Genomic DNA, 109,836 nt, shown 5'->3' with positions numbered 1-109,836 from the left:
AGCTCGCCGCGGAACTCGCCACGGGCGGGCACACGGTCTCGCACGTCTCGGCGGACCTCGGCTCGCTGGACAGCGTCCGCTCGGCCGCCACCGAGATCCGGGACCGGCTCGAAGGCGGTGACCTCCCGCCGCTGCGCGGCTTCGTGGGCAACGCGGGCATGCAGTACACGAACGCGCTCACCGAGACACCCGACGGGTTCGAGGCCACCTTCACGGTCAACGTGCTCGCCCACCACCTGTTCGTCCGCCTGCTCCAGGACCGCTTCGCCGCTCCCGCCCGGATCGTGATCACCGTAAGCGACACCCACTTCGGCGACTTCAGGCACAACATGGGCATGGTGCCCGGCCCGGCCTGGAAGTCCCCGGACGTGCTCGCCCGCACGGGCGCCTTCGCCAAGCCGGACACCACGGCCGCCGGGCGCACGGCGTACTCCACGAGCAAGCTGGCCGCCATCTACCTCGTGCACGAGTACGCGCGCCGCCTGCCGGCCGGGATCGACGCCGTCGCCCACAACCCGGGCTTCGTCCCCGGTACCGGCCTCGCCCGCAACGCCGGCCCCGTCTCCCGGTTCGCGATGCGCCGCATCCTGCCGGTCATGACCCTCACCCCGTTCGCCACCAGCCGCAACGCCGCGGGCCGCCACCTCGCGGACGTCGTCCTCGGCACGTTCCGGGCGCCGACCGGCTCCTATATCGACCGCGACCGTGTGGGCCGCTCGTCCGAGGACTCCTACCACCCGCGGCGCGAAGGCGAACTCTGGGATGCCGCCGAACGGTTCACCGCAGGATGAACACACGAACCGTCAGGTGCCGAACTCGTGGTCACGGGTCTCCGGGAGGGCCAGCAGGCACAGCAGGCTCAGCAGGCAGAGGCCGCCGGTGTAGAAGCCGAGGACGAGCGGTGAGTCCCAGTGGCTGTTCAGCCAGGTGGCGACCAGCGGGGCGAAGCCGCCGCCGAGGGTGTTGGCGAGGATGAAGGCCGCGGAGGCTCCGCTGTAGCGCAGCCGGGCGGGGAACAGTTCGGGGAGGAACGCGGTCACCGGGGAGAACATGAGCGCGAGCAGCATGAGGCCGACCGTGTAGGCGCCGGTGATCAGCCAGGCGTCGCGTGAACTCAGGGAGGCGTACATGGGCACCGCCCACAGCACGCAGCCGACGGCTCCGGTCAGCATCACCGGGCGGCGGCCGATCCGGTCGGACAGCCTGGCGACCGGGAGGGTGATGGCGATGCCGGCCGCGGCGCCGATGCTCGCGGCGGTGAGCATCGTGTTCTGGGGGATGCCCAGTTCCTTCGGGCCGTACGAGAGGCTGTAGACGATCGTCAGGTAGTAGACGGCCGAACCGCCGATCGCCGCGCCGGTGCCGAGCAGCAGCCGGCCGGGATACCGCTGGAGGAGCGTGGCCAGCGGAAAACGGGACTCCGGTGCCGGGGCCGGAGCCTGGGCGGTGCGATGAGCCGTGTCGCGGAACACCGGTGACTCGGAGACCGTCGTGCGCACCCACAGGCCGATCACGACGAGCACGGTGCTGAGCAGGAACGGGATGCGCCAGGCCCAGTCGGCGAAGCCGTCCCGGCCGGCGAGGTGGAGCGTGGGCAGGATGACGGCGCTGGACAGCAGGAAGCCTAGCGAGGGGCCGGCCTGCGGGACGGACGCGTACAGCGCACGGCGGCCGGGCGGTGCGTGCTCGGCGGCGAGCAGCACCGCCCCGCCCCACTCACCGCCCATGCTGAGGCCCTGGAGCAGACGGAGTGTCACCAGCAGGACGGGAGCGAGGAGTCCGGCGGTCTCGTACGTGGGCAGCAGCCCGACGCCGACGGTGGCCACGCCCATCAGCAGGAGGGAGGCGACCAGGGCCTGTCTTCGGCCCAGCCGGTCACCGATCGTCCCGAACAGGACGACGCCGAGGGGCCGGGACAGGAACGCCGCGGCGAAGGTGAGGAACGCGGCGAGGGAGGAGACGGTGGGGTCGCCGGAGGGGAAGAAGGCGGGGCCGAGGACGAGCGCGGAGGCCGTGCCGTACACGGCGAAGTCGTAGTACTCGATCGTGGTGCCGACCAGGCTCGCGGCGGCGACCCGCGGGGCCTCGGTCCGCGCGGTGGCTTTCTCTGTCGTCTTGGACAGCGATTCGGGCATGGGAAGTCACCCTAGGCCCGGAAATTCGAATTCGACAAGGAAGCGTCAGGAAAATCCGGCCGTCCGAATTATCGAACGCGACCGCAGGGGTTGCGGGAAGAGTTTCCGGCCGTTTACACGTGGCATCCGCAACAAAGCGCCCGAGACTCCACGAACAGCACCCCATGCGGTCGTCAATCCCGCTGCGCCTGTCACATTGCTGTCAATATTCATGCCGAGTTCTGCATAAATATTTACCAGTGATCGCACCTTGCCAACCGGTCGCCGCACGGTAAATGCTCACAACGGCGCAACTTGAAAGTTCTACGACCATCGTTTTTCGGACTTTATGCGGCCACCGGCTGGGGAGGCGTATTACCCATGCTGAAAACCGGCAAGTTATTACGCTTGAGAAGGCTTTCGCTGGCGGGTGACGGCCGGCATCTGCTCGTTCCTCTCGATCACAGCGTTTCGGACGGCCCGATCGTCCCCGCCGGTCAATGGGACGACCTGCTCCGGGCGCTGGTGGACGGCGGGGCCGACGGGATCATCGTCCACAAGGGGCGTGCTCGCGCCTTCGCGCCGGACATCCTCAAGAGCTGCGCGCTGGTGGTGCACCTGAGCGCCAGTACCGCCTGCTCCGCCGACGTCCACGCCAAGGTGCTGGTCGCCGATGTCGAGGAGGCCCTGCGGCTCGGCGCGGACGCGGTCAGCGTCCATGTGAACATCGGCTCGGACACCGAGGCGCGGCAGCTCTCCGACCTGGGGGCGGTGGCCCGTTCCTGCGACGCCTGGGGCATGCCGCTGATCGCGATGGTCTACCCTCGCGGCCCCCGGATCGAGGACCCGCGCGACCCCGCCCTCCTGGCGCACCTGGCCAACGTCGCCGCGGACCTGGGCGCGGACATGGTGAAGACCTCCGTCGCCCTGCCGGTCGAGCGGATGGCGGAGGTGGTGGCGGGCAGCCCCATCCCCGTCCTCGCGGCGGGCGGTCCGCCGGACGGCACCGACCTCGTCGAGTACGGCACCGCCGTGATGGCCACCGGCTGCCGGGGACTGGCCGTCGGCCGCAGGATCTTCTCGGTCCCCTCGCCCGCCTCCCTGGTGGCCCGCCTCGCCGCGGTCGTGCACGGCGACGGCGGCGCTTCGAATGACATGAGCATGACCCATCCCTCGACGTTCGTGGCAGGAGTCGCATGAGGTTCGCATGGATCGATCTGCGTCAAGTCCCCGGCGCGCAGCTCCAGGCGGTGGTGGACGCGGCCGTCCACGCCCGGATGGCCGGGGTGGTGGCCGCCGATGCCGAGCTGCTCGCGACGCTGCCCCCGACCGTCACCCGGGTGCTGGCACCCGAGGGCCGGGCCCCGGCCGCCGCGAAGAAGCCCGGTGACAAGGAGGGGAAGGGCACCGCCGCGAAGGAGGCGAAGGACGCAGCCGAAACCGGACCCCCGTCCCGGTCCGGAAGCTCCCCGGCCGCCACCGGAATCGACGTCCTGCTGCGGAGGTTCGGCACCGAGGACGAGCTGGACGTCCTCGCCGCCGGCAACCGCGCCGCCGGTGCCACACCCGCCGCCGGCATTGTCGACGTACGGGACGACCGCACGCTCCAGCTGTCGTGCGCCGGCGCCATGAAGCTGCCGTACACCGTCATCCACTTCGCCGACCCGACCAAGATCCCGCTGGAGATCGTGCTCGCCGCGGCCGAGTCCGCCGACGGCAAGCTGGTGACGGTCGTCGACGGCCTGGAGGAGGCGGCGATCGTCTTCGACGTGCTGGAGCGCGGCTCGGACGGCATCCTGTACGCGCCCCGCGGCGCCGACGAGGTGTTCGCGCTGGCACGGCTGCTGCAGGCCACCACACCCCAGTTGGAGCTGTCCACGCTGACCGTGGAGAGCATCCGGCACGTCGGACTCGGCGACCGGGTCTGCGTCGACACCTGCTCCCACTTCGAGGAGGACGAGGGCATCCTCGTCGGCTCGTACTCCTCCGGCTTCGTCCTGTGCTGCAGCGAGACCCACCCGCTGCCGTACATGCCGACCCGGCCGTTCCGGGTCAACGCCGGGGCCCTGCACTCGTACACGCTCGGACCGGACAACCGCACCAACTACCTGAGCGAGGTGGGCTCCGGTAGCGTCCTGCTGGCGGTCGGCGCCGACGGCCGCACCCGGCGGGTCGTGGTCGGCCGCGCCAAGCTGGAGTCCCGGCCGCTGCTGGAGATCCGCACCCACGCCGAGGACGGACGGCTGGTCAGCCTGACCGTGCAGGACGACTGGCACGTACGGGTGCTCGGCCCGGGCGGGAAGGTCCTCAACGTCACCGAACTGCGGACCGGTGACGAACTGCTCGGCTATCTGGCCACGGACAAGCGCCATGTCGGCCTGCCCATCGGCGAGTTCTGCAAGGAGGTCTGAGGCCTCATGGGCGAAAGCGCGACAGACCCGGCCGACTCGATGGGCTCCCTCGTCCAGCGGCTGCTCGACGCCCGGGACGACGGCCTGCCGTTCCTGATTCACCGACAGGAGACGCTCTGCCGCGGAGAGTTACGTGAGCGGGTGGCCAAACAGGCCGCCGTGTTCGCCGGATACGGCATCGGCCCGGGCAGCACCGTGGGGCTGCGGACACCGCCCAGCTTCACCCAGGTGGAGGTGCTGCTCGCGCTGTGGCGGCTCGGCGCCCAGGTGCTGCTCCTCGACTTCCGGCTCAAACCGGCCGAGGTGGAATCCCTCTGCGCGGTCTGCCGGCCGCAGTTCCTGGTCGGCGCCGGGTCCAACGTCCGGGCGGCGTTCGGTTTCCGGCCCGAGTACGAGGTCACCACCGAGTGCCGCAGGACCGGCCGGCCCGCCGCCACCGGGCACCGGCTGGTGCAGTTCAGCTCGGGCTCCACGGGGCGGCCGAAGGTGATCGGCAGGACCGTGCGGTCGGTCGCCGCCGAAGTGGACGCGTTCGCCACGGTTCCCGGCATGCCGGGGGAGGGCGACCGGCTGCTGCTGCTCAGTTCGACAGCCCACAGCTTCGGTCTGATCGGCGGGCTGCTGCACTCGCTGGCGGCCGGTGTCTCCGTGGTGTTCGCGCCCCGCGTCTCGGCCCGCGACATCCTGCGGACCGCGGTGGACCACCGGGTCACCGCCCTGTTCGGCGTGCCGACGCACTTCGAACTGCTCGCGGCCGCCCTCGACCCGCCCGCCCTGCCCGAGCTGCGGATCGCGGTGTCGGGCGGCGAGCTGATGCCCCCGCGGGTGGCGGCGCGGTTCGCCGAACGGTACGGCGTCCCGGTCGGCGAGGCCTACGGCACCACCGAGACCGGCATCGTCGCCATCGACGTCGGCGGCGCGCTGCGGCCCTCGGTCGGCCGGGCCGCACCGGGCGTGGTGGTACGGCAGTACCGCGGCGAACTGGACGTGGCGCTGGCCGATTCCCCGTATCTCTTCGACTCGGGCGGTACGCAGTACGCGGACGGCTGGCTGCACACCCGGGACCGGGCCACCGTGGACGACACCGGGGCGGTCAGCGTGCACGGCCGGGCCGACTCGCTCGTCGTGATCGGCGCTCTGAAGGTGGATCTCACCGAGGTCGAGCAGGTGCTCCGCGAGCACCCGGCGGTCGAGCAGGCGGTCCTGGTCCACGACGGCGTGACCGAGGCGTATGTCGCGGTGGCCGCCGGTGCCGAGGAGCCGTCCGCGGAGGAACTGCTGCGGTGGTGCCGGGAGCGGCTGGCCGACTACAAGCTGCCGCGGGTGATCCGGCTGCTGGAGACCCTGCCGCGTACGTCCAACGGGAAGCTGCTGCGCCAGGCGGCGGCGTTGCAGGCGGCGGCGGGCGGCGCGTCGTAGGCCGGACCGGGCCGCCCGAACACCTTCCGCGCGATTCCCCCGATTCCCCCACCGGTACCTCTCACTGGAGTTCTGTCGACCATGAGCACATCGACCCTGGAAGAAGAGATCCGCGAGTTCGTGCTGACCGCGGTCATCGACGAGATGAACATCCTGACCAGCCGTGAGGGCATCACCGACGACAGCCCGGTGACCGTCGGCGGGCTGGACGTCGACTCACTCAGCCTGATCGAGCTCACGATGCGGCTGGAGTCCCGGTTCGGCGTGGAGATCCCGGACACCGACATCGAGCCGCTGGCCTCCCTGACCCTCGGCGGACTCGTCGCCGAGGTCGTCCGGCGCGGTGCGCGGGCATGAGCACGGAGGCCTCGCTGTCCCCCATCACCACCGACACCGTCCGGCAGTTGCTGTCGGACCGCAAGGTCTTCCCCGGGCTGCCCGACGACCTCGGCGAGGACGCCGAACTGGTGCTGGACTCCCTCGGGCTGGTGTGGCTGCTCCACGTGGTCGAGGAGCGCTACGGCCTGGTCGTCGAGCCCACCGACGAGGACATCGCCGGGCTGACCTCGCTGCGGCGGCTCACCGGATACCTGCGCGCGGCACAGACGGACCGAACGGAAGGGAGCGGCCGGGATGAGCGGTGACGTGACGATCACCGGCTTCGGCGTACGCACCGCGTTCGGCACGGGCGCCGACGCCCTCCGGCGTGGCGTCTTCGCGGGGATCCCCGCGTTCCGCCCCACCACGCGGTTCGACACCGGCCCGTACCGGACGCCGATGGCTGCCGCCGCCCCCGACGGACCCGACGCGGTCGAGGACTGGGCGCTGCGCCACGCGCTCGCCCGCTGCGGGACGGAAGCCCTCGACATGGCCGGCCTCGGCCCGGGCACGGAGGCGGCGATCCTGCTCGGCGTCGCCGGCGACCACACCAGCGTCACGCGGTACTGGCGGGGCCGGCCGACGGAGGTCGCGTCGGTGTCGGCGCGTGGGCCGGGAAGGGACGCGGGCCGGACCGGGGGCGTTGTCCTGAACGGCGTTGCCGGTGAGGGCGCGGGCCGGACCGGGGGCGTTGTCCTGAACGGTGCGGCCGGTGAGGGCGCGGGCCGGACCGGGGGCGTTGTCCCGAACGGCGTTGCCGGTGAGGGCGTAGCCCCGAACGCGGGCGCCGTGACCACGGGCGAACCCGGTGCCGAGCCGGAGGGAGTCGCGGCGCGGCTCGCCGACGCCGTGCCCGCGCGGCTCGCCGAGTTGCTGGCCGGCCACCTCGGACTGACCGGGCCCCGGCTCGCCTTCACCAACGCCTGTGTCGCCTCCGCCGCCGCGATCATCCACGCCTGCCGGCTGATCTCCTCCGGCCGGATCGACGTGGCGGTCTGCGCGGGCGGATACCTCGTGGAGGAGGAGACGTTCGGCAAGTTCGACTCCGGCCGGGCCCTCTCCCGCGACGGCAGGGTGCGCCCGTTCAGCGCCGACCGCAGCGGGCTGCTGCTCGGCGACGGAGTCGCGGCCGTCGTACTGGAGTCCGCCGAGCACGCCCGGCGGCGCGGTGCCCGGCCGCTGGCGTCCGTGCCGGGCTGGGGCGCGGCGACGGACGCCCACCACATCGCCCAGCCGCATCCGGAGGGGGCCGGCCTGGCCCGGGCCGCACGGCAGGCGCTGCGGCTGGCCGGCGACCCGGAGGGGGCGTCCCTCGGCTATGTCAACGCCCACGGGACCGGCACCAAGTACAACGACGGCGCCGAGACCCGGGGACTGCGAGCCGCCCTCGGGGAGCGGGCAGAGTCGATCCCGGTGAGCTCGACCAAGAGCACCACCGGGCACCTCCTGGAGGCGGCGGGCATCGTGGAGTTCGTCATCACGATGCTGGCCCTGACGGACGGTGTGCTGCCGCCGACCGCCGGGTTCACCCGGCCCGACCCGGAATGCGACCTCGACTACGTGCCGAACCGGCCGCGCCGGGCCGACCCGCGCCGGGCCCTCACCATCAACGCCGCCTTCGGGGGCGCCAACACCGCACTCGTGCTGGAGCGGCCGTGACGACGGACAGACCCGTACCACGCTCGGCCCTCGGCATCCTGGCGAGCGCCATCGCGACCCACCGCACCGGGCGCCCGGACGACATCGAGCTGCCGAGGCTGCCCGGCTTCGTGGAGTCGGCGTTCAGCCCGCTGGCGTTCGAGGTCGCCAGACAGTGCCTGGCCGAACGGCCCGATGGGGGCACCTCCCGCTCATGGGGGTCCCCCCGCGCGAGCGAAGCCGAGCGTGGGGGAGAAGCCGAGAGTGGGGGAGACTCCCGGACCGCCGTGGCGCTGGCCGGCCTGCTGGGCGACACGACCACCGCGGATCTGGCCAGCAGCCGGATGGTCGCCGGGCGGGTCCACAACCCGCTGCTGTTCATGCAGGCCACTCCCAACTCCGTACTGGGCCACATGAGCCGGGAGTTCCGGATCACCGGACAGATGTTCAGCCTCTCCTCCCTCGACGACTCGCTGACCGAACTGCTGGCCATGGCGGATCTCCTGCTGGAGGACCCGGAGCTGGACCGGGTGCTGGTGCTGGGTGTCGAACTGGGCGGCGGTGAGCGGGCGGCCGCCGTGTACCGGGAACTGGCCGTCGACGGACACCCGTTGGCGGGCCTTCCCGCGAACGCCGGTATCGCGGCGGCGCTGCTGCTCGCCCGTCCCGGCGCCGGGATCCCCGTCACGATCCGGGCGGACGAGACGCACGACTCGGCTACCGGGACCACCGCCTGCCCCGGAAGCATCCAGGGCCTCTTCGATCTGGCGGCCACCCACCGGCGGCTGTCGCGGGACGGCGGCAGCCACCGCCTGGTGACGGAGCCGCAGGCGCCCGCTTTCATCCTCACGGCCGACTCCGAGGCAAGGAAGGAGACGGAGACCCATGCTCATCAGTAGGCAGGAGCGCGCCCTGATCTGCTCCGACACCGAACTGGGCGCCGGCAACGTCCTGGAGCGACTGACGGCGTACGGCCGCCCGCTCGACGAGCCGGTGCTGCGGACGGACGGCAGCTGGCAGGCGCCCGACGGCAGCCGTCCGCGGGTGCTGACGCTCGGTCGGCTGATCGAGGCCGTCGAGACCTACGCGGGCTGGTACGCCGCCCGAGGGGTACGGCCCCGCGACCCGGTCGCCGTGCACTCCCACTCCAGCGCCGAGTTCGCGGTGAACTTCCTGGCGCTGACCTCCCTCGGCGCGATCCCCTCGTTCGTCAACGGCAACCTGGCCCCGGATACCGCCCGGGAGTACGTACGCGGACAAGGGGCGGTGGGCGCCTTCGCGGACCGGGAGCACCACGCCGTGCTGTCGGGGTCGGGGCTCGGCTTCTGCGTCACCGCCCCTGACATCCGGCCCGGGGACCGCGCCGCCCTGCCGCCGTCGTACCCGTACCGGCACGACCCCACCGACCCGGTGCTCATCTCGCACTCGTCCGGAACCACCGGCATGCCCAAGGGCGTTCCGCACACCCACCGGACGCTGATGTACGCGCAGCTGCACCGGCTGCGCTACTCCACCGGGACCGACATGGAACGCACCCTGGTCGGGCTGCCGGGCGCGCACAACGCCATGGTGGCGACACTGCTGTACTGCCTGTTGCTCCGCACGGACATCAAGCTGCTCTCCAGCCGGCGCGGCACCGATGTGCTGGACGCCATCGAGGAGTTCCGGCCCACCACGGTGCTGGCCTTCGCCGGGACCTTCGGCGAGATGGCCGCGCAGGACCTGACGAGACGCCGTCTGGACAGTGTCCAGGTGTGGTTCAACACCGGGGACGCGGCGCACGAGGCGCACATCCGGGCACTGGTGCGGTACGGGAGCCACGAGAGGATCGGGCGCGATCTGCGGCGTACGCGGGTCGAGGGCTCCGTCTTCGTGGACGGGCTCGGCTCGTCCGAAGCGGGCTACTCCGTCTTCCACAACCGGCACACCAAGGACACCTCGGCCTACTCGCGCTGCGTCGGCAAGCCGATCAGCTTCGCCGAGGCCGCCGTGCTCGCCGAGGACGGCACCCCGCTGCCACCGGGGCGGATCGGCCGCCTCGGCCTGAAGTCGCCGACCCTCACGCCCGGTTACTGGAACGACTCGCTGACCTGGAACCGGCTGCGGCTGGGCGGCTACTGGCTCACCGGGGATCTCGCCCACCAGGACGAGGACGGCAACTTCTACCACCTCGACCGGGCGCCGGACGCGATCCGGACCCGCGACGGGATCCTGTTCAGCACCCGGACCGAGGAACTGCTCCTGCGGGAGCTGCCCGAACTGGCCGACTGCACGGTCGTCGGGGTGGCCCCCGAGGGCGTACGGGCGGACTGGGACGGCGGGGGAGAGGCCGAGGCGTACGCGCTGCTCCAACTCGCCGACGAGGACGCCCCCGCCGGCGACGGCGAGGCGTGGACCGGGCGGGTCAACGCGGTCCTGGCGGCCGCCGGGTTCCCGCTGGTGGCCCGGGCCCTGCGGACGGAACCCGACGATGTGCCCAAGGGCGCCACGGGCAAGGTCCTCAAGCGCGTGATGCGCGACCGGTTCGCCACCAGGGGGCAGGAGTGAGTGACGACGGGACCAACCACCGCGCGCAGACGGTGGACGCGTACCGACTGTGGTGGCAGCACGACGCCCACTGGTACCAGGGGGTGGCCGGGCGCTTCGGGCAGGAGGCCGCGAACGAGATCAACGCGGAGGCGATGCGCAAGGTGGCCGTGCACGTCGGGCAGCGCGTCGCCCGCCGGTCGGGCCCGCTGCCCGACAGCGGTGACACCGGCAAGGACCTGGAGGAACTGCGCCGCCGCTACGACGAGTGCGGCGACCGCATGTTCCCGCCGGAACTGCGCAACGCCTCCACCGAGGTGGAGGGCGACGACAGAATCGTCCTCACGCTGGGGCGGAACTTCGCCATCACCATGGTGCGGATGGCCGGTTCGCTGGAGGGCTACCGGTGCCCCTGCACCGACATCCACGCGGGCTGGTCCGAGGGGCTCGGTGTGACCCTGACCGAGAACCGGGCCGAGAGCTGTCTGCGCGACGGCGACAGTGCGTGCCGCCTGCTGATGCGGGTCGCCCCGGACACGGAGGGCTGAGCGGTGCGGGTACTTGTCGCCGGTGCCTCCGGAGTGGTCGGGCATCCGCTGGTCGGCGCGCTGCGGGCGCGGGGGCACCATGTGAGCGCCCTGGTACGGGATGGTTCCCGGGCCCCGGACGCGGACGAGGCCGTGGTCGCCGACGCCCTCGACCGCGCGTCCCTGCTGCCGGCGGTCGCGGCCGCCCGGCCCGACGTGGTCGTGCACCAGATGACGGCGCTGCGGCTGCTGCGCGACGATCCCGCGGCCGCCTTCGCGCGGACCGCGCGGCTGCGCACCGAGGGCACCGCCCACCTGGTCGAGGCGGCCCGGGCGGCCGGAGCGCGGCGGCTGGTCGCGCAGTCCATCGCCTTCGCAGCGGCCCCGGCCGGGGAGCCGGTCCTCGACGAGGGCGCACCGTTGTACGTGGACGCCCCGGACCCCGGCTGGGCCGCCACCGTACGGGCCGTGGCCAAGCTGGAACGGCTGGTGCCGAGCGGCGCGGGCCTGAGCGGCCTGGTCCTCAGGTACGGCACCCTGTACGGCCCCGGCACCGCGTACGCCCGTACCGGTGGGACGGGGCAGCGGGTGCTGGCCGGGAAACTCCCGCTGCCCGAGGGCGGGTCGGGGATCACCTCGTTCCTGCATGTGGAGGACGCCGTGGCAGCGGCCGTGGCGGCCGTCGAGTCGGAGGCCACCGGGGTCCTCCACATCACGGACGACGAACCGGCCCCGGCCGCCGAGTGGCTGCCGCACTACGCCCGCGCGCTGGGCGCCCCTGCCCCGCGCACGGTTCCGGCGGCGATGGCGCCCCGGCTGCTCGGCTGGTTCACGGCCCATCAGCTCACCGCGGCACGGGGCGCGTCCAACGACCGGGCGCGTACGACGCTGGGCTGGAAGCCGCTGCGGCCGAGCTGGCGCGACGGGCTGGGGACGCGATGACCGGGCCCGGCGAACCGGCCGCCGTCCCGTCGCGGCCGGCGGCCGTCCTCCTGGTCGTCGTCTGCGCCCAGATGCTGATCTGGCTGGACACCTCGATCCTCAACGTCGCCGTCACCACCCTGGCCGATCCGGCCGAGGGCCTGGGCGCGACGCCCGCCGAGCTGGAGTGGGTGGCGAGCGCCTACACCCTGGTCTTCGCCGGCGGTCTCTTCGCGGGCGGCGCGCTGGCCGACCGGTTCGGCCCCCGGGCCACCCTCCTCGCCGGACTGGCGCTGTTCGGCGCGGCCTCCGCCGCCGGTGCGTTCGCGGGGAGCCCGGCGTGGCTGGTCGTGGCGCGCGCGTTCATGGGCGCGGGCAGCGCACTGCTGATGCCGGCGACCCTGTCGGTGATCGTGCAGAGCACCCCGGAGGCGAAACGCACCCGGGCGATCGCGATCTGGAGCTCTTCCAGCGGTCTGGGCGTGGCCGTCGGCCCGGTGGTGGGCGGGGCGCTGCTCAGCGACTTCTGGTGGGGATCGGTGTTCCTGGTCAACGTGCCGATCGTCGCCCTGTGCCTGGCCGGAGTCGCCGCCGTCGTACCCGAGTTGAAGGGCCCCCGGCGCAGACCGCTCGACCTCCCGGGCCTCGCCCTGTCGGTGCTCGGCCTCGGCGGCGTGGTCTACGGGATCATCGAAGCCGGCGACGGACAGGCCTGGTACGGGCCGCACGTCCTCCTCCCGCTGGCTCTGGGCGGCGCCCTGCTCTGCGCTTTCGTCGCCGGTCAGCGCGGGTCCCCGGCGCCCAGTCTGGATCTGCGGCTCTTCCGGCAGCCCGGGTTCACGGCCGGGAGCGTGGTGCTGCTGATCGCCTTCATGGCCTTGGCCGGGCACCTGTTCTACGCGGCCTTCTATCTCCAGGGGCCTCGCGGGCTCTCCCCCTCAGAGGCCGGCACCGTGATGATCGCCGCCGCGGTCGGCATCGTCCTGGGCAGTCAGGCGTCCCCGGCGCTGAGCAGGCTGCTGTCGGCCCGGTGGACGGTCGCTGCCGGTGTCCTGGCCACGGCGGCCACCTACGTCGCGTACGCCTGGCTCGACGGGCGGACCGCGGTCCTGGTCATCGTCGCGCTTCTGTGGATCCAGGGCTTCGGGATGGGCCTGGTCGGCACGCCGGTCACGGCCGCGATGATGAGCGGGGTGCCACCGCGTCTCGCGGGCGCAGGCTCGGCCGTCAACAGCGTCACCCGGCAGGTCGGCGGAACACTCGGGGTGGCGATGGCCGGTTCGATCCTCTCCGGCGTGTACCGGGAGCGGATGGCGGACGCCGAACTGCCCGGCACCGCACAGGGTTTGTCCCCGGCCGCCGAGGAACAGGCCCGGGCCTCCGCCGAGGCGGCCCGCTCACTGGCCGGTTCCCTGCGCCTTCCCGAACTGGCGGCCACGGCGGACCGGGCCTTCCTCGACGCGATGTACGCCGCCACCCTCGCCGTCGCCGCACTGGCCCTCGTCGGATGCGCGGTGGCCGTCGTGGGTCTGCGCACCCGAGCACCGCGACCGCGGAACGTCCCGGAACGAGGGGCACGGGACGAACCGGTGGAATCCACGTGAGAGGCCACAGCACTGGAACAGGACAGGAGAGGGACGCCATGCCGGCGCAGGCAACGGCCCGTTCGGTCTTCGTCACCGGGGGAAACAGGGGGATCGGGCTGGCCATAGCCCGCCGCTTCGCGGCGGCGGGAGACCGGGTGGCGGTGACCTTCCGAGGCGAGGAGCCGCCCGCTTCCGAGGGCTTCCTCGCCGTACGGTGCGATGTGACGGACAGCGATCAGGTGGACCGCGCCTTCACGGAGACCGAGGCGGCCCACGGCCCGGTCACCGTCCTGGTCGCGGGCGCGGGCGCCGCCAACGACCGCCTGCTGGTGCGGATGAGCGACGCCGACTTCACCTCCGTCATCGACACCAACCTCACGGGGGCCTTCCGGGCCGCCCGGCGAGCGGTGCGCGGGATGCTCCGCGAAGGCCACGGCCGTATCGTGCTGGTCTCCTCCACGGCGGCGCTGCACGGCGCCCCCGGGCAGACCAACTACGCGGCGGCCAAGGCGGGGCTGGTCGGATTCGCACGGTCGCTGACCCACGAACTCGGCCCCAGGGACATCACCTGCAACGTGGTGGCGCCCGGCCTCACCGAGTCGGACATGAGCCGCGCCCTCACCGACCGGCAGCGCGAGGATCTGCTGCGCCGGACCCCGGCCGGACGCCTCGCCCGCCCCGAGGAGGTCGCCGACGCGGTGGCGTTCCTGGCCGGTGCCGGGTACGTGCGCGGCGCCGTCGTCCCGGTCGACGGCGGCGCCGGGCTGGGGCACTGAGGGCGGGGTCGGCGTCCTGTGCCCCCACCCTTCAGGCCAGGTTGCGTTCGAGGGCCGTGACGTAGTTGTTCATGAAGTGGTCGCGCACGCCGTCGCTCGCCGGGGCGAAGGCGTCGGCGGTCATGCCGCCGGCACGGTCGACGAGTCCGGTGACCAAGGGCAGCGTGGTGTGCACCTTGCCCCTGGAGTCGATGTACCGCAGGGCCTCGACGTGGGTGAAGGCCGGCTCCGGGGGCATCTGCGGGACGATGTCGTTGTTGTTGACGAACCGGTAGAGCCGGTCCTTGAAGCCCTTGTCGCAGGCCTTGGCGAGCAGCCGGTCGCAGGTACGGGGCTGGCCGAAGGTGTAGACGCCGTCGGCCCGCAGCCGCGGCTCCTCCAGGTACATCCGGCAGCCGGCCAGCATGGCGAGTGCCCCGCCCAGGCTGTGGCCGGTGAACCAGACCGACTGTTCCTGGTCGCGCAGGTCGGCGAGCCCGTCCCGGATCGTGGGGAAGATCGACTCCAGGGCCTCGCCGAAGCCGTGGTGGATGTATCCGGTGCCTGCCGGGCCCGGTACGGGCGGCGTGACGGCGTCCGTGAGCCAGTCACGGATCTGCACCGGCTCCGTGCCGCGGAAACCGGTGACGATCATCCTGTCACTGGCCATCGTGTACGCCTGGGTGTCCTCCAGCGGAAACGGCGGCGTGAACCGCGTCTCGTGATGGAGCACCCGGTCGAACCCCCACTTGCGCGCCTGCTGCTCGATGGTGGCCCGGTCCTTGTAGGCCAGGTCGGACGCCTTGGCCATCCAGTAGGCGTGCGGAAGGCTGTATCCGGTGACGGAGTGATCGATGCTCTGGGGCACGGACACCAGCGGGTCCTTTCCCGGGTGCCGCGGCGCACGGCGGCCGAACCGAACCGCGGAAACGGCACCCTGAGGTGGCGGAAGAGGCAGCCCCGTCCTATCGCGGGTGGACGGCCGCACTCGCGAAGCGCGCCTCGGGGTCACCCGGACGGACCGCCGGCGGAACCGGGACTCTCCCGCGGCACGTACAGCCGGGTCAGCCCGTGCCGTACAGCGTGGTGAGCAGTTCGAGCGCGGCCTGGGCGGCGGGATGTGGTTCGTCCCGCCACCAGGCGAGGCGCACCGCGATCGGCTCGGCGTCACGCACCGGCCGGTAGACGATGCCGGGGCGCGGATACTGGTGTGCGGTCGACTCGGCCGTCATCCCCACGCAGCGACCCAGCGAGATCGCTGTCAGCCAGTCGTCGACGTCGTGGGTGGCCCGGGTCGCCGGAGGGGAGTCCGGTGGCCAGAGCCGGGTCGTGGTGGTGCCCGTCCGCCGGTCGATCAGCAGCGTGCGTCCGCCGATGTCGGCGAGCCGCACGGAGCGGCGCCGGGCCAAGGGGTCGTCGGACGCCATCGCGCACAAGCGCCGCTCGAGGCCCACGATCGCGGAGTCGAAGCGGCGGTCGTCCAGTGGCCTGCGGACCACGGCCAGGTCGCAGGCGCCCTCCGCGAGGCCGGCGGTGGCGGAGTTGACGCGGACGAGCCGCAGCTCGGTCTCCGGGCGCGTCTCGGCCCAGCGGCGCTGAAAAGCCAGCGTGTGGCGGCCCACGGCCGACCAGGCGTAACCGACCCGCAGGGTGGCATGGCCCGAGGTGGCCTCCTGGACCAGATCGTCCACCTCGGCGAGCACACGCCGGGCATGCCCCAGCACCCGCAGGCCCGTTCCGGTCGGACTCACCTGGCGGGAGGTCCGCCGCAACAGCCGTACCCCGAGGGCGCGTTCGAGGGAGGCCAGCGTGCGGGACACGGCGGCCTGGGAGACCCCGAGCGCGATGGCGGCGTCGGTGAAGCTGCCCTCGTCGACGATCGCGACGAGGCAGCGCAACTGCCGCAGCTCCACATCCATGACTCCAGCGTATAGATGGATCTCCGGATGCATTTTGCGCAACCCCCGTGCCGTCTCAGGATCGGGCCATGGACGCAGCCTCAGCACCGACGCCGGCACCCGCGCAGGGGACCCTCGCGGCCCCCTCCGCCCCGGACCTCGGTGCCCCGCACCCCAACGGAGAACGCCTGGCCGGTGTGGTCACCATGTTCGGCAGCGGTCTGTCCAACCAGACCGGCGCCGCGATCGGTTCCCTGGCCTTCCCCGTCCTCGGGCCGATCGGTGTCGTCGCCGTACGCCAGTACGTGGCCGCGATCGTCCTGATGGCCGTCGGCCGCCCCCGTCCGCGTACCTTCACCAAGGAGCAGTGGTGGCCGGTCCTGCTGCTGGCCCTGGTGTTCGGGACGATGAACCTGTCCCTGTACAGCGCCATCGACCGCATCGGCCTCGGCCTCGCGGTGACCCTGGAGTTCCTCGGGCCCCTGAGCATCGCCCTCGCCGCCTCACGCCGCCGTGTGGACGCGTGCTGCGCGCTGATCGCCGCGGCAGGTGTCGTCACCCTGATGCGGCCGCAGCCCTCGACCGACTACCCGGGCATGGGCCTCGGGTTGCTCGCCGCCGTCTGCTGGGCGTCGTACATCCTGCTCAACCGCACCGTCGGCCGGCGCATACCCGGAGTGCAGGGATCGGCCGCCGCGGCCGGAGTCTCCGCCGTGATGTTCCTGCCGGTCGGGATCGTCCTCGCCGTCGACCATCCGCCGACCGCGGGGGCCGCCGCCTACGCGCTCGTGGCCGGCGTCCTGTCCTCGGCCGTCCCGTACCTGGCGGACCTTCTCACCCTGCGCCGCGTACCGGCCCGGGTCTTCGGGCTCTTCATGAGCGTCAACCCCGTGCTGGCCGCCGTGGTCGGCTGGATCGTCCTCGGCCAGAACCTGGGCTGGACCGAGGCGGCGGCCGTCGCGGCCATCGTGGCCGCCAACGCCCTCAGCATTCTCACGTCACGCGCCTGAGGGACACCCACGCGGGCGGTGGGTCAGGCCACGAGCCGGAGGACCTCGGCCAGGCCCCGGTCGCCGGTGCGGTGTTCGGCCGGGAGGATGTAGGCGCGCAGACCGCAGGCGGTGGCGGCGCCGTCGCGTACCGGGTTGTCGCCGACCATGAGGGTGGCGCGGGGGTCGGCGCCGAGGTCGGCACAGGCTTTGAGGAACAGCTGTGGATCGGGCTTCTCGCGGCCCTGCTCGTAGGAGATGACACAGCCGTCGATCAGCTCCTCCAGCCCGGCGTGGGCCAGGTGAACGCGCAGGTCCCAGGCGAAGTCGCTGACGATGCCGATGCGCAGTCCGCGGGCGCGCAGCGCACGGAGTGTGGGCTGGGTGTCGGAGTAGGGCAGCCAGGCGTCGGGGGCGGTGAGTTCCCGGTAGGCCGTTTCCTCGACGCCCCGCAGGAAGTCCACATGCCCCCACCAGCCGCGCATGGCGCGGCGGTGCCGGTGTGTGGAGAGGTCGCGGCCCTCCTGGAGGGCGGCGACGGCGGGCAGCCGGAAGGCTTCCCGCAACTGCCGTGCGATCTCGTGCACGGCGCCGTCCTCGTCCAGCATGGCCGTACGGCCGCCGGCCGCGCCGACCCGGCGCAGCCACGTCTCCAGGTCGATCATCTGGAAGATCGTGTTGCTGAAGTCGAAGAGGACGGCCTCGACCGGCGGGACGGGATGCGAGATATTTTTCGGATGCCGCCCACACGGCGAAGCCCGCCCCGCGATGCGTGGGGCGGGCTGGATGGGCTGGATGGGCTGGATGGGGCATGCGTCGGGAGGTGCACGTGCCGGCGTCCTCCCGTGTCACGCGCTCCTGGCTCGCTTCACTGCTGAACCTGCGTCTCGGCGCCCGCCGTTCCCCGCCCCGCTGCCTCTCCTGCCGTGGCGGCGGCCCCCCAGGGGCGGGGGCCGGTGCCGTCCGTCCATGACCGGAGGGCCTCCCGGTCCACGCATACGACCCCGCACTGGTCGGCGTACTCCAGCGCCGGCGTCGTGAAGTCGCTTGTGGTGACCAGGACGGCGATGTCGGCCTCGTGGACGGTGAAGCATGTGCCGCCGAAGCGCTGAAGATCCTGGGACCCGACCGAGTGGGTGTCGCCGTACTGCTTGCACTGGATGACGACCCGGTGCCCGTCGGGGGTCACGGCCACGACGTCGGCGCCCAGGTCGCCGGCGCCTCCCGCGACGTCGACGGCGGAGCAGCCGTCGCGTTCGCAGAGGGCGGCGATCGCCTCCTCGAACTCCTCGGGCGTCAGGGCGTCGTAGTCGGGGGTGGCCTCGGCGACCGGGCGCTGATGGGGAATCGCGGGAGTGTCCAGCTCGTCGGCCGCCTCCCGCGCCGCCTCGTCGAGCACCGCTGCGGCCCGGCGTGCCGCCCTTGCCACGTGCACCCGGCGCCGCAGGCCCACGAAACCCGCGACACCTGCAACGGCCAGGACGAACACCCAGGCGGGACGCCGCTCGACAGCGTCGGCCACCATGCGAGCCATGAGGCCCAGGACCGTGACGACCAAAGCGAGAAGAACGAAGAACAGGGCGGTCGAGCGAAGGTCGAACCCGCGCCGACGGTTCGCGGGCGGTGTACGACGCGCAGGTGCGGTCACGGCATACCCCCTGATGGGGCCGGTGGAAAGATCATTTCCACCGTGTGCCCAAGATCAGGGATCGCCACCCGTGGGAGCTTTCGTCCGAAGCGGAGATGGGTACGGGGCAGCCGCCCCCGGGTCTCCGCCCTGCCGACGGTCAAGGGGCCGCGTGAAGAACCGGGCCACCACGGTCCCCGCGAACGCGCGGCAGGGGTGTGGTGACCCGGCTGGAGGGGGGTCAGCGGGTGAAGGTGGTCCGGTGTTCCTTCAGGGAGCCGCAGTTGGAGCCGACCACCTGGACGTACACGTTGGCGATGCTGCCGCCCCAGTCGACGCAGTGGCCCTTGCCACGGACGTAGGTCGGTCCGGCGTACGACTTGAAGAGCCCCGCGTCCGAGTCACCTTCCTCGGTGTCGGGGACCCAGACATACGCGGACATGTCCACGGCGGTCCCCGGGTTGTTGCGGATGGTCGTGACGCAGTTGTGTCCGTTGGACGCGTTGTACGTGAGGTAGATCGTGCCGAGCGAGCCGACGGCCGCCGAGTTCACGGTCTTGTAGCCGCTTCCGCAGACCTTCTGCGGAGTGGTGTTGGGCGCGGCGGAGGCGGGTGACGCCAGGGCGGTCATGGTCCCCACCGACAGTGCCGCCACGGCGGACGCGGCCAGGACGGAACGGGTAAATCTCATATTTCCCCCATGCAACTCTTCGAGGTGGTTGCTCCTGCATGGTGTGACCCGCAGGGGATCCAAAGGGTTGTGCGCCAACTCGCGGGAAATTCAGGCGAGATGCTCAGAACGCGGGCGAGAATCCGGTCCGTGGGGCCGGCCGGGCCGCAAGTTCCGGCGGCGGGCGCCTGAGTGTGCCCAGGCCCCGCTGGCTTTACTCATGGGTCACTTGCAGCGCACGCGAGATCCAGAGAATCTGCGCAGGGGTGTCACACAGGCTGCACACGGCCCTTTCAAAGTCTCGTTAGCGTTACGGCTCGATCCCACGTGCGAACGTGACCAGGCCGCGGCCGGCGCGCCGCCGACACAGTCAGCCAGATCGGGAAGACCACACATGGACTACTGCTCCTCGTGCCGTCGGCACCTCAACGGCGCCTTGGTCTGCCCGGGGTGCGGCGCCTACGCCCCGGACATCGACCCCTCCGCCGCCGACGGCCGTACCGGCCCCGCCGCGCCCCCCGCGTGGCGTGAGGGGAATGTGTGGGACGACCGGACCGTATGGGACGAGGCCCGCTCCGGCACGCGTGAGCTTCCCCTCGCGTACACCGGGCCGTTCGGAGGCCGCGAGACCCCGGCCACCGACCCGGCCGGTGGCCACGAGATCCCTGGCACGGACCCGTCCGGCGGTCACGGGAGCGCAGGCACCGCCGCGGCCGACGACTACCAGGTCCCGCAGCAGGGACGGGCGGCCCGGCGTCGTCAGATGGCCCGCTGGAAGAAGAACCAGCGCCGGGCCGTGGTGGCGACCGCCGTCGCGCTCGTCGGAGGCGGTCTGACCGTCGCCGCCATGAAGGGGGACTCTACGCCCGGCGCCCAGGCGGCCACGGCGCCGGAGGACACGACGATGGGCGGCGCCGGGGGAGAGGCGCCGACGTACTCCGAACCGACGTCGACCCAGCGCGACACCCCGCGTTCCACGCCCACGGAGCCCGGGACCGGCAAGGCCCCGCACCGCGAGCAGCCCCGGACCGCCGCTCCCCGCACCACGCCGGCGGACCCGCGGACGGACGCGGCCGCCACGCCCCGCGAGCTGCCGCTGACGACCCCGCGGCAGCGGACCACCGTCCCGAGCACCGTGGACACGGTCACCGGCAACGCCCGTACGTCCACGTCGAAGGTCACCGAGCGGACGACACCGCCCGCGTCCGAGACCGGTGCGGACACGCAGCAGCCCGCCGACCCCACGACACCCCCGCCGGCGGCGAGCCCCACGCCGACCTCTCCCTCGAACTCGGGCTCGAACTCGGACTCGGACTCGAAGTCCAAGGAACTCTGCCTGCTCGTCATCTGCCTCGGCTGAGTGACGAGAGGGCGGTCGCCGAAAACCGGTGGCCGCCCGCGGCCCGCTCTTCGTACCTTCGGGCGCATGGCTGACGAGTGCTTCCGGCATCCGCGGCTCGCCGCGGTCTACGACCCGCTCGACCCCGACCGCGGCGACCTCAACCCGTATCTGCGCATGGCGGAGGAGTTCGGGGCGCGCCAGGTGCTCGACATCGGCTGCGGGACAGGTGTGTTCGCGCTGCGCCTGGCCGCACGCGGCCTCCGGGTCGTCGGCGTCGATCCCGCCGGGGCGTCCCTGGAGGTGGCCCGCGGCAAGCCGGGCGGCGAGCGGGTGCGGTGGATCCACGGCGATGCGACGGCCCTCCCGCCGCTGGCCGCCGACCTCGCGACGATGACGGGCAACGCCGCGCAGGAGATCACCGGCGCCGAGGACTGGCACGCGTTCCTGCGAGGGGCCCGAGCGGCTCTGCGGCCGGGCGGACGCCTGGTCTTCGAGACCCGGATCCCGGCTCGCCGCGCCTGGGAGGAGTGGAATCGCGAGGCCACGTACGCCGTGACGGACGTCCCTGGAAGCGGCGCCGTCGAGTACTGGGCCGAACTGCTCGACGTGTCCGGCCCGTTGGTGACCTTCCGCCAGGTCTATCGGTTCGCCGCGGACGGACAGGCGCTGACCTCGGAGTCGACGCTGCGCTTCCGCGAGCGGCGGGAGGTCGAGACGGAACTCGTCGCGCGGGGCTTCGCGGTGGAGGACGTACGCGACGCGCCCGACCGGCCGGGGAAGGAGTTCGTGTTCGTCGCACGACGTCCGGAAACCGCTCACTGAGACGGCCCCGCCGGCTCTGCGCAACCGGAATCCGCCCGTACAATCCTCGCGACCAAATCGGGGGCCGTCGGCATCGGGGGAATCCTGTTGTGGAAACGATCATCGTGCAGTTGCCCGGTCCCGCACCGTGGGGTGCGGACGAGACGGGCAGTCCCGAACTGATCCACCTGGGGCCCGGGGACATCGCCGACTTCGGACGCGGCCTGCCCGGCGGCACCGGGGTGCGCATCACCCTGACCGACCCCGGCGTCTCCCGCCGCGCCGGGCAGCTCGAGGCGGCCGGGGACTACTGGCGGCTGTCCAACTTCAGCCGCAGCGTGTCGTACGTCGTGGAGAACCTGGAGGGAGCCGGCGAGTACCTCACCGTCGCTCCCGGGCGCCTCGGTGCGCCCGTGCCCTTCGAGTTCTCCCGAGTGGTGCTCCCGGCCCTGTCCGGCAACGCCGCCTTCAAGGTGTTCGCACCCCAGCACGCCTACCTCGGCGAGCGGTCCGCGCCGGGCGGCGGGGAACAGACCGTCCACCCCTTCGCCCTGGACCCCACGTCGAAGTACTTCCTCGTCCTGGTGGCCCTGTGCGAGCCCCGGCTGCGCGATCCCTCCGACTCGGCGCTGCCCGGCGTCGGACAGATCGTGGAGCGGCTGCGGCCACTGGAAGGCTGCCGGGACCTGACCCGCTCCGCGGTCAACTACCACATCGACTACCTCGCCTTCGCCAAACTGCGCCTGGACCTGGGCGAGGAGGCCGCGGGCGGAACCGACGGCGGCCGCACCGGTGCCAAGCGCACCCGGCTCGCCTCGGTCGCCCTGCGCTTCGGCCTGGTGCGCGAAGAACACCTCGGCCTGCTGCCGCCCCGCAGCGTCGGCCGCCTCGCCCCCCAGGAGGCCGGCGCATGACGACACCCGACGCCCAGGACCCCCAGGACTCCCAGGACGACGACCTCGAGGTGCCTCGCCCTCGCCTCCCCGAGGGGTTCCGCGTCGAGGGCTGGGAGGTCGGCGCGGTCATCGGCTCCGGCGGCTGGGGGACCGTGTACGAGGCCCGTACGGTCGCCGACGGCACGCGCGTGGCGGTGAAGGTGCTGCCGACCGGTGCCCTGGGCCCCGGCCAGCGCGCCGCGCTCGGTGAACTCGTGGCACGCGAGGTCCGCTTCAGCGCGGAGGCCGACCACCCCCACCTCGTCCGGACCCACGCCGTGTGCACGGTCGAGGCCCCGGACCTGCCCGCCCTCGACGGTGCGATCGCACTGGTGATGGACCGTGCGGAGGCGAGCCTGAAGGACGTACTGGACGCCGCCGCGAGCGGCCGGCCGATCGACGGCGCCGAACGCGTCCTGCGCGGAGTCGCCGCCGGACTGGCCCATATGCACGACGCCGGCTGGGTGCACGGCGACCTCAAACCCGCCAACGTCCTGCTGGGTCCGGGCGGGCAGGTGTGGCTGGCCGACTTCGGACTGGCCACCGAACTCGACGGCACCCACGCCCATCTGCCGCCGCTCGGCACCCTCGACCATCTGCCGCCCGAGTGGTGGTCCCAGCGGACCGGCACCCAGGGCGCCGTGGTCCGGCCCACCGCCGACATCTGGGCCTTCGGCGTCCTCGCCCACCAAGTGCTCACCGGCGGACTCCACCCCTTCGCGGGCGCGACGGCCCGGGCCCGCTCGCTCGCCGCCCAGACCTACGCGCGCGGCACCGCGCCCCTGCGGCTCGACGCCGGCCTCGGCGACGACACGCGCCGGCTGATCGCCGACTGCCTGGCACCGGACCACACCACCCGCCTCCCGCACACCGCGTCCGACATCGCCGCCCGGATCGAGGACATCACCGGCGGTCCGCGCCGCCGCCGACGACGCCTGGTACCGGCCGTCGCCGCCGGGCTCGTCGTCCTGACCGCCGGAGTGGTCGCCGGGGTGGCACTGCTCGGCGGCGGCGTCGGCACGCGGGACGACGACCGTGACGGCGACGTCTCCGCAACCGTCACCGGCGCGCGCAGACCGGTGCCGGGTGAGATACCCGCGGACTCCGACGTGCCCGAGGCGCTGCGCCCCGTCATCGCCCGCGCCGCCCACCGCTGCACCGACGAGGAGATCACGCCCGTCCTGCTCGCCGCGCTGATCAAGGCCGAGAGCGGCTTCGACACGAACGCGTCCCGCCCGGAGAGCGAGGAGTACGGCATCGCCATGTGGACCCCGTCGGTGTTCCGCGCCTGGGCCGTGGACGGGGACGGCGACGGCGACAAGGACCACATGTCGCCGCCGGACGCGATCTCCACGATGAGCCTCTACGTGTGCTGGCTCGACCAGCGCTTCAAACAGGCCGGGCTGCCGAAGAAGGACCTGCCCGCGCTGGTCGCGGCCGGCTACCGCACCAGCGACCGCACGGTCATCGAGGAGGGCGGCGTCCCGGCCCGGGTACGGCCGCACGTGGACAAGGTGCTGCGCTACCTCGACGCCTACGAGCGCTGACCCCCGCGCATACGCGAGCGGTGGGCCGGACCCGTCAGGGCCCCGCCCACCGCTCGCCCCCCGTTCCCGTCACGGCCGCGCCGAGCCGCACTCCGGGACGTTCGGCAGCCGGTTGTCCGGCGAGCTGATGTAGATGTTGGAGATGTAGCCCCCGTACTGGGGCAGGTAGGCCCACCACTCGTTGGTGTAGGGCGGCACGCTGACCACCTGGCCCCGGACCTGACAGCCCACCAGCACCTCGACCCCGGCCGGAAGCTGCGTGACCCGGCCGTCGCCCGTGGCCGGGCCCTTGCGGACGTTCACGAATTCGCCCCAGGTACCGAACCACGTCCCGGCGGGCCGCACCCCGCCCGGCACGTTCAGCGAGCGGGTCAGCCGGCCGACGTCGGTGTAGGCCTTCCCGTACGACGTCCCGACCGGATGCAGCGTCAGCACGGCCACGATCGCCCGGTCGTCCGCGCCCACCGTGCCGGTGGTGTGCAGCGCGGGACGGGTGAGATCCACGGCCGCGGCGGCCTTGTCGGCGGCCTTGTCGGCGGCCTTCGCGGCGGGAGCGGGGGCCGGTTCTGCCGCGGTCGTCGTTCCCGACGCGCCGCACGTCCCCTTCGCGTACTTCCCGGACCAGCCCTGCTTCACCGCCCAGGGACGCTCGAACGACCCGGCGATGCCGAAGTGCTGGTCGAAGCGGTCCGAGGCGCAGCGCGTGGAGCGGCGCAGATTGTCCATGACGAAGTCACGGACGGGCGCGGGCGCCTTGTCCAGGAGGTAGCGGTAGATCGCCACGGTGTCGCGGGCCGACAGGGCGGTGTAGCCCCAGTAGCCCTCGTACCCGGCGGGCGGCGGCGCCGTGTCGCGCAGGCCGAGCCGGGCGGACATCCGGTCGATGATCGCCGGGCCGCCGTACTCCGACCAGTAGTGGTCCGCGGCGTCGTCCCGGCTGCTGCGCAGCATCGGCTCCAGCCGGGCCCGGTCGGCCTCGGGGACGGTGTGGTCGGGCCCGCGGTCCCACAGGAAGTCCAGGGCCAGCAGCAGTTTGACGACCGACGCGGACCGGAACCGCGCGCTCTCGTCGACCTGTTCGGTGAAGGTGCCGGTGCGGCGGTCGAAGACCGCGACCCCGGCGGTGACGCCGTCCGGGATCTGGACGGCCTCGGCGCTCCGGCCGGCCTGAACGGCCGAGGCCGGCCGGGGAACCGCTGTCGCGCCGCCCGGGAGCGACACGATCGTGACGACGGTCGCGAGAGCGGCGGCGCCGCGCAGGAGAGTGCGCATGGTTGCCCTTCATGGTCGCCCGAGTGTCCGGCGGGGCCTGACCCCGCGCCGCCACCCTAGGAGCCTCAGAGGCGCGGGCGGTCCTGACGTATGTCAGGGAGCCCCCGAAACGAGACGACCTGGGGGTTCGACCCTGATAAGTGTCAGGTGTCGGGGATGTGGTGACGGCCCTTACGGTCACGATCAGACCACCCGCCGACGACGAAAGAGAGCTCATGAGCCGCCGATCGCTCAGGACACTGCTGGCCGCCGGGGGCGCCGCCGCGGTGATGGCGCTCCTCCCCACCTCCGCCCAGGCCGCGCCGTACTCGGGCGGCAACTACGGGGCCTACGGGATGGAGGGGCAGTACCCCACCACCTCCTTCTGCTCGGGCTCGTTCCGGCAGATCGGGCCCACCAAGTACGCCGAAGGCATGGCCCTGAAGTACTTCTACTCCGACAAGTGCGGTTCCTTCGCCCGGATCGAGAGTTCCCGGCCCGGCTGCGCGGCCGTGCTGCAGCGATCCGACAGTGGCGCGGGACGGGTCGACGGATGGGTCTCCGAGACCGTCGACTCCGGCATCAACTACGCCTACACGCAGATGGGCAACAACCTCAACGGCCGCGTCTCGCGCGCGCTGCTCTCGTGCGACGGCCACGACCTGACCTCGACCGGCTGGTACTGAGCCGCACCCGCACCACACAGGACGACAAGAAGGAGTCAGTCATGCGCAGACACATCCGGCGCGCCGCATGTCTCGCCCTGGCGGGCGCGGCCCTGGTGCTGTCCCCCGTCACCGCCAACGCCCAGGAGCAGGCGCCTGATTCGGGCACGTCCACCCAGCAAGTACAGTCCCGGGGCGGCTACTTCCTCGGTGACGGCGTCAACATCCGCAGCAGGCCGGTGGACGGCACGATCCACGGCCAGGGGTACTTCCGCGAGACGTTCACCGCGCACTGCTGGAACGGCGACGGCCACTGGATCTACCTGACGGCCCACCGGGGCAATGTCACCGGGTGGGTCAAGGTCGACTACGTCTTCTACACGGACATGGGCCCGATGGGCTACTGCTGACCGGCACGAGCCCGCGGCGGGTCACCGGTCTCCCGGTGACCCGCCGCAGGCGTGTGGAGCGGACGGTGCGTCAGCAGTCCGGGACTCCGGCGATCTTCTCGCCGCCCCGGATGTACAGGTTGTTCACCCAGGCGATGTCGCTGCCCGAGAACTCCATGACGGCGGTCCACCAGTTGTTGGTGCCCACGGCCGGGTCGTGCACCCGCTGGCCCTGCGTCTGGCACACGGCGTCCGCCCACCACTTCGAACGGACCGCGAGACGCGGGGAGTCGGTGGTCGGCTGCTGGCGCAGATTGACGTCGGTGGCCCAGATGTAGACGTCGGTGAGGGTCGGGTCGCCGTTGTTGGCCACGGCGGCAGGCGCCGCGTGGGCGGTGCCGGCGAGCGCGCCGACGGTGAGCGCGACGGCGGCGAGGCCCATGGTGGTACGGCTGATCAGTCGCTTCATGTGTCTGTCCCCCGTAGGACGTGGATGTGGTCGGAAGTGGTCATGGTCCGGGTCAGCAGCGCGCCGAGGACGGCAGGTCGCCGTACTCGTTGCCCTTGAGGTACACGGCGCTGACGTAGCCCTCCAGGAGCTTCACCCAGACGTCGTTGCTGTAGCCGTTGTCGGTGATGCGCTCGCCACGGGTCCAGCAGTAGGCGCCGAGCGGCTGCCCCGCAGGGCTCGTGGTGATCTTGCCGTAGGAAGTGCCCGGCCCGTAGCGGACGTTGACGTTCTCGTAGGGCACGACCGCGTAGGGCGCCGCCTTGACGCGGGCAACGCCCTCCTGGCCGGCGGCCGACGCCGCGGCGGTTCCCGCGGTGAGCGGGCCGAGCAGCGCGAGCGCCCCGGCGCCGACGAGCGCGGCCCTGGCGAAGATGCGAGTGGACATGTCGAGTTCCCCCTGAACTGATGTGCAGCGGTGCGGCTCGTGGCCGACGCTCAGCACTGTAGGGAGACCTGGGGCGACGCGGTCCCTGACAATTGTCAGGGTCGTCCGGGACGGTGGGGACGAGGGCGTTCGGCCACCCTGCCGGATGCGGCCGAAAACCGCTCGACGCCCCTCACCACCTCTGTCTACGATCCACGGCGCGGCTTCGCGTGCCGGTCACCGGCCGGGTGAGGCATGGAGGCGCCGCGGAGATGCCCGTGGAGGCATTGACCAGTGTCAGTCGAGTTCAATCACACCATCGTCCTGTCCCGAGACCGGGAGAAGTCCGCTCGTTTTCTCGCGGAGATCCTGGGACTCGAGGTCGGGGCACCGGCCGGAGTGTTCCTGCCGGTGACGACCGCCAACGGCGTCACGCTGGACTTTCTCACCATCGACGCCGACATTCCCCTGCAGCACTACGCGTTCCTCGTCTCCGAGGAAGAGTTCGACGAGGCCCTCGCCCGTCTCGTCGCGGCCCGGATCCCCATCCAGGCCGACCCGCACGGCAATCAACCGCGCCGGATCAACCGCCACGACGGGGGCCGGGGCGTCTACTTCCTCGACCCGGCGGGCCACGGCCTGGAGATCATCACCCGCCCGTACGGCGCCGACCCGTCCTCCCCGCTGAACGGCGTCACGGAGGACGTGCCCGGGGCGGTCTGAGCCGGCCCGGAAACCACCCTGTCGGCCCCGGTCAACCGCCGTCCGCCTTGAGCGGCAGGCGAGTCGGCTCGGGGCCGATGTCCGGTGTCCGGTCCCGGAGGGGGAGCAGGAACGGAGTGGCGAGAAGGAGGGCACCGGCGAGGGCGATGGCCGTGCGGGGGCCGGTCAGGCCCGCCAGGAGGCCCCATAGCGCGGTCACGGCCGCGAGGGTGGCCTTGCCGGTGGCCGACCAGGCGGAAAGGGTGCGGGTGACCCGGCCCGCGGGGGTGCGGTCGAGGCGGTACGTGGCGAACACCGGGTTGAACACGGCGCAGCAGGTGATCAGCCCGAACTCGACCACCATGACCAGCGCCAGCCCGGCCGCGCCGGGGCTGACGAAGGCCAGTCCGAGCGGCCAGCCCGCCCGCAGCACGCCGGCCGTGCGCAGGACCCGGTGCCGGCCGAACCGCGCGACGAGCCGTGGCGCCAGCCGGGAGCCGAGCAGGCCGCCGGTGCAGGGCACCGCGAACGCGAGGGCGTACTGCCAAGGGGCGAAGCTGAGGTGGTCGACCATCAGGACCAGCAGCGGTGGCGAGGCCGCCATGACCAGGGCGTTGAACAGGACCGTGTGGAAGAACAGCGGGCGCAGGCCCGGATCGGCCAGGATGTATCGCCAGCCGTCGAGCAGGTCGCCCGCCCGGGGCCGGGCCTCGGTGGAAAGGGGCCGGGCAGGGGGTTTCTCGCCGCCGCCGATCGCCCCGATGATAGCTCACCGCGTTCGCCACCACGCTCGTCACCGGGCCGAACAGCCCGATCGCGGCCCCGCCCAGCGGCGGCCCGACCATGCTCGCGGTCCAGTTCGTCGCCTCGAACCGCCCGTTCGCGACGAGCAGGTCCCGCCGGGGCACCAAGTCCTTCACAAACGCCCCGGCCGCCGCGTTGAAGGTGATGTCGGCCGCCGCGACGGCCACCGACACCAGCAGCAACTGACCGAAGCTCAGCCGGCCCAGCGCGAACGCCACGGGGATGCTCAGCAGTACCACGCACCGGACCAGGTCCGTCGCGATCATCACCGGCCGTTTGCGGCGGACCTCCGCCCACGGCCCGAGCGGCACCGACACCACCGCGCCGACCGCCGGTCCCACCGCGGCCAGCAGCGCCACCTGCGCCGGACCGGCGTGCAGCGCGAGGACCGCGATCAGGGCGAACGCGTCGAACGCGAGCCAGGTCCCGGCCGTGCTGACCGCGTACGCACCCCACAACCACCCGAACCGCCGCCCCAGCGACCGTCTGCCCGCCATACCCGGCGCACACTCCCAGCTCCCGCGGACAACCCGGTGTTGACCGGGAGCCATCCAAGCGAGGACCGGGCCGGGCGAGCAAACAACCGTCCGTCACCCGAGCCACAACCAACCGTTGTGCCTCAGCGGGTCAGCGCTGGTACAGCCCCACCAGCGTCCCGTCCGCGAGCCGGCGCCGCTCGACCTCCTGGTGCACCTGCTCCGCGCCGGGCGCGTCGGGCAGGACGCACGGTTCGGACAGGGCGTACAGCCGGAAGAAGTAGTGATGGGCGTCGTCACCCGGCGGTGGATGCGGGCCGCCCCAGCCCTGCTGCCCGTAGCTGTTGACGAGCTCCGTGCCGCCCGGCGGGACGTGCCCGGCCTCGACGCCGTCGCTGTGCGGGTCGATGCCGACCACGACCCAGTGCGCGAAGGTGCCCGACGGGGCGTCGGGGTCCTCGCAGAGCAGGAGCAGCTCCGCCGCGTCGTCCGGTACGCCGCTCCAGGCCAGCGGCGGGGAGACGTTCGGTCCCTCGTACGAGTACCGGCGCGCGATGAAGGAGTGGTCGTTGAACGCGTTACTGCTGAGTTCGATGCCGGTCATGTGGCCCGGGGTACCCCTGCGGGACCCGGACATGCGAGTTCGGACCGATCGCCGGGCCACACGGCCGGTTGAGCGGTCACCGGATCATCCGCCGGCCAGCGCCAGTGATCCGTCGGGTTCCAGCCTCACGCTCACCCCGCCGCTGATCCGGTCGAGCGTCGTCCGCAGCCAGGCTCGGTCCGCCCCGGACGCGTGCTCCAGTCGCATCCGCCGCGCCCGCAGCGGCACCATGCGCAGCCCGGCCAGCCGTCCGCTGTCCGCCTCGACCGCGACGAGGAAGGCGAGCCGCAGGTCGTCGCGGTACTCCTCGTAGCCGGAGATGCCCTCGTAGTCGTCGACGAAGTCGCCGCAGCCGTAGAGGATCAGCCGGTCCCGGTAGACCTCCAGCGGGCGGGGGTGGTGCGAGGAGTGCCCGTGGACGACGTCGGCACCGCCGTCCACCAGGGCGTGCGCGAAGCGGACCTGTTCCCGGGGCACGCGGAAACCCCAGTTCGAGCCCCAGTGCACGGACACCACGGTGAGATCACCGGCCCGTCCGGCCCGCCGGACGTGCCGCACCACTGCGTCGGCCGCGAGGGGCGAGAGCGCGGGCACGTACGCGACCCCCGGCAGCTCCGCCGTCGCCGCCCAGCCGGAGGGGATCCCGCTGGAGCGTGCCCCGAGGGCGAACACCAGCAGCCGGCTGCCACCCGGGAGGGGGACCGCGGCGGGTGCGTACGCCTCGTCGGCGGCCCGCCCCGCGCCCGCCGTCCGCAGGCCCGCCCCGGCCAGCGCGTCCAGGGTCTCCGACAGGCCCGGACGGCCGAAGTCCAGGACGTGGTTGTTGGCGAGGACGGTCACATCGGGCCGGGCCACGGCCAGGGCCGGCAGGTTGGCCGGGTGCATCCGGTAGTGGATCTCCTTGTCCGGCGCGAACGTGTCGCCGCTCGTCACCGACGTCTCCAGGTTCACGATCCGGGCGTCCGGAGCGGACTCGTCCAGCACGCGCAGCGCCTCGCCCCACGGCCAGCAGGGCGGGACGGGCGCGGGCACCGGACCGTGCGCCGACTCCGCCAGCCGGACGTAGGACCGCGCGTCCTCGACGTACGCCTCCCGCAGTGCCGGGTCACAGGGGTGCGCCAGGATCTGGTCCACGCCGCGCCCGAGCATCACGTCACCGCACAGGAACAGCGTCACGATGCCGCCGACCACACCTCCACGGTAGGACGGCCGCTCAGGTCGCACAGCCCGCCCAGGCAGCTCAGGCGTCGACCCTCACCGCACACGACCACCCGTACGGATCCGGCCCGATCCGCAGCTCCTCCCACGCCACCGCCGTCGGGACCGACCCGGTGATCTCCACGTCCGCGAGCCCGATGACCGCCAGCCGCACGTCCAGGCCGCCGTCGGCCTCGTCCGCCTCCACGTCCACGGGCACCTGGCCGTACTCCTCCCACCGGAAGATGACCTCGTCCAGCAGCGTGGCCAGCAGATCGTCGTCGCTGGCCTCGGCCAGTCGCACCCGGTCCACGGCGGTGGCCCGCACCCCGGAGACGTCCGCGAAGCACTCCACCAACGCCAGCACGGCCTCCGCCAGACAGTGCTCCCTGCACGCCGCCCACGCCTCGATCCGGACGTCACCAGGATGCGGCACCGCCCGGTGCCCGCATTCGCCCGGCTGCCGTCCCTGCCCGCCGTCGCCCGTGTCACCGCCCATGAACTGCGCTTGCCCGACACCGGCCCACCCATGCAACGCCGGTCGCCGCAGCCGTCAGAGGGGCTCGTCCGCGAGATACGGCGGAGCCGGGTCGTACTGGATGTAGCGGCGCACGGCCCGCGCGTGATCCCGGCCGTGCAGCCGGCCGACGAGCCACAGCGCGCTGTCGATGCCCGCCGAGACACCCTGGCTGGTGACCAGATTGCCGTCCACGACATAGCGGACGTCCCGGACGACCGTCACGTCGCCCCGAGCCTCGAGGGTGTCCTCCTGGCTCCAGTGGGTGGCCACCCGGCGCCCACGGGCGGGACCCGCCTCATGGAGCAGGAAGGTGCCGGTGCACACGCCGTGCACCCAGGCGGCCCGCTCCGCCGTCCTCCCGATCCAGTCGGTGACCACCGGGTTGTGCAGCTGGACCTCACGCGCGCCCCGCCCGCCCGGTACGTGCAGCACGTCCAGGGGCGGATGGTCGTCGAGGGTGTGGTCGGGCAGCACGCGCAGGCCCTTGTTGCAGCGCACCGGGCCGGGATGTTCGGCGACGAGCACCGCCGTGTCGGCGCCGTCGCGCAGTCGGGCGGAGACGTTGAAGACCTCCCAGGGCCCCACGAAGTCGAGCTCCTCGGCTTCCTCGAAGACCAGCAGTCCGTACGTCGTCATACGGTTTCCCCTTCCTCCGGGACGTGGTGGGCGCCGGCGGGTCCCGTGGTGGAGCGGAACCGGGCGCGGTAGTCCGACGGCGCGACGCCGAGCCGGCGGTGGAACGTGCGGCGCAGGGTCTCGGCCGTGGCGAAGCCGCAGCGGCGGGCGATCGCCTCGACCGGTTCGTCCCCCTCGGTCAGCGCGCGCCGGGCGGCCTCCACGCGCACCCGCTCGACATACGTGGCGGGCGGCACGCCCAGCTCGGCGGTGAAGCGGCGCTGGAGGTGACGCGGGCTCAGCCCGGCATGCGCGGCGAGGGCGGCGATGTCGTGCCGGGCTCCCGGGTCGGCGTGGATCGCCCCGACGGCGGCCCGCACCGGGTCCGTCGCCGGCTGCCGCGACCAGAGCGCCACGCTGAACTGAGACTGGCCGCCCGGACGGCGCAGGAACAGCACCAGCCGGCGGGCCACCGCGTGCGTGACGTCCCGGCCCAGGTCGTCCTCCACCAGGGCGAGCGCCAGGTCCATGCCGGAGGTCACCCCGGCCGAGGTCCACACCCGCCCGTCCCGCACGAAGATCGGGTCGCAGTCCACGCGCACCTCGGGATGCTCCCGGATCAGCTGCTCCTCCCGGGCCCAGTGTGTGGTGACCCGCCGCCCGTCCAGCAGCCCCGCTGCCGCCAGCAGGAACACCCCGCTGCACACCGAGGCGACGCGCCGGGCACCGGCCGCGGCGGCGGCGATCCAGGAGACCAGCGCCGCGTCCTCCCGGGCCCGGTCGACACCCTGGCCACCGACCACCACCAGGGTGTCCGTCGCGGCCGGGTCGAGGTCCGCCACGCCGTGCGAGGCGTGCACAAGCAGCCCGCCGGCCGACCTGACCGGTCCCGGCCGGGACGCCACGACCTCGCAGGCGTAGTCGCCCGCGCTGTGGAACACCTCGTGCGGGCCGGTGAGATCCAGCGGCTGGAAGCCGTCGAAAACGACGAAGACGATACGACGTGGAGTCACATGTCCACGCTCCATGCGTCCGGGTCATGGCGTCAACGACACGCATCCCACAGATCGCGCCATGCCGCACGCGGGACGCCTGCCGTGGCGTGGGTAGGCGGACGGCAGGACCCACCGAGGGAACCGGGGGATACCGAAGGAACCGGGGGAGAGGAGACCTCCGATGATCACCCAGACGGTCACCGTGCCCGCTGGCGGCGCCGCGCTCACCGGTGATCTGAACCTGCCGCCGGACGCCCGCGCGGTCGTGCTGTTCGCGCACGGCAGCGGAAGCTCCCGGCACAGCCCCCGCAACCGCGAGGTCGCCGCCGGCCTGCGCACCGCCGGACTCGGCACCCTGCTGATCGACCTGCTCACCGAGGAGGAGGAACGGCAGGACCTGCGCACCGCCGAACTCCGCTTCGACATCCCCCTGCTGGGACGCCGGCTGGTGGCCGCCATCGACTGGCTGGAGCAGTGGTACGGCACCCAGAACCTGCCCGTCGTGCTGTTCGGCGCCAGTACCGGCGCGGGCGCGGCCCTGGTCGCCGCCGCCGAACGGCCCGGCCGGGTCGTGGCGGTCGTCTCGCGCGGCGGCCGGCCCGACCTGGCGGGCGACGCCCTGGCCGCCGTCGGGGTCCCGGTGCTGCTCATCGTGGGCGGCCGGGACCAGCACGTGCTGCGGCTCAACGAGGAAGCGGCCCGGCGGCTGAACGCCCCGCACACCCTCCACGTGGTGCCCGGCGCCACCCATCTGTTCGAGGAGCCGGGCACGCTGGACCGGGTCACCGAGGCGGCCCGGCAGTGGTGCGACGAGCGACTGAGCACCACGGCGGGCTGACACCGGCCGGACCTGGCCGCCGGTGCGTTGTCCGCCGGGCAGGGGGTACGCGGAGGCCGGGCCGGCCGAGGGCCCTCTCCGTGCGGGAAGCAGAGGTGACCGTCATGCGGTTCCGCGATCGCCGGCAGGCAGGCCGGGAACTGGCCGAGAAGCTGCGCGCCCGGCAGGACGCGGGGGCCCTGCCCCGACCGCTCGTCCTCGCCCTGCCCCGCGGCGGGGTCGCCGTGGCGAGCGAGGTCGCGGCGGCGCTGGACGCCCCGCTCGACGTGCTCGTCGTACGGAAGATCGGGGCGCCCTTCCAGGAGGAGTACGGCGTCGGCGCCATGGCCGGGGACGAGGTGCCGCTCCTCGACGAGGACGCCCTGCGTCACCTGGGCCTCGGCGTGGCCGACCTCGCCCCCGTCATCGAACGGGAGCGCGCGGAACTGCGCCGCCGCGAGCGGCTGTATCGGCAGGGCCACGCCGCGCCCGACCTGCGCGGACGGACGGTGATCGTCGTCGACGACGGCCTGGCGACCGGTTCCACGGCCCGCGCCGCGCTGCGTTCCGTACGCCGTCAGGCGCCCGCACGGGTGGTGCTGGCGGCGCCGGTGTGCTCGCCGGAGGCGGCGGAGCTGATGCGCGCGGAGGCCGACGAGGTGCTCTGCCTGCACCAGCCGGCCGCGTTCATGGCCGTGGGCCTCTGGTACGAGAACTTCGACCAGCTGACGGACCAGGACGTCCTGGAGGCGCTCCACGTGCAGCTTTGACCAATTGTTCACCGGACGGGTGTGGCGGAAAGCAGCCACAACGGACAACGATGTCCCAACCCCACACCTGTATCAGGAGCAACAGTGAACGTCTCGCTCTCCCTATGGCTGCTGACCGTGGCAGCCCTGTGCGTGCTCGTCGCCGTCGACTTCTTCGTCGGCCGCAAGCCCCACGACGTGTCGATCAAGGAAGCCGGGACGTGGACGGTGGTGTGGATCGTCCTGGCCGTGCTGTTCGGGCTGGGGCTCTGGTACTTCGGTGGGAGCGGGCCCACGGGTGAGTTCTTCGCCGGGTACATCACCGAGAAGTCGCTGAGCGTGGACAACCTCTTCGTGTTCGTCCTGATCATGGGGAAGTTCGCGGTGCCCTCGCAGTACCAGCAGCGGGTGCTGATGGTCGGCGTGCTGATGGCCCTGGTGCTGCGGGCCGTCTTCATCGCGGCCGGCGCGGCGATCATCTCCGCCTTCTCCTGGGTGTTCTACATCTTCGGCGCCTTCCTGATCTGGACCGCGTGGAAGCTGGTCCAGGACGCGCGCAAGGACCAGCACGAGGAGGAGTACCAGGAGAACAAGCTGCTGAAGATGGCGGAGGAGCGCTTCGGCGTGGCCGACCGCTACCACGGCACGAAGCTGTTCATCACCGAGAACGGCAAGCGGATCATGACCCCGATGCTGGTCGTGATGCTCGCGATCGGCTCCACCGACGTGCTGTTCGCCCTCGATTCCATCCCCGCGATCTACGGCCTGACGCAGGACCCGTACATCGTGTTCACCGCGAACGCCTTCGCCCTGATGGGCCTGCGCCAGCTGTACTTCCTCATCGGTGGCCTGCTGAAGAAGCTGGTCCACCTCTCCTACGGCCTGTCGATCATCCTCGGCTTCATCGGCGTCAAACTGGTGCTGCACGCCCTGCACGAGTCGGGCGTCCATGTGCCGGAGATCAGCATCCCCTTCTCGCTGGGCTTCATCGTGCTGGTCCTGACCGTCACGACGATCACCAGCCTGCGGGCCTCGAAGAAGCAGGAGGCCGAGGAGGCGGAGGAGGCGGCGCGGCGGGCCGCCGAGTCCCGGTAGGTCCTCCCAGGGGTCCGGTGCGTCAGACGACGCCGTCCGCGCGCAGGGCTGACACCTCCTCGTCGGTGCGGCCCAGTTCGGTGAGGATCGCCCGGGTGTGTTCGCCGACCGCCGGTACGGGGTCCATGCGGGCGGGCAGGCCCGCGAGGTCGGCGGGCGGGAGCAGGGCCTCGACGGTGGCGCCCGGCACCGCGACCTCGGCCCAGCGGCCGCGGTCGGCCAGCACGGGGTGGTCCAGGAACGCGGCGACGTCGTTGACCCCGGCGCAGGCGATGCCGATGCGCTCCAGGTCCTTGAGGATCTCGTCGGAGCCGGAGCGGGCGAAACGGCCGGCGACGACGGTGTCGAGCTCCTCGCGGTGGGCGACGCGGTCGGAGGCGGTGGCGAAGCGCGGATCGTCGACCAGCTCCGGCCGGCCGAGGAACTCCGCGCACAGGGCCGCCCATTCCCGCTCGTTCTGGATGGAGAACAGCACCTCCTTGCCGTCGGCGGCCGGGTACGTCCCGTACGGCGCGATGGTGGCGTGCTGGGTGCCGAGGCGCGGGGGCTGGGTGCCGCCGTGCCGGGTGTAGTAGGCGGGCTGGCCCATCCACTCCGCGAGCGCCTCGAACAGGGACACCTCCACGGGGTGGGCCTCGCCGGTGGTGGCGCGGGTGTACAGGGCGGTGAGGACGCCGCTGTAGGCGTACATCCCGGCGGCGATGTCGGCCACGGAGATCCCGGTCCGGGCGGTGCCCTCGGGGGTTCCCGTCAGGGACACCAGCCCGGTCTGGCACTGGACGAGCAGGTCGTAGGCCTTGCGGTCGGCCCAGGGGCCGGTCGTGCCCCAGCCGGAGATCGTGCACGGGATCAGGCCGGGACGGTGGCTAGTGACGGTGGCCGCGTCCAGGCCGAGCCGGCCGGCGGCGCCCGGGGCGAGGTTCTGCACGAACACGTCGGCGCCGTCGAGGAGGTCGTGCAGGATCTCCCGGCCGCGTGGGTCCTTGAGGTCCAGTGTGAGGGACTCCTTGGACCGGTTGAGCCACACGAAATAGCTGGAGTGGCCGTGCACGGTCGTGTCGTAACGGCGGGCGAAGTCGCCGCCGCCCGGCCGCTCGACCTTGATCACACGAGCGCCGAGGTCGGCGAGCTGCCGGGTGGCGTAGGGCGCGGCCACGGCCTGCTCCACACTGACCACCGTGACCCCGGACAGGGGATAGCGCTGCACGCTCATGCCTCATGCTCCTGAACCTCGTACGGACGGCGCCCGGACAGTCTCTCCCGGGCGGCGGGCCGTGGCACGGGCCATGGGCGCGATCTGGATCACGACGGGGCGTATCACGACGGGGTGGCCCCGCGCGGCCGGTCGGTCAGGGCTTGTCGTTCGGGTCAGGTCGCAGGGAACCGGCCGCACGGTGTCAGCGCCGCCCCGCGTCTGCGGCGTGGTCCGAACCACAGGCCCTAAGGGCGGGCCAGGCGCCGCATGGCCAGGGCCAGTTGGAGCCGGAGCCGGCCCTGCGGGGTGCGTACCGGCCAGCCGAGCAGGTGCTCCGCGTGCGTCAGCCGGTCCTGGAGTGTGGAGTGATGGACGTTGATCGCCGCGGCGGCCGCCCGCAGGCTCGCTGTGGACGCGACCGCGTGCACAGTGGCCGGCAACCAGGGCGTGGTCGCCGCGGCCGTTTCCAGGGCACGGACGTCGGGCGGCGGCTCGGCGCCGGGTACGACGAGGTCGGCGAGCATGGCGATCCCGCCCAGCTCATCGGCGTACACGACCCGCGGCCCGGGGTCCTGCGGGGTGCCCTCGGAGGTGAACCGCAGGGCGGTACGGGCCTCCGCCCATGACCGGGGCAGTTCGAGCACGGGCACGGCGGGCCCGACGCCGAGCCGGCCGGCAGCGAAGCGGGCATCCGGGGAAGCCGGGCGGGACTCCGCGACGTCCGGACCCCCGTGCGAGGCGCCTTCCCTCCCGCCGGATACGACCAGCGGCCGGTTGTTCAACGGAGCGAGAACCCGCGCCGGTGCCGTGGCGTCCAGGCCGAGCCGACGGGCGGCGTACAGGCGGGCCTGCTCCGGGGCCGTGGCGTCGAGGAGGGTCTCGACCAACGCCGGGTCATCGGCCGGGGCCCGGCCACGAGTACGGTCGAGAACGAGCCGCAGAGCAGCGGCGGCGCGCTCGAGTATCACCGCGTCGACGACACTGAGCGCGGGCGCGGCGGACTCCGCGACGACGGTGCCGGGTGCGGCTCCGGTCTGCTTCGCGACGACCTGGCCGGGTGCCGTCCCGGTGTCCTCCGCGATGACCACACCCGGTTCTGCCCGGCCCTGCTTCGTGACGACCATGGCCACGCCGGGTGCGGCGCCGGCTTGCTTCGCGTCGACCTGGCTGGGTGTGGCCCCGGTGTCCCCCGCGATGGCTTGGCCGGGCGCTGGCCCGGCATGCTCCGCAGTGCCCGTGCCGGGTTCTGCCCCGTCCTGCTTCGTGACGACCCGGCCGGGTGCGGCCCCGGCCTGCGCCGCATCGACCCGGATGGGTGTGACCCCGGTGACCTCCGTGTCGGCCGTGCCGGGTTCGGCTCCGGCCTGCTCCATGACGACCCGGCCGGGTGTCACCCCGACCCGCTCCGCGGCACCTCCGCCGGGCCCGGCCCCCACCACGGCGTCCCCGTCACGCTCCGTCCCGCCGCGTTCCAGCCACAGGATCGCGGGGCCGTTCGGGGTCAGTCGGGCGGAGGGCCAGGTGGGGTTCGGTGGTGTTTCGGTGTCCTGTCGTGTGCCGTCGGGCTCTACTCGGACGTGGACGCGCCGCTCGGGGTCCACCAGCCGGGCCGGGCAGCCGGACAGTACGGCGGCGCCGCGTACGAGTGCCTCGACACCGGCCCTGGATTCGGCCAGGCGATCGAAGTAGGCGATGACCCGGACCGCCGCACCGGCATCCGGGTCGAGCGCGGTCAGGCGTCCGGCCAGCTCTTTCATAGGCCTATGGTGCGCCATGCGGCTGCCGGCCGAGGAGACGCCGCTGTCCGGAACCGGGCCGGGGCCGGGTGCCGCGGAAGCCCTGCCGTCACCCGTTCAGAAGCCTCCGCAGCCAGTTCACGTGCGCCGCCCGGGCCGACTGGGACAGCGCCGCCTGGGGTGCGAAACCGTCGAAGCCGTGGAAGCCGCCCGGCCATACGTGCAGTTCGGCCACTCCACCGGCCTGCCAGATACGCGAGGCGTAGGCGACGACCTCGTCGCGGAAGGTCTCCGCCGAGCCGACGTCGAGGAAGGCCGGGGGCAACCCGGTCAGGTCCTCGGCACGGGCCGGCGCCGCGTACGCCGGTACGTCGGGCCCGCCGCGCCGCGGGCCCAGCAGCGCGGTCCAGCCGGTCTCGTTGGCGGTGCGGTCCCACACCCCGAGGCCCGCCATCTGGTACGTCGACGGTGTGTCGTTGCGGTCGTCGAGCATCGGGCACATCAGGACCTGCCCGATCGGCTGGGGCCCCTTGCGGTCCCGGGTGAGCAGGGCCAGGGCCGCGCACAGCCCGCCGCCCGCGCTCGCACCCGCGATGACGATCCGCTCGGGGTCGGCGCCGAGCTCGGCGGCGTGGTCGGCCGTCCACAGCAGCCCGGCGTACACGTCCTCGACCGGCGCGGGATGCGGATGCTCCGGCGCCAGCCGGTACTCCACGGACACCACGACCGCGTCCAGCGCCTGCGCCCACGCCAGCGGGACGTCGACCCCGACCCGGTTGTTCCCTATGACCATGCCGCCGCCGTGCACGTGGTAGAGGACGGGCCGAGCCCCGGCGGTCGCCGGGGCGGCCGGCCGGCAGATCAGCAGCGAGATGTCGGGCTCGCCCTGCGGCCCGGGCACCTGCCGGTCCTCCACCTCGAACGTCCCGCCCATCGTCAGGTCCAGCTCGGCCAGCAGCTCTATGCCCGGGCCTTGGCGCACCTCGGCGATCTGGTCCGGCGTGAGACCCGGGCTGATCATGTCCTTGATCAGCTCCAGGGCCCCGGCGAGTTCGGGGTCGAACGGTGGCGGAACGTGCGTCATGGCGTCTCCTCACGCGAGGTCACGGCGGCTCGTGCTGCCATGGTGGGTCCCGCCGCCCGGGTCGCGGACGCCGCCGAGCGGCGGAACCTGCCCGCCGTACGGCGGGTGGCGCTCCGGCGTCGGGTGGCGCTCATGTGACGGGTGACGGCGACCGCGGTGAGCGCGGCTACCAGCACGCACACGCCCGGCCACCCGAAGCGGCCGTACGCACGCATGCCCAGCCACGAGCCGACGGCGCCACCAAGATACGCGCAGGTCATGTACGCGGTGGTGAGCCGGCTGCGCACCTCGGCCCGCAGCGCCTGGATCCGCACCTGGTTGGCCACCATCCCGGACTGCATGCCGACATCGAGCAGCAGCGTGCCCACGACCAGGGCCGCCACCCCCACCGCACCGCCGAGACCGCCCAGCGCCAGCACCGCGGCCGAGGCGCCCACCACCAGGAAGCACACCCGGTTGACCGCGTCCGGCCCGCGCCGGTCGACCTGGCGGCCCGCGACGGGCGTGCACACCATGGTCACCGCGTTGACCAGGGCGAGCAGTCCCACGGCCCCCGCACCCATGCCGTACTCCGGACCCGTGAGCAGCGGGGCCACCCCTGTCCACACGGCGGAGAAACCGGCGAACACCAGGGCCTGGTACAGGCAGGAGCGGCGCAGCCCGGGTTCCGTGCGCAGCAGACGCAGCGGCTCGGCGAGGAGCGCCGCGTAGCGCTGGGCGGAGGGCGGGGTCGTCCGTGGCAGGAGGCGGGCCGACAGGGCGGCCACCGCCAGGGACAGCACGGCGGCCAGGACGTACGGCGCCCGCCAGCCCAGCCGGTCACCGAGGGCACCGCCGACGGTGCGCGACAGCAGCATGCCCGCGAGGGAGCCGCTCAGCAGTGTGCCGCCGGTGACGCCGAGCCGTTCCTTCGGCACCAGACGGGCCGCGAGCGGACCGGCGAGCGGCGCGACCACCGTCGTCACCCCCACCAGGGCACTGGCCCCCACCAGCGGCACCAGCCCCGGCGCGGCGCTCGCGGCGAGCAGCCCGAAGCCGGTGACCGTGAGGAGCGTGACCAGCAGCGGACGGTGCGGGAGGCGGTCGCCGAGGGGGACGAGCAGGCAGATCCCGGCCGCGTAGCCGAACTGGGTCGCGGTGACGACGGCGGCGGCCGCGTCGGGCGAGACGTGCAGGCCGGATGCCACCAACGGGCTGACGGCCTGCGGGAAGTACACGTTGCCCACGGCCGCGCCGCAGACGAGGGCCAGCACCAGGATCAGCCGGGGGCTCGCGCCCGGGTGCGCTGTACGCTGCCGGTGGTCGTGATCCGTCATGGGCCGAAGTCCACGCCATGGCCGGGCGGTTGCCAAAGGATGTAGCGGGGGCCTTAATGATCAGCTTCCGGCTCGACGTCGAGGACCTCGCCGACACCCGCTTCGCGATCTCGCCCCTGCGCGAGGTGATGGGCAGCCTGCGCGCCCTGCGCGCCCCCGGCCTCTACCCGCTGCACGTGCGGTGGCGCGCCGCCGTGCTCCAGGGACTCGACCCGGCCGACGCCCGGCTGCTGGCCGCCCTGGTGGGGGACACCCTGGCCCTGCCCGACTTCCTGACCCCGAGGCCGACGTCCTTCGCGCCCACCTTCGACGAGCAGCTCACCGTCGTACGCGCCACACCTGCGGAGGCCGTACGCCGTGATCTGCTCGCCGCCCACGCGCCGCGGCCCCTGCCGGACGTCCTGCGGGCGGTCACCGCGCCCGGTGACGCGCCGGTCGCGGAGCTGCTGGAGGAGCTGTGCGCACTCCTGCGCCGCTACTGGGAGTCGGCGCTGCTGCCGTCCTGGCCCCGGATGCGGCTCGTCCTGGAGGCCGACATCACCCACCGGGCACGGCAGCTGGCCACCGGCGGCGCCCGGCTGCTCTTCTCCGACCTGCACCGCAACCTGCGCTGGGAGGACGACGGTGTCCTGCGGATCGACCGGATGCGCGGACGCCACCAAGTGGACGGCTCGGGGCGGGGCCTGCGCCTGATCCCCTCCCTGTTCGCGCACCAGCCGGCGCCCCCGGTCAGCGCCGCGGAACCGCCGATGCTCGCCTACCCGAGCCGGGGCGCGGGGACCCTGTGGGAGCCGGAACCCGAGCCGGACGCCCCCGCCCTCGCGGCCCTGCTCGGCGCGCCCCGCACCACGCTGCTGCGGCTGCTGGCCGAGCCCCTCCCGACGGTGGAGCTGGCCCGGCGCCTGGGTGTGACCCCGAGCGCCGTGTCCCAGCACCTGCGTGTCCTGCACGCGACGGGCCTGGTCACCCGGGCCCGCGACGGTCGCCGTGTGCTCTACCGGCGCAGCGCGCTGGGGGAGCGGCTGGCGCTGTGCGGCGGGTCCTGAGCGCTCAGCGGCTCGCCGTGCCCGAGCGCGCCGGAGCGGAGCCGGAGGCCGGCCCGCTGCGGGAGACGACGCGGGTCCCGCAGCCGTCGACGACCCGGACCTGCAGTGAGCCGCAGCCGCAGCGCGTCCACTCCGTGCGGCCCGTGGCGGTGGTGTGCCGGGACAGCACCTGGAACGGCTCGCCTCCGTCCGGCCAGCCGCAGTGCGGGCAGGCGGTGGCATGGGTGCTGGTCATGACTGACTCCTCGTACGTCGTGGCTGGTTGACCGTCGCGACACAGCCAGGGTGCGTCGAGATCTCCGTACACGTCCAGGTTGACTTTGTGGACGACATTGTGAAGCCTGGTCTACATGATTGACCTGCGCAGGCTGCACGTCCTCAGGGCCGTCTCCCACTACGGCACGGTCACCGCCGCCGCCCGGGCCCTGCACTTCACTCCGTCCGCCGCCTCCCAGCAGATCCGGCAGCTCGCCCGCGACCTGGACGTCGAACTGCTGGAGCCCCAGGGGCGCGGGGTGCGCCTCACCCCGTCCGCCGAGAGCCTGCTGGCGCACGCCGACGCCATCCAGGCCCGCTGGGACCTGGCCGAACTCGATCTACGGGCCGACCACGGAGCGCCCTCCGGGGTGCTGCGCGTGACCGGTTTCCCCGTGGCCATCTCGGTGCTGCTGGCCCCGATGGCGGCCCGGCTGGGCGAGCGGCATCCGCGCCTGTCCGTACGGATCGCCGAGGTGGGTGTCCCGGAGAGCTTCGACCTGCTCTTCGAGGGGCAGACCGACCTGGCGATCGTCGAGGCCACCCCGCTCAACCCGCCGCTGAGCGACACGCGGTTCGACCAGCAGCCGCTGCTGGACGACCCGTTCGACCTGGTCGTCCCCGAAGGCCACCGGCTCGCCGGGCGGGCCCGGGTCGATCTCGCCGAGGCGGCGCGCGAGGCGTGGATCGCGCCGGTGGAGGACAGCCCCTGTCGTCCGCACGTCCTGTCCGCCTGCGGCGCGGCGGGGTTCACCCCCGACGTCGTCCACCACGCCCTCGACTGGAACGTCACCGCCCACCTCGTCGCCCACCGGCTCGGCGTCGCCCTCGTCCCGCGCCTGGCCCACCTGACCCCGCACCTCCCGATCACCCGGGTCCGCTGCGCAGGCAACCCCCACCGCAAGCTCCTGACCTGCACCCGCGGCGGCGGCCACGCCCGCCCGGCGGTCGCGGCGGCCCTGCGGGAGCTGCGCGAACTGGCTCCTACGGCGGTCGCCTGACCGCCCGCATTGCATGCGTCAGGGATCGCCTGAAGGGCGGGCTCTCAGCGCCCCGGCGCCCCCACCCGCAGCGCGTCCATGACCAGGTCCAGTAGCCGGGTGGCGCGCGGTTGCCAGTCGGTGTGGGGGTCGATCGTCCAGAGGCCGCCGATCGTGAGGAAGAGATCGTCCGCGGTGATCCCCGGGCGGATGGTGCCGGCCTGCTCCGCGGCGCGGAGCAACAGTTCGGCCGCCTCCGTCACCGGCGTGTGTCCCGGCTTCGTGGGCTGCCCCGGTGCGCTCGTGGCCTGGCGGATGGCGTCGGCCAAGCCCGCCTTGGTCATCGCGAACCGCGCGAGCCGGTCCATCCACTCGCGCAGCGCCCGGTCGGGTTCCCGGCTCTCGAGCAGGGGCGCTGCGATGTCGGCGACCTGTTGCATCTCGTGGCGGTAGATCTCCAGGACGAGTGCCTCACGGCTGGGGAAGTGGCGGTAGAAGGTCCCCTGCCCGACGCACGCCTTCTTGGCGATCGAGCTCAGCGGAGCATCCGCCGAACGCGTCAGTTCGACCAGTGCCACTTCCAGGATGCGCTCGCGATTGCGCTGCGCGTCCGAGCGCAGGGGAGCGTCCTTCTTCTGCCGCACTAGCCCTCCTCGCGATCCCATGGCCGAAACTCGGCCCTTGTTAAGCGGACAGTTGTCCGTTACGTTTCCGGGTAACGGACAACTGTCCGCTTGCTCCATCGTATCGGTGTGCCGTCCGCGCGGACAGCCCGCGCCCCTGCCTCCTGGCCTCGCGACACTGAGAGAGAAGGCTTCCATGCCCCCATCGACGTCCAGCGACCTCACCCTGTCCGTCAACGGCGAGAAGTACACGCTGACCGTCGACCACCGCACCACGCTGCTCGACGCCCTGCGCGAACGACTCGATATGACCGGCACGAAAAAAGGCTGTGATCAGGGGCAGTGCGGCGCCTGCACCGTCCTGGTCGACGGCCGCCGGAGCGTCGCCTGTCTGCAGCTGGCCGTGGCGGCCGAAGGGCGCGAGATCACCACCATCGAAGGCGTGGCCGAGGGCGACCGACTGCACCCGGTGCAGCAGGCGTTCCTCGAACTGGACGGCTACCAGTGCGGCTACTGCACGCCGGGACAGATCTGTTCGGCCATCGCGATGATCGAGGAGCACGCCGCCGGCTGGCCGAGCGCGGCCACCGACGACGTACGACCCGAGGCGGGGCCACCACCCCTGACGCCGGAGGAGATACGGGAGCGCATGAGCGGCAACCTCTGCCGCTGCGGCGCGTACGTGTCGATCGTCCAGGCCGTGGCCCGGGCCGCCGAGTCCAAGGGGGCGGCGGTATGAGGGAGTTCGGCTACCAGCGGGCGTACGACGTCTCCGGCGCCGTGGCGCTGCTCGAAGGCGAGGGGGAAGCCCGCTTCCTGGGAGGCGGCACCAACCTGGTCGACCTGATGAAGACCGGCGTCGAGAGGCCCGCCCTCCTCGTCGACGTACGCGAACTGCCCCTGAACCGCGTCGAGCCCACCGAGGACGGCGGGCTGCGCATCGGGGCCACCGTCACCAACAGCGACCTCGCGGCGCACCCAGAAGTGCGGCGCCGCTACCCGGCGTTGGCACAGGCCGTACTGGCCGGTGCCTCCGGGCAGCTGCGCAACATGGCCACCGTCGGCGGCAACCTGCTCCAGCGCACCCGCTGCGGCTACTTCGCCGACGTCAGCGCCCCCTGCAACAAGCGCACCCCGGGCAGCGGTTGCCCCGCGATCGAGGGCGAGCACCACAACCACGCCGTCCTCGGCGCCTCCGACCACTGCGTGGCCACCCATCCCTCCGACATGGGCGTGGCCCTGGCCGCCTTCGACGCGACCGTGTCGTACGAGACGGCTGACGGGCCGGGGGAGGTGCCGCTCGCCGACTTCTACCTGCCGGTGGGGGAGACCCCGCACCTGGAGACCGCACTGCCGCCGGGAGCGCTGATCACCGGCGTCACCCTGCCGCCAGCGCCGGTCGCGGCCCACTCCCGCTACCGCAAGGTCCGCGAGCGCGCCTCGTACGCCTTCGCCATCGGCTCGATCGCCGCCGCGCTCGACGTCCGGGACGGCGTCGTGCACGACGTGCGCCTGGCCTTCGGGGCCGTCGCCTCCCGGCCTTGGCGGGCCCGCGCGGCCGAGGGCGTCCTGCTCGGCGCACCCGCCGACGCCGAGACCTTCGCGGCCGCCGCTGAGCTCGAACTGGCCGCCGCCAGGCCCCTGCCCCACAACGGATACAAGGTGACCCTGATGCGCAACCTCGTCGTCGCCGTGCTGAGCGAACTCGCCGAGGAGGCCGCCCGATGACCACCGCCACCAGGGGATCCGTCGGCTCCGCGCACACCCGCGTGGAGGGCCGCGACAAGGTCACCGGAGCGGCCCGCTACGCCGGTGAGATCCCGTTCGCCGAACTCGCCCACGGCTGGCTGGTGCTGTCCACCGTCGCCCGCGGCCGCGTCCGCGCCCTGGACACCGAGGCCGTGCTCGCGATGCCCGGCGTCCTCACCGTGCTCCACCACCAGAACGCCCCGCGCGTCGACACCGACTACGTGGGGCTGATGGGCATGGCCCCGGACCCGAGCATCGCCCTCTTCCAGCACGACCGGGTGGCCCACCTGGGCTGGCCGGTGGCACTGGTCGTCGCCGAGACGTCCGAACAGGCCCGGGAGGCCGCCGAGTCCCTCCAGGTCCACTACGACCAGGAGCCGCACGACGTCGCCTTCTCCGCCGAGCGGCAGACCGAGGCGTACGCGCTCGACGGCCACATGCCGGGCGTGGTCGAGAAGGGCGACCTGGAGGCCGAGCTCGCGGCGTCCGCCGTCGTGCTGGACGCGGAGTACACCACTCCGGAGGAACACCACAACCCGATGGAGCCGCACGCGGCGACGGCCCGTTGGGAGGGCGGCCGGCTCGAGGTCGTCGACTCCAACCAGGGCACCATCTGGGTCGCCGGCGAGCTCGCCAACCTGTTCTCCCTCGACCCGGCCTCCGTGCGGGTGCGGTCCGAGCATGTCGGCGGCGGCTTCGGCAGCAAGGGTGTCCGGGCCCACCAGGTGGGCGCCGTGATGGCCGCGACCGTTCTGCAGCGCCCGGTCAGGGTTGTCATGACCCGCCGGCAGATGTTCTCGCTCGCCGGGTACCGCAGCCCCACGGCCCAGCGGGTCAGGCTCGGCGCGGACGCGGACGGGCGGCTGCGCGCGCTGGACCACCGGTCCCTGAACCTCACCTCGGCCGTGCACGAGTTCGTCGAGCCGAGCGCCGCGGCGAGCCGGTCGATGTACGCCGCCGACGCCCACCACACGGCCAGCCGGATCGTGCGGCTCGACGTACCGACCCCGACGTGGATGCGCGCCCCGGGCGAGGCGCCGGGCTCGTTCGCGCTGGAGTCGGCGCTCGACGAACTCGCCGAGCGGTGCGGTCTCGACCCGATCGAGCTGCGCATCCGCAACGAGCCCGAGGTGGGGCCGGTGTCCGGGCTGCCGTTCGGCAGCCGCAACCTGATCGCCTGCTTCCGGGAGGGCGCCCGCCGGTTCGGCTGGGCGGACCGGGACCCGCGGCCCGGAGTGCGCCGCGACGGCCGCTGGCTGCTCGGCACGGGCACCGCCGCCGCCTCCTTCCCCGCCGGAGCCATGCCCTCCACGGCGGCCGTCACCGCGGAGGCGGACGGCACCTTCACGGTGGGGATCAACGCCGCTGACATCGGCACCGGCGCCAGGACCGCGCTCACGCTGGTCGCCGCCGACGCTCTGGAAGTGGCGACGGACCGCGTCCGGGTACGCATCGGGGACAGCGACCTCGGCCCGGCGATGATCGCCGGCGGCTCGATGGGTACCCGCTCCTGGGCCTGGGCCGTCACGGCCGCCGCCGACGAGCTGCGCAGGAGTCTCGCGCCGGGCGCCGACATCCCGCCGGAGGGCATCACCGTACGGTCCGACACGACCGAGGCCATCGGCGCCCTCGCCCAGAAGGAGCGGCACTCCTTCGGGGCGCAGTTCGCCGAGGTCGCCGTCGATCCGGCCACCGGCGAGGTCCGCGTACGCCGCATGCTGGGCATTTTCGCGGCCGGCCGGATCGTCAACCCGCTCACCGCACGCAACCAGTTCGTCGGCGGCATGACCTGGGGCATCTCCATGGCCCTGCACGAGGAGGCCGTACGGGACCGGGCCAGCGGCGGCCTCTACGGCGCCGACCTCGCGGGCTACCACGTCGCCGCGCACGCCGACGTGCCCCACATCGAGGCCGACTGGGTCGACGACCCCGACCCGGACGACCCGGTGGGCATCAAGGGCATCGGTGAGATCGGCATCGTGGGTGCCGCCGCGGCGGTCGCCAACGCCGTGTGGCACGCGACCGGTGTACGTCACCGGAACCTGCCGATCCGGCCCGACCGTGTCCTGATGGCGGGCGGCGATGCTTGACCTGGCCGGGCAGCTCCACGAGTGGATCGAGGAGGGCCGGGAGTTCGCCGTCGCCACGGTCGTCGCCGTCGGCGGCAGCGCCCCGCGCCCTCCCGGCGCCGCCCTGGCCGTCTGCGCCGACGGCGTCGCCATCGGCTCGGTCTCCGGGGGCTGTGTCGAAGGCGCCGTGTACGACCTCTGCCTCCAGGCCCTCCAGGAGGGCGAGACGCTCGTCGAGCGGTTCGGCTACAGCGACGAGGACGCCTTCGCCGTGGGTCTGACCTGCGGCGGCACCATCGACATCATGATCACCCCGTTCGGCGGCGACCGGGCGACCCAGGCCGCCGCGCTCTCGGCGGCCGCCCGTGGCGAGCCGGTGGCTCTCGCCCGGGTGGCCCGGGGGCCCGCCGACCTCCTCGGCCGGGCGGTGCTCGTACGCCCCGACGGCTCGCACGAAGGCGGTCTCGGCGGCACCCCGGAGCTGGACCGCACGGCGATCAGCCAGGCCCACGCCCTGCTGGACAACGGCCGCACGGGCACGGTCGAGCTCTCCGAGGACGGCTCGCACTGCCCGGGCGGTCTCACCCTGCTCGTGGAGTCGGCCGTGCCGCCGCCCCGCATGATCGTCTTCGGCGCGATCGACTTCGCGGCGGCCCTGGTCCGGGCGGGGAAGCTCCTCGGCCATCACGTCACCGTGTGCGACGCCCGCCCCGTCTTCGCCACCCGGGCCCGCTTCCCCGACGCCGACGAGATCGTCGTGGACTGGCCCCACCGCTATCTGCGGGCGACGGAGACCGACGGACGCACGGTGCTGTGCGTGCTCACCCACGACGCGAAGTTCGACGTGCCCCTGCTGACGGAGGCCCTGCGACTGCCGGTCGCCTACGTCGGTGCCATGGGCTCCCGCCGCACCCACCAGGACCGCGACCGGCGCCTGCGGGAAGCGGGCGTCGGCGAGCGCGAGCTGGCCCGGCTGAGGTCGCCGATCGGACTCGACCTGGGCGCTCGTACGCCCGAGGAGACCGCCGTGTCCATCGCGGCGGAGATCGTCGCGGCACGGCGGGGCGGAACGGGTCTGCCGCTCACCGGCTCGGGGACCCCGATCCACCGGGCCGAGCAGCTGCCCCAAGCGGTCTGACACCGTCGAGAACATGCCGGAGGGGCCGCAGCCCGCAAGGCTGCGGCCCCTCCCCGGCACCGCTCGCACCGGTCGCGTGACGGGTCAGGCGGCGGCCGGCTCCGTGGCCTGGCCGTGCAGACGGGTGATGACCTCGGTCAGCTGCTCGGCGACCTCGGCGTCGTCCGCCGGGTGCGTCTCGGCGAAGCGGGTCAGCGAGCCGGGGATGGACAGCTTGACGTCCTCCAGCACCTTGGCGCCGGCGATACCCACGGACTTGCGGGTCTCGTCGTGGGCCCAGACACCGCCGAACTGGCCGAAGGCGGTGCCGACCACGGCGACCGGCAGACCGCTGAGAGCACCGGCGCCGTACGGGCGGGACAGCCAGTCGATGGCGTTCTTCAGGACGGCCGGGATGGTGCCGTTGTACTCGGGCGTGAACAGGATCAGGCCGTCGGCCGCGTCGGCGGCCTCGCGCAGCTTCACGGCGGCGGCCGGAACGCTGCCCTCGACGTCGATGTCCTCGTTGTAGAAGGGGATCTCGGCGAGGCCCTCGAACAGGTTCACCTCGGCACCCTCGGGGGCGAGCTTGACGGCCGCCTCGGCGAGCTGGCGGTTGTGCGACCCGGCGCGAAGGCTGCCGACGAGCGCGAGGATGCGAACAGACATGGTGACTCCCACGTAGAGAAAGACTGCTGCGAAACACAGCCGTTACGATCCGGACCGAGGTCCGTTTAATGTTCTAGCATCCTAACCGGACCGCGGTCCAGTTTTGTTCCCGATGCTTTACGCTGGCTTCATGTCCACCGCCCCGCCCCCCTTCCCGACGCCTCAGGAGCCCGTCGCCCTTCCCGAGCTGCTCCAGCTCGAGAACGCCCCGGAGGCCGACGAGCCGTGCCTGCGGGCCGACGCCGCGCGCAACCGGGCCCGGCTGCTGGAGGCCGCCGGGCGGCTGGTGGCGGAGCGCGGCGCGGACGCCGTCACGATGGAGGCGGTGGCCGCGGCGGCCTGCGTCGGCAAGGGCACGGTCTTCCGCCGGTTCGGCGACCGCACCGGTCTGCTGACGGCGCTGCTCGACCACTCCGAGAAGAAGTTCCAGGCCGCGTTCCTCAGTGGCCCGCCGCCGCTCGGACCCGGCGCGCCGCCCGTGGAGCGGCTGCGGGCGTTCGGCCACGGGATGCTGCGCCGGTCGGTCGACGAACTGGAGCTGCAGCTGGCGGCCGAGCCGGGCGCGAACCGCCGCTTCGTCGTCCCGGCCCGCCGGGTACTGCGCCACCACGTGGCCATGCTCCTGCGGCAGGCGGTCCCCGACGCGGACTGCGAACTCCTCTCCCACACCCTGATGGGCCAGCTCGACCCGGCCCTGATCCACCACCTGACCAAGCAGTGCGGGATACCCCTGGCCCGCCTCGAGGAGGCGTGGACCGACCTGGTCGACCGGCTGACGGGCACGGAATCCACCCGCTAGGAGCGCCCGCCACCCACCGTGAACGCTCACGGCTTCGTCACAACTCCCCCGCCGGAAGCGCGCATTGAGGCTTCTGCCAAGATGCCGTACGTCATGGTGCAGATACCGAAAACGCCCGCGCCCCCGTCCCCCGCACCGATGCGCTCCGTGCCCACGAGCGCCGATGTGGCCCGCCTGGCCGGCGTCTCGCGCGCGACCGTCTCCTACGTCCTCAACAACACCAGCGCCGTACGGATCAGCGAGCCCACGCGCCGCCGGGTCCACGAGGCCGCGAAGGAACTCGGGTACGTGCCGCACGCGGCGGCCCGCTCCTTGCGCGCCGGGCACAGCCGCATGGTCCTCATCCCCGCGCCGACCTTCCCCGTCGGCCCGCTCTACAACCGCTTCCTCACCGATCTCCAGGTCGCTCTCGGCGGCCTGGACTACACGGTGGTGCAGTACGGCACCGGAGGCCCGCACGGCGACGACGCCGCCCGCGCCTGGGCCGAACTGCGGCCCGTGGCCGTGCTGGTGCCGGGTTCCGGACTCGGTCCGCAAGGAGTGGCGGTGCTCAAGCGCTCCGGGGCCCGGGCCGTGGTCACCCTCGGCCCCGAGACCATCGAGGGCGCGCACGCCCTGCTCATGGACCACGATGTCGTCGGCTACAGCGCGGGCGCCCACCTCTACGACCGCGGCCGCCGCCGGATCGGCGCCGTTGTCCCGCAGGAGGCCGGCCTCGAGGCGTTCTCCGCGCCCCGGCTCGACGGTGTGCGCCAGTCGCTGCGCGGCACCGACGCCACGGTGACCGAACTGCCCCTCGCCTACGAGGAGCAGGCCGCGGCGCGCCTCGCCGCCCGCTGGCGGACGCTCGGCCTGGACGCCGTGTTCACCTACAACGACGAGTACGCGATGCTGCTGATGCGGGCCCTGCAGGACGAGGGTATCCGCGTCCCGGAGGAGACGGCCGTGGTGGGCGCCGACGATCTGATGCTCGGCCGGCTGCTGCGGCCGCGGCTGAGCACGGTCCACCTGGAGCTGCCCTCCGGCCGTGAACTCGCCGAACTGGTCGACCGCGCCGTGCGTAAACCAGGGACCGAGCCCGAGACGCACAAGGTGCTGGGCGCGACGGTGCTGCACCGCGACTCGAGCTGACCCGACCGGAAGACAACTCCTCGGCAGGCGGCCGGAATTGTCCGGCCGGCAGGCGGCATGCCGGTCATCGCCAGGTGCATGACTAGGATGTTGCATCCTCAACAAAATGGGGGCGCGTGCGAACGCGGCCGCAGCCCACACGGCTGCCCGGGATCGCCGCGCCCCGCCCTTGTGACCGCCGAACCGGCCACGTTCCAGCGGGAGTTCACCCACCCCGCACGCCGGTGACCGATCGATCGGAGAGCCGTCATGCCGCTGCTCGACACCAAGACCTGGCAGCCCCGCGCCCTGGCCGGGCCCGGGTACACCGTCACCGAGCCCGCCACCGGCCATGCCCTCGGCACCCTCGCCCTCGCCACCCCCGAGGACGTCGGCGCCGCCGCCGGGCGCGCGGCCGCCGCCCAGCGCGAGTGGGCCCGCGCCCCGCACTTCGCCCGCGCCGCCGTACTCCGCAAGGCGGGCGACCTGTTCACCGCGCACGCCGCCGAACTGCGCGAATGGATCGTCCGCGAGTCCGGTTCCGTCCCCGGCAAGGCCGACTTCGAACTGCACGTCGCCGCCCAGGAGTGCTACGAGGCCGCCGCGCTCGCCTCCCGCCCGGCCGGACAGGTGCTGCCCAGCGAGGCACCGCGCCTGTCGTACACGCGCCGCGTCCCGGCCGGTGTGGTGGGTGTGATCTCCCCGTTCAACGCCCCGCTGATCCTGTCCATCCGCTCGGTCGCGCCGGCCCTGGCCCTGGGCAACGCGGTCCTCCTGAAGCCGGACCCGCGCACGGCCGTCTGCGGAGGCCTGGCCCTGGCCGCGGTCTTCGCCGCCGCGGGCCTGCCCGAGGACCTGCTGCACGTGCTCCCCGGCGGCCCGGACGCCGGACAGGCCCTGGTCTGCGACCCGCGCGTGCCGGTCATCTCCTTCACCGGCTCCACCGCCGCCGGACGGGCCGTCGGCGAGGCCGCCGGCCGTCACCTCAAGCGGGCCCACCTGGAACTGGGCGGCAACTCGGCCATGATCGTGCTGGAGGACGCCGACCTCGACGCGGTGATCTCCACCGCCGCCTGGGGCTCGTTCTTCCACCAAGGCCAGATCTGCATGACGACCGGGCGCCACCTGGTGCACGCGTCCCTGTACGACGAGTACGTCGAGCGGCTGGCCGCCAAGGCGGACTCCCTGGCCGTCGGCGACCCGTACCGCGACCACGTCCACCTGGGCCCCATCATCGACTCCGGGCAGCTCGACAAGATACGCGGCCTGGTCGACTCCAGCAGGGCCGCGGGCGCCAAGATCGCCGCGGGCGGCACGCACGACCGGCTCTTCTACCGGCCCACGGTCCTCGCCCACGTCGACGACCGCACCCCGGCGTACACGGAGGAGGTCTTCGGCCCGGTGGCGCCCGTGCGCTCCTTCAGCACCGCCGACGAGGCGGCGGCCCTCGCCGCGCAGAGCCCGTACGGCCTCTCCCTGGGCATCGTCACCAGGGACACCGCCCGCGGCCTGGACCTCGCCGAGCGCGTCCCCACCGGCATCGTCCACATCAACGACCAGACCGTGAACGACGAGGCCGTGGCGCCGTTCGGCGGGGTGGCCGCCTCCGGAACCGGCGCCCGCTTCGGCGGCGAGGCCAATCTGGAGGCCTTCACCGAACTGCGCTGGACGACGGTACGCGGAGACGTGGCCCCGTACCCCTTCTAGGCCGGACACGGCTTCCAGGCCGGACACGACGCAGGGCCCGGCCCGGCCGGAGGATGCCCGGCCGGGCCGGGCCCGGGGCGGTCGCTCGGGGGCGTCTGCTCGCCCCCGGGCGGCTTACTCGCTCCCCTGCGGCTGCTGGGCCTGCTGCTCGGCGACGGCCTTGCGGACCTCGTCCATGTCCAGGCCCCGGGCCTGGCCGATCACGTCGGTCAGGGCGGCCTCGGGCAGGGCACCCGGCTGGGCGAACACGGCGACCTGGTCGCGGACGATCATCAGCGTGGGAATCGACTGGATACCGAAGGCCGCGGCCAGCTCAGGCTGCGCCTCGGTGTCCACCTTGCCGAACACCAGGTCCGGGTTCTCCTCCGCCGCCTTCTCGTAGACCGGGGCGAACTGCTTGCACGGCCCGCACCAGGACGCCCAGAAGTCGATCAAAACGAACTCGTTGTCCGTGACCGTCTGGTCGAAGTTCTCCTTGGTGAGCTCCACGGTGCTGCTCATGGTGTAAATCCCTCTTCCTGGTGTGGGGGCAAACCGTCGGCACAACACGGCCGACCTGGTAGGTATTCCGCGCCCCTACCCGTGTGGCCAGGGCGCACACCACCCACCAGACTGACCCCATGACGGAAACGGAAACCAACGCGTACGACGTCGTGGTACTCGGGGCCGGGCCCGTGGGGGAGAACGTCGCAGACCGCGCCCGCGCGGCCGGTCTGACCACCGCGGTCGTGGAGAGCGAACTGGTCGGCGGCGAGTGCTCGTACTGGGCGTGCATGCCCAGCAAGGCCCTGCTGCGGCCGGTCATCGCCCGGGCGGACGCCCGCCGCGTACCCGGCCTGAGCCAGTCGGCGCAGGGCCCCCTCGACGCCTCCGCGGTCCTCGCCCACCGGGACTACTACACCTCCCACTGGAAGGACGACGGCCAGGTCGGCTGGCTCGACTCCATCGGCGCCGACCTGTACCGAGGCCACGGACGGCTCACCGGCCCCCGTACGGTGACCGTCACCGGCCCCGACGGCGCCGAGCACGTCCTGACCGCCCGGCACGCCGTCGCCGTCTGCACCGGCAGCCGCGCGTCCCTGCCCAAGCTGCCCGGACTCGACGAGGTCGAGCCGTGGACCAGCAGGGAGGCCACCAGCTCCCCGAGTGTGCCCGGCCGGCTGATCGTGGTCGGCGGCGGCGTGGTCGCCACCGAGATGGCCACGGTCTGGCAGGCGCTCGGCTCCCAGGTCACCATGCTGGTCCGCGGCAAGGGCCTGCTTCCCCGGATGGAGCCCTTCGCCGGGGAACTGATCGCCGAGGCGCTCACCGAGGCCGGCACGGACGTCCGCACCGGCACGTCGGTCGAGTCGGTGACCCGCGAGGGCGGCAGCGTCGTGGCCGTCACCGACACGGGTGACCGCATCGAGGCCGACGAGATCCTCTTCGCCATCGGCCGCGCGCCACGCACCGACGACATCGGCCTGGAGACGATCGGCCTGGACCCCGGCTCCTGGCTGCCGGTCGACGACAGCCTCCGCGTCACCGGCCACGACTGGCTCTACGCGGTCGGCGACGTCAACCAGCGTGCCCTGCTCACCCACCAGGGCAAGTACCAGGCGCGCATCGCGGGCGCCGCCATCGCCGCGCGGGCCACGGGGGAATCCCTCCTCGCCCAGCCCTGGGGCGCCCACAGCGCGACCGCCGACCACGCCGCCGTCCCCCAGGTCGTCTTCACCGACCCGGAGGCGGCGGCCGTGGGCCTGTCTCTGGCCGAGGCCGAGCACGCAGGGCACCGGGTGAAGTCCGTCGACGTGGACCTCTCCACCGTCGCCGGCGCCGGCCTGTACGCCGACGGCTACAAGGGCCGCGCCCGCATGGTCGTCGACGTAGAGGCCGAGATCCTCCGCGGCGTGACCCTCGTGGGCCCGGGCGTGGGCGAACTCATCCACTCCGCGACGATCGCCGTAGCCGGCGAGGTCCCGGTCAGCCGCCTGTGGCACGCGGTCCCGTCCTACCCGACGATCAGCGAGGTGTGGCTCCGGCTGCTGGAGGCGTACCGGGACGCGTGACCGGCCTGGTCACGCGTGCGCGGCCACCACCAACTCCCGGTAGTCGTCGCTCCACAGGTCCTCCTCCGCCTCGGGCAGCAACAGCACCCGGTCCGGTCGCAGCGCGTCCACCGCGCCCTCGTCGTGGGTGACCATGACGATCGCGCCGGGGTAGGTGCCCACCGCGGCCAGGACCTCGGCGCGGGAGGCCGGGTCGAGGTTGTTGGTGGGCTCGTCGAGGAGCAGGACGTTGGCGCCCGAGTGCACGAGGCCGGCGAGGGCGAGCCGGGTCTTCTCGCCGCCGGAGAGGACGCCGACGCGCTTGCCGGTGTCGTCGCCGGTGAACAGGAACGAGCCCAGGACCTGGCGGACCTCGCCGTCGGTGAGGTGCGGGGCGGCACCGGCCAGATGCTCACGCACCGTCAGTTCCGGGTCCAGTGTGTCGTGTTCCTGGGCGAAGTAGCCGAGCCGCAGCCCGTGCCCGTGGACCACCCGGCCGCTGTCGGGTGTGTCCTGACCCGCGAGGATGCGCAACAGGGTCGTCTTTCCCGCGCCGTTGGGGCCGAGTACGACCAGGCGGCTGCCCCGGTCGACGGCCAGATCCACGCCCCGCAGGACGTGCTGCCCGCCGTACGACCTGGTCAGGCTCACGGCGCCGAGCGGGATCCGGCCGCAGGGCGCCGGCTCCGGCAGCCGGATCCTGGCCGTCCGCTCGGCACGCCGGGCCGGTTCGAGGTCGGCGAGCATCCGGTCGGCCCGGCGTGCCATGTTCCGGGCGGCCACCGCGGTCGCCACCCGGGCCCGCATCCGGTCGGCCTGGGCGTGCAACGACGCCGCCTTGCGCTCGGCGTTCGCCCGCTCGCGCGCCCGTCGCCGCTCGTCGGCGTCCCGCTGGACGAGATAGGCGTCCCAGCCGGTGTTGTGGACGTCCAGCGCGGCCCGTCCCGGGTCCAGGTGGAACACCCGGTTCACGGTGCCGGCCAGCAGGGACGTGTCGTGGCTGATCATCACAAGACCGCCCTGATGACTTGCCAGGAACGCGCGCAGCCAGGTGATCGAGTCCGCGTCGAGGTGGTTCGTCGGCTCGTCCAGCAGCAGGGTGCCGTGCCCGGCGAACAGGATGCGGGCCAGCTCCACGCGCCGGCGCTGACCGCCCGACAGGGCGCCGAGCGGCCGGTCCATCAGGTCCGCCGGCAGCCCGACCCCGGCGGCGACCCGGGCGGCCTCCGCCTCGGCCGCGTAGCCGCCGCGCGCCTGGAACTCGGCCTCGGCCCGTACATAGGCGTTCATCGACCGCTGGGCACCGTCGGCCATCGCGGACTCGGCGCGGCGCAGCGCCCGTACGGCGCGGTCCAGGCCGCGCGCGGACAGGATCCGGTCGGTGACCGTGACCGACTGGTCGGCCGCGCGGGAGTCCTGCGGGAGATGGCCGACGTCGCCGGTGCGGGCGACGGTTCCGGCTGCGGGCCGCAGGGCGCCCGCCAAGGTGTGCAACAGGGTTGTCTTTCCCGCGCCGTTGCGGCCGACCAGGCCGACGCGGTCGCCGGGGGAGATGTGGAGGGAGACGCCGGACAGCAGCAGACGCGCGCCCACGCGCACGTCGACGTCACGAACGGTGATCATGAGAAAACGCTCCGAACGGGAATTCCGAACAAGAATTCCGAATAAGCAAGAGGACACACGGGTGGCGTGGAAGCGGGTCCTCGGCTAGGAAATTCGGGGCGTAGACATGGGCATCACGGTAGCTGAGCCGCCTGGCAAGCCGCCTCTGGTTTTCCGTTCGCTACGGCAGCTCGAAGCCGAGTGCCCGCGCGGCCTCCTCCGGTGTCGGCTGAGCCCAGCGCTCCGCCATCGCCAGATTGGACGACAGCGAACGCGGCTCGGCCCGGTCCAGATACAGGACGCCGTCGAGGTGGTCCGTCTCGTGCTGCACGATCCGTGCGGGCCAGCCGGAGAACACCTCGTCCAGCCCGCGCCCGTGCTCGTCCTGCCCGGTCAGCCGCACCTCGGCGTGCCGCGCCACCACCGCCTGCCAGCCCGGCACGCTCAGACAGCCCTCGAAGAACGCGGCCCGCGCGTCGCCGACCGGCTCGTAGGCGGGATTGACCAGCACCCGGAAGGGCTGGGGCACCCGCCCGCGCGCCAGACGCACGTCCTCCGGCACCGGAGCGGGGTCCTCGATCACCGCGATCCTGAGCGGCACACCGACCTGGGGCGCCGCCAGGCCGACCCCCGGCGCCGCGCGCATGGTGACCCGCAGGGCCTCGATGAACCGGGCCAGCAGCGCGGGCTCCAGCTGACCGTCGTACGGCTCGGTGCCCCACCGCAGCACCGGGTCCCCGGCCGCGACGATGGTCAACGGGGCGCCGTCCGCGAGGAGTTCCTCGACCCGCTCGGCCAGCGGTACGCGATCACTCGGAGTTCCCATCGCGTCAGGATGACACGGCACACTCCCCGCTCACGTGACGCACGTCACACACGCTCGTCGGGAACTGAACGCCACTCCGCCCCGACTACTGCACCGCAACACCACCACAGTCCCGCAAACGACGACCACCGCAACGGCCAAGAAGACGTCCCCCGGAGAAGCCCGCCGATGACCACCGCTCCCTCGACCACCACGGACGAGGCCCCGCAACCAGCCACCCCGGCACCCTCGAAGAGCAGTTGGGCCCCCTTGCGCCCGCTGGTCCTTCGCCTGCACTTCTACGCCGGGGTGCTGGTGGCGCCGTTCCTCCTCGTCGCCGCCGTCACCGGCCTGCTGTACGCCGCCTCCTTCCAGGTCGAGAAGGTCGTGTACGACCACGAACTGACCGTCCCCGTCGGCGAGCGGAAGCTGCCGATCAGTGAGCAGGTGGCCGCCGCCCGCAAGGCCCACCCCGAGGGCACCATCTCGGCCGTACGCCCCTCACCCGAGGCGGACGCGACGACCAGGGTCATGCTCTCCGGCGTCCCGGGCGTCGACGAGGGCCACGCGCTCGCCGTGTTCGTCGACCCCTACACCGCGAAGGTGCGCGGCTCCCTCGAACAGTACGGCTCGACCGGCGCGCTGCCGCTGCGCACCTGGATCGACGAGTTCCACCGGGATCTCCATCTGGGCGAAACAGGGCGGTACTACAGCGAGCTTGCGGCCAGTTGGCTGTGGGTGATCTCGGCGGGCGGGCTGGTGCTGTGGTTCTCCCGCCGCCGGGCCCTGCGCAAGGTGCGGGGGACGAACGGACGGCGCCGCACGCTCGGACTGCACGGCAGTGTCGGCGTGTGGGCGGCGGCCGGGTTCTTCTTCCTCTCGGCGACCGGTCTCACCTGGTCGGCCTATGCCGGGGCCAACATCGACGAGCTGCGCACCTCGCTGGGGCACGCCACCCCGTCGGTGTCGGCGGCGGCGGGCGGTGAACACGCCGGCCATGGCTCCGCTGCCGGCCAGGCAGGAGACGCCGCGCACGGCGTGGGTCTGGACAAGGTCCTGGCGGCGGCGCGGGCCGAGGGCCTCGGCGACCCGGTGGAGATCGTGCCGCCGGCCGACGCGACATCGGCGTACGTCGTCAAGCAGGTGCAGCGCAGCTGGCCCGAGAAGCAGGACTCCGTCGCGATCGACCCGGCCGACGGCGAGGTCATGGACGTGCTGCGGTTCGCCGACTACCCCGTGCTCGCGAAGCTCACCCGGTGGGGCATCGACCTGCACACCGGCATCCTGTTCGGCCTGGCCAACCAGATCGTCCTGATGCTGCTGACTCTCTCCCTGATCCTCCTGATCGTGTGGGGCTACCGCATGTGGTGGCAGCGCGGCCGCGGCTCCGCCTTCGGCCGGCCGATCCCGCGCGGCGCCTGGCAGCAGGTCCCCCCGCAGATCCTGGTCCCGCTGCTGGCCGGCGTCGCCGTGCTCGGCTACTTCCTGCCGCTGTTCGGAATCCCGCTGGCGGCCTTCCTCACCGTCGACATCCTGCTGGGCGAGATCGCCTACCGGCGGGGACGGCGATCGTACGGAGCCGGGACGCCCGCGCGGTAGCGGACGGCCCTCTGTTACCGGTGCCCGGCTCCATGGGGAGCCGGGCACCGGTCGTATCACCGACAGTCAGCGCTGCTCGAAGTCGCCCGCGAGCGCCGAGGCGATCCGCAGATGCGACTCCGCCTCCTCGTACCGCCCCTGCCGCTGGAGCGTGCGGCCGAGCATCAGGCGGGCATAGTGCTCGACGGGGTCGCGCTCGACGATCGTCCGCAACTCGGTCTCCGCACGCCACAGTTGGGCCGAGTGGTAGTAGGAGCGCGCCAGCAGCAGCCGCGGCCCGGTCTGCTCGGGCACCTCCTCGACCAGCCCGACCAGGACCCGCGCGGCGGCGGCGTAGTCCTTGGCGTCGAAGAACAACTGCGCGCGCTCCCAGCGCTCCGCCGGTGTTCCATGGGCGTAGTACGTGGCGTCGTAGGTCGTGTTCACTCGGGGCCTCCTTCGAGGCCGACAACCAGGCCGGTTGGTTCAATATTCCACTACCCGGGCGGGCCTGGCGGGCTTGGGCGGGCCGCTACTCGGCCAGGGTCGCCAGCTCGGCATCGGCCCGCTCGGTGATCAGGCTCAGCACCCGGCCGACGACGGCCAGGTCCTCCGCCGGAATGCCGTCGTAGATCCGGGCGGTGAGGGGTGCCGTCTCGCCGGAGGTCCTGTCGTAGAGCTCCCGCCCGGCATCCGTGATTCGCACGCCCGGCACCTCGTCCGGGGCCAGCAGCCGCGCGGCGATCAGCTCGTCGATCACGCCGTGCGCCTCCGCCGCGTCGATCTTCAGTGCGCCGGTGACCCCGTCGACGAGCTGATCGCGCCCGACCGGGCCCTCGGCGACGGCCGCGAGGCGGAGGGTGACGGACTGCTGGAAGGTGACGCCGTGCCGGGCCAGTACGTTCTCGAGGATCGCCCGGCCGGCGTAGTGGGCCAGGGCGATGACGCGCGGGCCGACCAGGGGTGTGCTGGTGGTCATGACTGCTCCGTCTCGTTCTCGCTGGAGAGATCAAGAGGTGCGTCGAGCAAGGCCGTCAGGTCGCGCGTGAACTCCCTCGCACGCGCGCTGTCGAGACCGCCGAGCGGCTCCAGAAGCTGCTGAAGCAGCCCGTGTACGACGGTGATCGCCCGCGCGGTGACGTCACGCCCCTGCTCGGTGAGCGCGAGCTGCACCGCGCGCGGGTCGCGCGGGTCCCGGGTGCGCTCCAGGAGGCCGGCGGCCTCCCCCGCGCGGGCGAGCTTCGACACGTAGAGCGGCTCGAGTCCGGTGTGGTCGGCGAGGCGGCGCTGACTGGGCCGTTCGCCCGAACGCCGCAGGCCGTACAGCGAGGCCATGAGCGAGTACTGCGCATGGGTCAGCCCCAGCGGGGCGACGGCCCGGTCGACGGCCACCCGCCACTTCATCGACAGCCGCCACACCAGGAAGCCGGGCGTCGCGCCTTCGGAACCATTGCTCATGCCGATACCGTACATGGCTACTATATACATGGCTACTATATTCGGAAGGTGCGCGGGGCTTGACCGCCCGGATGACGCAGTGGCGCAGGGACGCACTGACGCCAGGCCTCCCGCCGGACTAGGTTGTGGCCATGAGCAATCTTGAGCGCGAGTCGGCCCCCGCTCTGTGCGGTGGCCGGGGCTTCGTGGTGGCGGAGCCGGTGCGTGAACTCCTCAGCCCTCGGCACGTCAAACTGGGCGAGTCCAGCGAGGTCCGCCGGCTGCTGCCCAACCTCGGCCGCCGTATGGTCGGGGCCTGGTGCTTCGTCGACCACTACGGCCCCGACGACATCGCCGACGAACCCGGTATGCAGGTGCCGCCGCATCCCCACATGGGTCTGCAGACGGTGAGCTGGCTGCACGAGGGGGAGGTGCTGCACCGCGACTCGACCGGCAGCCTCCAGACGATCCGCCCGCGCGAACTGGGCCTGATGACCTCCGGCCGGGCGATCAGCCACTCCGAGGAGAGCCCTCGCTCGCACGCCCGTTTCCTGCACGGCGCGCAACTGTGGGTCGCCCTCCCGGACGGCCACCGCCACACCGACCCGCGCTTCGAACACCACGCCGACCTGCCGGTCGTCACGGCACCCGGCGTCAAGGCCACGCTGATCCTCGGAGACCTCGACGGCGCGACCTCGCCCGGCACGGCGTACACCCCGATCGTCGGCGCCGACCTGTCCCTGACCCGAGGTGCGGACGTACGCCTCCCCTTGGAGCCGGACTTCGAGTACGCCGTCCTGACCATGTCCGGCGAGGCCCACGTCGACGGGGTCCCGGTCCTGCCCGGCTCGATGCTCTACCTCGGATGCGGCCGACGCGAACTGCCCCTGCGGGCGGAGTCGGACGCGGCCCTGATGCTCCTGGGCGGCGAGCCGTTCGAGGAGGAGTTGATCATGTTCTGGAACTGGATCGGACGGTCGCAGGAGGAGATCGTGCAGGCTCGGCAGGACTGGATGGAAGGGACACGGTTCGGCGAGGTGAAGGGCTACGACGGCGCCCCGCTGCCTGCTCCTGCGCTGCCTCCAGTGCCGCTTAAGCCGCGCGGAAGGGCTCGCTGACCTGCAGGAATGGCTTACGGGCTGGTGGCAGTCAGTCGGCCGGCCGTCCTGCGTTGTCCCTCACAGGTTTCTTGCGGGTGCTGTGCGGGTGGGTGTGGTGTAAGCTGGATGGGCTGTGCAGTCCCTGTCGAGGGTATGTCCATCTGTGGTTGGCCGTGGCAGGACAGACGCTTGCCCGCCATCGACCACGCCTGGCACGGCAGGGAGGCGGTCAGCCCGGGAAACCGACCGGAGAAGATCCAGACGGTATAGCGGGCGACATCGGTCTGGATCCTCAACTGAACGACTCGAGTCCGGGTTTTGCAGGCCCAGTTGTCCCAGTCCAGGCCGATGTCCCGGGCCCTGGGGACGGTGAGGGCGTGGCTCCAGCCGCCGGGGCCGGCGAACAGGTCGAGGATGATCCGCCTCGCGAGGCTGGCTCGGAATTTGTCTGTACCGGCTCGGCTTCGCCACGGCAGGCCCAGGGAGAGCAGCCGTCGACCACGCCCTTCTCCAGCTCCGTCGCAGCGGTTCGGGCGTCCAGTTGCTGCTGGCGGGCGGCCGATTCGGCGGCAGTGACGTGGCCGATCGGGGTGGGCGAGCGGTTCCCGGGAGCGGTGCAGGAACGCCTGCCCGAGCAGTCGACCCGCCGCAAGAAGGCACTCCCCGGTGCGAAATACTCTCCCGATGAGGTCACGCACTTCCCCGGTCAGCCAGCCGATCACGATACGGAGGGCCGTCGCGCGGGATGCCAAACGGCTCACGCGGCTCGTGCGTGGCTCAGGCGCCTACGAGGGTAAGTACGCAGCCGCAGTCGCGGGCTACCGGGTCGGTCCTGATTACATCGAGGCTCACCGCGCCTTTGTGGCCGTCGGCGCCGACGAGCATGGAGGCCGGGTCCTCGGGTTCTACTCGCTCGTCCTCGCTCCACCGGAGCTCGACCTGCTGTTCGTCGCCGACGAAGTGCAAGGACGGGGTATTGGACGGCTGCTCGTGGAACACATGCAGTCCGAGGCCCGTGCTGCCGGGCTCGACCGTCTCAAGGTCGTGTCGCATCTTCCCGCCGAGGACTTCTACCACCGCGTTGGTGCGGTGCGGACCGGGACCGCGTTCGCGAACCCGCCCGCTGTGCCGTGGGACCGTCCCGAATTCGAGTTTCGCATTTCTTCGGAATGACGCGGTGTGCCGGTTCGCGGGGCACCGGCTTCGCCTGCATGGTGGCCGTCTTGCAGGAGCCGCTGGACGCCGCGCGCTCCCGTGTGTGCCGTCGACTCTGCCCTGGCGGGGGGATCGCCTGCGCCGGCGGCCGCCCCCGGCGACTTCCTCGCCTCCGACACTCCCAGAGCGTTGAGCTCGTCCATCAGCCTCTCCCGCTCAGGTGGCCGAAAACGAGAATGCAAAAGTACCGCCTCCGGCCCGCTTGTCAGCAGGGGTGGTGTGCCCCCCCCCGTTTCGGGCTGCTCGTACAGGTCGCGGGCGGCAGTCTGGTGTGTAGGTCGTCTGGCAGGGCGGTTTTGCCGATGAGTTCACCGTCCTCGAACTCGGGGACCGGGGCGGCACCGCGGATCCTGCCCAGCATCGGTGTCGACGACGTCGACGAGACGCTCGGCCGGGTGGAGGCGCTGGGCGGCTCGGTCCGCGGCGCCCCCAACGACATGCCGTGGGTACAGCGCGTCGCCCACATCCGGGACCCCGACGGCAATCCGGTGAACCTCACTCAGCCGATCCCGGCCCGGTGACGCTGTTCCGGGGGCATGTGCTGATCGTGGTCTACCTGCGGTAGAGGTCGATTGTCGGTAGTGGCCTCGATGTTCGTCAGGACGAGCAGCGCGCCGAACAGGTGGGTGGCGCGGGCGGGGTCAGTACGGAGCTTGGTGAGGATCCGTCACTTCTCCAGGTGGGCAAAGCCGCGTTCGACGGGGACGCGTCCGGCGGCCAGAACCCGGTTGGCCTCCTTCTCGGCGGATGCCAGCCTGCGGGCGCGGGTGGCCTTGCAGCCGGTGACGACCACGGGTCGTCCCCGTCGTCGTCCAGGCCGAGGAAGCCCAGGTCGGCCAGGGCGCCGAGGCCGGCAGCACGCAGGTGGGCCAGGATGCGGTCGAGGCGGGCGGCGGTGATGTCGTGGGTGCGGTAGGCCGACGCCTGGGCAGTGAGGCGTCCTTCGCCGCGCTGTGCGGGGTCAGCCCTGTCGAGCGTTCCTCGGGCAGCCGGCAGTACCGCCGCCTCAACCGTGGCGGCGACCGACAGGCCAACGCCGCCCTGCACCGGATCTGCAGACTCGCCTGCGCTTCGACCCGCGCACCCAGGACTACTACGAACGCCGCAGCAAGGAGGCCAAGATCCGACGCGAAATCGTCCGATGCCTTAAACGTTACGCTGCCCGGGAGGTCTTCCACCTGGTCAGGCCCGCACAGTCAAGCCGCCCCGTTATAGGGGCAGTGTGCGACGACGAAGTCCCGCCGGCGTGCCGGCGGGACTTCTGTGCGCAGAGGGCTACGACGGGGTGCAGCGTCCGGCGAGCGCGCACCGTTGTACTCCGGCTCTCCGCTTTCGAGCACGCGGAGCAAGGAGCGGTGACGATACGCGTGCCAAGGCCGACGCGTAGCACGCGGCACGGAAACTCCCCGCGACGCACCAGGTCGCAGCCCTTCGCCCGAGAGGCGGCGCTGGCGTGCGCCGTGGCAGCTCATCCGCCGGCCGGTGTGGCACCCACCGCTGCAGCAGATCCTCAGGCGGTCAGTGCGGGAGTAGTCGTACCGCGGGATCTGGCCCCTCAGCATGTCGATACGAGCTGCTACCCCTGCCGAGCGGCGTCTTACGGAAAGCCGCGTACGTCGTCCGCCCCTGGGAACTCTGGTGCAGTTGGCGACTATTCCTGAAACGTTGCACTCCGAGTGAATTAATATCTGTTCCCGGGAGGTCAGATTTTGACGGACCGTGCAGTGGGAGTTTTTGTAGCGAAGAGCAGAGTGGAATCATCCGACGCACACGGGCCGTTCCGGCGTGCTACTGTCTATCTCAGTTGCAGTTGTGGTTCCCGAAACTTCAAGTGCCCCCACCAGGCTTCTGCCGGTCGGGAGCACTTTTGTATTTCCGGTCATTTCCGGGCGGGGTGATCATCGCGGCGACACGGCGTTCGCGCAGTGCGGATGCCGATGCACTGCCCCAAAGGAGATATGACATGGCTGCTGGTACCGTGAAGTGGTTCAACGCGGAAAAGGGCTTCGGCTTCATCGAGCAGGACGGTGGCGGCGCCGACGTGTTCGCCCACTACTCGAACATTGCCGCGCAGGGCTTCCGTGAGCTGCTCGAGGGCCAGAAGGTGAACTTCGACATCGCGCAGGGCCAGAAGGGCCCTACGGCCGAGAACATCGTTCCGGCCTGACGCTCACGCGCAATCCGTAGCTGGGGCCCGCATCCTTCGGGGTGCGGGCCCCAGCTGCACGCGTATCCCGCAGCGGCTTTCACCCGCGGGCCGACCCGGAGGAATCCGCAGTACCACCACAAGCGGTTCCTCCCTCAGGACGCAGACGCATCCTGAAGCGCTGCACCGCAGCCGGTGCCCGGATCGCAAGGTCCCCATCGCGTCACTCATTTCAGCACCTGCGCCCGCGGATGTTTTCGCCGGCCAGATCTGCTTTCTTTTGCCACCGGTCCATACTTGTAATTCTCCGTGCCATTCATCGCAGCGGGAATTCCTTGATATGTGCCGCATCGAGGAAGGTTCCGCATGAACCGCACGTACACCAACGACCGCCCCGCCCGCTCCCGTGACGGCCGTGCAGACGCCGGAAGGGGCGGCAGCGGCTACGGCTCGCAGGCACCGCGCCGTACCGGCGCCCCCGTCCGCTCCGGCGGTTACGGCCGTCGGCCCGCCGCAAGGCGAGGTGAGTTCGCGCTACCCAGGACGATCACCCCCGCGCTGCCCCCGGTCGAGGGCTTCGCCGATCTCGACATGCCCGAGCAGCTGCTGGCCGAACTCGGCAGGCAGGGTGTGACCGCACCGTTCCCGATCCAGGGAGCGACGCTGCCGAACTCCTTGGCGGGCCGTGACGTGCTGGGCCGCGGCCGCACCGGGTCCGGCAAGACCCTGGCCTTCGGCCTCGCCCTGCTCGCCCGCACCGCCGGACAGCGTGCCGAGCCCCGCCAGCCGCTGGGGCTGATCCTCGTACCCACGCGTGAGCTGGCACAGCAGGTGACCGACGCGCTGACCCCGTACGCCCGCTCTGTGCGGCTGCGGCTGGCCACGGTGGTGGGCGGCATGTCGATCGGCAGGCAGGCCAGCGCGCTGCGCGGCGGAGCCGAGGTCGTCGTCGCGACCCCGGGCCGGCTCAAGGACCTCATCGACCGCGGCGACTGCCGGCTGAACCACGTCGGCATCACCGTGCTGGACGAGGCCGACCAGATGGCCGACATGGGCTTCATGCCCCAGGTCACCGCGCTGCTCGACCAGGTGCGCCCGGAGGGGCAGCGGATGCTGTTCTCCGCCACTCTGGACCGCAACGTCGACCTGCTGGTACGCCGCTACCTGACCGACCCCGTCGTGCACTCCGTCGACCCGTCGGCCGGTGCGGTCACGACGATGGAGCACCACGTCCTGCACGTCCACGGCGCCGACAAGCACGCCGCCACGACCGAAATCGCCGCCCGCGACGGCCGCGTGATCATGTTCCTGGACACCAAGCACGCCGTCGACCGGCTGACCCAGGACCTGCTCAACAGCGGGGTGCGGGCTGCCGCGCTGCACGGCGGCAAGTCGCAGCCCCAGCGCACCCGCACGCTGGCGCAGTTCAAGACGGGTCACGTCACTGTGCTGGTGGCGACCAATGTCGCGGCGCGCGGCATCCACGTCGACAACCTCGACCTGGTCGTCAACGTCGATCCGCCGACCGATCACAAGGACTACCTCCACCGCGGCGGCCGTACCGCCCGCGCTGGCGAGTCCGGCAGCGTCGTCACGCTCGTCACCCCGAACCAGCGCCGCGGCATGGTCCGTCTGATGTCGGACGCCGGAATCCGGCCGCAGACCACCCAGGTCCGCTCGGGCGACGAGGCCCTGAGCCGGATCACCGGAGCTCAGGCCCCGTCCGGCATCCCGGTCGTCATCACCGCACCGGTGGTCGAACGCCCCAAGCGCGGCGCCACCTCCCGAGGCCGCCGCCGCCCCGCCTCGGCGACCAGGCGCACCCCCGTACGCCAGTCCGGCTTCGGCGCGGTGGCCTAGAACTTTCGTGATCAGGAAGCCCGCCCATCTCTGCAGGAGGCACCTTGTGACGCTGGTTCAGCCGCAGCCCCGCCCGGCGGACGCCGACTCCGTGCACAGGACGGCGGTGGAGGTCATGGACGCGGCCGGACCGCAGGTCTGTGACGACATGAGCGTCGAGGTGGCGCTGGCCGTCATGGCCGCCGCCCGCACGGTCCGACTGGTCGTCTGCGACCAGGACGGCCAGTGCACCGGCCTGGTCACCCGGACCGAACTCGCCGCCGTCCGCGACAGCTCCGACTACACGGACCGGGTCCGCCTGCGCGACATCCTCGGCGACCACGGCTCGTTCGCCTCACCCGTGACGACGATGGCCGAAGCCGAGCACGCGATGCGCACCCGCCGGCTCGGTGTCCTGCCGGTGGTCGACGAGCAAGGCAGCGCCCTGGGCATCCTCGCGCTCTCCCGCTGAAACACCTCGCCCCTGGCCGGACCGTTCTTTCCTTCTCTCTTAGAGGCCACATGCGCTGCGTCATCGCCCGCTTCCCCTTCGAGCTCACCAAGAGCGGCGTGCTGGAATCGATGAAGGGCATCAAGCCCGAACCGGTCACCGGCGAATCGGTGATCATCGGCCGCCGCCACTACCCCGTCAAGCAGGTCGGCCAGGTCATCACGCGCCAGGACCGCCGCGACTTCAGCGCCGCCGAGGTCCTGCGGGCCATGGCTCAGCTCGGCTTCACCTGCCGCGCCGTTCCCAAGGCACCGCCTCTGGGCATTCTCAGCCCGATGCAGCACGCCTCCGCGATGCTCGGCACCCCCGTCACGGTCTGACCGGGTAATCAGACACGAGTCGACACCTGACCAGCAGTGTGGGCCCGATCGGTACGCCGGTCGGGCCCACACTGCGTGCAGCCGTTTCCTGTCGCCGTCGCTCAGTGGTCGGAGTAGCTGAAGTCGCCCACGGTCCAGGCATTGACGTCCTCGATCGCAACCCGGTACATCCCGCCCGTCTCCGGGATCCCCACCGTGCCCTGCAGGATCCGGGCGACATGGAAGTGCAGATGCGTGGGCGGCCCGTCCCCCTTCAGGGGGGCGTCGAAGACGGCGGCGAACTCGCCCAAGCGGGCGGAATCCCTCAGCACATCCGACACCCTCTGCCTCCACACCGCTTCGGCAGCCAGCCGACCGGTGATGACAGCGCCACGGGTGACCACGGTCAGGGACATCTGGTTGCTCTGGCCGGACTCCACCAGGGTGGCGACGTCAACCAGCAGCTCGTCAGGCTTCGACATGTGTCGGACTATATTCGTTGGCCATCCGGCTGCTTGAGCGGTGACGCTGCCGGGCGATGAAGGCGCTCACGGTTTTGCCGCCGGAGGCCCGGCGGATGACCGCCGTGGCGTGGGCGAGGTCGGTGACCATGGGCCAGCCGAAGCCGCCGGTGCCGCCGTGCAGGTCAGGGGTGCGCATGCGCGGCACATGCCGGCTGGGATCGTGAACGGCGACCTCGATGGTGTCGGGGTGCGCAGTCAGTTCCAGTGTGCAGCGGCCCCCTCCGTGGCGCAGGGCGTTGGTGACGAGCTCGGACACGACCAAGACCACAGTGTCCGCCGCGTCAGGAGCCACGGCCGGCTGCTGCAAACCTTCGAGGAAGGCCCGTGCCGTATCGCGTGCGTCGGCAATGGCTGTGGTGGAACGGACGGCTGCGGCGCTGGCCATCACCGTGATCATCAGGGTCACCCTGGTCTCTGAATCGTTCACGCCCCTGCCCGTGCCTACCCAACCCCTGTGCCCCGCCCCTCCACCTGACAACCCCGCAGAGCCCCAGTGCTTGCCTGAAGGGGACGGAGGACCACAGTCGACGCATGACGGCACCTGCTGCCGTGAGCTCGTGTCTCCGCAGCCCGCGGACTGCTCGAGTCAGGGGCCGTGCCGGTTCGCCACCAGCTGCTCGATCATCCCGGGATCGTCGAGGGCGGCGCAGGGCCTTCTGCCACGCTCGTCAACGGCCGACCTGGGGAGCGTCACGGCTGGAAACGTCCGTGCGGGTCGGTGGGGTGCTTCACGAGACGCGGTGTTGGCCGGTGCCCGCCGACGGTAGCCGCAGCGCAGTCGGCGACCTCCCGCTCAGCCCGACGTGCTGCGCGGCGGTGGGTCACTGTGAGCGCCGGACTGAGCCTCACAGCTGCTTGAACCATCCATGGACCGGTCGAGGCGGACTGGCCGAGGCGGAGTACCTCATCTTCTAGCACGCGGAAATCTATACCCGCTGGAGTAGACATTGGCCGACGGTGTGGTTAAGGTTTCTGTCGTAGCCGAGATCAAGAGAGGCCCGGCAGAGATGAACTGCCGGGCAGCAGTACGCAGTTGCAGTTCGCAGGACGGTGCGGTGGTGGAGTTCCGAAGCCAGAGCGGTTGCAGGACGGCGACGGGACTGACGACCGGACCGGGTGGCCCGCAGTGATCAGGGGCCGCCATGAGCAGCACCGCAGTGGCAGTGCCAGTAAGTGAAGGTTCGCAGTACCCAGCAGTGAAGTCAGTGAGCAGTGCCTCGGTGAAGGCGTCGGCTGCGGACGCGCGCACCGGGAGGTTCGGCAGTGGGGTTCCAAGCCAGAGCAGACGCAGGACGGGCGACGGGGCTGGCTGCCGAAGAGTGGCGCTGTTCGAGGCCACCAGCAGTGCGCAGTTCCGTTAGTGAGTAGTTGATCAAGAGGGAAGAACGGAGGAGCCGAGCGCCATCAGGATCGCCCGGGCGGAAGTCTTGGACCCGGGTACCGCAGGACATCGATAGTGAGGTGGTCTCCGGTCAAGCAACCGCGATCCCCGCGCCCCCGACAGCATCTCGGTCGGGTCTGCGGAAACAGAGGGCCGGTGCAGTATCAGGGCCGGCAGATGGTGTAGTAGTTCCTTCGGGGCCCTGGTGCCAGTACGGCGCCAGGGCCCCTCCACGCGTTCCACAGAGAGGTGCAATGACAGCAGACGACACGTTCGGCCGTCTCGATGACGACGACTACCCCGCCTACACCATGGGACGGGCCGCCGAGATGCTCGGCACCACACAGGGCTTCCTCCGCGCCATCGGCGAAGCCCGCCTCATCACTCCGCTGCGCTCCGCAGGTGGCCACCGCCGCTACTCCCGCTACCAGCTGCGCATCGCCGCGCGCGCCCGGGAACTCGTCGACCAAGGGACCCCCATCGAGGCCGCCTGCCGGATCGTCATCCTCGAAGACCAGCTTGAGGAAGCCCAGCGTCTCAACGCCGAATACCGCCGCGCCGCCGAATCGGCGAACCCAACGGCAGCAGCATGAGATGAGCGTGCCCGTCCGGTTCGGCGGGCACCGCACGCACGGTCTCGGTGTACGGCGTGATCATTTCCTATGGTGACGCCGTGTGTGGGCGTGTAGCGTCTGCGTCAGCTGTCGTGGTTCGGAATTCCCTCTTGCCCACGCCTTCGGTGTGGGCGTTTTGCTGTGCTGTGCCGCAGGAACCAGGACGATCACCTCCGTCTGCCACATCGAGTGGAAGGCGTTCATCGACTGGAAGGCATGAGACATGGCTACGGGAACTGTGAAGTGGTTCAACGCGGAGAAGGGCTTCGGCTTCATCGCCCAGGACGGCGGCGGCCCGGATGTCTTCGCGCACTACTCCGCGATCAACTCCACAGGCTTTCGTGAGCTGCAGGAGGGCCAGGCCGTGACGTTCGACGTCACCCAGGGCCAGAAGGGTCCGCAGGCCGAGAACATCAACGTGGCCTGACCTCGCAGACCTGCCCGAGAGATCGCGCACGCCGCGTCCAGGTGGCCGGCGCCCCTGCGGGCCCTGCCACCCACCCGGACGAAGGCGCCTGCTCTTGTGCCGGGCCGGCAGGATCAGGGGCCGCGCAGCAATGGCTGCGCGGCCCCTGACCTGTGGAGGCCCCGGGGCCGGTGCGACATCGGCCCGGATCTTCTTCCTGACCTCAGTCGCCGGCGTCCTCGGGAACGGGAGCCGCATGTCCTGCGCGGCTGCCGTGCGGCTCGAAGGAGCCGACGCTCAGACGCACGTCCAGGCGTCGAGGAAGGCTTTCCGTCCAGCCGGTGACCAGCGTGGTGAACAGAACCAGGACTAGGGCCTGCGTCCCGGAGCTGAAGTCGTTCATCTCGCCATCCCCGCGTGCCGGCCGGCGGGGACCGCCCGCTCCCTGACGGCGCGGGCCAACGGATCCAGAGCGTCGTGCGCTGCGCCCGTACCAGGAGACCGCCGCGAAGGTGACGACGAGTTGGAGAACGGGAAAGGATGCTTCAGGCGGCCCCTCACTGCTGGCCGACGAACCGGACACCGGTACCTTCGACCTCAACCTGATCAACAACGACGTCTTCTTCGCGAACACCGCCTACGACTACATGGTCATCGAGGACCTGTTCGCGGAGCTGCCCGAGGCCCTGGTGAACCCCGCCCGCCGCAAGACCTGGATGGCGGAGTTCCTGACCCGCCGGGGCACGCTCACCGACCCGGACGGCTGGCTGTGGGACGAACTGTTCGCCATGCTCTCGTTCACCACCGTCCCGCGCAGAAATCTGCTGTCGTACACCTACAACAGCATGGGTGCCTTCCGGTACGGCGATCACATCGCCAAGATCCGCACCGTGCCGACGGCCGCGTCCCTGGCCGCTCTCACACACCAGATCGTGGACGTGCGCGCGGACAACGAGGCGTTTCGCCGCACCCTGGTTGCCGAGGCCGCGGAACGGGACCACTCCTTCGAGCTCCAGGTGCAGCTCAACACCGATCTGGCGCGCATGCCGGTGGACAACACCTCCGTGAAGTGGTCCGAAGAGTTGTCGCCCTGGGTGACCGTCGCCCGTGTGGACCTCCCGCGTCAGGACATCGGCGGGGACGACAACGTGACGGCCGCCGACGCCACGTCGATCACACCCTGGCGCTCACGAGAGGCGCACCGACCCATCGGCGAGATCCAGCGGGTGCGCCAGGAGGTCTACCGGCGCTCGTCCATCGAGCGGCACCGCATCAATGGACAGCAGCGCCGCGAACCGGTCAGCAGCGCGCACCTGCTCGGCTGAGCCGGCCGAGTCGCGTCCCGCCACCCGCACCGACCGCACTCGGAAACGTCGGTCGATCTGGTGAGACCGCCCTGCCCCTGCACGTCTGGCGCACCGCGGCGGGTCGAGGGTGAGGCCGTCGTGGTCCGGTGGTGGAAGCGGGAATGCCCACGGTCCGGCCGAATGCCGACCGCCTGTGCGCAAGACGGTGAGCGGCGGGTTCGGCCGGGGTGGGGCGGGCGGCGCAGTGACCCGGTCGTGGGGCGGGCGTACCAGGCCGCGGGAGCCCGGGATCAGTAGCCGTAGATCATCTTGTAGGCGACCTCGGGGAGAAACTGCCCGGCCGAGGAGCCGCCTCCGACGCCGCAGTTGCCGTCGGATTCGCCCGGAACCTTGATCCACAAGAGCATTTCGGCGCCTCCGCCCAGCTGGGTGGGGGTGCCGATGCGGCGGCCTGAGGGGTTGCACCACTGGCCGTTGGAGCCGTTGCCGTTGCGGCTGGTGTCCACGACGAACGGCTTGGTGTAGCCGTAGCGGGAGCTCAGTTCACGGTTGACGGCGTTGCCGTAGGCGGTGTTCTCGGCGGTGGCGACGTAGTTGGAGATGTTGAGCGAGAAGCCGTGGGCCTGTCGGACGCCGGCTTCGTGGAGGCGCCGGGCCATGGTCGCCGCATCGGCCCAGCGCGGATTGCCGGCGTCCATGTAGACCCAGGTGTTGGGGGCCTGACGGCTGAACTGGGCGAGGGCGCCGGTGAGCATTCCCTCGCGTTCGTCGATCTGCGCCTGGGTCATGCAGCCGTAGTCCCCGAGGGAGTCCGGCTCGAGGATGACGACGGCAGGACGGTTGGCGATCCCGCCGGCGAACTGGGCGATCCAGTCGGCGTAGGCGGACGGCGAAGCGGCTCCGCCCGCGGAGTGCCCGCCGCAGTAGTCGCGGTTGTAGATGTTGTAGGCGACGAGGAGGGGCAGCTTGTCGACGCGGTCCGCCGCTCCCACGTACCCGCCCGTGGCGGTGCCGATGGTGCCGCTCCAGGAGCCGAACCAGCGGGCCATCGGGGTGTTGGCGATGGAGGCGTTGATGGCGGCGGCTCGGCCGTCGCCGGGATTGGCGGCGGCCCACCTCTTCGCGCTGGATTCGGGGTCCACGTAGAACCCACTGGTCATGGTGGTCGGGTCAGCGGCGTGGGCGGACGGTGCTACGGCGAGCGCCAGCGGCAGAGCTGAGAGCGCTGCGGCCAAGGCGCGGAGTCTGCGGCGCATGACTGAACCTCGATTTCCTGGCAGAGGGCGTCGCATGCTCTGGTCCCGAGCGTGCGGCCTGAGCAAGAGCGGTGTTACGACCTGATCTTGGGAGCGCTCCCACTGGAAGCGGTCCCAACGGCACTGGAAAATCGTTCGGGAGCTGTTCGGTATGGTGTTGCGGGGTAGTTGAGCTGTCAAGGGTCGATGTGCAACGCGATTCGGATGGCGAGAACAAGCCTCAACGGCCACGAAAGTGGAAGCGGTTCCAGCCTTGCGGAGGTCCGATCGTGAGGGAAGGCTCGTGGTTCATGGCAGACGGTGCGCCGCGTCGGCAGCCGACGCTCGACGAGGTGGCCGAACGCGCCGGTGTCTCCCGCTCCGTGGCCTCCCGTGCCCTCAACAACGCTCCACATGTCAGCCGTGCCAAACGGGAGGCGGTGGAACGGGCTGTCCGGCAACTCGGTTATGTGCCCAATCCGACCGCCCGTGCTCTGGCCACCCGTCAGACGGGAGCGGCCGCCCTGGTCGTGTCGGGAGAGGATCCGTCGATCTTCGCGGATCCGTTCTTCGCCCAGGTGATCGTGGGGGCGTCGACCGCTTTGGAGGAGGCCGATCTGCATCTGATGCTGTGCCTGGCCGCTTCCGACCGGGGCCGCAAGCGGGTTGAGGAGCTCTTCCGGTCCAAGGGTGCCGACGGCGTCATGCTGATGGCGCTGCGCGAGGACGATCCGCTGGCCGGCATGGCCGAGGAGGCGGAGATGCCTGTCGTGTTCGGAGGGCGCCCGGTCGGTTCGGCTCCCCGGTGGTATGTGGACGTCGACAACGTCGGCGGAGCGCGCGAGGCGACCGAGTACCTGGTTTCGCGCGGCCGGACTCGCGTGGCTGCGATTTGCGGGCGTCTGGACACCGGGGCCGGGCGCGCCCGGTACCGCGGCTACCGGGACGCCTTGCTGGCGGCCGGCCTCGATCCGTTGCCGCCGCAGGAGGGGGACTTCACGGAGCCCAGTGGAGCCGCCGCCATGGCCGTTCTGCTGGCGAACCACCCCGACTTGGACGGGGTGTTCGCTGCCAACGACAACATGGGGGCGGGGGCGCTGCGCACGTTGCGCGCGGCCGGCCGGGCGGTCCCAGCCGACGTCGCTGTGGTGGGCTTCGACGACCTGACCGTTGCCCAGGTCGCCGATCCGCCCCTCACCACCGTTCATCAGCCCATAACGGCTCTCGGACGGGAGATGGCGCGCATGCTCGTCACGCTCATCAACGGACACGACCCCACCCCGTTGATCCTGCCCACGCGCCTGGTCACCCGCTCAAGCGCCTGACGGGCCATGTGGGCGTGGGCCCCGCACGAGCGTCGGGGCCCACGTCGTCAGCAGGTGGAGTTGGTCTGGGTGAGCAGGCCCAGCCGCCAGGGGAGGGTGTTGTAGTCGCCGCTCGCGCTGGGGTTCATGCCTTGGTAGAGGTACTGGAGCCGGCAGGCGGGGATGGTCAGTGTCTGGTCGTGACCGGCACGGACCATCTCACCGTGGCTGATGTCCCTGGTCCAGGCTCCCGAGGGGAAGGTGACGTTGTTCGACCTGGCGAAGGGGTTGCTCTCGGATGCGGCCAGTTGCGTCCAGGAGCCGTCGAGGTCGCTCGTCGTCCAGGAGCGGAAGTAGCGCCGGCCGTCCGATCCGATGGCCTCGACGAGGAGCAGATACTGATCGCTGCCCTGCACCTTGTACACGTTGCTCGCCTCGAACAGGGCGTATTTGGAGTCCTGAGCGGCGATGACGGTGTTGGTGAAGCCGTTCGGGAACTGGCCGACGGTCGTCCGGGAGCGGTACAGGTGCCCGTTGTCGTCGGAGGAGAACAGATAGCAGTTGGTGCTGTCGCAGATCACCCACATGTCGACCCAGTGGCCGTTGCCGATGTTCTGCTTGATGATGTCGGGCATCGACGAGTAGAAGTTGCGCGGTGCGCTCCACCCGTTCGGATTGCTGATGTCGGGGTTGGTGGAGTAGGACGCGTTACCCGTCTGGTACACGAGGTACCACAGGCGTTGCGGCGCGTAGTAGAAGACCTGCGGCGCGGCCCGGTACCCCTTCCCGATGGCGCTGCGGTCCAGATAGTGGTGCGTGGCCGAGCCGGCCTGCGACCAGTCACTGAAGTTCAGGTACACCAGGTTGTATCCGGAGGAGCTCGCGGTACTGGCGAACACGTGGTACTTGCCGTTGTACCGGACGACCGTCGGATCCTTGATCCCGGCGATGTTGTGGGTGGCGTCCGACTTCGGTGAGATCAGCGTTTGGCTGGAACTCCAGGAGAAGCGGGAGGGCAGCGCGGCAGCGGACCGGGGCGAACGGGCGTCGGCCTTCTGCGCTGCGGCCGAGCCACCCATCGAGGTGAGTGCCGACTGGTAGGCCGGTTTCTTGTTGCCGCCGCGGTCGAAGAGCAGGGGGTTCTCCCCACTGCGCCAGGAGTCGCTGTCGCGGATGCCCCAGACGGTGATGCCGGTGCAGCGCGGGACGTTCATGCAGGCCCGCACCGTGTTGGCGTACGCGTTCGGCGGTGCCTGCGCGATGTCGAGTTCGGTGATCTGTACGTCCACGCCGAGGGCGGCGAAGCTCGACAGCGTCGTCCGGAAACTGGCGGGCGGGCCGCCGGCGCCGAAGTGGGCCTGGAGGCCGACGCAGTCGATGGGCACGCCGCGCGACTTGAAGTCGCGCACCATGCGGTAGACACCCTGGGTCTTCGCGGCGTTCCAGTCCTCGATGTTGTAGTCGTTGTAGCAGAGCTTGGCCGCCGGGTCGGCCGACCGAGCTGTGCGGAACGCCTGCTCGATGAACCCGTTGCCCAGCACGTCCCGGAAGACAGAGCTGCGCAGCTGGCCGCTGCCGCCGTCGGCGAAGGCCTCGTTGACCACGTCCCAGGAGTGGATCCGGCCCTTGTAGCGGTTCGCCACGGTGGTGATGTGGTTGTTCATCACACTGCGCAGCGTGTTCGCGTCCCTGATGGAGCTGACCCACCCGGGGAGTTGGGAGTGCCACACCAGCGTGTGGCCGCGCACGCGCTGACCTCGGGCCGCCGCGCGGTTGACGATCTGGTCGGCGGCGCCGAAGGTGAACTGTCCGCGGGACCGCTCGGTCGCGTCCCACTTCATCTCGTTCTCGGGTGTGACCGAGTTGAACTCCCGGTCCAGGATGCCGGTGTACGTGCCGTCGCCGAGCCTGCCGGCAGCCACGGCGGTTCCGAAGTACCGTCCGGACTGGGCCGCTTGGGCGCCCAGCGTGCCGGCCTGGACGCCGTCGGGTGCGCCGGTCGCGGTCCCGGGCGTCGCCAGCGCGGCCGTGGCCAGCAGGGCTAAGACGGAGGCTCGGCGAAGGCCGAGCCGTTTCAGCGGGTTCATGGTTCTCCTCGCATTGGGGGGTTGGGTGGTGCGATCCAGGCCGTTGTTCAGGGCGTGGACAGTTCGAACCGCGTGACGCGGACCGCGCCGCCGAGCGCCTGCGTGGCGTGGTTGAAGAGGGCGAATCGGTGGCCCATGAAGAACCGCCAGTCGTTACCCATGGAGAAGGCGGGCCCGAGGCGGATGAAGTTGCTGCCGTCGAGGCTGTAAGAGAAGGTTCCGGGGCGTGCCGCGCCGGGGCGGATGTCCGCGGCCGCGCGCAGCCGGACGCGGCTGCCGGACACGGCCGCGCTCGCGACCTCGGTGCCCGTGCCGGTGGTGTTCCAGTTGCCGTCCATGGTCAGCCCGTTGACCATCACCACCCGCCTCGCGCCGCCTTCGCGTTTGACCCCGATCCAGGCGGAGGAGTCACGCAGCAGCGCGAGCCCGGCCCGGTCGCCGTCGCGCATCGCCGAGAAGTCGAGATCGACCGTGGCCGTGGAGGTGGGCCCCTGGATGCGGTGGGTGAGCGTGTTGCGGGCCCAGTAAAGGTCGTTGGTGACGGTCGCGGTCCGCAGCGTCAGTCCGTTGCCGACCGACCACTTGGTGTTGTCCGGGTTGTGGTTCCACTCCCACCTCGGCTTGAGGTCCGTGCCGTCGAAGGTGTCGACACCTACCAGGGGGGTGACCTGGCGAGGCGGAGCGGGCACGGCCGGAAGGGGATACGAGGTGCCCCATGCGCCGTTCACGAGCTGCACGACGGGCCAGCCGTCCGAGGTCCAGGTGACGGGTGCCAGTGCGGGCATCCGGCCGCCGGGGTACGCGTCCACGAAGGCCAGGTAGTACCAGGCGCCGCTCTGCGTCTGCACGAGCCCGCCCTGGTGCGGGACGCCGCCGCCGGGGATCGGTCCGCGCAGGTCGAGGAGCACCTGCCGCATGGTGTACGGACCGAAGGGGCCGCTCGACGACTTCAGGATGTACTGGCCGTTGGCCGGGCGGGTCAGGAAGATGTAGTACTGCCCGTTGATCTTGTAGAAGCGGGCTCCCTCCAGGGTGCCGACGCTCGATGGGGTGCTGAACACCTGCTGCGTGCGGACCTGCGTGCGGCCGTCGCGCGAGAGCTGGGCGACGCTGATGGTCGTGTTCCCGTACGCCACGTACAGGGTGTCGTCGCTGTCGACGAGCAGCCCGGCGTCGTAGTACGGCGTGCTGATCGTGGTGAGTCTGTTCCAGGGTCCTTCGGCGGCGGTGGCGGTGTAGATGTACGTCCTGGCGAAGTCGATCTGGCCGAGCCAGTAGAAGGTCCTGTTGCTCGGGCGGTAGGCCAGCGACGACGCCCAGATGCCGCGGACGTAGCCACGGCCACCGTTCAGGTCGTACTTGGCGCCGAAGTCGAGGACGGGCACCGAATGACCGGCGATCTCCCAGTTCACCAGGTCGTAGGAGCGCAGGACGGGGGCGCCCGGCGAGTAGTGCATCGTCGAGGCCGAGGCGTAGTAGGTGCCGCCGACGCGGATGACATCGATATCCGCGAAGTCCTGCCAGATCACCGGGTTCAGGTACTCCGCGGCGGTCGCGAGGTCCGGCCCCTGGGCGGGAGCGGAGGCGGCGGCTCGGGATGCTCCGGTCAGAGGAAGGAAGGCGCCGGCGGCCAAGCCGGTGGTGGCCGCCAGTACGCGGCGACGAGGCATGTATTGATGAGGGCATGACAGATCCATGATGGCGTTCTCCTTGTGCGGCCCGGCCGTTGTGGTGGCGCACGGCGACGCCCCCGGCCTCGCGGCTGCGGAGTTCCTGTCGTCGGCGTGCGTTGCGCGGGAGTGCCCTGCTTCGTTCATGGGTGCTGATCGGCCCGATCGATCCATGGTTCGCAATGCCGAACGCAGATCGGGTCGTCGGGCATCCAGGATGATAGGAGGCCGGTGAACCGAGTCAATACCCCTCGCATGATTCGTGATACTCAACGAAACATTCGGGAGCGGGTGACGTTCGTACTGCCGCTGGTCCGATGTCTGGATGCCGCAGATCGGTGCGGACTTTTTCAGTCATCGAGGGTGAGTGCTGGAGTCCGGTGGTCGGATGGTGTTGACATGTTCGGACGCCTCTCTAGTATCCGTGGCGCTCCGACTTTCCGAATGATGCTCGAAATTGCGCACCATTGGATCTCATGCAGTGTCATGTCGTGTCATGAACGCGACAGGTGCGTGGGTCCCCCCCCCATCCACGGAGCCCTTCCGGTAAAGGAGCCCCGGTGTCCAGACGATCAGGCAGACGACTGCTCCATCTCCTCGCCGCCGCCGCGCTGACGATCACCGCGTCCGTGACGGCCTCCGCTCACTCCACCGCCTCGGCCGCGCCCGGCAGTCCGGCGCTCACCCCACCGTTGGGGTGGAACAGCTGGAACAGCTTCGGATGCGGGATCACCGAGTCCCAGGTGCGTCAGGCCGCCGACGCGATGGTGTCCTCGGGCATGCGGGACGCCGGCTATCGGTACGTGGTGGTCGACGACTGCTGGTTCGACCCGCAGCGCGACGCGGCAGGCAACCTGCGGGCCAATCCGGCCAAGTTCCCCAGCGGGATGAAGGCGCTCGGGGATTACATCCACAGCAAGGGCCTGCAGTTCGGCATCTACCAGGTGCCGGGCGAGCGCACCTGCGCGCAGACCGTGGGGACCTATCCGGGGTCCACGGGCAGCAAGGGGCACGAGGCCCAGGACGCCGCCACGTTCGCCTCGTGGGGCGTCGACTACCTCAAGTACGACTGGTGTTCCTCGAGCGGCACCCGTGACGAGCAGGTCACGCGGTTCACGCTGATGCGCGACGCCCTGCGCGCCACCGGGCGGCCGATCGTCTACAGCATCAACCCCAACAGCTTCCACGCCCCCACCGGCGCCACATACAACTGGGGCGAGGTCGCCGACCTGTGGCGGACGACCGAGGACCTGCTCGACATCTGGCAGAACGGCAACACCAACAGCTATCCGATGGGCGTCGGCAACGTCCTGGACGTCACCGCGCCGCTGGCGGCGCAGGCGGGCCCGGGGCACTGGAACGACCCCGACATGCTCGTCGTCGGCCGTCCCGGTCTGTCACTGACCGAGTCCCGTTCCCACTTCGCCCTGTGGGCGTTGCTGGGTGCCCCACTCATGGCCGGCAACGACATCCGCACCATGTCCGCCGACGTGAGCGCGATCCTGCGCAACCCGCGTCTGCTGGCGGTGAACCAGGACCCGCTGGGAGCGGGCGGGCGCAGGGTGCGCGACGACGGCAGCACCGAGGTGTTCGCCAAGGCGCTGTCCGACGGCTCGGTCGCGGTGGGCCTGTTCAACCGGGGAGGCGGTACGGCGACGGTCACCACCACGGCGGCGCAAGTCGGCCTGTCCGGCGGGCCGTTCACTCTCACGGACCTGTGGACCGGCGGCACGGCGAGCACGTCCGGGCAGATCTCGGCGAGCGTCCCCGCGCACGGCGTGGCCGTGTTCCGGGTGGCCGGTGGCAGCCCGCTGACCGCCACCACCTCGCGATGGCGCGGCAACGCGTCCGGCCGCTGCCTGGACGTGGACAACGCCTCCACCGCTGCCGGGGCAACGGTATTGATCTGGGACTGCCATACGGCCGCCAACCAGCTGTGGACCGCGTGGGCCGGCGGCGAGATTCGTGTCTTCGGCGACAAGTGCCTTGACGCCTCCAACCAGGGCACCACCAACGGCACCCGTGTCATCACCTGGCCCTGCAACGGCCAGAACAACCAGAAGTGGACCGTCGGCGCCGACGGGTCGGTCCGCAACGTCCGAGCCGGGCTGTGCCTCGACGCCGACCGGGCCGGCACCGCCAACGGAACGCCGCTGGTCCTGTGGACCTGTAACGGCCAGGCCAACCAGAAGTGGACCCGCGTGTGACACCCCGCTCCGGCCGACGTTCCAACGCCCCCCGGATGCGGCAAGGCCCCCGCTCTGACGAGCGGTACACACACGATCCGGAGCGGCGGAAAGAACCGGAGCTTCATCCTGCGCATCCCGGACGGCTGCATGGCAGAGACGGCGCAGGGAGCGGGCTCGGAGCGCCGCGTCGGCGGGCCGCGGAGCGCTCCGAGCGAGCGGGGTCAGAACTGGCAGGTGTCCTTCCAGAGGGTGACCAGGGAGGTGTTGTTCTTGTCGGCGTCACGAGCGGGACCGCACAGGAACGGGCTGAAGCGGGTGTCGGCACGCAGCCAGAGGCTGAAGAACGACACCATCCACTTGCCCTGCTTGGCCTTGTTGCCGTAGCCCGTCATCGGGCACAGATGGTCGCCTGGAACTTCGATGTAGAGCTTCTCGGCCTGGGACATGGAGTTGTACCAGGGCATCGCGTAGCTGTTGCCGTGGGCGACGGAGTCGCTTTGACAGGTCAGGAAGAAGGTGGGCTCGGTGACTTCGGAGAAGTTCCCGTTCGGGTGGTACGGGGCAGTCGGCACACCCGCCCGGAAGCGCGAGTCGTCCCGGAGGGCGGCCATGACGCCACCGCCGCCCATTGAGTGACCGGTCGCGCCCAAGGTGCCGTTGAGCTTCCCCGACAGCGGGTTGCCGGGGGTTCTGCCGAGCGCGAGCAACTGGGTGCCGGCGGCGGTGATCTGGCGGCCGCGCGATTCGGGATCGTCGGTGAGTGTGTTCGTTCCGACGTTGATGACGACGAAGCCCCAGGAAGCGAGCCGGGGCGCGAGCCACTGCAGGTTCTGCTGTGTGCCCTGATAGCCCGGCATCAGCACGATGCCCGGGTACGAGCCACTGGCCGTCGGATACGTGACCGTGCCTGAGCCGTACCCGCTCGGGCTGGCGACGGTGTAGGTGGCGGTGGTCAGCGGCCCGTTGGTGGCCTCCAGGGAAGCGGTCGTCGGGTCCGGGATGCCGTTGCCCGGAGGGGTGCCCTCACCGGAGCCGTACACCTGGAACTCCCACAGCGAGTAGCCGTAGGCGGTGCCGCGCTGGGTGCCGTAGAGGCGGACGTACCGGCCGCTGCCGTTCACGTCGAGGGTCTGCACGCCGCCGGTGCTTGTGGTGGTCGAGTGGATGGTGGTCCAGGCGGTGCCGTTGTCGGAGGTCTGGATCCGGAAAGAGCGGGCGTACGCGGCCTCCCAGCGCAGCACCACTTGGCTGAGGGTGGCGGTGGAGCCCAGATCCACGGTCAGCCACTGCGGATCACTGAACGTGCTCGACCAGCGCGTCCCGGTGTTGCCGTCCACCGCCGCCGACGCGAGGGTGGAGCTGTTCTCGGTGGACGAGGAGGTCACGGGCTTGCCTTGCGACAGCAAGTCGGCGGCGGCTGCCGGCGCGGCGGTGGCTGACAGCAGAGTCAGCGCCAGGCCGAGGGTGGTTGCCAGTGCGATCAGTGCCGTCATGGGACGGGATCGGGTCCGTAACGGCGCGGTGGTGTCGGTCGAACGACTGCATGGACGCATTGCTTTACCTCCGGAAGGCGATGAGAGCGCGGTAACCGGACAGCGATGTGCGCGGGGTGACCGCCGCGAACGGCCGGCTACCGGGACTGGGCGAAGAGCCAGTCGATGACCACGTCGTTCTCGTACGTCTGGGCCCATGACAGGTGTGGGCTCACCGGTGTCGTTCCGGCCGTGTAGCTAGTGAACAGCACGTGGCTGCGCGTGGCCCGGGCCTGCCGTAGGAGGGCCCGTGACCGGGCCTCGAACTGTGCCTTCGGCAGGTCGTTGGCCCACTCCCCACGGCTGACCCGGGACCCGGCGGTCTCCAGCGCGTTCATCAGGGTCCAGGTGCCGGGGTTGCCGAACCGGCCCTCCCGGTAGGGGACGACCGGGTCGTCGACCGAGTGGTCGGCCCAGATCGGGATGTGCGTGATCCTGTCCATGGTGGCCGCGTCGCCCCAGCCGGCCGTGGGCAGGGCAGCCGCGAACACTTCGGGTCGCTTGGCCAGCAGACTGTAGATGCCGCGACCGCCTGAGGACAGACCGACCAGATAGAGCCGGTCGGTGTCCACGTTGCGCGGGTGCTCGCGCACGAAGGTGTCGATGAGTTCGATCAGCGCGGCCTGGACCTTCGGGTCGGTCCAGTCCGTGCCGTCGGGTCCGTCCATGGGACGGGGCAGGGGGATCTGCGGAGAGAGGACGAACGCGGGGTTGCGGCGCTGTCGTTCCGGCTTGGCGAACGTGACCGCGATCCGGTTGGAAGTGAGCTGGGTCATGTTGTTGTCGGCGACTTCGCCACCGCCGTGCAGGGTGACGACGAGCGGGTACCGCGTGCGGGTCTGCGGGTTCCGTAGGAACCCCGCGGGCTGGTACAGCCGGAAGTCCAGTTCGGAACCTGCGGAGTCGGTGAAGGAACCGGCGGCGAAGTCGTCGACCACGGGAGTGATGACGTCGTCGTTCCGGTTCGCGAACGGACCGGCCCTGAGTATCAGTTCGCCTGCCGGGGTGCGCACGTCCGCCACCTGTCTGACGGAGTAGGCACGGTCGAGCGGAAGGGGATCGGTGCCGGACGCCCGGGCGTTGGAGTCGTTCGGATCGAGTTCGACGATCAGGTGGTGCCCCGGCCGTCCGGGGTGAGAGCGGCCGTCCACTTCGGCGGAGGCGTTGGAGTAGACCCGGGTCACCGTGCGAGCCGCTGTCCGTCCGCCCACGGTGGCCTGCACCTGGAAAGCGGTGGGTGGGACCGCCCCGTCGCGTAGATCGATGCGATGCGCGTACTGGATGGCGACGGCTGTCACCAGCCAGTTGTTCCTCGGCGTCACCCGTGTGAGGAGGTCCGTCCGCAGGACCGGATTGAGTCCGGAGGCCGCTGGCCGTCCTTCGGACGGGGCTGTCGTGTCGTCGGCGGCCGAGGCGGTCGCCGTGCTCACCGTCGGCGCCGCGACCACACCTGCGGTGACGGCGAGCACCGTACGTCTGGGGATCGATCTCATGCGTCCTCGTCTCGCTCGGTGGGCACCCGGACCGGGTGCCGTGGTGTGTGGATCCGGTCGTCCGGCTGCGAACTCACGGGAGCGGGCGGCACATTGGGGGCCATGACGCGGCATGTGCGGTGGCTGCCGGGAGTCCGCGGCCGATGGGGACCCCGCTCGGGCCCGGGGCACCGGTCATAGCGGGAAGGCACCGGTCAGCAGGGCGCCGGCGGTCATGACTGTTCCCAGGTGGGGTGGTTGACCAGCAGGATGCTCGATCAGGTTCGCGGCAGCGGCGGGACCCGGACGGTGCCGGGCCCGTCGCCGGGGCATCGGAGGGCCGGACGCTCCTGCCAGTCGGCCGTCGGGGGAGGGGCCCGCAGGCTCGGCTCGGCGGTCGCGGCGGTAGTCGAGGCGGCAGGTTCCGCGGTCGTCCCGCTCGGACTCCCCTCGCCCGTGGCGCCCGTCCGTGGCCGGGCCTTTCGGGGACAGTGCACGGAGACGGCTGCGCTCCCGGCGGCCGCGGGCCGTGGCGGCGGTGATCCGCAACGGTTCGTCCCGCGCCGCGCGCGACAGACCGCGGATCAGGGGGTCGTAGAGCCCGGCGTCCACCAGCAGGCTGCAGCACAGGACCGCGAACGCGATCACGATGCCGGTGAGGGGCACCTTGGACAGCCCACCGAGAATCAACTCGCCCAGATCGTCCGCGAACCCGCCGATGAGCGCCGCCGGCACCGGAAGCAGGATCAGAGCGACCAGAACCGAGGCGCGTTTGGTCACGGCGAGCAGCAGTAAGACGGCGATCGTGCCGAAGCCCAGGGCTGCCAGCATGCGGCGCTCGCTTTCTCGGGGACGGCCCTCGGCGGCAGTGGGCGGGAGCTGGGCGGGGACGGGCCGAGGTATACGCGAGAGTTTCGGAGCACTACCGGATCCCTGTCCAGCATCAAACCGAGATCTGTCCATGCGATCAGCGCATCAATTCAAGCGACCGTCGCCCGAGCCGAGAGCTTCACCGCGGCCGCCGCAGAGAGATGTCGTCGGCGACGATGTTGTCGACCTTCCCTAAGAGAGCGGAATCCGCCGCCGACCGGGCCACGGTGACGACGTCACACGCGGTCCAGCCGCTGTGGCGGGTGGGGCGGCCAGGGCCCGAGAGCAGGCAGTCCGTCCACCGCCACCGGTGAGACCGCGGGCGTACGTCCGGCCAGCCAGGCCGCCAGGTCGCGCACGCGTCCGGTGACCACCGTGCCCGGCGGTCCGTCGCCTACGGACCACTGGCGACGCCCGTCCTCGGCACGGATGCGTGTTCCTGCCGGAAGGCGGCCGAGGAGGAAGCCGATGGCATGCGCGGCCAGCTCCTCGGGCCAGTCGTCCGGCCGCAGGCCGAGTTCCAGGTCGACCATGTGGATCCATGCCTCGCGCCAGCGTGCGAAGACGGTGGCGGCAAGGTCCGCGTTGCGGAACGTGACCGGGCGGCTCCAGTCGATGTCGGTGGCGCGTGCCCAGGCCGCCTCGAGCCCGGTCGTGTGCGCGGCGAGTTCCGCGCGGTGCTCGGCGGCGCTGCGGCCCGCCGTGGCCGAGATGATGGCGTTGCGTTCATCCACCCCGCCGTCGTAGCCCGCTACGAGTTCACCGCGCAGGGCATGCTCCGCGATACGGGCGAACATGCGCGCGTTGTCGGTGAGATGAGCGAGGACATGGCCGCGTGACCAGCCCGGAAGCGCGGATGCCGCGGCGACCTGCTGGTCGTTCAGTTCGGCGACGAGCCTTTCCAGCGTCCGGTGGGCTTCGAGCACTGCTGCGACAGGAGGGTGCATGACCGGCTGCCCTACAGGGCCGGGGTCTGGTCGAGGACTGGCGGGGCCTGCGCGGCGAGTTCTCTGAGAGGCTCACCGCTCAGCCGGCAAACCCTCCACTCGTCGAGGAAGTCCACGCCGAGCGACTTGTAGAAGTCGATCGTCGGCTCGTTCCAGGCCAGGACCCACCACTCGAAGCGCTCGTACCCGTTCCGCCGGCAGACCGTGGCAAGGGACGCGAGCAGAGCCTTGCCGTGTCCTCCACCTCGGGCTTGCGGCCGTACGTAGAGGTCCTCCAGGTGCATGCCGCGCGTGCCGGTCCAGGTCGAGAAACGGGGGAACCACAGGGCAAGCCCACGGCCTCGCCCGTTTCGTCGTCCTCGGCGATCAGGGCGAACGCGGCGGGATGTTCTCCGAACAGCGCCTCGCGGAGCTGCTCCTCGGTCGCTCGAGCCTGTTCCACGGCCCTCTCGTATGCGGCGAGTTCGCGGATCATCGCGCGGATCGTGGCGACATCGTCCATCGTGGCGGGCCGGATCATGCCGGAGATCATCGGACACCGTGCCGAGCCGTGTCCAGCGAATTCCGCGCCTTCTCCGCGGCGTGAGCCCGGCCGTGGGCTTGGCCTTGACGGACGATGCGCGGAAGCGTCCAGCTGTGCCGAGAAGAGCCTTGTGGGGCATCGACACGCTTCACGATGCTGCCTGGATGATGACTTCCGTCCTCGCGTTCGTCGGTGCGGCCTTTTTGGTCGCCATGGTCCCAGGGCCGAGCACGGTCGTGATCCTGCGCCGAGCCGTGGTGAACGGCCGAAGGACCGGCATGGCCACGGTCCTGGGCAATGAGTGCGGGGTGCTGATGTGGGGCCTCGCCGCCGCCTTCGGTCTCTCGGCCTTGCTGCTGGCCTCGCAGGTCGCCTGGAACATCATCCGGATGGCCGGCGCCGCGGTGCTGGTGTGGATGGGGACGCGTGCCTTGTGGCAGGCGAGGCGAGCGGGCCCGCCGGATGAGGGACCAGGGGGGACCGTAGTGCTGCGACGGCAGTCCGTTCGACGCTGCATGGAACAGGTGTTCGGGGTGCTCTTGGTGGGACTGGGGGTGCGTCTGGCTACCGAGTCTTGAGGATCGACTCAAGAGCGAGGCACAGGTTCACCGGCGTGCACACGTGGTTGGGGACAACGGCCACCGAACGTCACCTTCCCTCACCTTTCGCGCTCACGGTGCGATCCGCCGGCGTAGGCGAAGCGGCGCCGGGTGTTATTGAATGAGGTGTGCGGTCAGGAATCTCGGGGCCCTGTCGCCCGGGTTCTGGTACGGCCCCGGCGCTGTGCCGGGGTTGGCGAGCGAGCTGAGAGAGCCGCATGGACTCCACCCCGTCCCCTTCGTCCGCGTCGCCGTTCGACATGGTCAGCGGCGCTTTGGGGCAGTACATCCCACGCGGCGGAGCGGCAGCGGCCGCCGGTTCTGCCGCCCCGCAGGGCGACAGTGCCGCCCGCCAGCGCGTACACGCCGATCCGGCCTCCGGCCGTCAGGAGCAAATTCTCGGCGCGGTCAACCTGGACCGGGATCTGAGAATCACCCGCTCCAATCTGGACGCCCCCGTTTTCGCGGGGGTGGAGGCCGTGACCGGGAGCTCTTTCGTCGATCTTCTGCCTCCCTGGGACGTACCGACGGTCACCCGGCGGTTGCGGCAGGTCCTCGAGACCGGTGAGCCGCATGTCGCCCGGGTCCAGCGCCTGCGGCGCGGTGACGGGTCGGAGCTGGTGGTCTCGATGAGCATCCTGGCAGCCGCGGCGCCTCAGGAGGGCCTGACCGTCTCCCTGATCGCCATGGCCAGGAGGCTGCACCTGTACGCCGCCGAGACCGCGATCGGCACCTCGTTGGACATCGGCGAGACCGCGCAGTCGCTGGCGGAGTCACTGCTGGCCTGGGGAGACGTGGCCGCCATCGACCTCGACCTCGCCGTGTGGACGGGCGAGGTGGTCACCGAGCAGCCGCAGCGGCGCATCCGGCTGCGGCGGGCGGCCCTGGTGCCGGACCGGGCGTGGCCCGACGGCTACGTGACTCCGGGCGACGATCTTCCCGGCGACGCGAGCCGCTTGCTGTCGCAGGCGATACGGCGTGACGATGCCGCGCAGGCCATCGTCATACCCGACCGGGGGGCGATCGAGCGGGTCCTGGGCAGTGCGCGGCTGGTGCGTGCCTTGGTGCCCGGTGACCGGGCGGCGGGTGTGGCGTACATACCGCTGGTCCTGGACGGCGCGCCGCCCGTCGTACTGGGCGTGGCGGAGGTCTGGCGGCGGGAGGACCGCCCCTTCCACGACAGCGAGCTGCTCGACCTCCAGGAGCTGGTGGCCAGGACCTCCCACCATGTCGACCTGGCCCGTCAGCACCAGCGCGAGCACACACAGGTGCTGGCGTTGCAGCGCCGGCTGCTGCCGCGGTCCGGCGGCGACACCATCGAGACCGCCAGTGTCTACCAGCCCGCCACCCCCGACAGCGCGGGTGTCGGCGGTGACTGGGTGAACAGCTTCCCGCTGCCGGACGGCCGTACCGCGCTGGTGGTCGGTGACGTCGTCGGGCACGGTCTGGGAGCCGCGGCGACCATGGGACAGCTGAGCATGGAGGCCCGCGCGCTGCTGTCCGCGGGGCTGGCGCCCAACGAGGTGCTGGAGCACCTGGACGAGACCGTGACGCTGCTGGACGACACGGAGTCCGGGCTGGCGGCCGGTTACAGCGCTCTCGGATCGACCTGCTGCATAGCCGTCTACGACCCGGTCAGCCACCATGTGGCGCTGTCCAGCGCCGGCCACCTCCCTCCGGTCCTGGTGCCCCCGGAGGGCCCCGCCGGCCCTGTCGCCGTAAGCCCTCACCCCGGGCTGGGCGCCGAGTTCGCGCTGCGGGAGCCGTTCGGCGTGCACGCGTTCGCCGTACCCCCGGGCTCGCTGCTCGCCCTCTACACCGACGGCCTGGTGGAGGATCCCGCCCTCTCGATCGACGAGGGCATCGACAGGCTGGCGGACGCCGTGTCCACGGTGCACCCCTGGGATGCCCTGCAGCAGGCCGCGCGGCGCGTGGTCTCCGACCTGGCGCCCGTGCGGCGGCGCGACGACGTGACCCTGCTGCTCGCGCGCATGATCGGCTACCGCAAGGGCGACACGGCGACCTGGCGTCTGCCCGCCCGCGGCGACGCGGCCGCCCGGGCCCGCGCGCTGGTCTCCGCGCTGCTCGTGCGATGGCGCGTCAGAGCCGACACCCGGGACAGTGTGTTGCTGGTGGTGAGCGAGCTGGTCGACAACGCGGTCCGCTTCGCCGACGGACCCATCACGATACGGCTGATCAGGGCCGGTCACGGGCTGCTGTGCGAGGTGGGCGACACTGGCAACGGCAGGCCCCGGCTGGGCCGGGGCGGGCTCCTCGACGACGGTGGTCGTGGCCTGCACGTCGTGCATGGACTCACCACCCGGTGGGGGGTGCGGTGGACGGACACCGGCAAGGTGGTCTGGGCGTCGGTGGCGTCTGTCGCTAGGTGACGCGGCTGTGGGTGGGCCGGGCCGCGAGTGCTCGTCGGGCGGCGTCACCGGTGGTACGGGCCGCGACCAGTGGTACGGGTGTGGCGCGAGTTCGCGCGCGCTACAGCCACTCCCCTTGCAGGGCGGTGGCCGTGAGGCCCGGGGCCGCCGCGTACAGGACGGCGCGACTGCCCGGTTCCTGCCCGGCGTCGTTCGCCCTGCGCAGGATGTCGAACACGGCGGCGCCTCCGCGGTTGCCGCTGGTGTAGCTGTCCCGGCTGTAGTCCAGCAGCCCCGACGGCCACCCGTCGGGCATGGTCTGCTCCATGTACTCCAGCACTCGCGTCCCGCCAGGGTGCGCGAGCAGAACGTCGGGGTGCCAGGAGTCGGGGTCGTCCTGGTAGCGGACGCGCAACCATTCCCACATCGCGGTGACCGTCTCCTGCACGGCGCGCGGCCCGCGCCGGTCCATCACGAAGTGGGTGCCGTCCTCCCGTGTCTCCAGGCGGTGCAGGTCCTGGGTACCGGGCAGGGTGTGGTGCCAGGCGGCGTCCAGCCGCAGCGCCGACTCGGGCCTCGGGCGCCCCGTGACCACCGCGGCGACCGCGGTGTCCGCGAACAGCAACCGGACGATCAAGGACTCGAGAGTGTCGTCCGCGGGCTGGTAGGTCGTGCTCAGCGCCTCCGCGATCACGACCAGGACCACCCGGTCGGGGTCCGCGGCCACGAGATCCGCCGCCAGCGCCAGGGAACGGGTCCCGGCGACGCAGGCCCACTGCGTGGCCGGCAGCAGCATCACGTCGCCCCGGAGCGGGAGCTCGTTGGCCAGGGCGACGTCCAGCCCCGGCAGCGCCGGGGTGGTGGAGTGGCTGGTGATCAAGCAGTCGACGTCGGAGGCGTCCAGCCCGGCGATCTGCAGGGCCCCGCGCGCCGCACGCTCCCCGCAGGACCGCACGGCCGCCCATGCCGGTGCGGTGCGCTCCTGGACGGTCTGCGGCGCGGGTACCGCCTCAAGGGCGGCGATCACACGGTCCACGTCCTGTTCGGTGAACCCGTCACCGGCCAGGGCCTCCCGGGCCGGGCCGATGCCGGCGGCGGGCAGGGCGCTCCCGTTGCCCGGCGCGACGGCGGTCTCCAGCGGCAGCATCCACCCGCGGGATTCGATGCCCGTACTGGCCGCGATGCCGTCGATCCGCGGCGCCCACGGCGCGTGCGGGTGCCGGTCGCGCACTTCCGCCACGATCTGGCTGGTCTTCACGGTGTGCTCGCCGTGTATCACGGCAGGCGGGCACAGGTATGCGGCCATGGTTGGCACCTTTCTCGGGGGAACGAGGCAGAACATCACGAAGGCTGTGTCGTGGATCACTTGGGCACGGCGCATCCAAGTCCATGGCGGTGCGCTCCACTTCGTGCTTCTGCGTCCGCCTCGAGAATGGACGCTAAAAGGACATTTGCGCTGTGACCTGGGCAACTTAGGTGGTTTTTGCCGTGCGTGACACGGCCCACACCGAGCAGTGGAAAACAGTTGGACACGTCCTGGGCTCTCCATGACTATTCGCGCTGTGACAGACAAAGCCGAATGCCGGACCTCAGTCCCCACGAGCACGAAGTCCGTGCGATTTGTCGAGCTGTCGAGTACGGCCATGAGCGCGTTGCTGAAGGACGACCTCGCTCGAGCAAGTACCGAAGCGGGTGTCGCTCTCCCCGAGTACTTCGTCACCGACAGGGCGAAGTGGGTGTGGCGGTATCGGGTCAATCAGCTGACCTCGGACCCGGGTTGCGAGGGGTGGCTCACGCAGATCGTGGTAGCCGAGCCGGAGGGTGTCGTCGTGGGGTATGCCGGTTTCCATGGGCCGCCGGACGATGCGGGCATGGTGGAACTCGGTTACTCGGTGGTTCCCGTCCACCGCCGTCAGGGCTACGCCAGGGCGATTCTGACCGAGTTGGTGCGGCGGGCCGCCGCCGAAGCCCGGGTCAGGATCGTGCGGGCGACGATCAGTCCGGACAACACCGCTTCCCTGGCCACGATTTCCGGGTTCGGCTTCGTGGAGGTCGGAGAGCAATGGGACGAGGAAGACGGCCTCGAACTCATCTTTGAGGTTCCTGCCTGATCAAGCTGCTGCTGCGGCATTTCGCGAGTGGTCAGCCCGTCGGCGTTCGCGGGGGAGTGCGCGCGGCGATGAGGGTGATGTCGTCGCGGGGGTCGCCGAGATCCTGGGCGAGTTTGGCGCACAGCTCGGGCAGCGGCAGGTGGCGATGGGCGATGACGTGCCGGCGCAGGCGGGCCATGCCCTCGTCGAGGGACTGGGTGCGCGATTCGACCAGGGCGTCGGTGTAGAGCAGGAGGGTCGCGCCGTCGGGCAACTCGGTGTCGGTGGTGGGGCGCTCGGCGGTGGGGCGCAGTCCCAGGAGCATGGCGCGTGCTCCGGTGAGGTAGCCGACGTCGTCGGCGGTGATCAGCAGGGGTGGGGGGTGGCCGGCGACGGACCAGGATGCCTGCCAGGCCCCGCTGGTGCTCCGGCGCAGGCGGGTGAGGATGGCGGTGGCGGAGTCGGCGAGGGTCAGCCGGGCCTGGGCGGTGTCCAGACGGCGCAGGATCTGGCCGGGTGCCTCCTCGGGGCGGTCGACGGCCAGGGCGCGGAGCATGTTGCGCAGTTCGCTCATGCGGGAGGCGGCCTGGATGTCGTGTCCGGTGACGTCTCCGATGACGAGGACGAGGTCGCCGTCGTGGAGCAGGAAGGCGTCGTACCAGTCGCCGCCGACCTCCGCCGTGTGCTGCGCCGGCTGGTAGTGGGCGGCCAGTTCGATGCCCGGCACGTCGGGCAGGTCGGTGAGCAGGGCGCGCTGCAGGGCGGTCGCGATGTCGGCCTGGGCGGCATGCAGGCGGGTGTTGTCCAGGCCCAGGCTGATGCGACGGGCCACCTCCTCCGCCAGGGCACGGTCGGCGGCGTCGAAGGGCGGGCCGGCCGCTGCGCGGGTGAGGGTCAGTGCCCCGAAGGTGGTGGCGCGCAGCCGCAGCGGAATGACGAAGGCTTCCTGAGCTTGCACCACCGTCATCAGGTCGGCTTCCTCGGGCGCCGCCGGTGCCAGGTCCGTCAGGTGTCGGGTGGTGCCTCCCTGCATGACGCGACTGACGGCCGTGTGGTGGGCGGGGTGCCGCGGCAGTACCTCGCCCTGGCCGGAGAGGGCGGCGGGCAGGACGCCGGCGATGTGGTGGGCGCCGGCCGCGCGGCGGTAGCCATGCCCCTCGGCCAGGTCGATCAGGGCGGTGTCCGCGAGGCGGGGCACCAGTTGGCGCACGAGACGGTGCAGCGCCTCGTCGGTGTCCAGGGTGCTGGTCATGGCGAGCGTCAGCTCGCCGAGCCAGGTGGCCTCCGCCAGATCGTATTCGGCCTGCTCACGCATCGTCTCGCTGTGTGCGTACCGCTCGGCGCGGCGGCCCTCCCGCTCCCGTTCGGCCGTCGCGTCGTGGAACACGACGACAGCGCCCTCGCCGCCTCCGAGCGCCGCGGGCAGCGGAGCCGCGGTGCACCACACCTGAAGCGGCGTGCCGTCGGCGCGCAGGAGCACGGCGCGGTGGCCACCGGTCCGCCTGCCCGGCGCGACATCCTTCGGAATCAGTCGCTGCGCGGGCACGGCGGCGGTCTCCGGGGCGGGCGGGTGCAGGGCGCGGTGGGCGTCGACCCCGATCAGGGCGCCCGGCTCGTAGCGCAGCAGTTGCTCCGCCCACGGGTTGCAGGCGATCACCCTGTGCTTGTCGTCCACGGCGTACACACCGGCTTCCACCGAGGCGAACAGCGCCGACATCAGTGCCTCGTCCACACCCACCCCAACAAGCCTCTTCTGCAGGTCGTCACCGGCGCGGGGCCTCGCAGGCCGCCGGAACGCCCGGGAAGACCTCGACGGCCGTGCTCAGACCCGTCAGCTCCAGCAGCCGGCGCACCTGCTCACCCGGGGCCGCAAGGCGCAGCGTCCCGCCGAGCGCTCCGACCCGCCGCGCCCCGTACACCAGCACGCTCAGACCGGACGAATCCATGAACGACACCTGCTCCAGATCCAGCACGATCCGTGCCTGGTCCTCGACGATCAGTGCGTCCAGGGCTTCACGCAGCGCCGGGGCCAGCGCCCGGTCCACCTCGCCGGCGAGGACCACCACCGCCCACCCTCCACAGTCCTCGGAGCGTCGTACGCCGTGCAGCGGAACCATGGAGGTTCCTCCTCACTGTGGAATCTCCTCATCATCGCACCGGGCAGCGGCCTCGCTTGACCTTGCCCTCCGGGGCAGGGTTTAGCGTCTGAGCAGCGAGGTGAGCGAGATGAGGATCAGTGAGCTCGCACGTCGGGCCGACGTGACGACGAAAGCAGTGCGTTACTACGAGTCCCTGGGGCTGATCACGCCCGGGCGTCTCGGCAACGGCTACCGGGACTACGCGGAAGGCGACGTACGTCTCGTACGGGAGATCAGGGCCCTGCACCGACTTGGCATCCCGGTCGAGCGCACCCGGCCCTTCCTGGAGTGCCTGGCCGCAGGGAGCCCGCACGCAGACGACTGCCCCGCCTCACTCGCCGCCTACCGGGCGGCCATCGACGAGCTCACCGAGCGGATCGAGGCGCTGAGTGCCCGCCGTGCGACGCTGATCACCAACCTGCGGGTCGCGGCCCACCGGGGCAGCGGTGCCGCACCGGCCGAGAAGGCCGGAACACCGGGTGGGGACTACCTGACCCTGCCCGCGAAGCTGCCCGTCCCCGAGGACGACGGTGCCGCCGCCCACCTGCCCGGCACGAGAATGCCACCCCTGGCGCTGCCGAACACCGCGGGCCGGGCGATCCGGCTGGACACGCTCGGGCCTCGGCGCACGGTGATCTACATCTACCCCCTCACCGGACGCCCCGGCACCGACCTGCCGGAAGGCTGGAACTCCATCCCAGGCGCCCGCGGCTGCACCCCCGAGACATGCGGCTTCCGGGACCACTTCCAGGACCTCCTCGATGCCGGCGCCGGCCGCGTCTACGGGCTGTCCAGCCAGGACACCGACTACCAGAACGAGGTCGTGGAGCGGCTCGGCCTGCCCTTCGACATGCTCTCCGACCCCGCTCTCGGTCTCGCCGACACCCTCGGACTGCCCACCTTCGAGGCCGACGGGACGAGACTGTTCAAGCGCCTGACACTCGTCGTCCGCGACAGCGTGATCGAGCACGCCTTCTACCCGGTCTTCCCGCCGAACGAGCACGCCCGGCAGGTCCTGGCCTGGCTGACCGAGAACCCTCCGCTCACGACGTGACGAACCACCCCACACCCAGGAGTCCTGCCATGTTCCGCGGCCTCAGCGCCTTCCCCCTCACGCCCACGACGGAAGAGGACATCGACGAGCGGGCGTTCAGCGCCCTCGTCTCCCGCCTCGCCGCAGCCGGCGTCGACTCCATCGGCGCCCTCGGCTCCACCGGCGGCTACGCCTATCTCACCCGCGAGCAGCGCGCCCGCGTGGCGAGGCTCGCGGTCGAAGCCGCCGACGGTGTCCCGGTCATGGCCGGCATCGGGGCACTGCGCACCTCGCAGGTACTCGCCGTCGCCGAGGACGCGCAGAAGGCGGGCGTGTCCGCGGTCCTGCTCGCCCCGATGACGTATCAGCCCCTCACCGACGACGAGGTGTTCGGCCTGTACGAGAGCGTCACCCGTGAGCTGTCCGTGCCGCTGTGCGTATACGACAACCCCCGCACCACCCATGTCCACTTCACGGACGAACTCCATGGCCGTATCGCCGAGTTGCCGAACGTGGCCGCGGTCAAGATTCCGCCGGTGCCCGACGACCGGGAGGCCGCGCGACAGCGCGTCGCGGCGTTGCGGGCGCTGCTCCCGGACACGGTCGGAGTCGGAGTGAGCGGCGACTGGACGGCGGCCACCGGACTGAACGCCGGATGCGACGCGTGGTACTCGGTCACCGGCGGCCTGTTCCCCGCCACCGCCCTCGCCCTCACCCGGGCCGCCCAGGCCGGCGACGCGGCCGGCGCCACGGCTCACTCCGAACGGCTGGAGCCCCTTTGGGAGTTCATCCGCCACTACGGCGGCCTGCGTGTGATGTCGGCGGCCGCCTCGCAGCTGGGCCTCGCCGCCGAGCCGAATCTCCCGCTGCCCCTGCGGGGCCTGCCCTCCGACGCCCGACGCCGACTGGTCACCGTCCTGGAGAACCTCGGCCTGGGAACGAGCGCGTGACCTGTCTACTTGAGCTTGGCGGGGTTACTCACGCACAGTGCCTGGCATGACCGCTGCCGCCGACATCCTCGTGGGACGACCGCACGTAGATCTGTGCCGCCAGTCCAGCGCGACCTGTCGCGGCTGACGACCAAGAGCCCATGAGTTCCCCGGCGGCGTAGGGCCACCGGGTCGTCAGTCTTCGCGCGTCCGCGTCCCCCACCGCAGCGTGCGCACCGGTCAAGGCTGCGGCCATCCCTATTTCACGCGCCCTTGCGTCCTCCGACGCGTCCCTGGACGTACGTCTCCGCGTCGGCATGCCCGCACGCCGTCTCCGCACCCCACTCGGAGCGGAGGCGATGGCGGCGGCCGGGGCGCGCGAGCTGACGTGGACGGGCAACCGCGGCACCGCCGTCGGACAGCGACGGCTCCTCGACCTCGCCGCGCGCGGCGAGGTGCTCGACACCTGCCTCTACACGACGCCCGGCAGAACTCGGCGGTGGCGGAGCGGGAACCACCTGGCTGGTCGGCTCCGCCACCGACGTCGCCACCGCCCTGCACAACTACCGCAAGCTCGGCATCACCCACTTCGTGCTCTCCGACACGCCCTACAAGCAGGAGACCATCCGCGTCGGCGACCAGCTTCTGCCCAGGCTGCGTGACAGCGGATGAGGACAGGGTCGGGCGCGGTGAAATCAGCCCTCCCGTGCCCACGGCCGTAGCTTCTCCGGGTTGCGGATCGCCCAGATTCGGGTGACGCGTCCGTCGGAGACGTCGAACGCGGCTACGGTCATGACGACGCCGGCGCGCTGGGCCACCAGGCCGGGTACACCGTTGACCGACCGCTCCAGGAGTTCGAGCCCGGGAGCCTTGTCGGCGACGGCGACCATGTACTGGGCGATGCGTGCGCCGCCCTCGACCGGGCGCAGGACGGTGCCGACCAGGCCGCCGCCGTCGGCGGTCATCACGGCGGCCGGGTCGAGGAGTCCGACGAGGGCCGCGATGTCCTTCGTCTCCCATGCCTCTTTGACGTGCCTCACCACATCGGCCCGGCCGGTCGCCGGCGCCGGAGCGGGCGCGGCGCTCACCCGTCGGCGGGCGGAGGCCGCCAGTTGCTTGCAGGCGGCAGGGGTACGGCCGAGAACGCCGGCGATCTCGGCGAACGGGTACCGGAAGACGTCGTGCAGGACGAACGCCACCCGCTCGGCGGGCGTCATCGACTCCAGGACGACGAGGAAGGCCATGGTCACCGACTCGTCCAGGACGATCTGGTCGGCGGGGTCCGCGGGGCCGGTGGCGTCGGCGCCACCCGTGTGGTCCCACTCGGTGCGGTCGGGCAGCGGCTCGGGCAGCCACGCGCCGACATAGCGTTCACGGCGCGCCCGTGCCGAGCCGAGCAGGTCCAGGCAGATGCGGCTGGTCACGGTCGTCAGCCAGGCGCCGGGGGACAGGATCTCCTGCTGCCGGCTTCGTGACAGCCCGTACCAGCGCGCGTAGGCGTCCTGTACGGCGTCCTCCGCCTCGGTCACCGAACCGAGCAACCGGTAAGCGATATTGACCAGTTGGCGTCGCTCGCCGGCTATCTCATCCGTCCTGGTCCCGCCGGTCCCCATGCTTCCGGCCGCTCCCTCGCCTTACCTTTCGCGGTCCCGCGTCGTCGGGCTGGTGAGACCTTATCGATCTACCGCCCGCCAGCGGGAAAAGGGGACTGCGACATGGCCACTCAGGTGACGGCGACGGCGTCGGCGAACGCACAGCGCACTTCCTCGTTCCTGCGGATCGCGATCGCCCTGCAGACTCTGACCATCTTCCTTCAGGCGGTCTCGGCCGGACTGCTGCTGACCTCGTCCTACGGGGCGGTGCTGCACGATGTCGGAGCCCGGGTGATGTACGGGGCGTCGATGCTGTACCTGCTCGCGGCCGTGCTGGCGTGGAAGCCGGGCGGCGGCTCGCCCCGGCCTGTCTGGCACGCCACGGGTTTCCTCGTACTCGCCTCGGCCCAGGTCGTGCTCGGCATCGCGCACGTCCCGTCGGTCCATCTCCCCCTGGGCGTCCTGATGTTCGGTCTGAGCGTGCTGGCGCTGGCCCGGCGCTGAGGTCCGACAGTGGGCAGCCCCGAGCCGGCGGCTACTCGTCGGACAGCGTGAGGTCCGGGACCCGCCAGGCCGCGATCACGAAGGCGGCCAGGGACACCGCGGCGCCCGTGAGGAAGACGATGCGCATCGAGGCGACGTAGCCCTCCAGGAACGGCAGGGTCACGCTCGGGTCGAGGGCGCGCAGGAACGCGGAGTCCTCCAGGTCGACGCCGCCGTCGGGGCGGAGTACTCCCGTCAGGGCGTGCGCGTTGTCGGGCTGGGCCAGCAGCCGGCGGTAGCCCGGGTCCTGGCGGGCCTCGGCCAGGCGGTCGGCGATGCTGCCGGCCGCCGTGGTGAACAGGACCGACAGGAACGCGGCGGTGCCGACCGTACCGCCGTTGGAGCGGAAGAAGTTGACCGATGCCGTCGCCGCGCCCATGTCCGTACGGGGCACCTCGCACTGCGCGAGCGTGGTGAGCGTCTGCATCGACGCGCCGAGCCCGGCGCCCATCAGGGCCATGCCCAGCGCCGGGTGCCACAGCGGGCTGTCCGCACGTAGCGTGGCGAAGACGAGCATCGCCGCGGTGAACGAGCCGACGCCGGCGACGAGATGGACCTTGAACCGGCCGGTCCGGGCGATCATCCGGCCCGTCAGCATCGTCACCGCGAGGTTCGCGACGACCGTGGGCAGGGTGGCCAGGCCCGCCTCGATGGGGCTCATGCCGCGTACGAGCTGCAGGTAGAGCGGCAGCGTCGTCATCGCGCCGAACATGCCGATGCCGACGACGAAGTGCAGCCCGACGCCCAGCCGGAAGGTCCGGATGCGGAACAGGCGCGGCGGCAGCAGCGCCGCGTCGCCCGACCGCCGCTCGACGACCAGGAACACGGCCAGACCCGCCACTCCGATCGCGTACATCGACAGGGCCAGGGGCGAACCCCACCCCCAGGTACGGCCCTGCTCGGCGACGGTCAGCAGTGGCACGATGCCCACGGCCAGGGCGAGCGCCCCGGCGTGGTCGAGCCGGTGCCGCACCCGCCGGTGCGGGAAGCGCAGCACGCGCATGATCGTCACCGCGGCCGCGGCGGCGAGCGGCACGTTGATCAGGAAGATCCAGCGCCAGCCGGCGATGCCGAGCAGCTCGGCCCGGTCCGCGAAGGCACCGCCCACCAGCGGTCCGACGATGCTGGCACCGCCGAACACGGCCATGAAGTAGCCCTGGTAGCGGCCCCTCTCCCGCGGGGAGGTGATGTCGGCGATGATCGTCATGGCCAGCGACATCAGCCCGCCGCCACCGAGCCCCTGAACGGCGCGGAACGCCGCGAGTTCATAGATCGACGTGGCACATCCGCACAGCAGTGAGCCGACCGTGAACAGGACGATCGCGGCGAGGTAGACGGGCCTGCGGCCGTGGATGTCGGAGAGCTTGCCGTAGAGCGGCGTCGCGAGGGTGGCGGTGATGAGATACGCGGTCGTCACCCACGCCTGGGCCGTCAGCCCGTGCAGGTCGTCGGCGATGGTCCGCAGCGCGGACGAGACCACCGTCTGGTCCAGCGCCCCCAGGAACATGCCGAGGACCAGCCCGGACATGACGGTGGTGATCTGCCGGTGACTGAGCCGCGGGGGTATGTCCCCGGACGCGCCCTGTTCTTGGGTGTCGGAGAAGGTCACGTGTCGTCCTTGGAGTGGGGGCGGGTACAGCTCGCGGGTACGGGCCGCCCCGGGGGTTCCGGAGCGGCCCGTACCCGGGGAACCGGGCGGCTAGCCGGCGAGCTTCGCCAGGTCGCCGACCGCCTGATCGACCTCGGGCAACGTCAGCATCGCCAGCTGGGCCGACCGGGCACGCGCCCGGGGCTCGGGATCGGCGAGGAGCCCCCGGCACGCTTCGGCGATGCCGGCCGCGCCGCGGTCCGTGATGTGACGGCCGAGCCCCAGTTCCCGCACCCGGTCCGCGTTGGCGGGCTGGTCGCCGAAGTGCGGCAGCACCGCCAGCGGCGTGCCGGTGCGCATGGCCTCGCGGATGCTGTTGAAGCCGCCGTGGGTGACGAACAGGTCGACCGACTCCAGCAGCAGCGGCTGCGGCACCCGCTCGGCGACATGGATGTGGCCGGGCAGCCCCTCCGTGTCCACCGGGATCCCGGACGTCGACACGACCACCGTGCAGTCGTCCAGCCCGGCCGCCGCCCCCAGGATCGCGTCCAGGCTCTCGGTGGGGTCCGGCAACTTCACGGGCAGCGACGCCTCCCGGTCCGCCATGCGCTCCCGCAGCACCGGCAGGGCGGTGCCGATCGCGGCGTACACCAGCGGCCGGTCCGTGGGCAGCCGGGCCGCCCACTCCGGCAGTACGCCGCCGCGTTCGACGTCCACCGTCTGCCGGTAGGCCCACGCCTGGTGCAGATGCCGGGCGAAGGAGAAGGCGGACGGCACGTAGTCGACCCGGCCGTGCGGAACGAGGGACAGCGGGTCGTCCCGCACGGGCAGTCCCAGCTCCTCGCGCCGCTCGTTGAGCTGCGGCAGCACCTCGACGGGGTCCAGGATGTTGCTGAACCCGGAAGGCGTCGGCAACTGCGGTACACCCAGCAGCTCGGCGGTCAGCACCGCACCCATGTCCATGCCGTCCCGCAGGATCACATCCGGCCGGAAGTCCTTGGCGAGGGGCAGCAGGACGTCCAGGTGCGGCTTGACTCCCGGCCCCGCCACGTGCCGCATCAGCAGCCGCGTCAGCGCGTCCGTCGGCTCCGTGAGATCGGCGGTCTCCTGGAGCTCGGCGAGGTACGGACCCATCGCGGCGAGCGGATCGAACTCCGGTAGACCGGCGTTCACTTGGACGTCGTCGTCACGGAAGACGGGGGCGAGGGCTTCGGTGGTGACCACGAGCACCTGATGCCCGGCCTTGGAGAGGGCGCGCAGCAGCGGCAGTTGAGCGCGTCCGTGGGAGGGACTGCCGAGCGTGGTGCACAGAACCCGCATGGGGGTGAGCCTTTCTCTCGGGGTTTCTTCGGCGGTGAGAGGGGTGGGGGAGAGGGCAGGGCGCGCCGGCGCCTCACGCCACCCGCGTCGGCGCCTCGGCGCGCCCGATGCCCCGCCAGCTCAGTCCGGCCCGCGCGAGGCGGTCCGCGTCCAGCAGGTTGCGGAAGTCGTGGACCTCGTGGCCGGCCATGCGCGTGGCGATCGCCGCCCAGTCGAGGTCACGCAGCTCCGGCCACTCGGTGAGGACGAGACAGGCCGCCGCTCCCTCCGCCGCCCGCACCGGGTCGTCGGCGAGCTCGACCAGATCGCTCAGGTCGGGCCGCTCCGCACGCAACGCCGGGTCGTACGCCGTGAGTTCGGCGCCCCGCTCGCGCAGCAGCCGGGCGACGGAGAGCGCGGGGGAGTCGCGCAGGTCGGAGGTGCCGGCCTTGAAGGTCAGGCCGTACAGGGCGAGCCGTACGCCGTGCAGCGAACCGTCCTCGGCGCGCCCGCACGCGGCGGCGACCCGATCGACGAGCTGCCGCTGGTGGGCGACATTGGTCTCGATGGTGGCGCGCAGCAGGGGGAAGTCGACCCCGGCCAGATCGCACACGGTGAGCAGGGCGTGGGTGTCCTTGGGCAGACAGGAACCGCCCCAGCCGGGACCGGGCCGCAGGAACGCGGAGCCGATGCGCGGGTCCCGGCCTATGCCCTCGGTGACATCGTTGATGTCGGCGCCGAAGCGTTCGCAGACGGTGGCGAGGTTGTTGGCGAAGGACAGCTTCATCGCGAGGAAGAAGTTCGCCGCGTACTTGGTCAGTTCGGCGCTGGCGGCGTCGGTGAGCACCAGCGGCGCGTCCAGTTCGGCGTACAGCTCGGCCACGCGCCGGGCGGCGTCCCGGTCGGCGGAGCCGATGACGATCCGGTCGGGGTGCAGGAAGTCCTGGACGGCGCGGCCCTCGCGCAGGAACTCCGGGTTGCTCACCACGGCCACGTCGTCGCGGCCGAGCAGCGCGGCCACGCGCTCACACGTACCGACGGGCACCGTCGACTTGTTGACGACGACACAGCCGGGCGGCAGTACGTCGCGGATCTGCGCGGCCACGGCCTCCACGGCGGCGAGATCGGCCGCGCCGCCCGCCCCCATGGGCGTGGGCAGGCACAGGAACACCACATCCGCCTCGGCGACGGCGGCCGCGGTGTCGCCCGTGAAGTCGAGCCGGTCCGCGTCCAGGGCATCCCGGACGGTCTCGGGCAGGCGCGGCTCCAGGATGTCCACCCGGGCCTCGCGCAGTCGCTCGACCTTGTGCGGGTCGGCGTCCGCGCACACCACGAAGTGCCCGAGAGAGGCCAGACAGGCGCCGGTCGTCAGTCCGACGTAGCCGGTTCCGATGACGGCGACGCGTCGAGCAGGCACAGAAGATCACCTTTTCCGGTCGGTGGGGGGTGCCCGCGTGGGACGGCTTCGGGACGTGCGCCGTCGCGGCCTGCGGGCAGACCTGAAGGGCCGACTCCGTCGTACGGCCCGGGCACAGCGAGGACTCAAGTCACCAATCGTTGACCTGAGTCAGGTATGGCATGCGGCGAGAACGCAAGTCAACGATTGATGACATCGGTCGGTGACTTTGAGACAGTCGCCGCAGACTGGAACATGGGCGGATGGCCGAGGGGCCGTGGACCACGGAGGTGCGGTACGTGACCGGAGCACACAAGAGCGAGGCGCCGAAGGCGGAGCCCTGTCGGCCCGCCCACAAACGCTCGGCGTCGGGGACGCGCACCGCGCTGCGGGCCGCCGCGGCCTTCCGCTTCGGCAAGTACGGCTACGAGGGCACCAGCGTGCGCGACATCGCGGGCGACGTCGGTGTGGACGCGGCCCTCGTCTACCGCTACTTCGGCTCGAAAGAAGCGCTGTTCAACGACGTGTCGGGTACGGGCAAGATATTCGAGCCGCTGCTGGAGGAGCCGGTCGAGGCGATACCCGACTGGTTCTGCGCGCTGCTCATGGGCCCGCCGAGGGAGGGCGACTTCCCGCACCCGGTGCTGTCCGTGCTGCGCTCTTCCGGCCGGGACGAGGCGGTGGCGCGGCTGCGGGCGGACTTCACGGAGGTGTTCTCCCAGCGCCTGGCCGCCCGGCTCGGCGGCCCCGACGCGGACCTGCGGGCGGAACTCCTGGCGGCCTGGATGCTCGGCACCAGCCTGATGCGATCGGAGATCCGCCCACCCGCCCTGGCCGCGGCGCCGGACGCCACGCTGGAGCGCTACCTTCGCGCGGGCATCGAGGTGCTGCTGGGCCCGGCGCCGGGGGGCAGCGAGGGGACGACCGGAGCCGGGGACGAAGGTCCCTGCCTCGGCGGCAACTGCCCCGACGCGGGTTGAGACATGGGACCTCAGACGGTGACCTGGGGCCGGGCCGGGGTGAGGTAGTACCCGGCCGTCCGAGTGGCGTGCGGGGCGAGCAGGTCCAGCAGTTGGTCGGCGGCGAGCTTGAGGAGGTCGCCGTCGCGCTCCGCGTGGAGGGTTTCCAGGGCGAAGGTCACGCGGGTGGAGTCCTCGGTGACGCGGGTACGGTGGGCGTCGCGGTGGTTCCAGTGCCGGGTCAGGACCCCGGTGGCGTCCGCGTAGACGATCTCGCCGGGCTTGGGGTGCTCGACGGTGTCGGGTTCGCCGAGCGGGGTGAAGGACTCGGTGCCGTCCGCGTGGCGGATGCCGACGTCTCCGGTGACGTGGTCCAGGTCGAAGGCGCCGGCGGGCAGGCCGTGGCGCACGGAGACGGCGTTGTAGGAGTCGACGGCCGGATTGATGCGCGGCAGTGTTCCCTTCTTCGTGAAGCGGCGGCCGAGTGCGTCGACGCTGGGGCGGATACGGCGAGGGTTGGTGCCGAAGGAGCGGTAGGCGGTGTGCCAGGCCTCGATGCGGGGGTCGGTCTCGTCGGCCGGGTGCCAGGTGCCCGCGGCGACCTGCTGCTCCAGCTCCTCCAGGACCGCGCTGGTCCGGGGCCAGGGCTCGCGGCCGCGGAGGCCGGTGGCGGTGACCAGGGCGATGAGGGTGCCGGGGAAGGCGTCCGCGACGGCGGGGGAGAGGTGGAAGGAGGTCATGGGCGGGTTTCCGTTTCCAGCAGAGCGATCACAGCACGTCCCTTACCATTCATTGGAACGACCAGACCGTACAACGCAACGACCGGATAATGTCAACCAAACGACCGTGCGGTGCAGTGGAATGATCGATGGCGAGGAGGGAGACCGGATGGCCGAGACAGCCGCGACCTTGCGGACGGTCGCGCACAACGTCCGGGCAGCGCGCACCCGGGCCGGCCTGTCCCTGGAGGAGCTCGGCCGCCGGGCCCAGGTGAGCAAGGGGGCCCTGGTCGCCCTGGAGAAAGCCCAGGGCAATCCCAATCTGGCCACCCTGGTCCGCCTGGCCGACACGCTCGGCATCTCGGTGTCCGCCCTGATGCAGGGGCCGCCCGAAGGTCGTGTCCGGGTCGTGGCCGCCGATGCCGTGGCACCCCTGTGGACCGGCGAGCGGGGCAGCGAGGCCCGGCTCGTGCTGACGACCTCGGGCCCGGCCCCGGTGGAGGTCTGGCGCTGGCGCCTGGAGCCGGACGAGGAATACCCCAGCCACCCCCACCAGGCGGGAGTCGTGGAAACCGTCAGCGTCACATCGGGCCGCATGAGCCTGATCGTCGACGGCACGGAACACATCCTGGCAGCCGGGCAGACCGCCACCTTCGACGGCGACGCCTCGCACACCTACCGAGGCTCCGGCACGGAGCCCTGCGACCTGATCATGACGGTCCACCTGCCGCCCGCGCCCTGAACCGCTGCCTCAGCTCGACAGGGCCGCGCCCGAGCCCAGGTGTTCCCGCAGCCACTGCTCGGTGTTGCTCACATGAAGCAGCGCCGCCGCCTGACTGAGGGCGGCGTCACGGGCGGCCAGGGCCCTGAAGATCGCCTCGTGCTCGGCGAGGGTCCGGCCCGCGGCCTGGGCATCGACCAGGCCGCGCCAGATGCGGGCGCGCAGGGTGCGGCCGGAGATGCCCTCCAGCAGGGTGAGGAGGCTCTCGTTGCCCGTGGCCGAGACGACGGCGCGATGGAAGGCGGCGTCATGGGCGTTGAGCTGTTCGACATCGTCACGGGCCTCGCGCATGGCATCCAAGTGCCGCTCCACCTCGGCCAGTTGGCTGTCGGAGATGCGGGTGGCGGCCAGCGCCGTGGCGACCGGTTCGAGGAGCCGCCGTACCTCCATGAGGTCCTGGAGCGCGGCCGAGTCACCCTGCAGCAGTTCCACGGCACCGCCGAGCCCTCCGAGGAGCAGGCTCGGCTGCAGGCTGGTCACATAGGTGCCGTCGCCCCGCCGGACCTCCAGCACGCGAGCGACGGCCAGTGCCTTGACGGCTTCGCGCGCCAGATTGCGGGACAGGCCCAACTGGGCGGCCAGGTCCGCCTCCGGAGGGAGCTTCGAACCGGGAGGCAGGGCGCCGGTCCTGATCAGCTCGCGAATCTGCTCGATGGCCTTGTCCGTGAGCGACATCGCGAACTCCTCACCAGCTGGACAGTGCCGGGAAACATACCATGTCTAGCCGATTGGAAAGAGATGGTAAATGGCGAAATGCCAGGTCTAGCAAGGAGTTTTCCACCGCTGCTCATCCCGTCACACCCGTTGACATCCCATGATTCAGGGTCGATCTTCGTGCGTAACGTCTCCTGCCCCCTCATACCAGGGATGTCTCCATGCCGAGGTCTTCGATCAACAGACGCCAGTTCCTCGCCAGCGCCACCTGCGTGGCCGCGGCGGCCGGCGCCGCAAGTGCGTTCGGTGCCGGCAGCGCGCAGGCGGCCCCCCGGACGTACACGCCCGACTGGGATTCGGTGGACCGCCACCGGCCGGCCCCGGAGTGGTTCCAGGACGCCAAGTTCGGCGTCTACTTCCACTGGGGCGCCTTCAGCGTTCCGGCCTACGACAGCGAGTGGTACCCGCGCAACATGTACGAGGGCGGCAGCAACGCCAACAAGCACCACATCGCGACCTATGGCCGGCCATCCCAGTGGCCGTTCCACAACGTCATCGACGGCGCGCGGGACCTGGCGGGCAACACCGTGAAGTTCGCGCCGAAGCTGAAGTCGGCGGGCGGGAACTTCGACCCCGACGAGTGGGCGCAGTTGTTCGTCGACGCGGGCGCCAGGTTCGCCGGCCCCGTGGCGGAGCACCATGACGGCTTCTCCATGTGGGACAGCCAGGTCAACGAGTGGAACTCGGTGGACAAGGGCCCGGGCCTCGACCTGCTGCGGATCTTCACCAGGGCCATCCGCGCCAAGGGCCTCAAGCTGCTGGTGGCGATGCACCACGCGTACAACTTCACCGGCTACTACGAGTACGCGCCCGCGCAGACGGACCCCAGCCTGAAGAAGTTCTACGGGCAGTTGAGCGCGACGGAGGAGAACCAGCTCTGGTACGACAAGCTCAAGGAGGTCATCGACCGGGCCGAGCCCGACATCCTCTGGCAGGACTTCAACCTGGACGCCGTCGACGAGACGCAGCGCCTGAACTTCCTGGCGTACTACTACAACCAGGCCATCGGCTGGGGCCGCGAGGTCGTCGCCACGTACAAGGACGGCATGAACGGCAAGGGCGAGGTCTTCGACTACGAACGCGGCGGCCCGGCCGACCTCACCGCCCCGTACTGGCTCACCGACGACAGCATCTCCAGCAGCAGTTGGTGTTACACGCAGAACATCGGCTACTACAGCACCCAGGAGATGCTGCACTCGTTCATCGACCGGGTCAGCAAGAACGGCAACATGCTGCTGAACATCGCGCCGATGGCCGACGGCACCATTCCCCAGGTCCAGAAGAACATCCTGCTGGGCATCGGAGACCACCTGAAGCGCTTCGGGGAGTCGGTGTACTCGACCCGCGCGTGGACCGCGTACGGCGAGGGGCCGACGAAGATGGGTGGCGGCTCCTTCACCCGGCCCACGGCCGGCACCGCGCAGGACATCCGCTTCACACGGAACAAGGCGAACACCGTCCTGTACGCCACCGTGCTCGGCTGGCCCGGCAGCTCACTGACCATCAAGACGCTGAGTTCGGACCGGATCGACCTCTCGTCGCTGACCTCGGTGAAGCTGCTCGGCTCCACCGCCGGCACCTACACCGGCCTGCCGAAGCCGACACAGAACGCGTCGGGGCTGACGGTCACCCTGCCGTCCTCGGCGCCGTACAGCGCCGACGCCTACGTATTGAAGCTCGCGTTCTCCGGACGGATCCCCGGCCTGCGCCCGCTGACCGGTGCCGTCGGCTTCAGGGGTGTGAACTACTCCGGCGTCGCCGCCGTGCTCCCCCTCGGCGACTACACCGCGGACGAACTGACCGCGGCCGGACTGGGCACGCGCACCCTCTCCTCCCTGCGGTTGGCCCCCGGCTACCAGGTCACCGGCTGGTCCGGCGACAACTTCACCGGCACCTCCTGGACGTTCACCGCCGACAACGCCGACCTCCGGGGCACCGGCGGCAACGACCGGGTCACCTCGCTCAAGGTCCGGTTCAGGCCCTCGACGTACTTCCGCATCACCAACGTCACCGACGGACTCGCCCTCGACAGCGGCGGCGACGTCGCCGCCGGGGCCGACCTCAAGCAGTGGACCTGGGACGGCAGCACCAACCTGCAGTGGCAGGCGGAGGAGGTCGGAGGCGGCTACTACAAGCTGGTCAACCGCACCAACGGCATGGTCGCCGACGGCTGGGGCGCCACGGCCGATGGTTCCGCCGCCCGGCAGGCTGCCTGGAACGGCGGAAACAACCAGCAGTGGACGATCACCCACCGGGGCGACGGCCGCTACTCGATCGCCAACCGGACCACCGGACTGGTCCTCGACGGCGGCGGCGACGTGCCCTCGGGCTCCGTCACCAAGCAGTGGACGTACGACAACAGCACCAACCTGCTGTGGACCTTCACGGCCCTCTGACCGCCCGCGCCGTCAGGGGCGCCGGCTGATCACGTCGGCCAGCCTCGCCAGCCGGGACGCCCGTTGACGCCCGGCGAGTTCCTTGCGGTCCGCACGGCTGTAGGCCAGGTACATGGACCGCACGCCCAGCCACCGCAGCGGTTCGACCTCCCACTTCCGTGAGGTGTGGCCCACCCAGGGAAGCCGGGTGAGTTCGGTGTCGTGGCCGAGGACCAGATCGCGCAGGGTGCGGCCGGCCAGGTTGGTGGTGGTGAGGCCCTGGCCGACGTATCCGCCGGCATGCCCGAGCCCGGTGGCCGGGTCGAACACCGCGCTGGAGCACCAGTCCCGGGGGACGCCGAGGACACCGCACCAGGCGTGTTCCACCTGGTGGCCGCGCGTGGCGGGGAACCTGCGGTGCAGGATCGAGGTGAGGGACCGGATGGTCGCCTCCTGCGTGGCGCCGTCGCGGTCGGTGGCCGAGCCGAAGCGGTAGGGGATGCCCCGTCCGCCGATCGCGATCCGGCCGTCGGCCGTGCGCTGGCCGTACATGTGGGAGTAGCACTTGTCGCCGAGGGTCTCGCCTCCGTTCCAGCCGATCTCGTCCCACACGGACCCCGGCAGCGGCTCGGTGACGATCATCGAGCTGTTCATGGGGAGCCAGGTGCGCCGTTCCCCGGCCAGGGACGCCGTGTAGCCCTCGGTCGCCCGCAGGATGACGGGGGCCCGGACGACACCCCGGTCGGTGTGCGCTTTGCCGCTCTCGATCCGGGTGACGGCGGTCGACTCCCGGATCGTGACGCCGAGGGACTCGACGACGTCGGCCAGGCCGCGTACGTAGCGGGCCGGCTGCATCCGGGCGCAGTGCGGGGTGTAGGAGGCCTTGAGGGCTTCCGGGATACGGAGGCGCTCACGCAGTTCGCCGTCGTCCAGCAGGCGGGACTCGGTGACGCCCCACCTCTGGTCCTCGGTGACGCCGGAGGTCAGCCGGTGCACCTGCGACGGGGAGGAGGCGATGCGGATGGTACCGCCCTTGACGACATCGGCCTCGATGCCCTCGGCCGCGCCGACGGCGACGATCTCGTCCACGGCCTCGTGCATCAGGCGCTGTTGCGCCTTGGTCGCGTCGACGCCGTACAGCTCCGCGAACCTGTCCCGGGAGCCGGCGAGCAGCCCGGAGGCCCAGCCGCCGTTGCGCCCGGAGGCGCCGTAGCCGGCGAACTCCCGCTCCAGGACGACGATCTGGAGGGAGGGATCGGCTTTCTTGAGGTAGTAGGCGGTCCACAGTCCGGTGAACCCGGCGCCGACGATGCACACGTCAGCGGTGGTGTCGCCGGACAGCGCGGGGCGCAGCGGGGGGCGGCCGCCGATGGTCTCGAACCAGAACGAGACGTTTCCGTTGACGGGATCCGCCCGGGGCGTGGTGGCAGCGTCCATGGCCCGGCTCACATCCCCAGCAGCGCGGGGAGTTCGGACAGGTCGCGGATCTCGTCGTAGGGCTGGTAGGCGTCGCTGCCCTTGAGGTCGTAGCGGTTCACCCAGACCCGCCGGGCGATGCCGAGGTCCTTGGTGGGCATGATGTCGTAGTCCCAGCCCTGCGCGGCATGGGTGATCTGGTCCCTGCGCTGCGGCAGCACCTCGAAGAGCTTCTCGAAGGCCTGGCGGCGGGGCTTGTAGACGCCTGCCTGCTGGGCGGTGACCACATGGTCGAAGGGGACGCCGATGGTCTCCAGGTGATACGGGATCAGATCGTCGTCGCTGTTGGTGAGGATGGCGATGTCGTAGCGCTCCTTGAGCGTGCGGAGCGCGTCGGGGACGTCGGGGAAGACCGGGAACCTCTCGGCGGCGGCGATCAGCCGGTCGTAGTCCTCGTCGCGGTACTCGATGCCGTGCAGCAGCATGCAGTTCTCGAGGCTGTCCCGCACGATCTCGCGGTAGCGGCGGTAGGGCTGGACGACGCCCTGGAAGCGCATGACGCGCAGGTTGTCGAGGAAGACCTCGTGGTCGACGCCGACCTCGTCGAGGCGGTCCCGGACGATGGGCAGGGTGGCGCGGTTGAGGTCGAAGTCGATCAGGGTGCGGTAGCAGTCGAAGGAGACGACGGGCCTCGGAGCCATGGGCGTTCCTTAGTGTCGTGCCGCGAGGGCGGCGGGACGTCTTGTCTTCACTCTGAGCCGAGGGGCCGTGGGGAGACAGGAACAGACTGTCAGCGCATCGCCGTCCCGCTTGACACGGCGTCGTGTGGTCGCGGAGCGGCGGACCCGCTGAGCAGCGCGGACGCTCACCAGGCGAGCGGTTCCCGGTCCCGGAAGAAGCCGCCCGTGGGGCCGCCGTCGGGCAGGGTCGCGAGCCAGACCGGGGTGTCGGCCCCCTCGGCCGGGCCGCGGGTCGCGGTCGGGCTCATGCCGGTGCGCACCCAGCCGGGCGAGGCGGCGTTGACCAGGACCCCGGTGCCGGCGAGCTCCGCGGCGAGCAGCCGGGTCAGCGCGTTCAGCGCGGCCTTGGAGACGCGGTAGCCGGGTTCGGTCGGGCGGTCCATGAGGGTGAGGGAGCCGAGCGTGCTGCCGATGTTCACGATGCGGCCGTAACCGGCGGCGACCATGCCCGGGACGACCGCCTGGGCGCACCGCCAGGCGCCGAGGACGTTGGTGTCCCACACGCGGGACGCGACATCGAGATCGGCGGTGGCGGGTGCCTGCTTGCCGTCGGTGATGCCGGCGTTGTTGACGAGGATGTCGACGCGTCCGTCCTCGTCCAGGATCCGCCGCACCGCCGCGGTGACGCTGTCCTCGTCCC

General features: G+C 71.5%; 106 protein-coding genes and 8 pseudogenes (2 of these 114 cut by a window edge). 59 read left to right on the top strand and 55 right to left on the bottom strand.

Going from position 1 to position 109,836, the window contains the following annotated elements; translation table 11 throughout:
- Positions 1 to 791: the 3' portion of an SDR family NAD(P)-dependent oxidoreductase gene (locus ACZ58V_RS08575; RefSeq protein ID WP_468185026.1), read on the top strand. It extends 124 nt beyond the left edge of the window; only the last 791 of its 915 coding nucleotides appear in the window; its start codon lies beyond the left edge, outside the window; its stop codon occupies positions 789 to 791.
- A gap of 12 nt (positions 792 to 803) precedes the next feature.
- Here ACZ58V_RS08575 and ACZ58V_RS08570 read toward each other — a convergent pair whose 3' ends face one another.
- Positions 804 to 2,135 carry an MFS transporter gene (locus tag ACZ58V_RS08570; protein WP_471289055.1) on the bottom strand — a complete coding sequence of 444 codons (1,332 nt, stop codon included), beginning with the start codon at positions 2,133 to 2,135 and terminating at the stop codon, positions 804 to 806.
- Between the two features lie 360 nt (positions 2,136 to 2,495).
- On the opposite strand from ACZ58V_RS08570, the gene ACZ58V_RS08565 reads away from it, so the two are divergent.
- The 12 genes from ACZ58V_RS08565 to ACZ58V_RS08510 all read left to right on the top strand — a co-directional run bounded on the left by ACZ58V_RS08565 (position 2,496) and on the right by ACZ58V_RS08510 (position 14,296).
- The gene (locus ACZ58V_RS08565; protein WP_468185031.1) at positions 2,496 to 3,314 is read left to right on the top strand and encodes a 2-amino-3,7-dideoxy-D-threo-hept-6-ulosonate synthase; all 819 of its coding nucleotides are present in this window, start codon (positions 2,496 to 2,498) and stop codon (positions 3,312 to 3,314) included.
- On the top strand, positions 3,311 to 4,525 hold the full coding sequence (locus tag ACZ58V_RS08560) for a 3-dehydroquinate synthase II family protein (RefSeq protein ID WP_468185034.1): 1,215 nt from the start codon (positions 3,311 to 3,313) through the stop codon (positions 4,523 to 4,525). The genes ACZ58V_RS08565 and ACZ58V_RS08560 overlap by 4 nt, the downstream gene beginning before the upstream one ends.
- Positions 4,526 to 4,531: 6 nt before the next feature.
- Positions 4,532 to 5,944 carry a class I adenylate-forming enzyme family protein gene (locus ACZ58V_RS08555; RefSeq protein ID WP_468185036.1) on the top strand — a complete coding sequence of 471 codons (1,413 nt, stop codon included), beginning with the start codon at positions 4,532 to 4,534 and terminating at the stop codon, positions 5,942 to 5,944.
- Between the two features lie 81 nt (positions 5,945 to 6,025).
- Positions 6,026 to 6,301, top strand: coding sequence for an acyl carrier protein (locus tag ACZ58V_RS08550; protein WP_031105264.1), 276 nt, complete (start codon positions 6,026 to 6,028; stop codon positions 6,299 to 6,301).
- Positions 6,298 to 6,588, top strand: coding sequence for an acyl carrier protein (locus ACZ58V_RS08545; RefSeq protein WP_468185040.1), 291 nt, complete (start codon positions 6,298 to 6,300; stop codon positions 6,586 to 6,588). The genes ACZ58V_RS08550 and ACZ58V_RS08545 overlap by 4 nt, the downstream gene beginning before the upstream one ends.
- Positions 6,578 to 7,981, top strand: coding sequence for a beta-ketoacyl-[acyl-carrier-protein] synthase family protein (locus ACZ58V_RS08540; protein ID WP_471289053.1), 1,404 nt, complete (start codon positions 6,578 to 6,580; stop codon positions 7,979 to 7,981). The genes ACZ58V_RS08545 and ACZ58V_RS08540 overlap by 11 nt, the downstream gene beginning before the upstream one ends.
- Positions 7,978 to 8,859, top strand: a complete 882-nt coding sequence (locus tag ACZ58V_RS08535; RefSeq protein ID WP_471289051.1) for a hypothetical protein — start codon at positions 7,978 to 7,980, stop codon at positions 8,857 to 8,859. Before ACZ58V_RS08540 ends, ACZ58V_RS08535 begins: the two co-directional genes overlap by 4 nt.
- Positions 8,846 to 10,507: a class I adenylate-forming enzyme family protein gene (locus ACZ58V_RS08530; protein ID WP_471289049.1), complete on the top strand. Its 1,662-nt coding sequence runs from the start codon at positions 8,846 to 8,848 to the stop codon at positions 10,505 to 10,507. The genes ACZ58V_RS08535 and ACZ58V_RS08530 overlap by 14 nt, the downstream gene beginning before the upstream one ends.
- Positions 10,504 to 11,034 carry a hypothetical protein gene (locus ACZ58V_RS08525; RefSeq protein ID WP_471289046.1) on the top strand — a complete coding sequence of 177 codons (531 nt, stop codon included), beginning with the start codon at positions 10,504 to 10,506 and terminating at the stop codon, positions 11,032 to 11,034. Before ACZ58V_RS08530 ends, ACZ58V_RS08525 begins: the two co-directional genes overlap by 4 nt.
- 3 nt (positions 11,035 to 11,037) lie before the next feature.
- Positions 11,038 to 11,955 (top strand): NAD-dependent epimerase/dehydratase family protein, encoded by a 918-nt coding sequence (locus ACZ58V_RS08520; protein WP_471289044.1) that lies wholly within the window; start codon positions 11,038 to 11,040, stop codon positions 11,953 to 11,955.
- On the top strand, positions 11,952 to 13,538 hold the full coding sequence (locus ACZ58V_RS08515; protein ID WP_468185054.1) for an MFS transporter: 1,587 nt from the start codon (positions 11,952 to 11,954) through the stop codon (positions 13,536 to 13,538). Before ACZ58V_RS08520 ends, ACZ58V_RS08515 begins: the two co-directional genes overlap by 4 nt.
- Before the next feature lie 38 nt (positions 13,539 to 13,576).
- Entirely contained in the window at positions 13,577 to 14,296 is a 720-nt protein-coding gene (locus ACZ58V_RS08510; protein ID WP_468185056.1) for an SDR family oxidoreductase, read from the top strand.
- 31 nt (positions 14,297 to 14,327) lie between these two features.
- On the opposite strand, the gene ACZ58V_RS08505 is transcribed toward ACZ58V_RS08510, so the two are convergent.
- Positions 14,328 to 15,149, bottom strand: coding sequence for a lipase family protein (locus ACZ58V_RS08505; protein WP_471289041.1), 822 nt, complete (start codon positions 15,147 to 15,149; stop codon positions 14,328 to 14,330).
- A gap of 190 nt (positions 15,150 to 15,339) precedes the next feature.
- Positions 15,340 to 16,194 (bottom strand): LysR family transcriptional regulator, encoded by an 855-nt coding sequence (locus ACZ58V_RS08500; protein WP_471289038.1) that lies wholly within the window; start codon positions 16,192 to 16,194, stop codon positions 15,340 to 15,342.
- Between the two features lie 68 nt (positions 16,195 to 16,262).
- Between ACZ58V_RS08500 and ACZ58V_RS08495 the strand changes: the two genes are divergently transcribed.
- Positions 16,263 to 17,183 (top strand): EamA family transporter, encoded by a 921-nt coding sequence (locus tag ACZ58V_RS08495; RefSeq protein WP_471289037.1) that lies wholly within the window; start codon positions 16,263 to 16,265, stop codon positions 17,181 to 17,183.
- Positions 17,184 to 17,206: 23 nt separating this feature from the next.
- On the opposite strand, the gene ACZ58V_RS08490 is transcribed toward ACZ58V_RS08495, so the two are convergent.
- The 3 genes from ACZ58V_RS08490 to ACZ58V_RS08480 form a co-directional block, all read right to left on the bottom strand.
- The gene (locus ACZ58V_RS08490) at positions 17,207 to 17,890 is read right to left on the bottom strand and encodes an HAD family hydrolase (protein ID WP_471289926.1); all 684 of its coding nucleotides are present in this window, start codon (positions 17,888 to 17,890) and stop codon (positions 17,207 to 17,209) included.
- A gap of 140 nt (positions 17,891 to 18,030) precedes the next feature.
- Entirely contained in the window at positions 18,031 to 18,810 is a 780-nt protein-coding gene (locus ACZ58V_RS08485) for a restriction endonuclease (protein ID WP_471289034.1), read from the bottom strand.
- 220 nt (positions 18,811 to 19,030) lie between these two features.
- Positions 19,031 to 19,480, bottom strand: coding sequence for a spore-associated protein (locus tag ACZ58V_RS08480; protein WP_423570764.1), 450 nt, complete (start codon positions 19,478 to 19,480; stop codon positions 19,031 to 19,033).
- Positions 19,481 to 19,853: 373 nt separating this feature from the next.
- Between ACZ58V_RS08480 and ACZ58V_RS08475 the strand changes: the two genes are divergently transcribed.
- The 4 genes from ACZ58V_RS08475 to ACZ58V_RS08460 all read left to right on the top strand — a co-directional run bounded on the left by ACZ58V_RS08475 (position 19,854) and on the right by ACZ58V_RS08460 (position 24,084).
- Positions 19,854 to 20,819: an SCO2400 family protein gene (locus ACZ58V_RS08475; RefSeq protein ID WP_471289033.1), complete on the top strand. Its 966-nt coding sequence runs from the start codon at positions 19,854 to 19,856 to the stop codon at positions 20,817 to 20,819.
- A 66-nt stretch (positions 20,820 to 20,885) separates the two neighbouring features.
- Positions 20,886 to 21,623, top strand: coding sequence for a class I SAM-dependent methyltransferase (locus ACZ58V_RS08470; RefSeq protein WP_471289032.1), 738 nt, complete (start codon positions 20,886 to 20,888; stop codon positions 21,621 to 21,623).
- An 89-nt stretch (positions 21,624 to 21,712) separates the two neighbouring features.
- Entirely contained in the window at positions 21,713 to 22,516 is an 804-nt protein-coding gene (locus ACZ58V_RS08465) for a serine/threonine protein kinase (RefSeq protein WP_468185074.1), read from the top strand.
- Positions 22,513 to 24,084 carry a protein kinase domain-containing protein gene (locus ACZ58V_RS08460; protein WP_471289031.1) on the top strand — a complete coding sequence of 524 codons (1,572 nt, stop codon included), beginning with the start codon at positions 22,513 to 22,515 and terminating at the stop codon, positions 24,082 to 24,084. Before ACZ58V_RS08465 ends, ACZ58V_RS08460 begins: the two co-directional genes overlap by 4 nt.
- Before the next feature lie 69 nt (positions 24,085 to 24,153).
- On the opposite strand, the gene ACZ58V_RS08455 is transcribed toward ACZ58V_RS08460, so the two are convergent.
- Positions 24,154 to 25,356, bottom strand: coding sequence for a serine hydrolase (locus tag ACZ58V_RS08455; protein ID WP_471289029.1), 1,203 nt, complete (start codon positions 25,354 to 25,356; stop codon positions 24,154 to 24,156).
- Between the two features lie 215 nt (positions 25,357 to 25,571).
- Here ACZ58V_RS08455 and ACZ58V_RS08450 point away from each other — a divergent pair, with 215 nt between their 5' ends.
- Both ACZ58V_RS08450 and ACZ58V_RS08445 read left to right on the top strand, forming a co-directional pair.
- Entirely contained in the window at positions 25,572 to 26,021 is a 450-nt protein-coding gene (locus tag ACZ58V_RS08450; RefSeq protein WP_468185081.1) for a hypothetical protein, read from the top strand.
- Positions 26,022 to 26,062: 41 nt separating this feature from the next.
- A complete protein-coding gene (locus ACZ58V_RS08445; protein ID WP_468185084.1) occupies positions 26,063 to 26,410 on the top strand; it encodes a hypothetical protein in 348 nt (115 codons plus the stop codon).
- A gap of 70 nt (positions 26,411 to 26,480) precedes the next feature.
- Here ACZ58V_RS08445 and ACZ58V_RS08440 read toward each other — a convergent pair whose 3' ends face one another.
- Positions 26,481 to 26,858 (bottom strand): peptidase M23, encoded by a 378-nt coding sequence (locus ACZ58V_RS08440; RefSeq protein WP_471289027.1) that lies wholly within the window; start codon positions 26,856 to 26,858, stop codon positions 26,481 to 26,483.
- A 52-nt stretch (positions 26,859 to 26,910) separates the two neighbouring features.
- Entirely contained in the window at positions 26,911 to 27,285 is a 375-nt protein-coding gene (locus ACZ58V_RS08435; RefSeq protein WP_189722426.1) for an SH3 domain-containing protein, read from the bottom strand.
- 273 nt (positions 27,286 to 27,558) lie between these two features.
- Between ACZ58V_RS08435 and ACZ58V_RS08430 the strand changes: the two genes are divergently transcribed.
- Positions 27,559 to 27,987: a VOC family protein gene (locus tag ACZ58V_RS08430; protein ID WP_468185089.1), complete on the top strand. Its 429-nt coding sequence runs from the start codon at positions 27,559 to 27,561 to the stop codon at positions 27,985 to 27,987.
- Between the two features lie 31 nt (positions 27,988 to 28,018).
- Here ACZ58V_RS08430 and ACZ58V_RS08425 read toward each other — a convergent pair.
- From ACZ58V_RS08425 to ACZ58V_RS08400, 6 genes and pseudogenes are all read right to left on the bottom strand, one after another.
- Positions 28,019 to 29,267, bottom strand: a pseudogene (locus ACZ58V_RS08425) (MFS transporter).
- 130 nt (positions 29,268 to 29,397) lie between these two features.
- Positions 29,398 to 29,850 carry a YbhB/YbcL family Raf kinase inhibitor-like protein gene (locus ACZ58V_RS08420; RefSeq protein WP_468185094.1) on the bottom strand — a complete coding sequence of 151 codons (453 nt, stop codon included), beginning with the start codon at positions 29,848 to 29,850 and terminating at the stop codon, positions 29,398 to 29,400.
- Between the two features lie 84 nt (positions 29,851 to 29,934).
- On the bottom strand, positions 29,935 to 31,041 hold the full coding sequence (locus ACZ58V_RS08415) for a CapA family protein (protein WP_471289025.1): 1,107 nt from the start codon (positions 31,039 to 31,041) through the stop codon (positions 29,935 to 29,937).
- Between the two features lie 49 nt (positions 31,042 to 31,090).
- A complete protein-coding gene (locus ACZ58V_RS08410) occupies positions 31,091 to 31,546 on the bottom strand; it encodes an archease (protein ID WP_468185098.1) in 456 nt (151 codons plus the stop codon).
- Positions 31,547 to 31,600: 54 nt separating this feature from the next.
- Positions 31,601 to 32,203, bottom strand: coding sequence for a DJ-1/PfpI family protein (locus ACZ58V_RS08405; protein WP_468185101.1), 603 nt, complete (start codon positions 32,201 to 32,203; stop codon positions 31,601 to 31,603).
- On the bottom strand, positions 32,200 to 33,195 hold the full coding sequence (locus ACZ58V_RS08400) for a GlxA family transcriptional regulator (protein ID WP_471289023.1): 996 nt from the start codon (positions 33,193 to 33,195) through the stop codon (positions 32,200 to 32,202). The genes ACZ58V_RS08405 and ACZ58V_RS08400 overlap by 4 nt, the downstream gene beginning before the upstream one ends.
- Before the next feature lie 163 nt (positions 33,196 to 33,358).
- Here ACZ58V_RS08400 and ACZ58V_RS08395 point away from each other — a divergent pair, with 163 nt between their 5' ends.
- The 3 genes from ACZ58V_RS08395 (at position 33,359) to ACZ58V_RS08385 (ending at position 35,838) form a co-directional block, all read left to right on the top strand.
- Positions 33,359 to 34,015 carry a dienelactone hydrolase family protein gene (locus ACZ58V_RS08395; RefSeq protein ID WP_468185106.1) on the top strand — a complete coding sequence of 219 codons (657 nt, stop codon included), beginning with the start codon at positions 33,359 to 33,361 and terminating at the stop codon, positions 34,013 to 34,015.
- A 104-nt stretch (positions 34,016 to 34,119) separates the two neighbouring features.
- Positions 34,120 to 34,764 carry a phosphoribosyltransferase gene (locus ACZ58V_RS08390; protein ID WP_471289022.1) on the top strand — a complete coding sequence of 215 codons (645 nt, stop codon included), beginning with the start codon at positions 34,120 to 34,122 and terminating at the stop codon, positions 34,762 to 34,764.
- An 84-nt stretch (positions 34,765 to 34,848) separates the two neighbouring features.
- Positions 34,849 to 35,838, top strand: a complete 990-nt coding sequence (locus tag ACZ58V_RS08385; protein WP_468185112.1) for a TerC family protein — start codon at positions 34,849 to 34,851, stop codon at positions 35,836 to 35,838.
- A gap of 22 nt (positions 35,839 to 35,860) precedes the next feature.
- Here ACZ58V_RS08385 and ACZ58V_RS08380 read toward each other — a convergent pair whose 3' ends face one another.
- The 5 genes and pseudogenes from ACZ58V_RS08380 to ACZ58V_RS08360 all read right to left on the bottom strand — a co-directional run bounded on the left by ACZ58V_RS08380 (position 35,861) and on the right by ACZ58V_RS08360 (position 41,169).
- Entirely contained in the window at positions 35,861 to 37,051 is a 1,191-nt protein-coding gene (locus ACZ58V_RS08380; RefSeq protein WP_468185114.1) for a CaiB/BaiF CoA transferase family protein, read from the bottom strand.
- Positions 37,052 to 37,278: 227 nt separating this feature from the next.
- Positions 37,279 to 38,061 (bottom strand): annotated as a pseudogene (locus tag ACZ58V_RS08375) (helix-turn-helix domain-containing protein); the annotation flags it as partial.
- 434 nt (positions 38,062 to 38,495) lie between these two features.
- Positions 38,496 to 38,790 (bottom strand): annotated as a pseudogene (locus ACZ58V_RS08370) (helix-turn-helix domain-containing protein); the annotation flags it as partial.
- An 88-nt stretch (positions 38,791 to 38,878) separates the two neighbouring features.
- The gene (locus ACZ58V_RS08365; protein WP_468185116.1) at positions 38,879 to 39,853 is read right to left on the bottom strand and encodes an alpha/beta hydrolase; all 975 of its coding nucleotides are present in this window, start codon (positions 39,851 to 39,853) and stop codon (positions 38,879 to 38,881) included.
- Positions 39,850 to 41,169, bottom strand: a complete 1,320-nt coding sequence (locus tag ACZ58V_RS08360; protein ID WP_468185118.1) for an MFS transporter — start codon at positions 41,167 to 41,169, stop codon at positions 39,850 to 39,852. The genes ACZ58V_RS08365 and ACZ58V_RS08360 overlap by 4 nt, the downstream gene beginning before the upstream one ends.
- Positions 41,170 to 41,225: 56 nt before the next feature.
- On the opposite strand from ACZ58V_RS08360, the gene ACZ58V_RS08355 reads away from it, so the two are divergent.
- On the top strand, positions 41,226 to 42,215 hold the full coding sequence (locus ACZ58V_RS08355) for an ArsR/SmtB family transcription factor (protein ID WP_471289021.1): 990 nt from the start codon (positions 41,226 to 41,228) through the stop codon (positions 42,213 to 42,215).
- A 4-nt stretch (positions 42,216 to 42,219) separates the two neighbouring features.
- Here ACZ58V_RS08355 and ACZ58V_RS08350 read toward each other — a convergent pair whose 3' ends face one another.
- The gene (locus tag ACZ58V_RS08350) at positions 42,220 to 42,450 is read right to left on the bottom strand and encodes a hypothetical protein (RefSeq protein WP_184587521.1); all 231 of its coding nucleotides are present in this window, start codon (positions 42,448 to 42,450) and stop codon (positions 42,220 to 42,222) included.
- Positions 42,451 to 42,565: 115 nt separating this feature from the next.
- On the opposite strand from ACZ58V_RS08350, the gene ACZ58V_RS08345 reads away from it, so the two are divergent.
- Positions 42,566 to 43,471 (top strand): LysR family transcriptional regulator, encoded by a 906-nt coding sequence (locus ACZ58V_RS08345; RefSeq protein ID WP_468185123.1) that lies wholly within the window; start codon positions 42,566 to 42,568, stop codon positions 43,469 to 43,471.
- Between the two features lie 44 nt (positions 43,472 to 43,515).
- On the opposite strand, the gene ACZ58V_RS08340 is transcribed toward ACZ58V_RS08345, so the two are convergent.
- Positions 43,516 to 44,094 (bottom strand): TetR/AcrR family transcriptional regulator, encoded by a 579-nt coding sequence (locus ACZ58V_RS08340; protein ID WP_471289020.1) that lies wholly within the window; start codon positions 44,092 to 44,094, stop codon positions 43,516 to 43,518.
- Between the two features lie 175 nt (positions 44,095 to 44,269).
- On the opposite strand from ACZ58V_RS08340, the gene ACZ58V_RS08335 reads away from it, so the two are divergent.
- Genes ACZ58V_RS08335 through ACZ58V_RS08320 form a run of 4 tightly spaced genes read left to right on the top strand, consistent with a single transcriptional unit; the run spans position 44,270 to position 49,029 of the window.
- Complete coding sequence (locus ACZ58V_RS08335; RefSeq protein ID WP_432970564.1) at positions 44,270 to 44,812, top strand: (2Fe-2S)-binding protein; 543 nt, start codon at positions 44,270 to 44,272, stop codon at positions 44,810 to 44,812.
- On the top strand, positions 44,809 to 45,801 hold the full coding sequence (locus ACZ58V_RS08330; RefSeq protein WP_468185129.1) for an FAD binding domain-containing protein: 993 nt from the start codon (positions 44,809 to 44,811) through the stop codon (positions 45,799 to 45,801). Before ACZ58V_RS08335 ends, ACZ58V_RS08330 begins: the two co-directional genes overlap by 4 nt.
- Entirely contained in the window at positions 45,798 to 47,912 is a 2,115-nt protein-coding gene (locus ACZ58V_RS08325) for a xanthine dehydrogenase family protein molybdopterin-binding subunit (RefSeq protein ID WP_471289019.1), read from the top strand. The genes ACZ58V_RS08330 and ACZ58V_RS08325 overlap by 4 nt, the downstream gene beginning before the upstream one ends.
- Positions 47,905 to 49,029, top strand: a complete 1,125-nt coding sequence (locus ACZ58V_RS08320; protein WP_471289018.1) for an XdhC family protein — start codon at positions 47,905 to 47,907, stop codon at positions 49,027 to 49,029. Before ACZ58V_RS08325 ends, ACZ58V_RS08320 begins: the two co-directional genes overlap by 8 nt.
- 84 nt (positions 49,030 to 49,113) lie before the next feature.
- On the opposite strand, the gene ACZ58V_RS08315 is transcribed toward ACZ58V_RS08320, so the two are convergent.
- Positions 49,114 to 49,677, bottom strand: a complete 564-nt coding sequence (locus ACZ58V_RS08315) for an NADPH-dependent FMN reductase (RefSeq protein ID WP_468185136.1) — start codon at positions 49,675 to 49,677, stop codon at positions 49,114 to 49,116.
- A 130-nt stretch (positions 49,678 to 49,807) separates the two neighbouring features.
- On the opposite strand from ACZ58V_RS08315, the gene ACZ58V_RS08310 reads away from it, so the two are divergent.
- From ACZ58V_RS08310 to ACZ58V_RS08300, 3 genes are all read left to right on the top strand, one after another.
- Complete coding sequence (locus ACZ58V_RS08310) at positions 49,808 to 50,476, top strand: TetR/AcrR family transcriptional regulator (protein WP_471289017.1); 669 nt, start codon at positions 49,808 to 49,810, stop codon at positions 50,474 to 50,476.
- 81 nt (positions 50,477 to 50,557) lie between these two features.
- Entirely contained in the window at positions 50,558 to 51,607 is a 1,050-nt protein-coding gene (locus tag ACZ58V_RS08305; RefSeq protein WP_468185141.1) for a LacI family DNA-binding transcriptional regulator, read from the top strand.
- A gap of 249 nt (positions 51,608 to 51,856) precedes the next feature.
- Positions 51,857 to 53,293: an aldehyde dehydrogenase family protein gene (locus tag ACZ58V_RS08300; RefSeq protein ID WP_468185143.1), complete on the top strand. Its 1,437-nt coding sequence runs from the start codon at positions 51,857 to 51,859 to the stop codon at positions 53,291 to 53,293.
- 114 nt (positions 53,294 to 53,407) lie between these two features.
- Here ACZ58V_RS08300 and trxA read toward each other — a convergent pair whose 3' ends face one another.
- A complete protein-coding gene (trxA, locus tag ACZ58V_RS08295) occupies positions 53,408 to 53,794 on the bottom strand; it encodes a thioredoxin (protein WP_184587485.1) in 387 nt (128 codons plus the stop codon).
- 119 nt (positions 53,795 to 53,913) lie between these two features.
- Here trxA and ACZ58V_RS08290 point away from each other — a divergent pair, with 119 nt between their 5' ends.
- A complete protein-coding gene (locus tag ACZ58V_RS08290; protein WP_471289015.1) occupies positions 53,914 to 55,344 on the top strand; it encodes a dihydrolipoyl dehydrogenase family protein in 1,431 nt (476 codons plus the stop codon).
- A gap of 9 nt (positions 55,345 to 55,353) precedes the next feature.
- On the opposite strand, the gene ACZ58V_RS08285 is transcribed toward ACZ58V_RS08290, so the two are convergent.
- Positions 55,354 to 56,946: an ABC-F family ATP-binding cassette domain-containing protein gene (locus ACZ58V_RS08285; protein WP_471289013.1), complete on the bottom strand. Its 1,593-nt coding sequence runs from the start codon at positions 56,944 to 56,946 to the stop codon at positions 55,354 to 55,356.
- A 160-nt stretch (positions 56,947 to 57,106) separates the two neighbouring features.
- Positions 57,107 to 57,751, bottom strand: a complete 645-nt coding sequence (locus ACZ58V_RS08280; protein WP_471289012.1) for a peptide deformylase — start codon at positions 57,749 to 57,751, stop codon at positions 57,107 to 57,109.
- Between the two features lie 168 nt (positions 57,752 to 57,919).
- Here ACZ58V_RS08280 and ACZ58V_RS08275 point away from each other — a divergent pair, with 168 nt between their 5' ends.
- Entirely contained in the window at positions 57,920 to 59,329 is a 1,410-nt protein-coding gene (locus ACZ58V_RS08275) for a PepSY-associated TM helix domain-containing protein (RefSeq protein ID WP_468185154.1), read from the top strand.
- A gap of 66 nt (positions 59,330 to 59,395) precedes the next feature.
- On the opposite strand, the gene ACZ58V_RS08270 is transcribed toward ACZ58V_RS08275, so the two are convergent.
- The 3 genes from ACZ58V_RS08270 to ACZ58V_RS08260 form a co-directional block, all read right to left on the bottom strand.
- The gene (locus tag ACZ58V_RS08270; protein ID WP_189722398.1) at positions 59,396 to 59,755 is read right to left on the bottom strand and encodes a tetratricopeptide repeat protein; all 360 of its coding nucleotides are present in this window, start codon (positions 59,753 to 59,755) and stop codon (positions 59,396 to 59,398) included.
- Positions 59,756 to 59,840: 85 nt separating this feature from the next.
- The gene (locus tag ACZ58V_RS08265) at positions 59,841 to 60,287 is read right to left on the bottom strand and encodes a MarR family transcriptional regulator (protein WP_471289009.1); all 447 of its coding nucleotides are present in this window, start codon (positions 60,285 to 60,287) and stop codon (positions 59,841 to 59,843) included.
- Positions 60,284 to 60,766 carry a MarR family winged helix-turn-helix transcriptional regulator gene (locus ACZ58V_RS08260; RefSeq protein WP_471289008.1) on the bottom strand — a complete coding sequence of 161 codons (483 nt, stop codon included), beginning with the start codon at positions 60,764 to 60,766 and terminating at the stop codon, positions 60,284 to 60,286. Before ACZ58V_RS08260 ends, ACZ58V_RS08265 begins: the two co-directional genes overlap by 4 nt.
- A gap of 131 nt (positions 60,767 to 60,897) precedes the next feature.
- On the opposite strand from ACZ58V_RS08260, the gene ACZ58V_RS08255 reads away from it, so the two are divergent.
- Positions 60,898 to 61,863, top strand: a complete 966-nt coding sequence (locus tag ACZ58V_RS08255) for a pirin family protein (protein WP_471289006.1) — start codon at positions 60,898 to 60,900, stop codon at positions 61,861 to 61,863.
- Positions 61,864 to 62,009: 146 nt separating this feature from the next.
- Here the strand turns inward: ACZ58V_RS08255 and ACZ58V_RS08250 are convergent.
- Positions 62,010 to 62,264, bottom strand: a pseudogene (locus ACZ58V_RS08250) (DNA cytosine methyltransferase); the annotation flags it as partial.
- 265 nt (positions 62,265 to 62,529) lie between these two features.
- Here ACZ58V_RS08250 and ACZ58V_RS08245 point away from each other — a divergent pair.
- Both ACZ58V_RS08245 and ACZ58V_RS08240 read left to right on the top strand, forming a co-directional pair.
- On the top strand, positions 62,530 to 63,018 hold the full coding sequence (locus tag ACZ58V_RS08245; RefSeq protein WP_468185468.1) for a GNAT family N-acetyltransferase: 489 nt from the start codon (positions 62,530 to 62,532) through the stop codon (positions 63,016 to 63,018).
- 368 nt (positions 63,019 to 63,386) lie between these two features.
- Positions 63,387 to 63,581 (top strand): annotated as a pseudogene (locus ACZ58V_RS08240) (VOC family protein); the annotation flags it as partial.
- 146 nt (positions 63,582 to 63,727) lie between these two features.
- Here the strand turns inward: ACZ58V_RS08240 and ACZ58V_RS08235 are convergent.
- A complete protein-coding gene (locus ACZ58V_RS08235; RefSeq protein WP_468185471.1) occupies positions 63,728 to 63,853 on the bottom strand; it encodes a hypothetical protein in 126 nt (41 codons plus the stop codon).
- A 128-nt stretch (positions 63,854 to 63,981) separates the two neighbouring features.
- On the opposite strand from ACZ58V_RS08235, the pseudogene ACZ58V_RS08230 reads away from it, so the two are divergent.
- From ACZ58V_RS08230 to ACZ58V_RS08210, 5 genes and pseudogenes are all read left to right on the top strand, one after another.
- A pseudogene (locus tag ACZ58V_RS08230) lies at positions 63,982 to 64,271 on the top strand (transposase); the annotation flags it as partial.
- A 752-nt stretch (positions 64,272 to 65,023) separates the two neighbouring features.
- The gene (locus ACZ58V_RS08225) at positions 65,024 to 65,227 is read left to right on the top strand and encodes a cold-shock protein (protein ID WP_003973099.1); all 204 of its coding nucleotides are present in this window, start codon (positions 65,024 to 65,026) and stop codon (positions 65,225 to 65,227) included.
- Positions 65,228 to 65,572: 345 nt separating this feature from the next.
- Positions 65,573 to 67,066, top strand: a complete 1,494-nt coding sequence (locus tag ACZ58V_RS08220) for a DEAD/DEAH box helicase (RefSeq protein WP_471289004.1) — start codon at positions 65,573 to 65,575, stop codon at positions 67,064 to 67,066.
- 46 nt (positions 67,067 to 67,112) lie between these two features.
- Positions 67,113 to 67,517, top strand: a complete 405-nt coding sequence (locus tag ACZ58V_RS08215; RefSeq protein ID WP_471289001.1) for a CBS domain-containing protein — start codon at positions 67,113 to 67,115, stop codon at positions 67,515 to 67,517.
- 50 nt (positions 67,518 to 67,567) lie between these two features.
- Complete coding sequence (locus tag ACZ58V_RS08210) at positions 67,568 to 67,876, top strand: SCO5918 family protein (protein ID WP_468185480.1); 309 nt, start codon at positions 67,568 to 67,570, stop codon at positions 67,874 to 67,876.
- Positions 67,877 to 67,977: 101 nt separating this feature from the next.
- Here ACZ58V_RS08210 and ACZ58V_RS08205 read toward each other — a convergent pair whose 3' ends face one another.
- Positions 67,978 to 68,337 carry a hypothetical protein gene (locus ACZ58V_RS08205; RefSeq protein ID WP_468185483.1) on the bottom strand — a complete coding sequence of 120 codons (360 nt, stop codon included), beginning with the start codon at positions 68,335 to 68,337 and terminating at the stop codon, positions 67,978 to 67,980.
- Entirely contained in the window at positions 68,324 to 68,776 is a 453-nt protein-coding gene (locus ACZ58V_RS08200) for an ATP-binding protein (protein WP_468185486.1), read from the bottom strand. Before ACZ58V_RS08200 ends, ACZ58V_RS08205 begins: the two co-directional genes overlap by 14 nt.
- A 1,238-nt stretch (positions 68,777 to 70,014) precedes the next feature.
- Here ACZ58V_RS08200 and ACZ58V_RS08195 point away from each other — a divergent pair.
- Positions 70,015 to 70,353, top strand: coding sequence for a MerR family transcriptional regulator (locus ACZ58V_RS08195; protein WP_248511877.1), 339 nt, complete (start codon positions 70,015 to 70,017; stop codon positions 70,351 to 70,353).
- 244 nt (positions 70,354 to 70,597) lie between these two features.
- Positions 70,598 to 70,801 carry a cold-shock protein gene (locus ACZ58V_RS08190; protein WP_031104458.1) on the top strand — a complete coding sequence of 68 codons (204 nt, stop codon included), beginning with the start codon at positions 70,598 to 70,600 and terminating at the stop codon, positions 70,799 to 70,801.
- A 202-nt stretch (positions 70,802 to 71,003) separates the two neighbouring features.
- On the opposite strand, the gene ACZ58V_RS08185 is transcribed toward ACZ58V_RS08190, so the two are convergent.
- Complete coding sequence (locus tag ACZ58V_RS08185) at positions 71,004 to 71,183, bottom strand: hypothetical protein (RefSeq protein ID WP_471288998.1); 180 nt, start codon at positions 71,181 to 71,183, stop codon at positions 71,004 to 71,006.
- Positions 71,184 to 71,292: 109 nt separating this feature from the next.
- Here ACZ58V_RS08185 and ACZ58V_RS08180 point away from each other — a divergent pair, with 109 nt between their 5' ends.
- Positions 71,293 to 72,105 carry a catalase family protein gene (locus ACZ58V_RS08180; protein ID WP_471288996.1) on the top strand — a complete coding sequence of 271 codons (813 nt, stop codon included), beginning with the start codon at positions 71,293 to 71,295 and terminating at the stop codon, positions 72,103 to 72,105.
- Between the two features lie 272 nt (positions 72,106 to 72,377).
- Here ACZ58V_RS08180 and ACZ58V_RS08175 read toward each other — a convergent pair whose 3' ends face one another.
- The gene (locus tag ACZ58V_RS08175; protein WP_468185494.1) at positions 72,378 to 73,343 is read right to left on the bottom strand and encodes a glycoside hydrolase family 6 protein; all 966 of its coding nucleotides are present in this window, start codon (positions 73,341 to 73,343) and stop codon (positions 72,378 to 72,380) included.
- A 290-nt stretch (positions 73,344 to 73,633) separates the two neighbouring features.
- Here ACZ58V_RS08175 and ACZ58V_RS08170 point away from each other — a divergent pair, with 290 nt between their 5' ends.
- A complete protein-coding gene (locus ACZ58V_RS08170; protein WP_468185497.1) occupies positions 73,634 to 74,647 on the top strand; it encodes a LacI family DNA-binding transcriptional regulator in 1,014 nt (337 codons plus the stop codon).
- Between the two features lie 47 nt (positions 74,648 to 74,694).
- Here ACZ58V_RS08170 and ACZ58V_RS08165 read toward each other — a convergent pair whose 3' ends face one another.
- Positions 74,695 to 76,713 carry a glycoside hydrolase gene (locus ACZ58V_RS08165; RefSeq protein WP_471288994.1) on the bottom strand — a complete coding sequence of 673 codons (2,019 nt, stop codon included), beginning with the start codon at positions 76,711 to 76,713 and terminating at the stop codon, positions 74,695 to 74,697.
- Between the two features lie 47 nt (positions 76,714 to 76,760).
- Positions 76,761 to 78,383: a glycoside hydrolase family 43 protein gene (locus ACZ58V_RS08160; protein WP_471288993.1), complete on the bottom strand. Its 1,623-nt coding sequence runs from the start codon at positions 78,381 to 78,383 to the stop codon at positions 76,761 to 76,763.
- A gap of 560 nt (positions 78,384 to 78,943) precedes the next feature.
- Between ACZ58V_RS08160 and ACZ58V_RS08155 the strand changes: the two genes are divergently transcribed.
- On the top strand, positions 78,944 to 80,590 hold the full coding sequence (locus ACZ58V_RS08155) for a glycoside hydrolase family 27 protein (protein ID WP_468185505.1): 1,647 nt from the start codon (positions 78,944 to 78,946) through the stop codon (positions 80,588 to 80,590).
- Between the two features lie 27 nt (positions 80,591 to 80,617).
- Positions 80,618 to 80,716: pseudogene (locus ACZ58V_RS08150) on the top strand (hydrolase); the annotation flags it as partial.
- 77 nt (positions 80,717 to 80,793) lie between these two features.
- Here the strand turns inward: ACZ58V_RS08150 and ACZ58V_RS08145 are convergent.
- The 5 genes and pseudogenes from ACZ58V_RS08145 to ACZ58V_RS08125 all read right to left on the bottom strand — a co-directional run bounded on the left by ACZ58V_RS08145 (position 80,794) and on the right by ACZ58V_RS08125 (position 85,913).
- Complete coding sequence (locus tag ACZ58V_RS08145) at positions 80,794 to 82,065, bottom strand: poly(ethylene terephthalate) hydrolase family protein (RefSeq protein WP_471288990.1); 1,272 nt, start codon at positions 82,063 to 82,065, stop codon at positions 80,794 to 80,796.
- Between the two features lie 137 nt (positions 82,066 to 82,202).
- Positions 82,203 to 83,597 carry a prolyl oligopeptidase family serine peptidase gene (locus ACZ58V_RS08140; protein WP_468185511.1) on the bottom strand — a complete coding sequence of 465 codons (1,395 nt, stop codon included), beginning with the start codon at positions 83,595 to 83,597 and terminating at the stop codon, positions 82,203 to 82,205.
- Positions 83,598 to 83,771: 174 nt separating this feature from the next.
- Positions 83,772 to 84,407 carry a hypothetical protein gene (locus tag ACZ58V_RS08135; protein ID WP_471288988.1) on the bottom strand — a complete coding sequence of 212 codons (636 nt, stop codon included), beginning with the start codon at positions 84,405 to 84,407 and terminating at the stop codon, positions 83,772 to 83,774.
- A 275-nt stretch (positions 84,408 to 84,682) separates the two neighbouring features.
- Positions 84,683 to 85,372: a maleylpyruvate isomerase family mycothiol-dependent enzyme gene (locus ACZ58V_RS08130; protein ID WP_468185516.1), complete on the bottom strand. Its 690-nt coding sequence runs from the start codon at positions 85,370 to 85,372 to the stop codon at positions 84,683 to 84,685.
- Positions 85,373 to 85,404: 32 nt separating this feature from the next.
- Positions 85,405 to 85,913: pseudogene (locus ACZ58V_RS08125) on the bottom strand (GNAT family N-acetyltransferase).
- A 167-nt stretch (positions 85,914 to 86,080) separates the two neighbouring features.
- On the opposite strand from ACZ58V_RS08125, the gene ACZ58V_RS08120 reads away from it, so the two are divergent.
- Both ACZ58V_RS08120 and ACZ58V_RS08115 read left to right on the top strand, forming a co-directional pair.
- Positions 86,081 to 86,494: a LysE family translocator gene (locus tag ACZ58V_RS08120; RefSeq protein WP_471288985.1), complete on the top strand. Its 414-nt coding sequence runs from the start codon at positions 86,081 to 86,083 to the stop codon at positions 86,492 to 86,494.
- A 239-nt stretch (positions 86,495 to 86,733) separates the two neighbouring features.
- Positions 86,734 to 88,905 carry an ATP-binding SpoIIE family protein phosphatase gene (locus tag ACZ58V_RS08115; protein ID WP_471288983.1) on the top strand — a complete coding sequence of 724 codons (2,172 nt, stop codon included), beginning with the start codon at positions 86,734 to 86,736 and terminating at the stop codon, positions 88,903 to 88,905.
- Between the two features lie 100 nt (positions 88,906 to 89,005).
- Here ACZ58V_RS08115 and ACZ58V_RS08110 read toward each other — a convergent pair whose 3' ends face one another.
- Positions 89,006 to 90,190, bottom strand: a complete 1,185-nt coding sequence (locus tag ACZ58V_RS08110; RefSeq protein ID WP_471288981.1) for a type III polyketide synthase — start codon at positions 90,188 to 90,190, stop codon at positions 89,006 to 89,008.
- A 337-nt stretch (positions 90,191 to 90,527) separates the two neighbouring features.
- Between ACZ58V_RS08110 and ACZ58V_RS08105 the strand changes: the two genes are divergently transcribed.
- Positions 90,528 to 90,995 (top strand): GNAT family N-acetyltransferase, encoded by a 468-nt coding sequence (locus ACZ58V_RS08105; protein ID WP_468185528.1) that lies wholly within the window; start codon positions 90,528 to 90,530, stop codon positions 90,993 to 90,995.
- A 31-nt stretch (positions 90,996 to 91,026) separates the two neighbouring features.
- Here ACZ58V_RS08105 and ACZ58V_RS08100 read toward each other — a convergent pair whose 3' ends face one another.
- Positions 91,027 to 92,712: a PP2C family protein-serine/threonine phosphatase gene (locus ACZ58V_RS08100; protein ID WP_468185530.1), complete on the bottom strand. Its 1,686-nt coding sequence runs from the start codon at positions 92,710 to 92,712 to the stop codon at positions 91,027 to 91,029.
- Between the two features lie 25 nt (positions 92,713 to 92,737).
- Positions 92,738 to 93,091: an STAS domain-containing protein gene (locus ACZ58V_RS08095; RefSeq protein ID WP_468185532.1), complete on the bottom strand. Its 354-nt coding sequence runs from the start codon at positions 93,089 to 93,091 to the stop codon at positions 92,738 to 92,740.
- A 109-nt stretch (positions 93,092 to 93,200) separates the two neighbouring features.
- Between ACZ58V_RS08095 and ACZ58V_RS08090 the strand changes: the two genes are divergently transcribed.
- The 3 genes from ACZ58V_RS08090 to ACZ58V_RS08080 are packed head-to-tail and all read left to right on the top strand — an operon-like array spanning position 93,201 to position 95,222.
- Positions 93,201 to 94,166: a MerR family transcriptional regulator gene (locus ACZ58V_RS08090; RefSeq protein ID WP_471288979.1), complete on the top strand. Its 966-nt coding sequence runs from the start codon at positions 93,201 to 93,203 to the stop codon at positions 94,164 to 94,166.
- 29 nt (positions 94,167 to 94,195) lie between these two features.
- Positions 94,196 to 95,095 carry a dihydrodipicolinate synthase family protein gene (locus tag ACZ58V_RS08085; RefSeq protein WP_471288978.1) on the top strand — a complete coding sequence of 300 codons (900 nt, stop codon included), beginning with the start codon at positions 94,196 to 94,198 and terminating at the stop codon, positions 95,093 to 95,095.
- Positions 95,096 to 95,141: 46 nt separating this feature from the next.
- Entirely contained in the window at positions 95,142 to 95,222 is an 81-nt protein-coding gene (locus ACZ58V_RS08080) for a putative leader peptide (protein ID WP_350839683.1), read from the top strand.
- 115 nt (positions 95,223 to 95,337) lie between these two features.
- Here the strand turns inward: ACZ58V_RS08080 and ACZ58V_RS08075 are convergent, their stop codons facing one another.
- Together ACZ58V_RS08075 and sigJ are read right to left on the bottom strand one after the other, a co-directional pair.
- The gene (locus ACZ58V_RS08075) at positions 95,338 to 95,613 is read right to left on the bottom strand and encodes a hypothetical protein (RefSeq protein ID WP_471288976.1); all 276 of its coding nucleotides are present in this window, start codon (positions 95,611 to 95,613) and stop codon (positions 95,338 to 95,340) included.
- A 156-nt stretch (positions 95,614 to 95,769) separates the two neighbouring features.
- Positions 95,770 to 96,687, bottom strand: a complete 918-nt coding sequence (gene sigJ, locus ACZ58V_RS08070) for an RNA polymerase sigma factor SigJ (RefSeq protein ID WP_471288974.1) — start codon at positions 96,685 to 96,687, stop codon at positions 95,770 to 95,772.
- A gap of 102 nt (positions 96,688 to 96,789) precedes the next feature.
- Here sigJ and ACZ58V_RS08065 point away from each other — a divergent pair, with 102 nt between their 5' ends.
- Complete coding sequence (locus ACZ58V_RS08065) at positions 96,790 to 97,170, top strand: hypothetical protein (RefSeq protein ID WP_471288973.1); 381 nt, start codon at positions 96,790 to 96,792, stop codon at positions 97,168 to 97,170.
- Between the two features lie 31 nt (positions 97,171 to 97,201).
- Here the strand turns inward: ACZ58V_RS08065 and ACZ58V_RS08060 are convergent, their stop codons facing one another.
- From ACZ58V_RS08060 to ACZ58V_RS08050, 3 genes are all read right to left on the bottom strand, one after another.
- Positions 97,202 to 98,818 carry an MDR family MFS transporter gene (locus ACZ58V_RS08060; RefSeq protein ID WP_471288971.1) on the bottom strand — a complete coding sequence of 539 codons (1,617 nt, stop codon included), beginning with the start codon at positions 98,816 to 98,818 and terminating at the stop codon, positions 97,202 to 97,204.
- 90 nt (positions 98,819 to 98,908) lie between these two features.
- Positions 98,909 to 100,117 carry a glycosyltransferase gene (locus ACZ58V_RS08055; RefSeq protein ID WP_468185549.1) on the bottom strand — a complete coding sequence of 403 codons (1,209 nt, stop codon included), beginning with the start codon at positions 100,115 to 100,117 and terminating at the stop codon, positions 98,909 to 98,911.
- A 73-nt stretch (positions 100,118 to 100,190) separates the two neighbouring features.
- Complete coding sequence (locus tag ACZ58V_RS08050; protein ID WP_471288969.1) at positions 100,191 to 101,513, bottom strand: UDP-glucose dehydrogenase family protein; 1,323 nt, start codon at positions 101,511 to 101,513, stop codon at positions 100,191 to 100,193.
- A gap of 278 nt (positions 101,514 to 101,791) precedes the next feature.
- On the opposite strand from ACZ58V_RS08050, the gene ACZ58V_RS08045 reads away from it, so the two are divergent.
- On the top strand, positions 101,792 to 102,472 hold the full coding sequence (locus ACZ58V_RS08045) for a TetR/AcrR family transcriptional regulator (protein WP_468185554.1): 681 nt from the start codon (positions 101,792 to 101,794) through the stop codon (positions 102,470 to 102,472).
- Positions 102,473 to 102,483: 11 nt separating this feature from the next.
- Here the strand turns inward: ACZ58V_RS08045 and ACZ58V_RS08040 are convergent, their stop codons facing one another.
- Positions 102,484 to 103,191: a B3/B4 domain-containing protein gene (locus ACZ58V_RS08040; RefSeq protein WP_471288966.1), complete on the bottom strand. Its 708-nt coding sequence runs from the start codon at positions 103,189 to 103,191 to the stop codon at positions 102,484 to 102,486.
- A 148-nt stretch (positions 103,192 to 103,339) separates the two neighbouring features.
- Here ACZ58V_RS08040 and ACZ58V_RS08035 point away from each other — a divergent pair, with 148 nt between their 5' ends.
- Positions 103,340 to 103,912 carry a helix-turn-helix domain-containing protein gene (locus tag ACZ58V_RS08035; RefSeq protein WP_471288965.1) on the top strand — a complete coding sequence of 191 codons (573 nt, stop codon included), beginning with the start codon at positions 103,340 to 103,342 and terminating at the stop codon, positions 103,910 to 103,912.
- Between the two features lie 9 nt (positions 103,913 to 103,921).
- On the opposite strand, the gene ACZ58V_RS08030 is transcribed toward ACZ58V_RS08035, so the two are convergent.
- Entirely contained in the window at positions 103,922 to 104,626 is a 705-nt protein-coding gene (locus ACZ58V_RS08030) for a FadR/GntR family transcriptional regulator (RefSeq protein WP_471288964.1), read from the bottom strand.
- Between the two features lie 200 nt (positions 104,627 to 104,826).
- On the opposite strand from ACZ58V_RS08030, the gene ACZ58V_RS08025 reads away from it, so the two are divergent.
- Positions 104,827 to 107,061, top strand: a complete 2,235-nt coding sequence (locus ACZ58V_RS08025; protein ID WP_471288963.1) for an alpha-L-fucosidase — start codon at positions 104,827 to 104,829, stop codon at positions 107,059 to 107,061.
- Positions 107,062 to 107,073: 12 nt separating this feature from the next.
- Here the strand turns inward: ACZ58V_RS08025 and ACZ58V_RS08020 are convergent, their stop codons facing one another.
- The 3 genes from ACZ58V_RS08020 to ACZ58V_RS08010 all read right to left on the bottom strand — a co-directional run.
- Positions 107,074 to 108,477: an NAD(P)/FAD-dependent oxidoreductase gene (locus tag ACZ58V_RS08020; RefSeq protein WP_471288962.1), complete on the bottom strand. Its 1,404-nt coding sequence runs from the start codon at positions 108,475 to 108,477 to the stop codon at positions 107,074 to 107,076.
- Positions 108,478 to 108,485: 8 nt separating this feature from the next.
- Positions 108,486 to 109,157 carry an HAD-IA family hydrolase gene (locus ACZ58V_RS08015; protein ID WP_471288961.1) on the bottom strand — a complete coding sequence of 224 codons (672 nt, stop codon included), beginning with the start codon at positions 109,155 to 109,157 and terminating at the stop codon, positions 108,486 to 108,488.
- Between the two features lie 164 nt (positions 109,158 to 109,321).
- On the bottom strand, positions 109,322 to 109,836 hold the 3' portion of the coding sequence (locus tag ACZ58V_RS08010; RefSeq protein ID WP_471288960.1) for an SDR family NAD(P)-dependent oxidoreductase. Its footprint extends 145 nt past the window's final position; 515 of the gene's 660 nt are visible here — the last part of the coding sequence; its start codon lies beyond the right edge, outside the window; its stop codon occupies positions 109,322 to 109,324.

This window comes from Streptomyces sp. NPDC040589 (assembly GCF_055594445.1).
The sequence above is the reverse complement of the archived record's forward strand: the minus strand, read 5'-3'. Positions and strand labels throughout refer to the sequence as shown.

Bases quoted from the DNA above. Each gene is read 5' to 3' on its own strand.
- ACZ58V_RS08570 (WP_471289055.1), bottom strand. From the start codon at position 2,135: ATGCCCGAATCGCTGTCCAAGACGACAGAGAAAGCCACCGCGCGGACC.
- ACZ58V_RS08315 (WP_468185136.1), bottom strand. From the start codon at position 49,677: ATGTCTGTTCGCATCCTCGCGCTCGTCGGCAGCCTTCGCGCCGGGTCG.
- ACZ58V_RS08185 (WP_471288998.1), bottom strand. From the start codon at position 71,183: ATGAACGACTTCAGCTCCGGGACGCAGGCCCTAGTCCTGGTTCTGTTC.
- ACZ58V_RS08175 (WP_468185494.1), bottom strand. From the start codon at position 73,343: ATGCGCCGCAGACTCCGCGCCTTGGCCGCAGCGCTCTCAGCTCTGCCG.
- ACZ58V_RS08065 (WP_471288973.1), top strand. From the start codon at position 96,790: ATGGCCACTCAGGTGACGGCGACGGCGTCGGCGAACGCACAGCGCACT.
- ACZ58V_RS08555 (WP_468185036.1), top strand. From the start codon at position 4,532: ATGGGCGAAAGCGCGACAGACCCGGCCGACTCGATGGGCTCCCTCGTC.
- ACZ58V_RS08335 (WP_432970564.1), top strand. From the start codon at position 44,270: ATGCCCCCATCGACGTCCAGCGACCTCACCCTGTCCGTCAACGGCGAG.
- ACZ58V_RS08395 (WP_468185106.1), top strand. From the start codon at position 33,359: ATGATCACCCAGACGGTCACCGTGCCCGCTGGCGGCGCCGCGCTCACC.
- ACZ58V_RS08515 (WP_468185054.1), top strand. From the start codon at position 11,952: ATGACCGGGCCCGGCGAACCGGCCGCCGTCCCGTCGCGGCCGGCGGCC.
- trxA (WP_184587485.1), bottom strand. From the start codon at position 53,794: ATGAGCAGCACCGTGGAGCTCACCAAGGAGAACTTCGACCAGACGGTC.
- ACZ58V_RS08255 (WP_471289006.1), top strand. From the start codon at position 60,898: ATGAGCAATCTTGAGCGCGAGTCGGCCCCCGCTCTGTGCGGTGGCCGG.
- ACZ58V_RS08355 (WP_471289021.1), top strand. From the start codon at position 41,226: ATGATCAGCTTCCGGCTCGACGTCGAGGACCTCGCCGACACCCGCTTC.
- ACZ58V_RS08470 (WP_471289032.1), top strand. From the start codon at position 20,886: ATGGCTGACGAGTGCTTCCGGCATCCGCGGCTCGCCGCGGTCTACGAC.
- ACZ58V_RS08085 (WP_471288978.1), top strand. From the start codon at position 94,196: ATGTTCCGCGGCCTCAGCGCCTTCCCCCTCACGCCCACGACGGAAGAG.
- ACZ58V_RS08135 (WP_471288988.1), bottom strand. From the start codon at position 84,407: ATGCTGGCAGCCCTGGGCTTCGGCACGATCGCCGTCTTACTGCTGCTC.
- ACZ58V_RS08205 (WP_468185483.1), bottom strand. From the start codon at position 68,337: ATGTCGAAGCCTGACGAGCTGCTGGTTGACGTCGCCACCCTGGTGGAG.
- ACZ58V_RS08405 (WP_468185101.1), bottom strand. From the start codon at position 32,203: ATGACGACGTACGGACTGCTGGTCTTCGAGGAAGCCGAGGAGCTCGAC.
- ACZ58V_RS08300 (WP_468185143.1), top strand. From the start codon at position 51,857: ATGCCGCTGCTCGACACCAAGACCTGGCAGCCCCGCGCCCTGGCCGGG.
- ACZ58V_RS08165 (WP_471288994.1), bottom strand. From the start codon at position 76,713: ATGAACCCGCTGAAACGGCTCGGCCTTCGCCGAGCCTCCGTCTTAGCC.
- ACZ58V_RS08550 (WP_031105264.1), top strand. From the start codon at position 6,026: ATGAGCACATCGACCCTGGAAGAAGAGATCCGCGAGTTCGTGCTGACC.
- ACZ58V_RS08565 (WP_468185031.1), top strand. From the start codon at position 2,496: ATGCTGAAAACCGGCAAGTTATTACGCTTGAGAAGGCTTTCGCTGGCG.
- ACZ58V_RS08345 (WP_468185123.1), top strand. From the start codon at position 42,566: ATGATTGACCTGCGCAGGCTGCACGTCCTCAGGGCCGTCTCCCACTAC.
- ACZ58V_RS08365 (WP_468185116.1), bottom strand. From the start codon at position 39,853: ATGACGCACGTTCCGCCACCGTTCGACCCCGAACTCGCCGGGGCCCTG.
- ACZ58V_RS08035 (WP_471288965.1), top strand. From the start codon at position 103,340: ATGGCCGAGACAGCCGCGACCTTGCGGACGGTCGCGCACAACGTCCGG.
- ACZ58V_RS08350 (WP_184587521.1), bottom strand. From the start codon at position 42,450: ATGACCAGCACCCATGCCACCGCCTGCCCGCACTGCGGCTGGCCGGAC.
- ACZ58V_RS08020 (WP_471288962.1), bottom strand. From the start codon at position 108,477: ATGGACGCTGCCACCACGCCCCGGGCGGATCCCGTCAACGGAAACGTC.
- ACZ58V_RS08210 (WP_468185480.1), top strand. From the start codon at position 67,568: ATGCGCTGCGTCATCGCCCGCTTCCCCTTCGAGCTCACCAAGAGCGGC.
- ACZ58V_RS08040 (WP_471288966.1), bottom strand. From the start codon at position 103,191: ATGACCTCCTTCCACCTCTCCCCCGCCGTCGCGGACGCCTTCCCCGGC.
- ACZ58V_RS08055 (WP_468185549.1), bottom strand. From the start codon at position 100,117: ATGCGGGTTCTGTGCACCACGCTCGGCAGTCCCTCCCACGGACGCGCT.
- ACZ58V_RS08080 (WP_350839683.1), top strand. From the start codon at position 95,142: ATGACCGCTGCCGCCGACATCCTCGTGGGACGACCGCACGTAGATCTG.
- ACZ58V_RS08090 (WP_471288979.1), top strand. From the start codon at position 93,201: ATGAGGATCAGTGAGCTCGCACGTCGGGCCGACGTGACGACGAAAGCA.
- ACZ58V_RS08530 (WP_471289049.1), top strand. From the start codon at position 8,846: ATGCTCATCAGTAGGCAGGAGCGCGCCCTGATCTGCTCCGACACCGAA.
- ACZ58V_RS08510 (WP_468185056.1), top strand. From the start codon at position 13,577: ATGCCGGCGCAGGCAACGGCCCGTTCGGTCTTCGTCACCGGGGGAAAC.
- ACZ58V_RS08500 (WP_471289038.1), bottom strand. From the start codon at position 16,194: ATGGATGTGGAGCTGCGGCAGTTGCGCTGCCTCGTCGCGATCGTCGAC.
- ACZ58V_RS08170 (WP_468185497.1), top strand. From the start codon at position 73,634: ATGGCAGACGGTGCGCCGCGTCGGCAGCCGACGCTCGACGAGGTGGCC.
- ACZ58V_RS08305 (WP_468185141.1), top strand. From the start codon at position 50,558: ATGCCGTACGTCATGGTGCAGATACCGAAAACGCCCGCGCCCCCGTCC.
- ACZ58V_RS08245 (WP_468185468.1), top strand. From the start codon at position 62,530: ATGAGGTCACGCACTTCCCCGGTCAGCCAGCCGATCACGATACGGAGG.
- sigJ (WP_471288974.1), bottom strand. From the start codon at position 96,687: ATGGGGACCGGCGGGACCAGGACGGATGAGATAGCCGGCGAGCGACGC.
- ACZ58V_RS08380 (WP_468185114.1), bottom strand. From the start codon at position 37,051: ATGAGCGTGCAGCGCTATCCCCTGTCCGGGGTCACGGTGGTCAGTGTG.
- ACZ58V_RS08290 (WP_471289015.1), top strand. From the start codon at position 53,914: ATGACGGAAACGGAAACCAACGCGTACGACGTCGTGGTACTCGGGGCC.
- ACZ58V_RS08115 (WP_471288983.1), top strand. From the start codon at position 86,734: ATGGACTCCACCCCGTCCCCTTCGTCCGCGTCGCCGTTCGACATGGTC.
- ACZ58V_RS08190 (WP_031104458.1), top strand. From the start codon at position 70,598: ATGGCTACGGGAACTGTGAAGTGGTTCAACGCGGAGAAGGGCTTCGGC.
- ACZ58V_RS08225 (WP_003973099.1), top strand. From the start codon at position 65,024: ATGGCTGCTGGTACCGTGAAGTGGTTCAACGCGGAAAAGGGCTTCGGC.
- ACZ58V_RS08105 (WP_468185528.1), top strand. From the start codon at position 90,528: ATGAGCGCGTTGCTGAAGGACGACCTCGCTCGAGCAAGTACCGAAGCG.
- ACZ58V_RS08160 (WP_471288993.1), bottom strand. From the start codon at position 78,383: ATGCCTCGTCGCCGCGTACTGGCGGCCACCACCGGCTTGGCCGCCGGC.
- ACZ58V_RS08330 (WP_468185129.1), top strand. From the start codon at position 44,809: ATGAGGGAGTTCGGCTACCAGCGGGCGTACGACGTCTCCGGCGCCGTG.
- ACZ58V_RS08145 (WP_471288990.1), bottom strand. From the start codon at position 82,065: ATGACGGCACTGATCGCACTGGCAACCACCCTCGGCCTGGCGCTGACT.
- ACZ58V_RS08120 (WP_471288985.1), top strand. From the start codon at position 86,081: ATGATGACTTCCGTCCTCGCGTTCGTCGGTGCGGCCTTTTTGGTCGCC.
- ACZ58V_RS08480 (WP_423570764.1), bottom strand. From the start codon at position 19,480: ATGAGATTTACCCGTTCCGTCCTGGCCGCGTCCGCCGTGGCGGCACTG.
- ACZ58V_RS08275 (WP_468185154.1), top strand. From the start codon at position 57,920: ATGACCACCGCTCCCTCGACCACCACGGACGAGGCCCCGCAACCAGCC.
- ACZ58V_RS08025 (WP_471288963.1), top strand. From the start codon at position 104,827: ATGCCGAGGTCTTCGATCAACAGACGCCAGTTCCTCGCCAGCGCCACC.
- ACZ58V_RS08455 (WP_471289029.1), bottom strand. From the start codon at position 25,356: ATGCGCACTCTCCTGCGCGGCGCCGCCGCTCTCGCGACCGTCGTCACG.
- ACZ58V_RS08195 (WP_248511877.1), top strand. From the start codon at position 70,015: ATGACAGCAGACGACACGTTCGGCCGTCTCGATGACGACGACTACCCC.
- ACZ58V_RS08435 (WP_189722426.1), bottom strand. From the start codon at position 27,285: ATGTCCACTCGCATCTTCGCCAGGGCCGCGCTCGTCGGCGCCGGGGCG.
- ACZ58V_RS08200 (WP_468185486.1), bottom strand. From the start codon at position 68,776: ATGATCACGGTGATGGCCAGCGCCGCAGCCGTCCGTTCCACCACAGCC.
- ACZ58V_RS08095 (WP_468185532.1), bottom strand. From the start codon at position 93,091: ATGGTTCCGCTGCACGGCGTACGACGCTCCGAGGACTGTGGAGGGTGG.
- ACZ58V_RS08560 (WP_468185034.1), top strand. From the start codon at position 3,311: ATGAGGTTCGCATGGATCGATCTGCGTCAAGTCCCCGGCGCGCAGCTC.
- ACZ58V_RS08420 (WP_468185094.1), bottom strand. From the start codon at position 29,850: ATGACCGGCATCGAACTCAGCAGTAACGCGTTCAACGACCACTCCTTC.
- ACZ58V_RS08445 (WP_468185084.1), top strand. From the start codon at position 26,063: ATGCGCAGACACATCCGGCGCGCCGCATGTCTCGCCCTGGCGGGCGCG.
- ACZ58V_RS08015 (WP_471288961.1), bottom strand. From the start codon at position 109,157: ATGGCTCCGAGGCCCGTCGTCTCCTTCGACTGCTACCGCACCCTGATC.
- ACZ58V_RS08310 (WP_471289017.1), top strand. From the start codon at position 49,808: ATGTCCACCGCCCCGCCCCCCTTCCCGACGCCTCAGGAGCCCGTCGCC.
- ACZ58V_RS08545 (WP_468185040.1), top strand. From the start codon at position 6,298: ATGAGCACGGAGGCCTCGCTGTCCCCCATCACCACCGACACCGTCCGG.
- ACZ58V_RS08110 (WP_471288981.1), bottom strand. From the start codon at position 90,190: ATGGCCGCATACCTGTGCCCGCCTGCCGTGATACACGGCGAGCACACC.
- ACZ58V_RS08495 (WP_471289037.1), top strand. From the start codon at position 16,263: ATGGACGCAGCCTCAGCACCGACGCCGGCACCCGCGCAGGGGACCCTC.
- ACZ58V_RS08410 (WP_468185098.1), bottom strand. From the start codon at position 31,546: ATGGGCGGTGACACGGGCGACGGCGGGCAGGGACGGCAGCCGGGCGAA.
- ACZ58V_RS08540 (WP_471289053.1), top strand. From the start codon at position 6,578: ATGAGCGGTGACGTGACGATCACCGGCTTCGGCGTACGCACCGCGTTC.
- ACZ58V_RS08140 (WP_468185511.1), bottom strand. From the start codon at position 83,597: ATGAGATCGATCCCCAGACGTACGGTGCTCGCCGTCACCGCAGGTGTG.
- ACZ58V_RS08390 (WP_471289022.1), top strand. From the start codon at position 34,120: ATGCGGTTCCGCGATCGCCGGCAGGCAGGCCGGGAACTGGCCGAGAAG.
- ACZ58V_RS08450 (WP_468185081.1), top strand. From the start codon at position 25,572: ATGAGCCGCCGATCGCTCAGGACACTGCTGGCCGCCGGGGGCGCCGCC.
- ACZ58V_RS08260 (WP_471289008.1), bottom strand. From the start codon at position 60,766: ATGAGCAATGGTTCCGAAGGCGCGACGCCCGGCTTCCTGGTGTGGCGG.
- ACZ58V_RS08320 (WP_471289018.1), top strand. From the start codon at position 47,905: ATGCTTGACCTGGCCGGGCAGCTCCACGAGTGGATCGAGGAGGGCCGG.
- ACZ58V_RS08325 (WP_471289019.1), top strand. From the start codon at position 45,798: ATGACCACCGCCACCAGGGGATCCGTCGGCTCCGCGCACACCCGCGTG.
- ACZ58V_RS08475 (WP_471289033.1), top strand. From the start codon at position 19,854: ATGGACTACTGCTCCTCGTGCCGTCGGCACCTCAACGGCGCCTTGGTC.
- ACZ58V_RS08360 (WP_468185118.1), bottom strand. From the start codon at position 41,169: ATGACGGATCACGACCACCGGCAGCGTACAGCGCACCCGGGCGCGAGC.
- ACZ58V_RS08440 (WP_471289027.1), bottom strand. From the start codon at position 26,858: ATGAAGCGACTGATCAGCCGTACCACCATGGGCCTCGCCGCCGTCGCG.
- ACZ58V_RS08220 (WP_471289004.1), top strand. From the start codon at position 65,573: ATGAACCGCACGTACACCAACGACCGCCCCGCCCGCTCCCGTGACGGC.
- ACZ58V_RS08460 (WP_471289031.1), top strand. From the start codon at position 22,513: ATGACGACACCCGACGCCCAGGACCCCCAGGACTCCCAGGACGACGAC.
- ACZ58V_RS08280 (WP_471289012.1), bottom strand. From the start codon at position 57,751: ATGGGAACTCCGAGTGATCGCGTACCGCTGGCCGAGCGGGTCGAGGAA.
- ACZ58V_RS08285 (WP_471289013.1), bottom strand. From the start codon at position 56,946: ATGATCACCGTTCGTGACGTCGACGTGCGCGTGGGCGCGCGTCTGCTG.
- ACZ58V_RS08265 (WP_471289009.1), bottom strand. From the start codon at position 60,287: ATGACCACCAGCACACCCCTGGTCGGCCCGCGCGTCATCGCCCTGGCC.
- ACZ58V_RS08030 (WP_471288964.1), bottom strand. From the start codon at position 104,626: ATGTCGCTCACGGACAAGGCCATCGAGCAGATTCGCGAGCTGATCAGG.